The organism is Nonomuraea rosea, assembly GCF_039539705.1.
In the GTDB taxonomy this organism is placed as follows: Bacteria; Actinomycetota; Actinomycetes; order Streptosporangiales; family Streptosporangiaceae; genus Nonomuraea; species Nonomuraea rosea.
The window spans coordinates 56,410-162,948 of sequence record NZ_BAABDQ010000030.1 but is presented as its reverse complement, the minus strand read 5'-3'; the positions used below and the strand labels follow the sequence as shown (position 1 = coordinate 162,948).

The 106,539-nt window shown below is 71.6% G+C and carries 82 protein-coding genes and 1 pseudogene (1 of these 83 only partly in view); 41 read left to right on the top strand and 42 right to left on the bottom strand.

The features are described 5' to 3' along the window. Positions 1-292: 292 nt before the first annotated feature. The 6 genes from ABEA43_RS46675 to ABEA43_RS46650 are packed head-to-tail and all read right to left on the bottom strand — an operon-like array spanning position 293 to position 4,100. Entirely contained in the window at positions 293-544 is a 252-nt protein-coding gene (locus ABEA43_RS46675) for a helix-turn-helix domain-containing protein (protein WP_345572527.1), read from the bottom strand. 51 nt (positions 545-595) lie between these two features. Further along, complete coding sequence (locus tag ABEA43_RS46670) at positions 596-1,624, bottom strand: aromatic/alkene monooxygenase hydroxylase subunit beta (protein ID WP_345572526.1); 1,029 nt, start codon at positions 1,622-1,624, stop codon at positions 596-598. Positions 1,625-1,626: 2 nt separating this feature from the next. After that, positions 1,627-1,932, bottom strand: a complete 306-nt coding sequence (locus ABEA43_RS46665) for an MmoB/DmpM family protein (RefSeq protein WP_345572525.1) — start codon at positions 1,930-1,932, stop codon at positions 1,627-1,629. An 11-nt stretch (positions 1,933-1,943) separates the two neighbouring features. Beyond that, positions 1,944-2,321, bottom strand: a complete 378-nt coding sequence (locus tag ABEA43_RS46660; protein WP_345572524.1) for a Rieske 2Fe-2S domain-containing protein — start codon at positions 2,319-2,321, stop codon at positions 1,944-1,946. Further along, complete coding sequence (locus ABEA43_RS46655; RefSeq protein ID WP_345572523.1) at positions 2,311-2,562, bottom strand: toluene-4-monooxygenase system B family protein; 252 nt, start codon at positions 2,560-2,562, stop codon at positions 2,311-2,313. Before ABEA43_RS46655 ends, ABEA43_RS46660 begins: the two co-directional genes overlap by 11 nt. A gap of 14 nt (positions 2,563-2,576) precedes the next feature. Continuing rightward, positions 2,577-4,100 carry a YHS domain-containing protein gene (locus tag ABEA43_RS46650; protein ID WP_345572522.1) on the bottom strand — a complete coding sequence of 508 codons (1,524 nt, stop codon included), beginning with the start codon at positions 4,098-4,100 and terminating at the stop codon, positions 2,577-2,579. Positions 4,101-4,513: 413 nt separating this feature from the next. Between ABEA43_RS46650 and ABEA43_RS46645 the strand changes: the two genes are divergently transcribed. Beyond that, on the top strand, positions 4,514-5,416 hold the full coding sequence (locus ABEA43_RS46645; protein WP_345572521.1) for a metalloregulator ArsR/SmtB family transcription factor: 903 nt from the start codon (positions 4,514-4,516) through the stop codon (positions 5,414-5,416). Next, on the top strand, positions 5,413-6,012 hold the full coding sequence (locus ABEA43_RS46640; RefSeq protein ID WP_345572520.1) for a dihydrofolate reductase family protein: 600 nt from the start codon (positions 5,413-5,415) through the stop codon (positions 6,010-6,012). Before ABEA43_RS46645 ends, ABEA43_RS46640 begins: the two co-directional genes overlap by 4 nt. A gap of 220 nt (positions 6,013-6,232) precedes the next feature. On the opposite strand, the gene ABEA43_RS46635 is transcribed toward ABEA43_RS46640, so the two are convergent. Further along, positions 6,233-7,495, bottom strand: a complete 1,263-nt coding sequence (locus tag ABEA43_RS46635; protein ID WP_345572519.1) for an MFS transporter — start codon at positions 7,493-7,495, stop codon at positions 6,233-6,235. A 159-nt stretch (positions 7,496-7,654) separates the two neighbouring features. Next, positions 7,655-8,440 carry an MBL fold metallo-hydrolase gene (locus tag ABEA43_RS46630; protein WP_345572518.1) on the bottom strand — a complete coding sequence of 262 codons (786 nt, stop codon included), beginning with the start codon at positions 8,438-8,440 and terminating at the stop codon, positions 7,655-7,657. 87 nt (positions 8,441-8,527) lie between these two features. Between ABEA43_RS46630 and ABEA43_RS46625 the strand changes: the two genes are divergently transcribed. The 4 genes from ABEA43_RS46625 to ABEA43_RS46610 all read left to right on the top strand — a co-directional run bounded on the left by ABEA43_RS46625 (position 8,528) and on the right by ABEA43_RS46610 (position 13,992). Then, positions 8,528-9,127 carry an ABATE domain-containing protein gene (locus tag ABEA43_RS46625; protein ID WP_345572517.1) on the top strand — a complete coding sequence of 200 codons (600 nt, stop codon included), beginning with the start codon at positions 8,528-8,530 and terminating at the stop codon, positions 9,125-9,127. A gap of 278 nt (positions 9,128-9,405) precedes the next feature. Next, positions 9,406-10,545 carry an alpha/beta hydrolase gene (locus tag ABEA43_RS46620; protein ID WP_345572516.1) on the top strand — a complete coding sequence of 380 codons (1,140 nt, stop codon included), beginning with the start codon at positions 9,406-9,408 and terminating at the stop codon, positions 10,543-10,545. Between the two features lie 53 nt (positions 10,546-10,598). Next, positions 10,599-11,729, top strand: a complete 1,131-nt coding sequence (locus ABEA43_RS46615) for an acyltransferase family protein (protein ID WP_345572515.1) — start codon at positions 10,599-10,601, stop codon at positions 11,727-11,729. A gap of 10 nt (positions 11,730-11,739) precedes the next feature. After that, complete coding sequence (locus ABEA43_RS46610; protein ID WP_345572514.1) at positions 11,740-13,992, top strand: ATP-binding cassette domain-containing protein; 2,253 nt, start codon at positions 11,740-11,742, stop codon at positions 13,990-13,992. A gap of 750 nt (positions 13,993-14,742) precedes the next feature. Here the strand turns inward: ABEA43_RS46610 and ABEA43_RS46605 are convergent. Then, positions 14,743-15,561: an MBL fold metallo-hydrolase gene (locus ABEA43_RS46605; protein WP_345572513.1), complete on the bottom strand. Its 819-nt coding sequence runs from the start codon at positions 15,559-15,561 to the stop codon at positions 14,743-14,745. A 114-nt stretch (positions 15,562-15,675) separates the two neighbouring features. Here ABEA43_RS46605 and ABEA43_RS46600 point away from each other — a divergent pair, with 114 nt between their 5' ends. The 4 genes from ABEA43_RS46600 to ABEA43_RS46585 all read left to right on the top strand — a co-directional run bounded on the left by ABEA43_RS46600 (position 15,676) and on the right by ABEA43_RS46585 (position 19,278). After that, positions 15,676-16,284, top strand: a complete 609-nt coding sequence (locus ABEA43_RS46600) for a helix-turn-helix domain-containing protein (RefSeq protein WP_345572512.1) — start codon at positions 15,676-15,678, stop codon at positions 16,282-16,284. Between the two features lie 657 nt (positions 16,285-16,941). Then, positions 16,942-17,334, top strand: a complete 393-nt coding sequence (locus ABEA43_RS46595; RefSeq protein ID WP_345572511.1) for a GntR family transcriptional regulator — start codon at positions 16,942-16,944, stop codon at positions 17,332-17,334. Further along, the gene (locus ABEA43_RS46590; RefSeq protein WP_345572510.1) at positions 17,331-18,293 is read left to right on the top strand and encodes an ABC transporter ATP-binding protein; all 963 of its coding nucleotides are present in this window, start codon (positions 17,331-17,333) and stop codon (positions 18,291-18,293) included. The genes ABEA43_RS46595 and ABEA43_RS46590 overlap by 4 nt, the downstream gene beginning before the upstream one ends. A gap of 19 nt (positions 18,294-18,312) precedes the next feature. Further along, entirely contained in the window at positions 18,313-19,278 is a 966-nt protein-coding gene (locus tag ABEA43_RS46585; RefSeq protein ID WP_345572509.1) for an ABC transporter permease, read from the top strand. 81 nt (positions 19,279-19,359) lie between these two features. Here ABEA43_RS46585 and ABEA43_RS46580 read toward each other — a convergent pair whose 3' ends face one another. Continuing rightward, complete coding sequence (locus ABEA43_RS46580; protein ID WP_345572508.1) at positions 19,360-20,223, bottom strand: MerR family transcriptional regulator; 864 nt, start codon at positions 20,221-20,223, stop codon at positions 19,360-19,362. A 78-nt stretch (positions 20,224-20,301) separates the two neighbouring features. Here ABEA43_RS46580 and ABEA43_RS46575 point away from each other — a divergent pair, with 78 nt between their 5' ends. From ABEA43_RS46575 to ABEA43_RS46565, 3 genes are read left to right on the top strand one after another with little or no spacing between them, the layout of a single operon-like run. Beyond that, on the top strand, positions 20,302-21,057 hold the full coding sequence (locus ABEA43_RS46575; RefSeq protein ID WP_345572507.1) for a MerR family transcriptional regulator: 756 nt from the start codon (positions 20,302-20,304) through the stop codon (positions 21,055-21,057). A 52-nt stretch (positions 21,058-21,109) separates the two neighbouring features. Beyond that, complete coding sequence (locus ABEA43_RS46570) at positions 21,110-21,418, top strand: ArsR/SmtB family transcription factor (RefSeq protein ID WP_345572506.1); 309 nt, start codon at positions 21,110-21,112, stop codon at positions 21,416-21,418. Then, complete coding sequence (locus ABEA43_RS46565) at positions 21,415-22,224, top strand: SRPBCC family protein (protein WP_345572505.1); 810 nt, start codon at positions 21,415-21,417, stop codon at positions 22,222-22,224. Before ABEA43_RS46570 ends, ABEA43_RS46565 begins: the two co-directional genes overlap by 4 nt. Before the next feature lie 58 nt (positions 22,225-22,282). Here ABEA43_RS46565 and ABEA43_RS46560 read toward each other — a convergent pair whose 3' ends face one another. The 3 genes from ABEA43_RS46560 to purB all read right to left on the bottom strand — a co-directional run bounded on the left by ABEA43_RS46560 (position 22,283) and on the right by purB (position 25,619). Then, positions 22,283-23,296: a DUF4037 domain-containing protein gene (locus ABEA43_RS46560; RefSeq protein WP_345572504.1), complete on the bottom strand. Its 1,014-nt coding sequence runs from the start codon at positions 23,294-23,296 to the stop codon at positions 22,283-22,285. Between the two features lie 149 nt (positions 23,297-23,445). After that, complete coding sequence (locus tag ABEA43_RS46555; RefSeq protein WP_345572503.1) at positions 23,446-24,192, bottom strand: GNAT family N-acetyltransferase; 747 nt, start codon at positions 24,190-24,192, stop codon at positions 23,446-23,448. Further along, positions 24,189-25,619, bottom strand: coding sequence for an adenylosuccinate lyase (gene purB, locus ABEA43_RS46550; protein WP_345572502.1), 1,431 nt, complete (start codon positions 25,617-25,619; stop codon positions 24,189-24,191). Before purB ends, ABEA43_RS46555 begins: the two co-directional genes overlap by 4 nt. Before the next feature lie 141 nt (positions 25,620-25,760). Between purB and ABEA43_RS46545 the strand changes: the two genes are divergently transcribed. Further along, positions 25,761-25,955 (top strand): CsbD family protein, encoded by a 195-nt coding sequence (locus ABEA43_RS46545; RefSeq protein ID WP_345572501.1) that lies wholly within the window; start codon positions 25,761-25,763, stop codon positions 25,953-25,955. A gap of 552 nt (positions 25,956-26,507) precedes the next feature. Here the strand turns inward: ABEA43_RS46545 and ABEA43_RS46540 are convergent. Then, on the bottom strand, positions 26,508-26,651 hold the full coding sequence (locus tag ABEA43_RS46540) for a hypothetical protein (RefSeq protein WP_345572500.1): 144 nt from the start codon (positions 26,649-26,651) through the stop codon (positions 26,508-26,510). A 150-nt stretch (positions 26,652-26,801) separates the two neighbouring features. Between ABEA43_RS46540 and ABEA43_RS46535 the strand changes: the two genes are divergently transcribed. Further along, a complete protein-coding gene (locus ABEA43_RS46535; protein WP_345572499.1) occupies positions 26,802-27,320 on the top strand; it encodes a DUF4760 domain-containing protein in 519 nt (172 codons plus the stop codon). A 56-nt stretch (positions 27,321-27,376) separates the two neighbouring features. Here the strand turns inward: ABEA43_RS46535 and ABEA43_RS46530 are convergent, their stop codons facing one another. Further along, positions 27,377-28,024, bottom strand: a complete 648-nt coding sequence (locus ABEA43_RS46530; protein WP_345572498.1) for a DUF1707 SHOCT-like domain-containing protein — start codon at positions 28,022-28,024, stop codon at positions 27,377-27,379. Between the two features lie 175 nt (positions 28,025-28,199). On the opposite strand from ABEA43_RS46530, the gene ABEA43_RS46525 reads away from it, so the two are divergent. Together ABEA43_RS46525 and ABEA43_RS46520 are read left to right on the top strand one after the other, a co-directional pair. Continuing rightward, entirely contained in the window at positions 28,200-29,354 is a 1,155-nt protein-coding gene (locus ABEA43_RS46525; RefSeq protein ID WP_345572497.1) for an RtcB family protein, read from the top strand. 25 nt (positions 29,355-29,379) lie between these two features. After that, on the top strand, positions 29,380-29,913 hold the full coding sequence (locus ABEA43_RS46520) for a hypothetical protein (RefSeq protein ID WP_345572529.1): 534 nt from the start codon (positions 29,380-29,382) through the stop codon (positions 29,911-29,913). A gap of 103 nt (positions 29,914-30,016) precedes the next feature. Here the strand turns inward: ABEA43_RS46520 and ABEA43_RS46515 are convergent, their stop codons facing one another. Then, positions 30,017-34,015, bottom strand: coding sequence for a S8 family peptidase (locus ABEA43_RS46515; protein ID WP_345572528.1), 3,999 nt, complete (start codon positions 34,013-34,015; stop codon positions 30,017-30,019). Between the two features lie 165 nt (positions 34,016-34,180). Between ABEA43_RS46515 and ABEA43_RS46510 the strand changes: the two genes are divergently transcribed. Further along, entirely contained in the window at positions 34,181-35,176 is a 996-nt protein-coding gene (locus tag ABEA43_RS46510) for a helix-turn-helix domain-containing protein (RefSeq protein ID WP_345572496.1), read from the top strand. A gap of 42 nt (positions 35,177-35,218) precedes the next feature. On the opposite strand, the gene ABEA43_RS46505 is transcribed toward ABEA43_RS46510, so the two are convergent. Continuing rightward, entirely contained in the window at positions 35,219-36,163 is a 945-nt protein-coding gene (locus ABEA43_RS46505; RefSeq protein WP_345572495.1) for a methionyl-tRNA formyltransferase, read from the bottom strand. 126 nt (positions 36,164-36,289) lie between these two features. On the opposite strand from ABEA43_RS46505, the gene ABEA43_RS46500 reads away from it, so the two are divergent. Continuing rightward, on the top strand, positions 36,290-37,600 hold the full coding sequence (locus tag ABEA43_RS46500) for a lysine N(6)-hydroxylase/L-ornithine N(5)-oxygenase family protein (protein WP_345572494.1): 1,311 nt from the start codon (positions 36,290-36,292) through the stop codon (positions 37,598-37,600). Between the two features lie 53 nt (positions 37,601-37,653). On the opposite strand, the gene ABEA43_RS46495 is transcribed toward ABEA43_RS46500, so the two are convergent. Beyond that, the gene (locus tag ABEA43_RS46495) at positions 37,654-38,742 is read right to left on the bottom strand and encodes an alpha/beta hydrolase-fold protein (protein ID WP_345572493.1); all 1,089 of its coding nucleotides are present in this window, start codon (positions 38,740-38,742) and stop codon (positions 37,654-37,656) included. 219 nt (positions 38,743-38,961) lie between these two features. Here ABEA43_RS46495 and ABEA43_RS46490 point away from each other — a divergent pair, with 219 nt between their 5' ends. The 6 genes from ABEA43_RS46490 (at position 38,962) to ABEA43_RS46465 (ending at position 56,619) form a co-directional block, all read left to right on the top strand. Beyond that, the gene (locus ABEA43_RS46490; RefSeq protein ID WP_345572492.1) at positions 38,962-39,948 is read left to right on the top strand and encodes a FecCD family ABC transporter permease; all 987 of its coding nucleotides are present in this window, start codon (positions 38,962-38,964) and stop codon (positions 39,946-39,948) included. After that, a complete protein-coding gene (locus ABEA43_RS46485; protein ID WP_345572491.1) occupies positions 39,945-41,015 on the top strand; it encodes a FecCD family ABC transporter permease in 1,071 nt (356 codons plus the stop codon). Before ABEA43_RS46490 ends, ABEA43_RS46485 begins: the two co-directional genes overlap by 4 nt. 126 nt (positions 41,016-41,141) lie before the next feature. Further along, positions 41,142-42,161, top strand: a complete 1,020-nt coding sequence (locus tag ABEA43_RS46480; RefSeq protein WP_345572490.1) for an iron-siderophore ABC transporter substrate-binding protein — start codon at positions 41,142-41,144, stop codon at positions 42,159-42,161. Positions 42,162-42,207: 46 nt separating this feature from the next. Beyond that, on the top strand, positions 42,208-43,995 hold the full coding sequence (locus tag ABEA43_RS46475) for an ABC transporter ATP-binding protein (protein WP_345572489.1): 1,788 nt from the start codon (positions 42,208-42,210) through the stop codon (positions 43,993-43,995). Positions 43,996-44,051: 56 nt separating this feature from the next. Then, positions 44,052-54,932 (top strand): non-ribosomal peptide synthetase, encoded by a 10,881-nt coding sequence (locus tag ABEA43_RS46470; RefSeq protein WP_345572488.1) that lies wholly within the window; start codon positions 44,052-44,054, stop codon positions 54,930-54,932. Then, positions 54,919-56,619, top strand: coding sequence for an ABC transporter ATP-binding protein (locus tag ABEA43_RS46465; protein ID WP_345572487.1), 1,701 nt, complete (start codon positions 54,919-54,921; stop codon positions 56,617-56,619). Before ABEA43_RS46470 ends, ABEA43_RS46465 begins: the two co-directional genes overlap by 14 nt. Before the next feature lie 444 nt (positions 56,620-57,063). Here the strand turns inward: ABEA43_RS46465 and ABEA43_RS46460 are convergent, their stop codons facing one another. Then, positions 57,064-57,237, bottom strand: coding sequence for a hypothetical protein (locus ABEA43_RS46460; protein ID WP_345572486.1), 174 nt, complete (start codon positions 57,235-57,237; stop codon positions 57,064-57,066). A gap of 150 nt (positions 57,238-57,387) precedes the next feature. Here ABEA43_RS46460 and ABEA43_RS46455 point away from each other — a divergent pair, with 150 nt between their 5' ends. From ABEA43_RS46455 to ABEA43_RS46445, 3 genes are all read left to right on the top strand, one after another. Next, positions 57,388-57,909, top strand: coding sequence for a hypothetical protein (locus ABEA43_RS46455; protein WP_345572485.1), 522 nt, complete (start codon positions 57,388-57,390; stop codon positions 57,907-57,909). Between the two features lie 439 nt (positions 57,910-58,348). Continuing rightward, positions 58,349-58,930: an NUDIX hydrolase gene (locus tag ABEA43_RS46450; RefSeq protein ID WP_345572484.1), complete on the top strand. Its 582-nt coding sequence runs from the start codon at positions 58,349-58,351 to the stop codon at positions 58,928-58,930. Positions 58,931-59,553: 623 nt separating this feature from the next. Next, positions 59,554-59,964 (top strand): hypothetical protein, encoded by a 411-nt coding sequence (locus tag ABEA43_RS46445; RefSeq protein ID WP_345572483.1) that lies wholly within the window; start codon positions 59,554-59,556, stop codon positions 59,962-59,964. A gap of 153 nt (positions 59,965-60,117) precedes the next feature. Here the strand turns inward: ABEA43_RS46445 and ABEA43_RS46440 are convergent, their stop codons facing one another. Beyond that, positions 60,118-60,354, bottom strand: a complete 237-nt coding sequence (locus tag ABEA43_RS46440; protein ID WP_345572482.1) for a hypothetical protein — start codon at positions 60,352-60,354, stop codon at positions 60,118-60,120. Positions 60,355-60,599: 245 nt separating this feature from the next. Here ABEA43_RS46440 and ABEA43_RS46435 point away from each other — a divergent pair, with 245 nt between their 5' ends. Beyond that, on the top strand, positions 60,600-60,884 hold the full coding sequence (locus tag ABEA43_RS46435) for a hypothetical protein (RefSeq protein ID WP_345572481.1): 285 nt from the start codon (positions 60,600-60,602) through the stop codon (positions 60,882-60,884). A 272-nt stretch (positions 60,885-61,156) separates the two neighbouring features. Here the strand turns inward: ABEA43_RS46435 and ABEA43_RS46430 are convergent, their stop codons facing one another. Continuing rightward, the gene (locus tag ABEA43_RS46430; RefSeq protein ID WP_345572480.1) at positions 61,157-61,303 is read right to left on the bottom strand and encodes a hypothetical protein; all 147 of its coding nucleotides are present in this window, start codon (positions 61,301-61,303) and stop codon (positions 61,157-61,159) included. Positions 61,304-61,554: 251 nt separating this feature from the next. Next, entirely contained in the window at positions 61,555-64,788 is a 3,234-nt protein-coding gene (locus ABEA43_RS46425; RefSeq protein ID WP_345572479.1) for an efflux RND transporter permease subunit, read from the bottom strand. Between the two features lie 104 nt (positions 64,789-64,892). On the opposite strand from ABEA43_RS46425, the gene ABEA43_RS46420 reads away from it, so the two are divergent. After that, complete coding sequence (locus ABEA43_RS46420; RefSeq protein WP_345572478.1) at positions 64,893-65,339, top strand: MarR family winged helix-turn-helix transcriptional regulator; 447 nt, start codon at positions 64,893-64,895, stop codon at positions 65,337-65,339. A gap of 42 nt (positions 65,340-65,381) precedes the next feature. Here ABEA43_RS46420 and ABEA43_RS46415 read toward each other — a convergent pair whose 3' ends face one another. From ABEA43_RS46415 to ABEA43_RS46375, 9 genes are all read right to left on the bottom strand, one after another. Then, positions 65,382-67,658, bottom strand: coding sequence for a HelD family protein (locus tag ABEA43_RS46415; protein ID WP_425570503.1), 2,277 nt, complete (start codon positions 67,656-67,658; stop codon positions 65,382-65,384). A 99-nt stretch (positions 67,659-67,757) separates the two neighbouring features. Then, the gene (locus ABEA43_RS46410; protein ID WP_345572476.1) at positions 67,758-68,339 is read right to left on the bottom strand and encodes a non-oxidative hydroxyarylic acid decarboxylases subunit B; all 582 of its coding nucleotides are present in this window, start codon (positions 68,337-68,339) and stop codon (positions 67,758-67,760) included. Next, positions 68,336-68,980 (bottom strand): UbiX family flavin prenyltransferase, encoded by a 645-nt coding sequence (locus tag ABEA43_RS46405; protein ID WP_345572475.1) that lies wholly within the window; start codon positions 68,978-68,980, stop codon positions 68,336-68,338. Before ABEA43_RS46405 ends, ABEA43_RS46410 begins: the two co-directional genes overlap by 4 nt. Positions 68,981-69,009: 29 nt before the next feature. Further along, entirely contained in the window at positions 69,010-70,563 is a 1,554-nt protein-coding gene (locus ABEA43_RS46400; RefSeq protein ID WP_345572474.1) for a UbiD family decarboxylase, read from the bottom strand. 106 nt (positions 70,564-70,669) lie between these two features. Beyond that, a complete protein-coding gene (gene pcaG, locus ABEA43_RS46395) occupies positions 70,670-71,203 on the bottom strand; it encodes a protocatechuate 3,4-dioxygenase subunit alpha (protein WP_345572473.1) in 534 nt (177 codons plus the stop codon). Then, entirely contained in the window at positions 71,200-71,961 is a 762-nt protein-coding gene (pcaH, locus tag ABEA43_RS46390) for a protocatechuate 3,4-dioxygenase subunit beta (protein ID WP_345572472.1), read from the bottom strand. Before pcaH ends, pcaG begins: the two co-directional genes overlap by 4 nt. Positions 71,962-71,966: 5 nt before the next feature. Then, positions 71,967-73,115, bottom strand: coding sequence for a thiolase family protein (locus tag ABEA43_RS46385; protein WP_345572471.1), 1,149 nt, complete (start codon positions 73,113-73,115; stop codon positions 71,967-71,969). Continuing rightward, the gene (locus ABEA43_RS46380) at positions 73,112-73,741 is read right to left on the bottom strand and encodes a CoA transferase subunit B (protein WP_345572470.1); all 630 of its coding nucleotides are present in this window, start codon (positions 73,739-73,741) and stop codon (positions 73,112-73,114) included. Before ABEA43_RS46380 ends, ABEA43_RS46385 begins: the two co-directional genes overlap by 4 nt. Then, on the bottom strand, positions 73,738-74,517 hold the full coding sequence (locus ABEA43_RS46375) for a CoA transferase subunit A (RefSeq protein WP_345572469.1): 780 nt from the start codon (positions 74,515-74,517) through the stop codon (positions 73,738-73,740). The genes ABEA43_RS46380 and ABEA43_RS46375 overlap by 4 nt, the downstream gene beginning before the upstream one ends. A 117-nt stretch (positions 74,518-74,634) precedes the next feature. On the opposite strand from ABEA43_RS46375, the gene ABEA43_RS46370 reads away from it, so the two are divergent. The 3 genes from ABEA43_RS46370 to ABEA43_RS46360 all read left to right on the top strand — a co-directional run bounded on the left by ABEA43_RS46370 (position 74,635) and on the right by ABEA43_RS46360 (position 76,702). Continuing rightward, on the top strand, positions 74,635-76,119 hold the full coding sequence (locus ABEA43_RS46370; protein WP_345572468.1) for an IclR family transcriptional regulator domain-containing protein: 1,485 nt from the start codon (positions 74,635-74,637) through the stop codon (positions 76,117-76,119). A 116-nt stretch (positions 76,120-76,235) separates the two neighbouring features. Continuing rightward, the gene (locus ABEA43_RS46365) at positions 76,236-76,400 is read left to right on the top strand and encodes a response regulator transcription factor (RefSeq protein ID WP_345572467.1); all 165 of its coding nucleotides are present in this window, start codon (positions 76,236-76,238) and stop codon (positions 76,398-76,400) included. Between the two features lie 77 nt (positions 76,401-76,477). Further along, entirely contained in the window at positions 76,478-76,702 is a 225-nt protein-coding gene (locus tag ABEA43_RS46360) for a CobW C-terminal domain-containing protein (RefSeq protein WP_425570506.1), read from the top strand. A 47-nt stretch (positions 76,703-76,749) separates the two neighbouring features. On the opposite strand, the gene ABEA43_RS46355 is transcribed toward ABEA43_RS46360, so the two are convergent. Further along, entirely contained in the window at positions 76,750-78,192 is a 1,443-nt protein-coding gene (locus ABEA43_RS46355; RefSeq protein WP_345572466.1) for an N-acetylmuramoyl-L-alanine amidase, read from the bottom strand. 88 nt (positions 78,193-78,280) lie between these two features. Next, entirely contained in the window at positions 78,281-79,240 is a 960-nt protein-coding gene (locus ABEA43_RS46350) for a M23 family metallopeptidase (RefSeq protein ID WP_345572465.1), read from the bottom strand. Between the two features lie 233 nt (positions 79,241-79,473). On the opposite strand from ABEA43_RS46350, the gene ABEA43_RS46345 reads away from it, so the two are divergent. The 3 genes and pseudogenes from ABEA43_RS46345 to ABEA43_RS46335 form a co-directional block, all read left to right on the top strand. Continuing rightward, entirely contained in the window at positions 79,474-82,326 is a 2,853-nt protein-coding gene (locus tag ABEA43_RS46345; protein ID WP_345572464.1) for an AfsR/SARP family transcriptional regulator, read from the top strand. 16 nt (positions 82,327-82,342) lie between these two features. Beyond that, positions 82,343-83,617 (top strand): alpha-amylase family glycosyl hydrolase, encoded by a 1,275-nt coding sequence (locus ABEA43_RS46340; RefSeq protein ID WP_345572463.1) that lies wholly within the window; start codon positions 82,343-82,345, stop codon positions 83,615-83,617. A gap of 39 nt (positions 83,618-83,656) precedes the next feature. Next, a pseudogene (locus ABEA43_RS46335) lies at positions 83,657-83,998 on the top strand (VOC family protein); the annotation flags it as partial. Positions 83,999-84,129: 131 nt separating this feature from the next. Here the strand turns inward: ABEA43_RS46335 and ABEA43_RS46330 are convergent. Then, on the bottom strand, positions 84,130-87,855 hold the full coding sequence (locus ABEA43_RS46330) for an AfsR/SARP family transcriptional regulator (protein WP_345572461.1): 3,726 nt from the start codon (positions 87,853-87,855) through the stop codon (positions 84,130-84,132). A gap of 134 nt (positions 87,856-87,989) precedes the next feature. Here ABEA43_RS46330 and ABEA43_RS46325 point away from each other — a divergent pair, with 134 nt between their 5' ends. From ABEA43_RS46325 to ABEA43_RS46310, 4 genes are all read left to right on the top strand, one after another. After that, on the top strand, positions 87,990-89,186 hold the full coding sequence (locus ABEA43_RS46325; RefSeq protein WP_345572460.1) for an SGNH/GDSL hydrolase family protein: 1,197 nt from the start codon (positions 87,990-87,992) through the stop codon (positions 89,184-89,186). Positions 89,187-89,584: 398 nt separating this feature from the next. After that, entirely contained in the window at positions 89,585-90,073 is a 489-nt protein-coding gene (locus ABEA43_RS46320; protein WP_345572459.1) for a hypothetical protein, read from the top strand. Further along, positions 90,061-91,071, top strand: coding sequence for a DNA-binding protein (locus ABEA43_RS46315; RefSeq protein WP_345572458.1), 1,011 nt, complete (start codon positions 90,061-90,063; stop codon positions 91,069-91,071). Before ABEA43_RS46320 ends, ABEA43_RS46315 begins: the two co-directional genes overlap by 13 nt. 77 nt (positions 91,072-91,148) lie before the next feature. Then, positions 91,149-92,030 carry an LLM class flavin-dependent oxidoreductase gene (locus ABEA43_RS46310; protein WP_345572457.1) on the top strand — a complete coding sequence of 294 codons (882 nt, stop codon included), beginning with the start codon at positions 91,149-91,151 and terminating at the stop codon, positions 92,028-92,030. Between the two features lie 72 nt (positions 92,031-92,102). Here ABEA43_RS46310 and ABEA43_RS46305 read toward each other — a convergent pair whose 3' ends face one another. Continuing rightward, entirely contained in the window at positions 92,103-94,634 is a 2,532-nt protein-coding gene (locus ABEA43_RS46305) for a DUF7824 domain-containing protein (RefSeq protein WP_345572456.1), read from the bottom strand. Positions 94,635-94,914: 280 nt separating this feature from the next. On the opposite strand from ABEA43_RS46305, the gene ABEA43_RS46300 reads away from it, so the two are divergent. Next, on the top strand, positions 94,915-95,319 hold the full coding sequence (locus ABEA43_RS46300) for a YybH family protein (protein WP_345572455.1): 405 nt from the start codon (positions 94,915-94,917) through the stop codon (positions 95,317-95,319). Between the two features lie 156 nt (positions 95,320-95,475). Here the strand turns inward: ABEA43_RS46300 and ABEA43_RS46295 are convergent, their stop codons facing one another. The 7 genes from ABEA43_RS46295 to rph all read right to left on the bottom strand — a co-directional run. Further along, entirely contained in the window at positions 95,476-96,351 is an 876-nt protein-coding gene (locus ABEA43_RS46295) for an RNA polymerase sigma-70 factor (RefSeq protein WP_345572454.1), read from the bottom strand. 113 nt (positions 96,352-96,464) lie between these two features. Then, positions 96,465-96,887 (bottom strand): cupin domain-containing protein, encoded by a 423-nt coding sequence (locus ABEA43_RS46290; RefSeq protein ID WP_345572453.1) that lies wholly within the window; start codon positions 96,885-96,887, stop codon positions 96,465-96,467. Positions 96,888-96,921: 34 nt separating this feature from the next. After that, entirely contained in the window at positions 96,922-97,671 is a 750-nt protein-coding gene (locus ABEA43_RS46285) for an SDR family oxidoreductase (protein WP_345572452.1), read from the bottom strand. A 394-nt stretch (positions 97,672-98,065) separates the two neighbouring features. Continuing rightward, positions 98,066-98,260, bottom strand: coding sequence for an MbtH family protein (locus ABEA43_RS46280; protein ID WP_345572451.1), 195 nt, complete (start codon positions 98,258-98,260; stop codon positions 98,066-98,068). Then, complete coding sequence (locus ABEA43_RS46275; RefSeq protein WP_345572450.1) at positions 98,257-103,788, bottom strand: amino acid adenylation domain-containing protein; 5,532 nt, start codon at positions 103,786-103,788, stop codon at positions 98,257-98,259. The genes ABEA43_RS46280 and ABEA43_RS46275 overlap by 4 nt, the downstream gene beginning before the upstream one ends. Next, complete coding sequence (locus ABEA43_RS46270; RefSeq protein WP_345572449.1) at positions 103,785-103,949, bottom strand: hypothetical protein; 165 nt, start codon at positions 103,947-103,949, stop codon at positions 103,785-103,787. The genes ABEA43_RS46275 and ABEA43_RS46270 overlap by 4 nt, the downstream gene beginning before the upstream one ends. 176 nt (positions 103,950-104,125) lie before the next feature. After that, positions 104,126-106,539, bottom strand: partial view of a rifamycin-inactivating phosphotransferase gene (gene rph, locus ABEA43_RS46265; RefSeq protein ID WP_345572448.1) — the 3' portion only. Its footprint extends 250 nt past the window's final position; the window shows 2,414 of its 2,664 coding nt (coding positions 251-2,664); its start codon lies off the right edge, out of view; its stop codon occupies positions 104,126-104,128.

The following is a 106,539-nucleotide window of genomic DNA, read 5'->3' as shown; positions in this document are numbered from 1 at the left end:
GGCCACCGCGGTTGCGGCAGATCTACCGCCTACGCCGCACTCGCAGGCCACTGACCAGTGGTTACCTCAGTCCGCGGCCCGTTTCCGCCGTATTCCGGTGGCACCCGAGGTAGACGCCGATCTTCATCTCGTCCGGACGTTGGGTACCCACCACAGGCCTCCCGCGCTCGCCGCCCGGCTCGCGGGCGCGGCGGGCGTTCGTCTCCATGCTGGGTGAGGCGGGGCCGGCGCCGCCATCGCGTGGCGGCCAGGAACCGTCGATCACGGGCCATCACGGCCGTGCCGGGGTCGCTCAGGTGGGGGCGGGGGTGGCGTGGACGGCGAGCAGGTCGAGGGAGATGCCGAGCTCGTCGGCCAGTGCCGCGATGGTGAAGAACGCGGGCGTGGCGATCCGGCCGGTCTCGATCTTGCGCAGGGTCTCGGCGGACATGCCGGCCGCGGCGGCGACCTCGACGATGCTGCGCTCGCCGCGGGCTTGCCGCAGGACCAGGCCGAGTTGTTCGCCGCGGAGCCGCTCTTCGGGGGTCAGCGGAGGTCGCACCATGGCGACACTCTATACCCGGGATACAAATACCGGTATTTCTATCGCCGCGCTCTACGGCCCGGGGGCGGGCGGTGTCGTGCAGGACGAGCGGTAGCGCTCGGCGGCGGCGGTGACGCCGGCCGCCGTCGCGTGCGGGTCGGCGGGCTCCGGGGCGTCGGCGAACACCGCGGCCAGGCCTTCGACGGCGCTCGCCGCCCGGGGCGCCCACAGGTGCTGCCATTCGGTGAGGGGTTTGAGGTTGTCGGGGCGGGCGGTGAGGGCGTAGCGGGTCAGGGCCGAGCTCCAGGCCTGGCTGCGTACGGAGTCGGCGCCGGAGTCCTTCAGCAGCCGCGCGGTCAGGCCGTCGCCGTTGGCCTGGGCCAGGTCGGCGAAGGCCGTCTTGAGCAGGGTGTCGAAGGCGGGCTTGACGACGAGGTTCAGGGCGACGAACGCCTCGCCCCAGTCGTAGGCGAGCAGCAGCGTCTCCAGGGTCTGCCTGGCCGGCTGCCAGGCGGGGTCGTCCTCCCAGATCGCGCGGGCGGTGCGGCTCTCGGCGAGTTCCGTCCCGTGGGTGAGGGACAGCGACTTGGCCCGGTAGGCGATCCATTGCAGGGCGCGTAGTTCGTCGGCGCCCTGGAACAGGGCCGCGTTGGTGACGGCGGCGCTGGGGCCGAGCTGGGCGACGTACATGCTGGTGATCTGCAGGACGTGCAGGGCGAAGCGGGCGGGCAGGTACAGGCGGCCCAGCACCGCGACCCAGGCGGGGTCGAGGCGGGCGTCGTGGTCGTCGGCCTCGAAGCTGTCGACGACGCCTTCGGCGTAGATCTCGCGGTCGTGCTGGAGTGCGACGTAGCGCCGGTAGTTGAGCCGCGCGGGGTCGCGGAAGCCTTCCCAGTCGGCGGCCTGCAGGAGTGAGCCTTCCCGGTGGCGCAGGTACCACTGGTTGATCGCGCTGTCGGGGCTGAGGTCGAAGGGGGCGGGGGTTCTGCCGAAGTGGTAGTGGAAGCCGCGGGTGACGATGTCGTACTCGTCGGGCCTGCGGCGTTCGTCGCCGAACAGGCTCCAGGTACGCCGCCGGCGCGGGTCGCCTGCCGTCGCCATGGTCAGTCCTCCCTGGTCAGGTACCAGATGAGCTCGTCGTCGCCGGCGTAGCGCATCCGGCCGGCGAAGCTGGCCATCGCCGGTTCGAGGCCGGACAGCGGGAAGGGGCGTCCCGCGGCCTCCTCCAGGCTGGCGCGCGTCAGGCGCAGGTGCCGCGGCGCGTGGATGCGCACGTATCCGCCGTGGTCCTCCACCAGGAGTTCCTTGCCGGGGTTGTCGATCTCCAGGGCGGTCAGCAGCGCGTCCACGACGTCGGGGTCGAACCCGCGGACCACGGGTCCCACCATCCGCCTGTGATCGTCGGCCATGAGCGGGCTCCTCACTCGCCCCGCGGCAGGCCGCGGCACCGGTTGTGATGACGGCGGCCGTCGTCGGGGACCGCGACGGCTATGTGCTCGCCCTCCAGCCGTACGGGGAAGGCGTACAGGTGGCAGGTGTCGGGGTTGCGTCCCCGGCCGGTGGTGAGGTCGAACTCCCATCCGTGGGCCGCGCAGGTGAGGACCTCGCCGTCGAGGTCGCCCGACGCCAGGGGGAACTCCGAGTGCGGGCACAGGCCCTGATAGGCGCGCAGCCGGCCGCCCGGCAGGTGGGCCAGCAGCACCCGGTCGCCGCCCACGTCGACCTCGGCGATGTCGCCCTCCCAGAGCTCGTCCAGGGTGGCGGCGCGCAGCCAGCGGCAGGGGGCTTCAGCCTGCATCGTAGAAGGCTTCGACGTGGTCGAGGGGGCCCACTCCCGCCTCGCCGACCGGCTGGCCGGGGGGCAGGATCCGGCCCTGGTGGCGGATTCGGATGGGCCACGGGGCGGCCGCCACCCGGTGGCCGACGACATGGGCGGCGATCTTCTGTCCGACGGTCTCGGCGGTGTCCTGGTCGTCGACGGCGACGAGCAGCACCGCGATGTCGTCCCGGAAGTTCGCGCACAACGGCAGCAGCGCCATGACCTCTCCCCGCCCTATCCCGCGCCGGAGCCTGTGTGTGGGCCGGTGCCGTCCTGGCCGAGCGCCCAGGAGTAGCCGGTGGCGTCGCGTCCCTGCTCGGCTTCGGACAACCCCATGTAGCGCAGCACGCCGCCCAGGTCGGGCGGGGTGATGTCGCCGCTCAGGAGGCGGTCGATGAGCGATTTGTGGCCGGCGAACCGTTCCGGCCGGGACGTGAAGATCCATTTGCATGGTTCGGAGCAGAACAGGTACGTGCGGCCGTTGTGCGTGTGCCGCAGCGGCGCCGGCGAGTCGAGCGCGCCGGCCTTGACGCCGGCGGGGCGGACGATGGGGATCTGGCAGAGGTTGCACATGATCGGCAGCGTCTCGGGGAGGGTCGCCGCGACGTTCCCGGCGCGCAGGTTGTCCTGGATGACGTCCCAGTTCCGGCCGAAGGTGTCGTTCCAGCCGGGGTACTTCTCCTCCAGCCAGTCGCGTTCGGCGGCGGAGGCGCCCGCGTCCGGGTTCCACCACACGGTGGGGCGGTAGGTCCACACGCCCAGGTGTATCGCGTGGTGATACCACGTGAGCTCGCGGATGAACTCCTCCCAATACCAGGGATGGTCCAGGCCGAAATCGTGGAACTGCTCGGCGAACTGCTTGACGACCCAGTCCTCGATGAATTCCTTGAACGACAGCCGCCGGTTCTCCAGCGGCGTGTAGTAGTCCATCGACAGCCCGGTGAGCACCGCGAAAGCCCGCCACGAGCGCCAGAACATGTGGTCGATGAGGAATTGCGCCCACTCTTTGTGCCCGTTGTCGATGAGCACCTTGATCGTCGGCTCGCCCTGTTGCGAATGCCGGGCCTCGTCGGTCTGAATGCTGGAGATCAGCGCGCCGAACTCCAGGTCGCCGGCGTCCATCGCGTCGGCCGCCATGCCGAGGAACTGCAGATTCGTGAAACCCGTTTCGAAGGTGAAGGTGAGCTGCAGCGCCATGGAGACCGCGTCGTTGGCGACGAACATGTCGTCGAACAGGTGCCGGACGGCGAGCACCACCCAGTTGTCGGTGTGGTACGCCTTCAGCGCCCAGTCGGCGCGCGGCTCCTTGTCGAGCAGGCCGTAGGGGAAGAACGCCTGGATCTGCCCGTGCCGCATCTCGTCCAGCGCGCCGAAGGTGGCGGTGTTGCGCCAGGCGGCCGACCGCCCGAAGCGGGCCATGCGGGCCTCTCCGATGGCGGCCAGGAATTCGGGCATGGTGATGGCGCCGTAATGCGCCAGGATCACGGATTTCCAGCCCGGGTCGAGCTGGTCGAACAGCTTCGAACGGCCGACGACGTTCTTCAGCGAGTACGTGGTGGTGTCCTTCGTGACCTGATTGTGCACGTATTCGCGATAGCTGATCTTGTACGGCTCGTCCCAGTGCGTCCACGCCTCGCTGGAGACGCGCTGGGAGCCGGAAAGCGCTTCGGGGAAAACCGCGTCCTCGTCGGCGTAACGGAAAGTCCAATTAGTGTCGCGCGCTAAATCGTACCAATCGCTGCGCGAAAGCCTCGGCATGACCGTCCTCCGTATCCGCCGACGGGCCCGGCCCGATCGTCCCATCTGTTCATAGGTTGATTCCGCGCAAATGTAAACACTCGCGGCGGCGGCGTTCCACGCCGTTTCGTTGTCGCGGCGGTGGAGGAGAACGGGCTGGAACGCCTATGGAGTGAATCCTTCATCGGCGCCGCCGGTGACCGCCGGCCAGGGACGGTCCCTGGCCGGCGGTCACCGGCGCCGCCTCGCCCGGCCACTGGAGGAGGCGCCATCTGGCCCAGCCGTCTTGACCGGGCCTGCGGTCCTTACCGCGACCGCCGGAAAGGTCAGGCCCGGCCGCCGGGCCTCGGCACCGCCGCCCAGGCCTGGAGTCCCCGGCTCCATTCATAGATATTCCTTGACACGAATATTCGCTATGGAGAATAGTTCTCTCCATGGACGCACTCCTCACCGCACTGGCCGACCCGGCCCGCTGGCGGCTCGTGAGCCTGCTGGCCGAGCGGCCCCGGCCGGTCGGCGTCCTCGCCCGGCTGGCCGAGGCACGCCAGCCGCAGACGACCAAGCACCTGCAGGCCCTCGAACGCGCCGGCCTCGTCACCTCCCACCGCTCCGGCCAGCGCCGCATCTACGCGCTGCGGACCGCGCCCCTGCGGGACCTGGCGGCCGCACTCAGCCGGCTGGCCGACACCGCCGATCAGGCGGGTGGCCCGCGCGAGACCTACGACCGCTACGGGCTCGGCCTGAACGCCGAACGGCTCGCCGCGAAGGAGCCGGGGTGGGCCGACGGCCGCTCGTTCCGCTTCTCCCGGTCGCTTGTGGGGAGGCCCGAGCTGGTCTGGCGCCACCTGACCGAGACCTCCCTGCTGGCCCGATGGTGGACGCCCGACGACCTGCGCGTCTCCGAGCTCGTCTTCGAGGCGCGGCCAGGCGGCCGGATCGTCCACGAGTACCGCGACGCCGAGGACGCCGACGGCTCCGACCTGGTCGCCGGGCGCGCGGAGGGGGTCGTCGAGGACGTACAGCCTGGTGAGCGCCTCGCCTACCGGCTCTCCCCCTTGCTCCCCGGCGGCGGCCTCGCCTTCACCGCCCACCTCGACCTCGGCCTCCGGCCCACCAGCACCGGCGCAGGCATGGGCACGGACCTCGACGTCCACTTCCGGATCACCGACAGCACCGTGGAGTCCGCCGACTTCATCGCGGGCATCGAGATCGGCTTCGGCCAGAGCCTCGACAAGCTCGCGGCGACTCTTGCCGCGCACCCGCATGACCCCGACCCCGACCCCAGCACTCGGCACGACACCAGCACCGAGCACACCGATAAAAGGAGCACGACATGACCGACTCGACCGGCCGTAAGGTGACCGCGAACCTGAGCCTCACCCTCGACGGGCGTTACAACGGCCCCGGCGGGCCTGGCGATTTCGGGGCGTTCGCCCCGTACGTGACCACGGAGGTCGCGCGGAACCACATGACGCGCATCTGGGAGAACGCGACCACGGCGGTGCTCGGCCGGCTCAACGCCGAAGGATTCATGGGCTACTGGCCGCCGGTCGCCGACGACGAGAACGCCGATCCGCGTGATCGCGGATACGCCACCTGGCTGGTCGGCACGGAGAAGGTGGTCCTGTCCACCACCTTGACCGAAGCGCCGTGGGAGCGCACCCGCGTGGTCAACTCCCCCGCCGCCGACGTCATAGCCGAGCTCAAGGCCACCGGCACGGGCGACATCCTCCTCAACAGCAGCGCGAGCGTCATCAAGGCGGTGCTCGCGGCGGACCTCCTCGACCGCCTGTATCTCATGATCTTCCCTGAGATCGCCGGAGGCGGGCAGCGGCTGTTCGACGACGGCCTGCCGGCTTCGACGTGGACCCTCACCCACCAGGAGACCGGCGACCTGGGCGAGATCGCCATGGTCTACGACCGGGTCCGCTGAGGCGGCCGGAGTTCGGCCAGGTCACCGTACGGGCAGGGCGTGACCGTCGTCGCGATCACCTCGGCACGGACACCAGCCCCGCCTCGTAGGCGAGGACGACCGGCTGAACCCGGTCACGCGCCGAGCTTGGTCAGTAACCGGCCCGCGTACGCCTTGACGGCGGCGACGCCGATGACCGGCGTCACCTCGACACGGGCAAGGCGAAGGGGAGACCGGGTGCTCATCGGCTGCGCACCGCGGCGACCGCCGGCACGATGGCCAGCGCCAGGATGCCGCCGCCGATGGCCAGAAGGGGGTAGCCGGCTCCGGCGACGACGAGGCCCGAGGCCATGCCTCCGGTGGCGCCGGCGATGGCGACGGAGACGTCGACCAGGCCTTGGGTTGTGGCGCGGGTGGCCAGCGGGACGGCGTCGGTGATGATGGCGGTGCCGGTGACGAGGCCGAGGTTCCAGCCCAGACCCAGCAGCGCGAGGGCCACGGCGAGCGGGGTGACGGAGCCGCCGGGGGCGCTGGCGGCAACGAGTCCGGCGGCCAGCAGGGTCAGCGCGGAGGCGGCGGCGATCGTGAAGCGGCCGTAGCGGTCGACGAGCCAGCCGGTCAGGGGCGAGGGCAGGTACATCGCGCCGATGTGGATGGCGATGACGAGGCCGGAGGCGGCGGTGCCGTGGCCGTGGTCCTGCATGTGGACGGGTGTCATGGTCATGATCGCGACCATGACCAGCTGGGTGAGCACCATGACCAGGGCGCCGACGAACACGCTGAAGCGATGTCTTTCGGCCACCGGTGGGAGCAGGCCGCGGGTGCCGCCCGGCTGCGCGCGGGCCACGGCGGTGCGTTCGGCCTCCAGGGTGCGGGCCAGGAGCAGCGGGTCGGGGCGCAGCCAGATGGCCAGGACCAGGGCGGCCAGCGCGTAGGCGGTGCCGGCGAGAAGGAACGGCCCGGCCAAAGAGGGGATGCCGAAGGTGCGGGCGAGCTCGCCGGTGAGTGTGGTGAGGTTGGGGCCCACCACGCCGCCCGCCGTGGTGGCGACCAGTACCGTCGACACCGCCCGGGCGCGGCGCGCGGGGAGCGCCAGATCGGCCCCGGCATAGCGGGCCTGCAGATTGGTGGACATGCCTGCGCCGTACACGAACAGCGCCAGGAACAGCAGGACGGTATTGCCGGCGACGGCGGCAGCGATGACGCCCGCGCTGCCGACGGCGCCGGCCAGATACCCGGCGGCAAGGCCGGGGCGGCGGCCTCGGGTTTGAGAGATGCGCCCGACGGCGAAGGCCGCCAGCGCCGAGCCGGCGGTGCCCAGGGCGCTGGGCAGACCGGCAAGGCTGGTGGAGGTGAGCATGTCCTGCGCGAGCAGGGCACCGACGGTCACGCCGGCCGCCAGCCCGGCGCCGCTGAGGACCTGAGCGGCGACCAGGACGATCAGAGTACGGCGCTGCGCCTGAAGGCGTGGGAGGTCCTCGATCCGGGCAGGCACGGTAGTCATGACGAGAGAGTCCTCATGCATTCGATAGGTGTGACCCGGCCGGACGGCGCCATCGGCGCGGGTCGGCAAGAGAGGAGGGGTCGCCCGGCGGAGAAACGCCGCGGCCGGCCGGCCCGGCCGAGGCCTCGGCCGGGTGATCAGGGTTGCCTTGGTGCGCGGTCAGCTCCGGTCGCCCAGGTCCAGGCGGTCACCCAGTCCAGCGTCGGTGAAGGCGGCCACCAGTTCGTCGCGGCCCTCGGTGAAGTGGGCCCAGCTGTCGTAGTGGACGGGAACCACCCGGCGGGCGCCGAGGATCCTGGTGGCCTGGGCGGCCTGGGCGCTGTCGAGGACGATCAGCTCGCCGCCGAAGAGGTCGGCGAATCGAGGGGCTCCGGCGAAGAGGATGGCGGTCTCTACCGGGCCGAAGCGTTCGGCGATCTGCTTGACCATGTCGAGTGAGGCGTTGTCGCCGCTGACGTAGACCGTGGGCAGGCTCTCCCCGGTCAGGACGAATCCGACGACCTGGCCGGTGATCGGTTCGACGTCCTCGCGTGCGCCGGGCCCGTGGATGGCGGGCACCCCGGTGACGGTGATCGTGCCGCCGCCGGGGCGGTCCAGTTCGATGGACTCCCAGTCGGCCAGTCCCTTGGCTCCGCTCCCCAGGCGTTGTCCGCCTCCTGGCGTGGTGAGGGTGAGCGGGACGTCGGCGAGCAGGGCCCGGCCGGAGGTGTCGAGGTTGTCGGGGTGTTCGTCGTGGGAGAGCAGGACCACGTCGATCCGGCCGAGGCCGGCCGGTGCGGCGGAGGGCGCCGTCTTGGTCAGCTGGCCTCCCGGCACCTGGTAGGTGCCGGGAGCATCGAAGGTCGGGTCGGTCAGGAAGCGCAGGCCACCGTATTCGAAAAGGGCGGTCGGGCCGCCGAAGACGCGGACGGGGATCTGCTCAGAGGACGTGCTGGTACTGGCCATCGAGAAACCTCACGGTTGAGAAGTGGTCTATCCGTGAAGGACGGTAGCGGTGTATCACGGATGAACGCAAGCCGTACCATGAGAGGCATGAGCGAGCTCCCGACCGCCGAGTCTGTGTTGCCGCCCGCGCCGGGCGCGCAGGCCTACCTCGCCCTCGACTTCGTCAACAGCGCCCTCGCGCTGCCTGGAGGGCAGTACATCGATCTCCTCGGCACCCCTGAGGCGACGAATCTGTGGCTCACCGAACGCGGCCTCGCTCCCGCGGATGCCGGAATCCAGGAGATGTGCACGACGCAGCTGCGCTCGCTGCGCGAACACCTCAGGGCATTGTTCGCCGCCCGTGTCGCCGGGCTGCCCGTCTTGCCCACGGCCCTGTCCGCCGTCAACGACGCGCTGAGCAGGGCTCCCACGGCCGCCCTGCTGTTCTGGGACGAGAAGAACGGCCCCTACCGCGCGGCGCCGTGCCCCACCAACGAGATCCTCGACCGCGCTCTCGCGGCCCTTGCGGCCAACGCGGCCGACCTCCTCACCGGCCCCGACGCCGAGCGCCTCACCCCCTGCGGTTCCACCCCCTGCAACCGCTACCTGCTACGCCACGGCCGCCGCCATTGGTGCTCCATCCGCTGCGGCGACCGCGCCCGCGCCGCCCGCGCCTACGCCCGGCGTACCCAGCCGAAGGCGGACTGAGACCCCCGCATCCCGGGGTGCGGCCTCGTTGCGGGGCAGCAACGTCAGCCCGTGCTTGGCGGGGAGCCTGATCCGGACGAGGAAGGTGGACACCAGGCCCGCCCACCGGGCGAGAGCCGTCCACGCGCCGGACGGTACCCGCTTCGGCAGGGGCAAGGGCGGTGTCACGTGCATGCCCAGGATCGTAACGGCGCCTCCCGGACCTCCGCATCAGACCCTGGGTGTACGACCATGGTCTACCGCGGCCGCCGCGAAACCCGACGACGGTCCGATGTGGCGTGGGCATCGGCTGCGGCACCGTCGATCAGGTGATCCACGTCAACCTGTCCCGGCTGCGCCGGTCCTTGCTCCTCGCGGCCATCGCCGCCGCGGTGGCCGGGCCGGTGACGGGCGCGGCCCGCCCGGAGGCCGTTCCCGCGCCCGTTCCTGCCGCTTTTCCCACCGCTTTTCCAGCCGCCGGTTCTGCCGTTCCCGCCGCTGTGGCCCCGCTGCGGACGGCGACCCCCGCGAGCGCCGCGACCGCCGCGTCTACGGCGGCGCTGGAGGCGCGCTTCGCCGCCGTCCGCGACGACATCCTGGCCGCCGAGCGCACAGCCGCCGGCCACGGCGACCTGCGGCGGGCGGCGATGCTGCGCGCCATGGCCGATCCCGCGCGCCGGTTCCTGTCCTTCGACGGCCGTGACGGCGGCCGGACCGCCGAGGTCTTCGGCGACCTGGCGTCGGCCGGGCGCATCGCCGTGCTGGTCCCCGGCTCCGACACCAGCCTCGACAAGTACGGCCTCCTGCGCGGCGGCTCGCTGCGGCTGCGGCAGGCACTCGGCGACCGGGCCGCCGTCATCGCCTGGCTCGGCTACCGCCCGCCCGCCATGCTGAGCCTGGCAGCGCTCACCACCGGCCGGGCCGACGACGCGGCACCCGCGTTGCGCGCGTTCGTACGGGGACTGACCGCGCTCAAGCCCGCCGCCCGCATCTCCCTGGTGTGCCACTCCTACGGGGGCGTGGCCTGCGGGAAAGCCGCGCAACGCCCAGACACCACAAGCGGCACCACGACCGGCACCACAGGCACTGCCGCAGGCGGCACCACAGGCACCGGCATCGCGGGCGTCAGCGACATCGTCCTGATCGGCAGCCCCGGCAGCACCGCCGCCGACGTCCGCGCGCTGCGCACCCGATCGACCCTCTGGGCCGGCCGCGGCGGCCACGACTGGATCGCCTGCGTTCCGCACGCCCGCCTCCACCTGCCCTTCGTCACCCTCGGCTTCGGCCAAGACCCGGCCGGCCCAGGCTCCGGCGCCCGCCTCTTCGCCACAGGCGACGGCGGCCACAGCGACTACCTCGACACCGGCTCCCTGTCCCTGCGCAACATCGCCCGGATCGTCTCAGGGCAGCACCCCGTCCAGGCGGGCGGCCGTGTATGACCTCATCCAGCGTCTCCTGCTCGGCGGCGCCGCCTGCACCGCCGCGCTCATCCGTGCATGACCTCATCCGGCGTCTCGACGCGGTCACCCCGGCCGGCCGCGACCGCGCCGCCGACGCGCTGCGCGCACTGGCCATCGGCGGCGTGGTCCTCGGCCACTGGCTGGTGACCGCGCTGGTCGCCGACAGCGGCACCGTACGCGTCGAAAGCCCGCTGCGGCACATGCCCTACCTGGCCCCCGCGTCGTGGGTGTTGCAGACGATGGCGCTGTTCTTCCTCGTCGGCGGGCGGATGGCCGCCCGGAGCCTGACCGCGGCCCGCGCCCGCGACACCGGCTACGGGCGGTGGCTGCGCACGCGGATGACCCGCCTGCTCCGCCCGGTCGCCGCCGTCACGGCGCTCTGGACCCTGATAACCGTCTCGATGCTCGCACTCGGAGCCGACGCCGCGACCGCGTACGCGCTGGCCAAGCTGGTGTGGTCGCCGCTGTGGTTCCTGCTGGTCTTCGCCGCCCTGACGGCCCTCACCCCGCTGGCCGCCCGGCTGCACCCGGTGTGGCCGCTGGCCACGGTCGCGCTCGCCGACGTGACCCGCTTCGGGCTCGACGGGCCCGCCGAGATCGGCTGGATCAACGTGGCCGCCGGCTGGCTGGTGCCGTACTGCCTCGGTGCGGCCTGGGCCCGTGACCGCCTGCAGGATCGCGGGACCGGATGGGCGCTGCTGCTCGGCGGCGCCGCCTGCACCGCCGCGCTCATCGCCTGGGCGGGCTACCCCGCCTCCATGGTCGGCGTGCCCGGCGCCGCCATCTCGAACCAGTCCCCGCCCACCCTGGCCGCCGTCACCTTCGGCCTGGCCCAGTGCGGCGCCGCGCTGCTCCTGCTCGGTCCCTTACGGCGGATCCTGCGCCGTCCAGCGGTCTGGGCGGCCGTCGCGCTGGCCAACCTCTCCGCCATGACGATCTTCCTGTGGCACCAGACCGCCATGATCGCGGTGACCGCGCTCGGCCTGCTCACCGGCCGTGCCCTGCCCGGGCTGCACACCGTACCCGACACCCCCGCCTGGCTGCCGGCCCGCCTGGCCTGGCTGCCCGCGTTCGCGCTGGCCCTGCTCGCCTGCCGGGCCGCCTTCCACACCGGCGCACCCCCGACGAGAACCCGCGGCAAAACTGTCGGCCCCCTGCCCTAACGTGGCCCGCATGGACGACGCCATCGTGATCACCGGAGCGCGGGTGAACAACCTGAAAAACCTCTCCCTGCGCATCCCGAAGCACAAACTCGTCGTGTTCACCGGCGTGTCCGGCTCCGGCAAGTCGTCCCTCGTCTTCGACACCGTCGCCGTCGAGTCGCAACGCCAGCTCAACGAGACCTACTCCTGGTTCATCCGCAACCGGCTCCCCAAACACGACAAACCCGAAGCCGACGCGATCGACAACCTCGCCGCCGCCATCGTCGTCGACCAGAAACCCGTCGGCGGCAACACCCGCTCCACCGTCGGCACCATGACCGACATCCTGCCCGTCCTGCGCATCCTGTTCTCCCGCTACGGCTCCCCCAGCGCCGGCTACTCCTTCGCCTACTCCTTCAACGACCCCCAAGGCATGTGCCCCGCCTGCGACGGCCTCGGCCGCGCCGTCCGCCTCGACCTCGACGCCTTCCTCGACCCGGCCAGATCCCTCGACGACGGCGCCATCCGCTTCCCCCTGTTCGGCGTCGGCACCTGGCAGTGGCAGATCTACGCCCGCTCCGGCACCTTCGACCCCGCCAAACCCCTCGCCGACTACACCCCCGCCGAACACCACCTTCTCCTGCACGGCAGCGGCTTCAAAGTCGACGTACGCGGCAAGAACGGCACCCTCAACAAGGTCGACTACGAAGGCGTCGCCGACCGCTTCACCCGCCTCTACCTCAAACGCGACCTGTCGGCCCTGTCGGAGAAGAATCGCCGCGCCGTCCTCGCCTTCGTCACCGAAGGGCGCTGCCCCCAATGCCGGGGCGCCCGCCTCAACCAGGCCGCCCTCGCCACCACCATCGGCCCCCACACCATCGCCGACTACGCCGCCATGGAGATCACCGACCTCATCGCCGTCCTGACCGGCCTGGGCAACCCCGTCGCCGACACCGCCGCACGCGCCCTGTCCCGCGTCGAGCAGATCGGCCTCGGCTACCTCAGCCTCGACCGCGAAACCACCACCGTCTCAGGCGGCGAGGGCCAGCGCCTCAAAACCGTGCGCCACCTCGGCTCCAGCCTCACCGGCATGACCTACATCTTCGACGAGCCCAGCGTCGGCCTGCACCCCAGCGACGTCGGCCGCCTCAACCAGCTCCTGCTCGCCCTGCGCGACAAAGGCAACACCGTCCTGGTCGTCGAACACGACCCCGACGTCATCACCATCGCCGACCACGTCATCGACCTCGGCCCCGGCGCCGGCCGCCACGGCGGCGACATCGTCTTCCAAGGCACCGTCGCCGAGCTCACCACCTCCGGCACCCGCACCGGCCGCCACCTGCGACGCCGCACCCCGCTCAAACCCGCCGTACGCCACCCGGCCGGCTGGCTCACCATCACCGCCGCCACCCTGCACAACCTGCGCGACCTCACCGTCCGCATCCCCACCGGCGTCCTCACCTGCGTCACCGGCGTCGCCGGATCCGGCAAATCCACCCTCATCAGCGACGTCCTGCCCGCCCAGCACCCCGGCACCGTCGTCGTTGACCAGCACGCCGCCGGCACCTCCGCCCGCTCCACCCCCGCCTCCTACCTCGGCGTCCTCGACCCCATCCGCCGCCTGTTCGCCCGCCACTCCGGCGCGGAGCCAGGCCTGTTCAGCGCCAACTCCACCGGCGCCTGCCCCGCCTGCGAAGGCCGCGGCATCATCCATACCGACCTCGCCTTCATGGACCCCGTCACCGCCACCTGCGAGCTGTGCGCCGGCACCCGCTACAACGCCGAAGCCCTCAGCCACCGGCTACGCGACCACACCATCGTCGACGTCCTGGCCCTCACCGCCGAGCAAGCCGCCGCCTTCTTCACCGAACGCGCCATCACCCCCCGCATCCGCACCCTCGTCGACGTCGGCCTCGGCTACCTCACCCTCGGCCAGCCCACCAGCTCCCTGTCCGGCGGCGAACGCCAGCGCATGAAACTGGCCGGCGAGCTCACCAAGACCGGCAGCGTCTACGTCCTGGACGAACCCACCACCGGCCTGCACATGTCCGACGTCGACAGTCTCGTCGACCTGCTCGACCGCATCGTCGACGCCGGCAACACCGTCATCGTCATCGAACACGACCTCGACGTGATCAAACGCGCCGACTGGGTGATCGACCTGGGACCCGGGGGAGGCAAGCACGGGGGGCGGCTGATGTTCGAAGGCACCCCGCGCGACCTTCTCACCGCCCCCGGCTCCCTCACCGCCACCCACCTGGCCACCGCCCTGCCCACCCCCTGACGGCTCCCCGCCCGTACGGCGGGTCCGTCGCCGTACGGGGCCGTGGTCCTACTCCGACGAGACTTCTCGATAAGCGCTGAGCCGCAGGTCAGCGGGGTTCGTCTCGGGTGGTCCAGCCGTGTTCGGTGATGAGCTTGCCAGGGCGTGGCGGAGCGGGTTGACGCAGTCGGCCGCGTCGCGTCCGCGGGCCGCACTCCTGCGGGCAGCCCGGCTTCGAGGGCTTTGCGGATCTTGGCCATGTCGTCGCTGGTCATGGGACGTCGTCCGAGCCAGTCCGGCCAGCCGCCGGGCCGGACAGGCCCGGTGCGGGTGCCGGGGCCGTGAGCTTGCCGATTCTTCTCGGCGGGTTTGGTGTCGTCCGGGTCGGTGGTCATCTCGCCCACGTTGGCCAGCGGTCAACGGTGCGGTGGCGCAGCGCGGCCTGTTTGTCGTCGTCGGTGGGCCGGCTGTAGATGGGCAGCGTGTCGAGAGGCGGAGTGGCCGGCCAGTTCAGCAACGGGGACGAGGTCTTCGCCGCCGCGAATCAGCCGGGTGACGAAGGTGCGGGGTTCCGAGTTCCGACGTGGGCGGTGGCGGGGTCCTCCACACCGGCGGCCTGGGCGATGGCGGCCTGCCCAGGCCGCGCCGCAGGGGGGAAGTCGTCGAGCGGTGGCCGGGGGGTTGCTGACGTAGCGCACCGAGGGTTTGGGGTCGGCCTCGCGTAACAGGTAGCGACGGTAGTCACGCACCGCCCAGAGCCGACAGGCTCGATCAGCCGATCGGGGGTGCGAGGTATTCCAGCGTATAACCGTCGCCGGAGGGGGTTACGCGGGCGACGCCGGGTGAGTCGAGGTGGGCGCCGGCGACGAAATGGTGTGGCTGGGTCAGCTGTTCGAGGAGCGCCGCTCGCGCGGCTCGGGCCTGGGGCTGGTTGCCGTCGAGCTCCCACGACACGTTCGGCTGATCGAATTGGAGCGTGGGAACGTGAACGGTGTCGCCCCAGACGAGAAGGTGGCCGGTGCCGCTCCTGACGTCGTAGACGGTGTGCCCGGGCGTGTGGCCCGGCGTCGGGATCGCGGTGGTCCAGTCGTTGATCGCGACCTTCTCCGACACCGGTACGACCCGGTCGCGGATCGGCCCGAGCCGCCCCGTGAACACCGAGGTGTCGCCCGCGCCGATCCACACGCGCTCGAGTTTGGTGAACGCCTGTGAACCGTCCGGCGCGATCAGGCCGCTCACATGGTCTTCGTGCTTGTGGGTGATGGCCACATCGGTGACCTGCGCGCGGTCGATTCCCGCCTCGTCGAGCGCGTCGTAGATCAAGCCCATGGTGGGGTCGTGCCAGACGTTGGACGCACCGGTGTCGATGAGAACCGACCGTGTGCCGTCGGTGACGAAGAACGCGTTGACCGACAGCCGCAAGTTGTCGCCGGCCAGCGGGACGGCGCCCGGCAGCTCATCGAGCGTGCGCCCATCCTCGTCGCGCAGCCGGGTGGGCGGCATGTCGATGTACCCGTCTCGCAACGAGGTCACCTGCAGATCGCCGAATTCGAACGTGGCATGGTGCCGGCCACTCGAGATCAAACGCATGGAACCTCCGTCGTGCTTGGGCGCACATCGCGCGTCTCCGATAGAAGATCAAATCTTCTTTAGGAGAAACCCTACACTGTGGGCAGCGAAGGTACCCATCGATCGAGGAGCACGGTGGTCGAGCAAGACGCAAACGCGGCCGAACCACAGCACGGCGACGACCTGGCCGGCGCATTCGGCGGTAACGTGCGGCGACGCCGCGAGGAGGCCGGCCTGACGCTGGAGCAGCTGTCCGCACAGTCGTCGGTCAGCCGGGCGATGCTGTCCAAGGTCGAACGCGGTGAGAAGAGCCCGACCATCGGCGTCGCGTCCAGGATCGCCCACGCGCTCGACGCGTCGCTCTCGGACCTGATCGGTGCGCCAGCTGCCGCCGCGTCCGGTGTGGCCATTGTCATGCGCAAGAACGATCGCCCCGTTTTCCGCGACCCGGAAACCGGCTTCGAGCGGCACATGGTGTCAGCGGCCCCGGGCGCGGGAGGAGCCGAGATGATCGTCCACCACCTCCCCGCGCAGGTCTCCACCGGGCTGCTGCCCGCGTATCCGCCGGGTACGGAGAAACAACTCGTGGTCCTCGAAGGCACCCTCACCGTCGCGATCGGCGGGATCAGCGAGACCCTGAACACAGGCGACTCCCTGTTCTTCCAGGCCGACGCGGACCACGGCTTCGCCAACCGAACAAACGCTCCCTGCGAATACATCATGGTCATCTCGCGCAGAACCTGACCGGCCGCAGCTTGCGGGCCTGGCCAAAGCCGGCCAGGGCATCGCCAACCTCACCGCATCCTTCGGGAAACCGACATGCGAGCAGCTCCGCGGCGCGTCGGTCCGATTTCTGCGCCCGGCGGCATAGACCCGCGACGCTGTCGTTCCCCCGTCTGCGTGGCCGAGGCGTCCCGCAACGGTGCGGATGTCCACACAAGTTCCTGTTCCTGGGTGAGGTGGGAACAGCGGCATAGGGGACGCGGATGTCCGCGGGCCGGGGCGTCGGCGGCGGGATGCCTGGCCGCCACAGCCGCCCCGGCCCGCGGCCGATCGGGGTCGGCACCCATAGCAGCTTCGCCAGCCGAGGGACTTTGGTGAACCGTCCGGTGTGGTAGGCGCCGGAGCGTGACCGGCACGGCGAGCCGGTCTGGACCGGGCGGCCCCGGTACAGGGCTGCTCGACCTCATCGCCGTCGGACACGGCGGTGGATTCGTTCCTGCGAAGCGCAGTCCGCCACCGCTGGGACGCAGAGCTGCCTTGCGGCTGGCAGTGCGGGCCGCATCTGGGGCTCTTGGGAAGAGGCGATGACGACCCGCGCGAGAGGCCGGGAGGCCGAGTTGACGAAGATCGCGAACATTAATACCCTTTTACTAATCTAATAGGAAAAGGGTATTAGTGGTGATCAAGCTTCGCCTCGACCCAAGCTCCGGTGTGGCGACCTATCTGCAACTGGTGCATCAGGTCAAACACGCCCTGCGGCTCGGCGCACTCATGCCGGGCGATCGGCTGCCGACGATCAAAGAAGTCGTCAGCGACCTCGCGATCAACCCGAACACAGTGGCCAAGGCCTACCGCGAACTGGAACACGAGGGCCTGGTCGCCGGCCGCCCCGGGCTGGGCACGTTCGTGCAGCGGTCCCTGGGTGGCGGCTCCACGGCCGATCACATCCGGCTCCGCCGCGACCTCGCCCAATGGATGCGCGGCTGCCATGAAGCAGGGCTCGACCAAGGAGACATGCAGGCGCTGTTCACCTCGATGCTCGCCGACTCGTCCTGGGAGGAGACCGCATGACCGCGGGCCGGACGGCAGGAATCTTCGGCGGCGGATCCGGTGAGTACGCCTCCTCCACGCCGAGCCCGGCGGCCCTGGAGGCCGTGCGGCTCGGCAAGCGATATCGGAGCACATGGGCGTTGCGCGACTGCTCCCTGACCGTCCCCGCCGGCCGGGTCGTCGCGTTCGTCGGACCCAACGGCGCAGGCAAATCCACGTTCCTCCACCTGGTCGCCGGGCTGATCGCCCCCACCCGAGGCAGCGTGCGCCTCTTCGGCGAACCCGTCGGGCAGCGAGCGGAGGCCCTCGCGCGGGTGGCGTTCCTGGCCCAGGACAAACCCCTCTACGACGGCTTCACCGTCGCCGACATGCTCCGCTTCGGACATCACCTCAATCCGCGGTGGGACGACAGCTTCGCCCGGCAACGGCTGACAGAGCTGGACATCCCGCTGAACCGCAAGGTCGGCAAGCTCTCCGGAGGCCAGCAGGCGCAAGTCGCGCTGACCATCGCCGTGGCCAAACGGCCGGATCTGCTCGTCATGGACGAACCGCTCGCCAACCTCGACCCCGTGGCCCGGCACGACGTCATGCGCTCCCTGATGGCAGCAGTGGCCGAAACCCAGATGACCGTCGTGCTCTCCTCCCACGTGGTGTCCGACCTGACCAACGCCTGCGACTGGCTGGTGGTGCTCAACCGCGGCCAGGTCCAGATCAGCGGCGAGGTCGACGAACTGCTCGCCACACACCGGCTGCTGTCCGGCCCGGCCGAGCTCGCCGACGGAGTGGCGGCCCGGATGCCGGTGATCAGCGACAGCCGCAGCGAACGGCAGGCCGACCTGCTGGCCCGCACCAGCCCGGGAACGCCATGGCACGACCCGCGATGGACAGCGTCCGGCGTAAGTCTGGAAGAACTGGTGCTGGCCTACCTGCGCCGCCCCGACGCCACCTCCCTGCCTCATCCGACCCTGACCCTTTCCTGATCGCCAAGGAGACAGAGAAGTGTTGTGGCTTACCTGGCGGCAGCACCGCACGCAGGTGCTGCTCACCACGATGCTGCTGGCCGCCCTCGGCGCGGTTCTGCTCATCAGCGGCCTGGGCACGGCCGACTTCGCCGCCCAGACCGCTCCCACGGCCGACTGCGTGACGGACACACCCGCCTGCAACGCCTACCGCATAGAGATGAACGAGCGCATACAGCCGGTGGGCGAACTCCTCGGCTGGCTGCCGCTGCTGGCCCCAGCCATGATCGGCGCCTTCTGGGGCGCTCCGCTCCTGGCCCGGGAGTTCGAGCACGGCACACACCAACTGACCTGGACCCAATCTGTGACACGACGCCGCTGGCTGGCCACCAAAATCGCCGGGCTCGGCGCCGCCGTCACACTCAGCGGGCTGGCGCTGGCCGGCATGGTGACCCCGTGGCTGGCCGCCTTCGACGTCCCCCCATACAACGTCGACCACTTCGACCCGAGATGGTTCCGCCTTGTCGGCATCGTGCCGGCGGCGTGGTGGTTGTTCGCGTTCGTACTCGGCATGGCCACGGGCGCGCTGTTCCGGCGGACCCTGCCCGCGATGGCGGTGACCCTCGCGGTGTGCGCGGCGGCGTTCTTCGGCCTCCTCAAGGCACCGCCCTTCTACGCGACACCGGAACGAGCCGTACAAGCCAAGGTCATGGACGATCCCACACCGAAGGACTCCCTGTACGTGAGCGGCTACTGGATCGACGGAAGCGGCACGAAGTTCACCTTCCAGGACAGAGAACTCGCGCTCGCCGGCCCGTGTGGGACAGACCAGACGACCAAGAAGTACGACAAGTGCTCCTTCAGCCACGGCTATCGGCAGGTCACCGAATTTCACCCCGCGAGCAGATTCTGGCAGTTCCAATGGACCGAAGCGGGAATCCTGCTCATCCCCGCTCTCGCCTTGGGCGGCATCGCCGTCCGGCGCACCCTCCGGCCCCGCATCTGAAGCCCACCATCGCCGACCTGCTCGCCGACGGTCCAAGGAGATCCGCCGCCCAAGGGCCGACCGTGCTCAGGCCAGGTGCCATCATTCCGCCTCCAAAGCGACCATCAGGTGCGTCACCAGCTGATCGGGCGGAGTGACGGCCGGATCCGACACGTACACCTCGCGAATCGGACCACGCACCACGTGACGCCGCTCGGCACACCACGCCAGCACGGCATGAGCCGTCAAAGAAATCTGGTCATAAGGCCCGACATGAGTGGCGCAGGCGAAACTCCCACCCGGCAGCACCCGCACCTCCACACCCCCACCCGCCTGCCAGACCGGCACACCGGAGCTCATATCGCCGTCTGTCTCCCCGGCGTCGAGCACCACGGCGACCGTCACCTCCACGACGTCGCCGACGTCCACCGGGAACAACCCGATGAGCTGCACCGGCTCACACGGCACCAACCCACCGTGAGGGCCGGCGGCGCCGTACACACTCGCCACCACCCGCGCCACACCAGCCGACGTAGCCCGCCCCACATCCTCAGGCCAAGCCGCCCGCTCCCGCACCGCCGCCACCCACCGCGCAGGCTCCCGCACCACCCGCACCTGCGCCGACGGCAACCCCTGCGCCATCACCCGCTCCAGCGAAGCAAGCGCCCGCCGCCGCCGCACCAGCTCAGCCTCCAGCGAATCACGCACCGACTCCAGCGCCCCGCCCACCCCCGACAACACCTGCCCCACCACCGGCAACGGCACATCCAACGACCGCAGCAACCCGATCGACAACGCCTCCCGAGCCTGCGAAGCCCGGTAATAGCGATAACCCGTCTCCGCATCCACATACGCCGGCCGCAACAACCCCAGCTCGTCATAGTGCCGCAACTGCTTGACACTCAACCGCCCCAGCCGCGCGAACTGCCCGATCGGCAACAAATCCTCATCCACACCACCAAGCATGAACTCTCCCCCCACAGCAGAGTCCAGCCAGGCCCCGAACTTGACCCTCACCCAACGTCACCCGGCAAAGTGGAAGACATGAGCTTCTCCGTGGGACAGGTCGCCAGACTGGCCGGCATCACCGTACGCACCCTGCACCACTACGACGAGATCGGCCTGCTCACCCCCGGAGAACGCACCAGCGCCGGCTACCGCCGCTACACCGACGACGACCTCACCCGCCTGCAGCAGATCCTGCTCTACCGCGAGCTCGGCTTCGGCCTCGACGAGATCACCGTCATCCTCGACGAACCCCGCACCGACGAGCTCACCCACCTGCGCCGCCAGCACGAGCTCCTCACCCGCAAAGCCGAACGCATCCACGAAGTCATCGCCGCCGTCGAACGCGCCATGCAGGCCCGCACCCAGAACATCGCCCTGACCCCGCAAGAACGCCTGGAAGTGTTCGGCGGCTTCCAGCCCGAAGACCACGACGCAGAAGCCGAACGCCGCTGGGGCTCCACCGACCAGTACGCCCAAAGCCGCCGCCGCGTCGCCACCTACACCAAAGCCGACTGGCTCCAGCTCCGAGCCGAAGGCGAAAGCATCGCCGCCGACCTCGTCGCCGCCTACAAAGCCGGCCTGCCCGCCGACGGCGAACACGCCATGGACCTCGCCGAACGCCACCGCGGCCACATCACCCGCTGGTTCTACACCTGCACCTACGAGATCCACCGCTGCCTCGGCGACATGTACCCCCAAGACCCCCGCTTCACCGCCACCTACGACGAGCTCGCCCCCGGGCTGGCCGACTACGTACGCCACGCCATCCACGCCAACGCCCGCCGCGCCTGACCTCTCCTACATGCCCTTGCGGGCATATACTCGCCCGGGTATATTCACACCCATGCGCTTCGACGTGCTCGCAGAACCCGCCCGCCGACACATCCTCGACCTCCTCCTCCAACGCCCCCACCTCGTCGGCGAGCTCACCCACCACCTCGGCCTCACCCAGCCCGCCACCTCCAAACACCTGCGCGCCCTCCGCGAGGCCGGCCTCGTCACCGTCCGCAAAGACGCCCAACGACGCTGGTACGAACTCCGCCCCCAACCCCTCGCCGACATCGACGCCTGGCTCACCCCCTACAGAAAACTCTGGACCAACAGCCTCGACCTCCTCGAACACCACCTCGACACCATGGAAGACGAACGATGAACGACAACCTCACCATCCACCCCGACGGCCGCACCACCCTGCGCATGCAACGCCGCCTCCCCCACCCACCGGCCAAAGTCTGGCGCGCCATCACCCAGCCAGAACACCTCGCCCACTGGTTCCCCGCCAACATCACCATCGACGGCGACCGCATCACCTACGGCTTCGGCCCGCAAGGCCACATCACCGAGCTCGACCCACCCCACGTCTTCGCCCACACCTGGGGCGACGACGAACTGCGCTGGGAGCTCCACCCCGACGGCGACGGCAGCATCCTCACCCTCACCCACACCTTCACCGACCTCCACGGCGCAGCCAGCTTCGCCGCCGGCTGGCACACCTGCATCCAAGCCCTGCTCGCCCACCTCGACGAACGCCCCGCCCACCACCCCGCAAGCACCGCCCGCCTGCACGAGGACTACATCGCCATCCTCGGCCTCGACCCAGCCACCACCGCCCACGGCGACACCGATGGCGACACCGATGGCGACACCGTACGCCTCGAACGCCAGCTCACCCGCCACGCCGACCACGTCTGGCGCGTACTCGACGGCCACCACGCCACCCCCGGCCAGACGCCACCCGCACCTTTCACGCCACCCGGCCTCCAGCCCGGCCCCGTCACCCGAGCCGAAAGCGGCAAACTCCTGGAGTACGACATCCCGGGCGGCACCGTCCGCTGGGAGCTCACCGAAGGCACCGGCCACGGCGCCCGCCTCATCATCACCTGCACCGGCGCCGCCCCCACCACCCTCGGCGCCTGGCGCAACCACACAGCGGAGCTGGCCTCGTCCCTCGTTGATTAGGGTGTAAAGGAGTAAGAGGGAAAAACAGCACAGCCCACCACCTTTACAATGTAGATCACTAAGCGCCGAGACCCAGTACCGCCGCCGTCATCACCCGCGCCCGCCCCGGCGCCACCAGCAGCTCCGTCGAATCCGACAGCTGATCCACACACCCCGCCACCGGCAGCCCCCTGATCACCGGATCGGCCACCGACGCCAGCAACGCCTCGGCGAACCGGTCCCCGCCGATCACCTCGAACGGCCGGTCATGAAACCCCCGCACCCGCTCATCCAGCCGTTCGGCCAGCGCCATCCGGTTCTGCAACGCCGCCACCCGCGCGTACGCCGCCGACAGTCCCTCCTGCCGATCCCGCCACGACCGCGCGGCCACCGCCGCACCGAGCGACTCACCCAGCTCCGTCGAGCCCGGCATCCGCGCCAGCGCACTGCCCAGCCATTTCGCGTACGGCGGATAGCGCCGCCGCAGCAGCAGCGCCAGACGCATCACCTCACGCGCCAGCCGCACCCCCACCACCGCCGAGCCCAGCTCGTCACCCACCTCACCGCACCGGGCGGGGAACGGCTCATCCTGCGCGATCCGCCGCCACTGACAGGCCAGCACGTAACGCCACACGTCCTCCGGATACCACCGCAACGCCGCCCGCGCCGCCTCCAGCCCGCCACCGGGCAGCCCGTCGTGGAACACCTCGCCCCGCGTCACCTCGGCCAGCCGCTGCCACGGCGCCGACAACCAGTCCAGCAACGACACCCCGGGCCGCGGATCGAACCCGAGCTGCTCCACCAGCCACGACCCCAAGTCCGCCACCGTCACCCCGGGCCGCGACCGCCCGTGATAGTCGAACACGGTCGGGAAACCCTGAAAACGTTCAGGCAGCGCGGCCGCCACCTTCGCCTCGACCTCGGCCACCGCCTCCGCCGCCACGAACAGCAGCACCCGCGGCCCCCAGTCATGATCGGCCGAACGCGCGGTGTCGAACGCCAGCACCTCGGACCCCGGCCCGATCAACGCGGCGCTGTGGGCCACGCCCGGCACCAGCGGCGCCACCACCTCGCCATAGAAAGCGCGCGACAACTCAATACCAGGTACAAAATTGGACATCACGCCGTCAACTCTGCCCCAGCGCCGCCCGAACCTCACCAGGTTTTCCGCGCCACCCACCCATACCCCCGCCCTGCGCGATCGCCGGCCGGACGGCCACCGCCGCCATGCGCGGGCGAGGGTCAGCCCACCGCGTGGGCGGCCAGCAATCGGCGCCGCCGATACCCGATCCGCTCATAGAGGGCGATGGCCGCCGCGTTGTCGTCGTTCACCATCAACGCCGCCCGCCCATACTGCTGCACCAGCTCACCCGACACCCACCGGCACACCCGCTCGGCCAGCCCGCGCCCGCGAAACCGCGCCCCGGTCGCCACGCCCGCCAGCAGCCCCACCGTCGGCGCCGACCACGCGTCGGCGGCCACCGACGCCAGCCGCCCGCCGACGCGTAACCCCGCCCAGCGCCGCACCCCGGCCACCCCGGGCGCCGCGTAGGAGTCCGGCGCGTCCGCCGCCAGCAACGCCGCGATCTCCGCATCGGCGCCACCATCCAGCCACCCCACCGCACCGGGCACACGGTCCGCACCACCCACCGTGCCGTCCAGGCTCATCCAGGAGAACTCCCCGCTCACCGCCAGCCCGTCCACCGCAGCCGTCACCGCCCGCACCAGCCCCGCCTCCCCGAACGGCCGGAAGGACGGCCCCACCTCCCCCAGCGCATGCCGGACCAGCTCAGCCGCGCACCCGGGACCGCCCCACACCGCCAGCCGATCCCGCCGCGAAATCCGCGGGCAGGCGGCCACCACGGCGTCGCCCGCCGCCCACACCCGGGCGCCGCACGCGTCGGTCATGCCCTGCGCCGCCCACATCACCAGATCGTCGTCACCGCACGCGGCCCGCACCTGATCGGCCAGACGCAGCTCACGGATCACAAGATGGCGCCGGGACGGTACGAGGCCGCCTCCGGATGCGCCGTCACGATCTCGCCCACCTGCTGCGAGACCGCCTCCACCTGATCGGCCGCCGCCCCGGTGAACGACACCCGATCGGCCAGCAGCCCCTGCAGCGCCGCACGGTCCAGCGGGAAACGCTCATCGGCGGCCAGCCGGTCGAGCAGCTCGTTCGCGGCACCGCGCGAGCGCATCGCCAGCGCCGACGCGACCGCGTGCTCCTTGATCAGCTCGTGCGCCTGCTCACGGCCCACACCCGCCCGCACCGCCGCCATCAGCATCTTCGTCGTCGCCAGGAACGGCAGGTAGCGGTCCAGCTCGGCCGAGATCACCGCGGGGAACGCGCCGAACTCCTCCAGCACCGTCAGCATCGTCTCCACCAGCCCGTCGAAGGCGAAGAACGCATCCGGCAGCGCGACCCTGCGCACCACCGAGCACGACACGTCGCCCTCGTTCCACTGGTCACCCGCCAGCTCGCCCACCATGGAGGCGTAACCACGCAGCACCACGGCCAGGCCGTTGACGCGCTCGCAGGAGCGGGTGTTCATCTTGTGCGGCATCGCCGAGGAGCCGACCTGGCCCTCCTTGAAGCCCTCGGTGACCAGCTCGTGCCCGGCCATCAGCCGGATCGTCTTGGCCAGCGACGACGGCGCCGCCGCCAGCTGCACCAGCGCGGTCACCACCTCGAAGTCCAGCGACCGCGGATAGACCTGCCCCACGCTGGTGAACCGGTGCGCGAACCCCAGGTGCGCGGCCACCCGCCCCTCCAGCTCCGCCAGCTTGGCGCGGTCGCCGCCCAAAAGGTCGAGCATGTCCTGCGAGGTGCCCACCGGACCCTTGATCCCGCGCAGCGGATAACGGGCGATCAGCTCCTCCAGCCGCCGATAGGCCACCAGCAGCTCATCGGCCGCCGAGGCGAACCGCTTGCCCAGCGTCGTCGCCTGCGCCGCCACGTTGTGCGACCGGCCCGCGACCACCGTCGCCTCATGCTCCTCGGCCAGCGTCGCCAGGCGGGCCAGCAACGCCACCACCCGGTCGCGTACCAGCAGGAGACTGTCACGCACCTGGAGCTGCTCGACGTTCTCGGTCAGGTCGCGCGAGGTCATGCCCTTGTGCACCTGCTCGTGACCGGCCAGCGCGTTGAACTCCTCGATGCGCGCCTTCACATCGTGCCGGGAGATCCGCTCCCGCGCCGCGATCGACTCCAGATCGACCTGCTCGACCACCTTGTCGTAGTCGTCGATCGCCCCTTCGGGCACCGCGATCCCCAGCTCCGCCTGCGCCCGCACCACCGCCAGCCACAACCGCCGCTCAGCGATGATCTTGTAGTCGGGCGACCACAGACGGGTCAGGTCCGGCGAGGCGTAGCGAGCGGCCAGGACATCAGGGATACGCGGCTTGGAAGTCACGTTGGACAAGTCTATTCACCAGCCTCCCCTCACCCGCCCTGAGGTCCTCACCAGTTCCGGCCCAGGACCGAAACCACGTTTTCGTCCCTGCTGGCCGGAAAGTACAAGGGGTCGCAGGAACACGACACGAAAGGCATGGACATGAGCGCCAACGACAAGATCCGCAACAAGGCCCAGGAGCTCAAGGGACGAGCGAAGGAGAACATCGGCGACGCGACCGACGACCAGGACCTGCGGGCCGAAGGGCGTACCGACCAGGCCAAGGGCGGCCTGAAGCAGGCTGGCGAAAAGGCCAAGGACGCCGGCAAGAAGGTCAAGGACGCCTTCAAGAAGTGACGCCCGCTCCGGCGTCGGAGCACAAGAAGCCGGGCTGAACAGTCCCGCCCTGGCCGGTCCGGCTCCCCCCGGCGCGTCCGGTACGACCTCGACGTGGCGACCAACTAGCACCCACGGACGCATCGAGGCCAACATAGAGCGCGTACGGCTCCACCAACGGGCCGTGCGGGCTGTCCGACGGGCCGGCGACCCCTCGGCCTCGACGTTCAACGAGATGCTCACCCTCATCGGCGCCGGCCACGGCGCCTTCCCCGTCGGCGCCCCAGGCCAGGCGCTACTACGCGCGGCCCGACGTCGCCTACATCCCCATCAGCCACGCCCCGCCACTGCAGTGGGGCCTGCTGTGGCGGGCCGACAGGGCGACGGCCCGGGTCCGCCCGTTCGCCGAGGCTGTCCATGACCTTGTCAGCTCTTCTTGAACGGCGGGGTCGTCGGTTTCAGAGGATCCGTCGCCTTTACAATGTAGATTTCTAAGTGCGCTGTATCGAGGTGACGCATCGTAGCGAGGGTGCGGAATCGCCGGGACGAGCCCCTACTCTGCGTGATGCTCTCTTATGAGGCGCTCTTATTGATCGACGCGATGAGCTCGCCCAAGAGCTCGTTGGTCTTTCTGGCCTGTTCGAGGTTCTCCCGGAGCAGATCGATCATCGCGTCATAGCGCACCATGGTGTCTTCGTACATGTTGGCTCTGGCCATGTTCCCCAGTCCTCTCGAAGCGGACGATAGCGGCCCATGCGGCGATTGTTGCATTGCGCTGGGCGTCGGGACGGCGTTTGCGGACGCGCATTTCGCCTCCCGAAATGATCGCCCCTGGCGCGATGGCGGGACCGCGCGTATTTAGGCAGGGTGGACATTTCCCTCGCTGTGAGCATCGCCAGCGCAGCCGCCGCAGTGGCGGCGGTCGCCATCGCGGTACGGCAGACACGCTCGATGGCCCGCCAAGCGCTCCTGCCGGTGGTGCTGGGCACCTTCCAGGAAGCCCGAAGCCCGGAATGGTTCGAGGCCCGGGACTACATCTTCGAGCGCCTGGCCGAAGACCACTCGCCGGAGCGGGGCGTATCAGGCCTGCCCGATCCCGCCCGCTCCGCGATCCGCAAGATCGGGTTCTTGTTCGACAACGCCGGGCTGCTCATCGCCCACGGAGCGGTGTCCGAAGAGCTCATTCTCGGCTTCTTCGGGGAGAGTATTCCGAAGTTCTGGGAGATTCTGGCGCCCTTTATCCGCAGGGAAGCGGAGATCCGGCATATGGGATACATGGTGTTCTTCGAGCACTTGGTCGTCCGGGCTCAAATGCGCTCGACCGACGATATCCGGCGCGATCTCGGGCTTCGCCAGCTTGGCGACGATCAGCCGCCATCGGCGTAGCCGTACCAGGCGCTCGGGCCGGCGGCCTCGTACAGAGGGAGGGCCGGTGCCGTCGCTCAATGCCCCTGAGCGCGTCGCTGCCCTCGGCGTTCCCAGCTGTTCGAGTGGCGGATGACCACGCCTCCGGCGCCGCCGCTGCCGGTGAGGCGGACCTGCGGCGTTCCTGGGAGACGCTCCGGCGTGGTCTTGTCCCTGAAGCCGCCGAGTCCCGGATTCATCTGCGAGGTCTCCGCCACCCACCCGTCGGGGATGATGATCGTGACACCGCCGGTCTGCCCGTGCACTTCTATCGCGATCTCGGGCAGCCGGCATGAGGTCTGGGTGAAGTCGAGCTTGACGCTGCCCATGCCGCCGTACACGGTGATCTGCGGGGGCACCCGCCACTGCCCGGTCCGGGACGCGCCGTTCATGCCGCCCTTGAGGACGAGCGGCTCCAGAGGAATATCCGGCGGCAGATCGGCGGTGAGGGGCGCCAGGTCGGCGTAGGTCTTGGCGTTCAGCGCCAGATCCAGCCGCACTTCCAGCTCGCTGAAGTCGAGCCGGCCTTCGGCCGCCGCCGTGTTCAGCCGCTCCACCACCGCTTCGCGCTCGTCATGCGAGACACGGATCCCGTCGGGGCGGAAGGGGGTTGGCTGCTGACTCTCGCCCATGGTGTTCGCTTTCGGGTAAGGGGTGACCGCCCGCCGGAAATTTCGGGAAATCATCACCATACCTCCGCAACCACGATCATGCGGGCCCCAAACGATCATGGCTAGGGCGCTCGAAACCGGCCACGTCCTCGGGCCTCGGACCCCGGCTTCTCCCAACAAACCAGTAGCGATCATCACGTTCCAGTCGCGTACGCTGCCACGAGATCATCGAGCAGAAGGGCGGCCCGTCATGCCGCAGCAGGTAGCACCCGGCCTCATCTCCTGGGCGAGCGACATCGAGCCGGGCACCATCGAACAAGCCGCCCGCGCCGCCCGCCTGCCCTTCGTCCCCAGCCACGTCGCGCTGATGCCCGACGCGCACATCGGCATGGGCGCCACCGTCGGCTCCGTCATCCCCACGCAGGGCGCCATCATCCCCTCGGCCGTGGGCGTGGACATCGGCTGCGGCATGGTCGCCACCGAAACCGACCTGACCGCCGCGGACCTGCCCGACACCCTGGCCGCGCTCATGCCGCTCATCGAGCAGCGCATCCCGGCCGGCGTCGGCCAGGGCCATGGTGACCCGCGCACCGACGCCTCGCTCGACGCGGTCGGCACGCCGCACACCTCCTTGACGAGCAAGCAGGAGCGCACGGTCATCTCCCAGTTCGGGACGCTCGGCTCCGGCAACCACTTCGTCGAGGTCTGCCTGGACGAGCGCGATCACGTGTGGACGGTGCTGCACTCCGGCTCGCGCGGCATCGGCAACCAGCTCGCCACCATGCACATCGGCGCGGCCAAGAAGCTGATGGCCCAGTACTTCATCACACTGGAAGACCCGGACCTGGCCTACCTCGTCCAGGGAACCCCGCAGTTCACCGCCTACATCGAGGACATGCTGTGGGCCCAGCGCTACGCCATGGCCTCACGCGCCCGCATGGCCGAAGTGCTGGTCGCCTCCCTGTTCCAGATCGTCGGCCACGGTTCCGCCCTGCGCACGATCAACGCCCACCACAACTTCACCCAGATGGAACGCCACCACGGCCGCGACATGTGGATCACCCGCAAGGGAGCCATCAAGGCCGATGCCGGAGACGAGGGCATCATCCCCGGCTCGATGGGCACCCGCTCCTACATCGTGACCGGGCTGGGCAGCGCCGCCTCGTACCACTCCTGCTCCCACGGCGCAGGGCGGCGCATGTCGCGTACTGAGGCGCGCAAGAAGCTCACCGCCGCGTCGCTCGCCGAGGTCATGGGCACCCGCACCTGGAACGCCGACCGCGCCGGGGCTCTGGTGGACGAGCACCCGGAGGCGTACAAGTCGATCGACCAGGTCATGGAGGATCAGAAGGACCTCGTCACCGTGCAGCACACGCTGCGTCAGGTCTTCAACTACAAGGGCTGATCCCGCGATCAAACCGTTGATCGTGATGCAGAACCTTTACCGGTGCTTCGGAGTCAAAGCAGACATGATGAAGACGATGATCGGGGCCTCCCTCCTTGCCGGCTCGCTGCTGGTCTCCGGCGCCACAGCGGCGGTCGCCCAGGCGAAGCCGACGACGCTCGGTGCCTACGGTTACGGTGCCGTCAAGCTCGGCATGACCGCCAAGCAGGCCACGGCGACGGGGGCTGTGGCCAAGAAGATGCCCGGCGGCGGCGGCTGCTCCGGCTGGGACCTGAAGAAGTTCCCGACTCCGAAGGACTCGGTGGGCATCTACATCTCGCCGCGCGTGGGGCTGGCCGCCATTTTCGCCCAGAAGGGGATGCAGACTCCCGAAGGCATCAAGATCGGCTCCACCGCCAAGCAGTTGAAGGCCGCCTACCCGCACATCAAGCAGGACGTCCACGACTACTACGTGATCAAGGTCCCCGGCAACAAGAAGGCTTACTACAGCTTCGGCGTCACGCGCGGCAAGGTCACCGAGTACGGCATCGCGCTCTACAAGCAAGATTGCTTCAACTAGACGATCTCGGTGCGGGCTTGCGTCTTGGTCACGCGACCAGGACGCAAGCCCGCGCCTTTACAATGTAGATCAGCTTATTCGGTTCATGTGCGGGCCGACGAGATTATCTGACCAGGTAGGCGTCGGCGATCACCTGCTCGACCGAGTTGCCGTCCTTGTCCCTCGCCCCCACCTTGATCGACACGCTGCCCGGCCCCTTGGGGTTGAGCGCGAGCACCTTGCCGCCGGGCAGCACCGTGGCCTTGGCCCAGTGCGCGCCCCGGTCAGCGGAGATCCAGACGTTCCGGACAGACGGCGACCGGCCGCCCTCGGCCTTGACGGTGAAGGTGAACAGGCCGCCCCCCTTCACGGTGTCGTCCGCGGGCAGCTTCAGCTCGTACGTGAGCCTGATCATCGGCACCTGGGCGCACGGCTGCTCGTCGCCCCACAGCACGGTGTCCAGGCAGGGGAACGTCGCGTCGCCGGCGGCCGGCCGCGCCGAGCGGAACGTCCACGTCGACTCGACGCTGGTGCCGCCGTGCTCGCCGGTGAACCCGTCCTTCCACGAGTCCGTCAGCCGGTACGTCCCCGGCCCGGCGGGCACGGTGTAGTAGGGCACGCCCAGGTCGTCGTACTGCGCCGTGACCTCGGTGTCCCCGCTGAACAGGCGCACCTCCTCCGTACCGGGAGCGCCCTGGTAGGTATGGCTGGGATCGGAGGCGTCGGCGTAGTAGCCGAAGCCCACCGGGCTGAGCGCCCGCAGCCGCAGCCGGTCGCCCTGACGGCATCCGTCGCAGTAGACGCCCGGATCGAACTCCCAGCCGGGCAGGTCCGGCCCCGGCGTGAACTGCGTGGGCAGGATGACCTCGTTCCAGTCCTCCCGCTCCTGGCCGGCGCGGGCGAAGCCGCGGTAGGACGCGGCGGCGCGCCCGTCGGCCGAGGCGGGGTCGTAGAAGGAGTAGCCGCGCTCCCACAGCACGTCCCGCCCGGTCACGTTGTAGTACTCGGTCCTGGCCGTCGGCCCGGAGAAGGCGTGCGAGCCCCGGATGCTGAAGCGCTGCTCGTCGGTGTAGGTGTGGTCGACCTCGGTGAAGTCCGAATACGGGCCGAAGGCGCCCTGCTTCGGGGCGAACCGCGCGTGGTACGTGGTGTCGATCTCGACGAGGTCGCGGGCCTTCGGCGCGTAGCTCAGCCGCCCCGCCGTGGCGCCCTTCACGTAGTAGGCCATCTTGTACTCGTACGAGGCCGTCGGCGTGACCCGCAGAGCGGCGTTCAGGTACGGCTTGCGGGCCAGCGCCTGGCCGAGCTGATCGGCCTCGGCGCTGTCGACCCACAGGATCGGCAGCTTGTTGTGCGCCGCGTACACCTCGGAGGACAGCAGCCAGGCGAACCGGTCGCTGGTCACCACCCCCGCCGCCTGCCCCTTGATGGCCAGGTCCAGGTCCGCCAGCAGCAACGGCAGCGAGTCCCTGGCCGGGAGGTGGAGGAGCTTGCCGCGCACGTCCGCGCCGCCGCGCAGGTCCTCGCCGGTGGCCAGGCTCAGCCGCCGGTCCGCCGCGAACTTGGGCACCCGCGCGTCGTGCTCGCTGACGTAGACGGGCCGCAGCTTGACGCCCGGCACGGTCAGCTCGACCTCCGGGGTGCGGTGGATCTGGTCGAACAGCAGCAGGGACGAGCCCACCGTGGGCGCCTTCTTGACCGGCGTGACCCAGAATCTGCCCCTGTTGACCGGCTCGTAGCTGAGCAGCGCCGCGCCCGCGTACAGCTTGCCCGAGGCCGTCGTGCGGGTGGGCATCACGTTGAGGAACACCGGCTCCGACGGGCGCGGCGTGGTGATCTGGATCGGCTCGACGTCGGTCGCGTCCAGGGTCACCGTGGTGTCGGCGTCCAGCTTGACCTCGGGGGCGAGCAGCAGGGCGTACTGGAGGTCGCGGTCCGGCTTGGTGAACCACCAGGGCATGGCGGAGATGGAGTACACGCCGCCGTGGGCCAGCTTGAACGCGGTCTCCACCGTGCCGGGCGTGTCCGTGGCCCGCCAGGCCGGCCCGTACACGGTCATCGGCTCGCCTTCGAGCAGCGGGTCGGTGTCGCTGACCCGCAGGGCGGTGGCGGTGTCCGGGTTCAGCGTCCACTCGGGCCTGCCGACCATCCTGACGCGAACGGTGTTCATCTTGGCCTGCTTGCGGAACGCGATCGGCGCGGTCAGCCTGGCCGTGCCCGCCGTGCCCGCCGTGCCCGCCGTGCCCGCCGTGCCCGCCGTGCCCGCCGTGCCCGCCATGCCCGCGGTGGCCGTCAGGCGGCCCTCGTACCAGCCGGCGTCGCCGAGCGACGGCTCGATGGTCAGGTCCGCGCTCGCGGTGCCACCCGCGGGGACGGTCAGCGACGACGGGGTGAGCGTGGCCATCCCGGCGGGCGGGTCCGCGTCGCCGCGCTTCAGCGCCAGCTTCAGATCCAGCGTGACGGGGTCCTTGCCGGTGTTGCGGAAGGTGACCTTCCTGCTCAGCGTCTGTCCGGTGTACGGGTCGGTGAACCCGGCGTGCACCGTCGCGAGGTCGTCGAACACCTGCTGGGTGACGGCCTGCCCGATGTCGAGCCGGCCGGCGCCCTGCTCGTAGACGGTCGCCGCACCCGGCTCGGCGGTGCCCGTCAGCGCGGTCTTGAGCTGGCCGGCCGTCCAGTCGGGGTGCTGGGCGGCCAGGATGCCCGCCGACGCCGCCACGTGCGGGGTGGCCATCGAGGTGCCGGACGCCGCGGTGTAGTGGTCGTCGATCGGGCCGCCGCCGGGGACGCTGCTGCCCTCGCCCAGCGAGGTGCCCTTCGCGCGGGCCGCGATGATGTTGACGCCGGGCGCGGTGATCTCCGGCTTGATCGCGAAGTCGTCGCCCAGGCGCGGGCCGCGGCTGGAGAACGAGGCGATCTTGTCGGAGGAGTCCACCGCCCCGACGGTCAGCGCCGACGCCGCCGCGCCGGGCGAGGCCACGGTGTAGCGGCCGGGGCCCGAGTTGCCCGCCGCGACCACGAACAGCGTGCCGTATTCGGCGGTCAGGTCGTTGGCCGCCTGGCTCAGCGGGTCGGTGCCGTCGGTCGGGTTGTTGCTGCCCAGGCTCATGTTCACCACCCGGGCGCGGGCGGTGGCCGCCTGCCACTCCATCGCGGCGATGATCTCCGAGTTGTTGCCGCTGCCGGTGTCGTCCAGCGCCTTGGCGATGGTCAGCCGGGCGCCGGGTGCGACGCCCTTGTACTTGCCGTTCGAGGCCGCGCCGCTGCCGGCGATGGTGGAGGCGACGTGAGTGCCGTGGCCCTGCCGGTCGGTGGCGTCGTCCGGGTCGCCGCCGCCCGGCATGCCGGCCGGGACGAAGTTGCGGGCCGCGTCCACGCTGCCCTGGAGGTCGGGGTGCGTGGGGTCGAAGCCGGTGTCGATGACGCCGACCTTGGCGCCGGTGCCGTCGTACCCGGCCGCCCAGGCGGCGGGGGCGCCGACCTGCGGGTTGCTGACGTCGTCGAGCGCCTTCACCTTGCCGTCGAGCCACACCTTGCTCGGGGCGTTCGCCAGCGATCTGGCCTGCCCGAGTGACTGCCAGAACGCGGTGGCCTGCTTCTTGTCCACCTTGATCGCGGCGCCGTCGACGCTCTTCAGGATCAGCGGCTCCGTGCCGCCCTTCAGCGTGCGGGCCTGGGGCGCCAGGTCGCTCGCCTTGGTCTGCGGCCGGTACTGGACGATGAGCGGGAGCTGGGCGGACGTGGCATCGCCATAGCCGTTGGCGGCCAGGTAGTCAACGTTGAACAGCTCCTTGTCCAGCAGGCCGCTGTTGACGTAAGGCCCGGCGTCAGCGGGGATCACGTAGTAGCCGTGATCGTCCTGCTGCGCCTGATACCTCCGCGCCTCGGCCCCCTCGCGGGGGTCCAGGGTGACCGACGCGTGTCCCGCGGCGTCCTTCGCGTAGGTGACGGTGTCCCCGGTGATCAGCGTGATCCTGACCGGCGCCGGTACGGCTGCTTTCGGAGGTGTGACCGCCTTCGCCGGCGGGGTGGCGACGGCCGGTCGGGGGGCGACGACGAGAGGCACGGCGAGGAACGCCGCGAGTAAGGCCCCGAGTCTGCGGCACCGGGGGGTGGACAGCATGCGCACGACAAGCTCCAGACATGAGAAAGACCGGGCATCGAGGCCCGCGCGCGATGGAGATCGTTTCTTCGCTGACCTAATCTGGGAATCTGTCAGGGCACAAGTCCGCCTAACGGGCCAAAACCCGCCAGGTGGCGGCAACCCGCCATTGGGGAGAGGGCGCCAATGCTCGAAGCGATCGGCCTGTCACCGGCCGAGAGCCGCCTGTACGCGGTGCTCGTCGAGAACCCGCGATCCTCCGCCGCCGAGCTCGCCACCCACTGCGGCGTCTCCACCCTCCTGGCCGCCCGCACGCTGGCCGCCTTCGCCCGGCGCGGCCTGGTCAGCAGGCTGCCGGGCCGCCGCGCCCGTTACGTCGCCGTCGCCCCCGACATCGCCATCCGGCCGCTGCTCGCCCGCCAGGAGGACGAGCTCCACCAGGTGCGCACGGCCATCCACGAGCTGACCACGTCCTTCAACCTGGCCTCCCGGTACGCCGCGCACCCGGCCGAGCAGGTCGAGGTCGTCACGGGCACCGACAACATCATCAACCGGGCGTACGCGCTGCAGGACAGCGCCCAGGTCAGGTTCCGCAACATCGACAAGCCCCCGTACGTCATGCGCGGCCACGCCGACAACGTCGAGCGCGAGCGCCGGATGCTCAGGGACGGCATCGACTACCGCAGCGTGTACGACCTGGAGGTGCTGGCGCTCCCCGGCAGGCTGCGGCTCATCCAGGACGCGGCGGCGCACGGCGAGAAGTCGCGCGTGGTGGCCGGGGCGGCGGCCAAGATGTGGATCGCCGACGACGCGCTCGCGCTGATCCCCATCCGCAACGGGGCCTACTCGATCGACGCCGCGTTCATCCTGCACTCCTCCGCGCTGCTCGACGCGCTGATCGCGTTGTTCGAGCACGAATGGCAGCGGGGGTTCCCGTTACGCGCGGCGCGGCCGTCCCCGGCGGGTCCGCCCGGGGAAGAGCCTTCCCCGGGCGGACCCGACGAACTGACCACAGACCTGCTGGCGCTGCTCGCGGGCGGGCTGACGGACGAGGCCATCGCGCGGGCGCTGGGGCTCGGGCTGCGCACGGTGCAGCGCCGCATCCACGCCGTCATGCGGGACCTGAACGCCGTCACCCGCTTCCAGGCGGGGCTGGCGGCCCGGGAACGCGGCTGGATCTGACGGGCCGGATCTGACGGGCCGGATCTGACGGGCCGGAGCCGCTCAGGGGTGGCGGGCCAGGTAGCCGCCCATGGCCTTGAACACCTCATCGGCCGGTAGGTCGGTGCCGTCCTCGGTGCGGACCCGTTCGATCACCAGGCCGTGGCTGCGGCCACGGCGGGCCTCGGCGCCGGCGACGATGACGATGCCGTCGCCTTCGCGGATGAACACCCGGCCGGGCGTGCCACCGTAGATGCCCTGGGAGACCGAGGACTTCAGGACGCGGATGCGCTCGCCCTTGTAGTACGTGAAAGCGTTGGGATAGGGGTCGGACTGGGCCCGCACCAGCCGTTCGATGTCCTCGGCGGGCCAGCTCCAGTCGATGTTGCCGTCCTCGATCGAGCGCTTGTGGAAGAAGCTGGCCCGGGAGCGGTCCTGGGGCGTCCAGTCGGTGCGGCCTGAGGCGATGAGGTCCAGGGCCTCCACGACGATGGGGGCGATGAGGTCGACGGTGCGGTGGAACAGGTCGGTGGTGGTGTCGTCCGGGCCGACCGGGATGGCGCGCTGCGCCACGATGTCCCCCGCGTCCAGTTCGGCGTTCATCATGTGGGCGGTGACGCCGACCTCCTTCTCGCCGTTGATGAGCGCCCAGATGAGCGGGGAGAAGCCGGCGTAGGCCGGAAGCAGCGAGTCGTGCACGTTGAGGATCCCGTGCCGGGGAAGGTTGATGATCTGCGGCGGGATCCAGGTGCGCCAGTTGTTGGCGACGATGAGGTCAGGCTCTACTTCCTTGAGGGTGAGCAGCAGGTCGTCGTCGGGGCGGTTGCGCAGCAGGACCGGGACGTTGTGAGCCTCGGCCAGCTCCGCCACCGAGTCGCTCCAGATCTTCTCGTAGGCGTGGTCGCTCTGGGGGTGGGTGACCGCCAGGACCACGTCGTGCCCGGAGTCCAGCAGGGCTTGAAGGGTGCGATGCCCCCAGGTCTGGTACCCGAACGTCACGACCCGCATCAGCGCTCTCCTTGTGAGGTGAGTGGATAGAGGTTAGGCTCGCTTTAATTAGGTGAGCCTAACCTAAGTCGGACTTTGATTCCACCCATGGACCCGACCCCGGATCGCTCTCTCGAAAGGCCCTCAATGCCCACTGTCGAGCAGCCCGTCCACGACCTCGTCGGCATCGGTTTCGGACCTTCCAACCTCGCCCTGGCCATCGCGCTGCGCGAGCGTCAGGCGCGTACCGGCCAGCCGATCGACGCGGTGTTCCTGGAGAAGCAGCCCTCTTTCGGATGGCACCGCGGCATGCTCCTCGAAGGCACCACGATGCAGGTCTCCTTTCTCAAGGACCTGGTCACCATGCGCGATCCCACCAGCGAATTCAGCTTTCTGTCCTATCTCAAGGCGCGCGACCGGATGCTGGACTTCATCAATCACAAGACGATGTTCCCCTCCCGTGTGGAGTTCCACGATTACCTGGAGTGGGCCGCGGCACCGTTCGCCGACCAGGTCGAGTACGCCTCAGAAGTCGTCGCGGTCACTCCCGTCACCGTCGACGGCGCGGTGGAGTACCTCGACGTGGTCGTCCGTCAGGGTGACGGGGAGCTCAGCACCCGCCGCACCCGCAACCTGATCGTCGCCGTCGGGCTGGTTCCCGCGCTACCTGACGGGATGGCCGGCGACGAACGCATTTGGCACAGTGAGGAATTCCTGGACAGGCTTCCCTCGATCACGGCGCCCCGCCGGTTGGTGGTGGTCGGCGCCGGCCAGAGCGCCGCCGAGGTGACCGACCACCTGCACGGCCACTTCCCCGGCGCCGAGGTGTGCGCGGTGTTCTCCAAATACGGCTACACCCCCGCCGACGACAGCTCCTTCGCCAACCGCATCTTCGACCCCGTCGCGGTCGACCAGTACTTCAACGCGCCCGAGACGGTCAAGGACAGCCTGCGCACCTACCACGCCTCCACCAACTACTCCGTGGTCGACCTCGACCTCATCGACGAGCTGTACCGCAGGCACTACCAGGAGAAGGTCCAGGGCAAGCAGCGGCTGCGCATCCTCAACGCCTCCAGGGTCGTCAAGGTCGCCCGGGACGCCGGGTGCGTGCGCGCCACCGTCGAGTTCCTGCCCACCGGGGAGCGCACCGTCCTGGAGGCCGACGCGCTCGTCTACGCCACCGGCTACCGGCCGGCCGACCCGATGACCCTGCTGGGCGCCGTCGGCGATCACTGCGAGCGGCTGCCCTCGGGCGCCCTGCGCATCGAGCGCGACTACCGGATCGCCACCTCCGCTCGCCTGCGCTGTGGCATCTACGTGCAGGGAGCCACCGAGCACACCCATGGCCTGGCCTCGACGCTGCTGTCCAACACCGCCGTACGGGCCGGCGAGATCGTCGACGCGGTGGCCGGCCGGCTGAGCGACAGCGGCCGCCGCGCGTACGAGTTCTCGCGCTGACCTCCGCCGGGGTGGCCGCCGGATCGGCGGCCACCCCCCGCATGATCGGCCGGCTACGTCTGGGCGAGCACCCAGGCGACGTCTCTGAGCAGGGCGTGGCGCCAGCCGGCTCGATCGTGGCCCGAGGCCGACCGCGAGACGCGCACGGTCGCACCGGCCTGTCCGGCCAGGTCCTCGACCAGCTCGCAGTGCGGGAGCATCCGCGTCTCGTGCTCCCCCACGTCGAACGCGACCCGCAGCCCGGACAGGTCCGTACGCTCCCGCAGGCGCGCGGCGATGGCACCGCCGACCGGGCCGCCCATGGGGTCGGCCGCCTCCATGGCATCGGGTGTCCACCAGAACGACGCCGACTGGCAGGCGACGCCGGAGACCAGATCAGGGAACTCCAGTGCCGCGTACATCGCGCTCAGTCCCCCGAGGCTCTGCCCGGCGACCACCAGCCGCTCCCGATCAGCGGGTAGGCCGCATTCGGCCACCAGTGGCAGCAGCTCCTCCCCGATCGCCTCCCACAGTTCGGGCCTGCACCCGAACTCGGCCTCTCTGGCCTGGGCCGGCAGGAAGACGAGCGTGACAGCGGGCATCTCCCCCTGGGCGACGGCCGCGTCGAACGCGGTCATGGCCGGGTGCAGGTACAGCCAGTCGTCCCCGTCGAGCAGCAGGACCATCGGCCCGCCGCCGCCCGCAGGGTGGACGCGCACGGTGCGCCGTCCGCCGAGCCGGTCGCTGGTCCACCGGATACGGGTGCGTGGCAGAGGCAGGACGTCGTCGGCGCCGACGGCGGGCCAGTGCGGCTGAGCAGGGGCGTCCGGGGTCGCGGCGATGGACCGGTCACCGCCCGCCCCGATCGGGTTGAACGGGTCGGCGTACACCGCGTCGTCCGTGCGGAACTGGTAGGTCACCCGCAGCCGCGCGGGCATGGCCACCTCGGCGTACCAGCAGTCCGTGCTGCGCCATCGGCGCAGGGCGACCGGCTCCGACCAGCTCTCGAAGCCGATGCTCGCCGGGGATCCGCGCCACAGGAACAGGGTCGCCCAGCCGCCGTCGCCGCCGGCGGGCACCGACGCGGGTGTCCCCGCCGCCGCCCAGAATGCGTCGGTGCCGGGTTCGCCGGGCAACCCGTACCGGGCGAAGGTGCTCTCCATCGCAGTCCTGCTCCGTCCCTACCGTCGGCTCACAGGCTAAGGATAGACTTACCTAAGTTTGAAGATCGGAAAGTGGCTCGCCGGGGTGAGGCTCGTGACGGCCCTTCTGACCGCGCGTCCCCGGTGGATCGAAGGAATAACGTACGTCGGATGATGACGACTGTGGGGAAACGTCCCCCGCCCGAGGCCACAGGGGCTCGCCGGCGGCGGGTTGCGAGCTTGGCCACGCTTGTGGTGATTCTCCTGGTCGCGGGGGCGGTGTCGTTAGCGGTCGGTGCGCGCGCGCTGAGTCCCGCGGAGGTGTGGCACGGGTTGTTCACGGCGCCGGGGCCCGACCAGCGCCTCACCGAGATCACGCTCATCGTGGAGACCGTGCGGGTGCCCAGGACCGTGCTCGCGATCGTCGCGGGCATCGCCTTGGGGGTCAGCGGAGCGCTGATCCAGGGGTACACGCGCAATCCGATCGCCGACACGGGATTGCTGGGCGTGAACTCCGGCGCCTCGTTCGCCGTGGTGTCGGTGGTCCTCCTGTTCGGGCTCTCCAATCCGTACCAGTACATCTGGTTCGCCTTCCTGGGGGCGGCGGTCGCCGGCGTCGTCGTGTTCGGGCTGGCGAGCATCGGCCGGGGGGCGGGCAGCCCGTTGACGCTCGCGCTGACCGGGCAAGGCATCGCGGTGTTCCTGGCCGCGATGACCACGGCCGTCGCGCTGTCGGACCAGGCGTCACTGAACGCGCTGAGGTTCTGGAACGCGGGCACGGTGGCCGGCGTCGGATTCGACGTCATCTGGCCGGTGACCGCGTTCATCGTGGCCGGGCTGGTGCTGGCGCTGACCACACTGCCGGCCATCAACCTGCTCAACCTGGGTGACGACGTGGCACGAGGGCTCGGGGTGAACATCAGGCTGAGCCGGACCATCGGCATCGTCGCCATCACCCTGCTGGCGGGCGCGACGACGGCGGCGTGCGGCCCCATCGCCTTCCTCGGGCTCATGGTGGCCCACGTGGCCCGGTATCTCGCCGGGCCGGACTATCGCTGGCTGGTGCCGTGCGCCGGCCTGCTCGGCGCCGTCATCCTGCTGAGCTGCGACATCGTGGGGCGCGTGGTGACACGGCCGGGCGAGTTGCAGGCCGGCGTCGTCGTCGCCCTCGTCGGCGCCCCGTTCTTCGCGGCGCTGGTGTGGCGCGGAAAGTTCAAGACGGTATGAACGAGACGGCGGTGCAGCAGCCGGTGACAGCAGGCATGAGACTCGGCCGCATGTCGTTCGTGTGGCGGCCCTGGATGGTGTTCGTCACGCTGCTGCTGGCGGCGGCGGTCTTTCTCGTGTTCTGCCTGTCCATCGGGGTCGGGGACTTCCCCATCAGCCTGCCCCAGGTGATCGCCACGCTCCTCGGCCAGGGCGAGCGGGTCGACGAGTTCGTGATCATGGATCTGCGGATGCCGCGCGCCCTGGCCGGGCTCGTCGTGGGGGTCGCGCTGGGGATGTCCGGAGCGATCACGCAGTCCATCGCGCGCAACCCGCTGGCCAGCCCGGACATTCTGGGGATCACGGGCGGCGCGAGCGCGGTCGCGGTGTTCCTGGTGACGGTGTCGGGCGGGGCCGCCACGGCGGTCGTCAACTCCGTGGGCCTGTCCGCGGCGGCACTCGCGGGCGGTCTCAGCACCGGTCTGCTGGTGTACTTCCTGGCCTGGCGACGCGGGATCAACGGCCTCCGGCTCATCCTCATCGGCATCTCGGTGAGCGCCGTGATGGAGGCGATCACGGCCTGGCTGCTGGTCACCGCCGACATCCGCGACGTGGCCCGCGCTCAGGCGTGGCTGGTCGGCTCGCTGGACAACCGCTCGTGGAGCGAGGTCTGGGTGGCGCTGTGGTGCACGCTCGCCCTCATGGCCGTCGTGGCATGCGTGGCGTTCCACCTCAGGCCGCTGCACTTCGGCGACGACGTCGCAGCGGGCCTGGGCGTCCGCTACTCGATGGTGCGGGCGGTCCTGCTGTTGTGCGCGGTGCTGCTGGCCGGTGTGGCCGTCAGCGCGGCGGGCCCGGTCCCGTTCGTCGCGCTGGTGGCGCCGCAGGTGGCGATGCGCCTGGCGCGTTACCCGACGCCTCCGATGGTGGCCTCCGGGCTGGTGGGCGCGCTGCTGCTGATCGGTGCGGACCTGGTGGCGCGTACGGCGCTGCCGCTCACCCTCCCGGTCGGCGTGGTCACCGCCGCGATCGGCGGTCCTTTCCTGGTCTATCTGCTGGTGAGAGCCAACCTCAGGCCAGGGAGATAAAAGTGAGGTTAGCCTCACCTAAGTTCTCCGTGTTACGGTTTCCCTGCTCCTCATCAGGGTTGCAGCGAATTGCATAAAGGCAAGGGATTCTCGATGCTTCTCCAACTGACAACGGTTTCGAAAACCTTGCGGCGGTTCGCAGCGGTGCTGTCCGCTGCGGCCCTCGGCGCCGGCCTCGTCGCGGGATGCGGCGCCGAGCCGGCGGACAAGCCGAGCGGCGCTACTGCGGCCACCACCACAGGTGGCGTGTTCCCGGTCACCGTGGAGCACGCGTTCGGGTCCACCCAGATCGCCAAGGCCCCCGAGCGGGTCGTCTCCGTCGGCTACACCGACGACCAGGCCATCCTCGCCTTCGGCATCAAGCCGGTCGGCATGGTCGATCAGTACCCGAACCCGGCGGGCAAGACTCCCGACGTCAACACCCAGTGGCCCTGGGTGAAGGACAAGTGGGGCGACACCCGTCCCGAGGTCATCATGACCAACGGGGACTCCGGCCCGAACTATGAGAAGATCGCCGCGCTGCGGCCCGATCTGATCATCGCGGTCTACTCCGAGATCGACCAGGCCGCCTACGACCGGCTCTCCAAGATCGCCCCGACGGTGGGCCGCACCAAGGGCGAGAAGGAGCCGTTCAGCGCGCCGTGGCAGGACAACGCGGCGCACATCGCCAAGGCGCTCGGCAAGGCGGACGAGGGCGCCAAGCTGGTGCAGGGCATCCAGGACCAGCTCGACACGGCTCGTAAGGAGCACCCGGAGTTCGCGGACCGGACCGCGGTCGCGGTGTCCTGGTACAAGAACTCGGTCGCGCCGTTCACCACCACCGACGTTCGCGGGCGGCTGGTGTCCGGCATCGGCTTCAAGGGCGCGACGGAGATCGACAAGATCGCGGGCGGCAGCTTCTACACCGTGCTGTCCCCCGAGCGCATCGACCTGATCGACGTCGACCGCATCTTCGTCATCGCCGACCAGGCCGACCAGGACGCGCTGAAGAAGTTCGAGTTGTTCGCCAACCTGCCCGCGGTCAAGAACGGCAAGGTGTCCTACCTGCTGGACAGCGAGGGGCCGGCGATCGGCGCGGCCATGTCGCAGGGCACGCTGCTGTCGCTGCCGTACGCGATCGACGAGCTCGTCAAGTCGGCCGGCTAGAGATGTCCTTGAGCGCGTCCTGTCCCCGAGCCGCCACGGTCCGGGCGTGAGCACCACCGGCACGCGCGCCACCTCGGCCATCCTGCGCACGGCGACCGGACGCGAGGCCACCCGATGGGTGGCCGCGCACACCCGCGAGGTGCCCTGGCTGACGAGCGCCGGCGTGCTCACCACGGTGGCGGGGGCGGCGCTCCAGGTGGTGCCGGTCTTCGTGCTCGGCCAGGTGGTCGACGGGGTGGTCGAGGGCGGACCGCGGTCGGTCCTGGTCACCGTCGGGATGCTGATGGTGGCCGCCGCGCTGCTCGGCTCGGCGACCATCGCGGCGTCGACGTACCTGATCGGGCGGCTGGGCGCGGATCTGCTCGCGAAACTGCGGGAGGCCGCCGTCCAGGCGGTGCTGGGCATGCCCAGCGCGCGGATCGAGCAGGTCGGCCGGGGCGACGTGCTGTCCAGGGTGGGTGACGATGTGGCCGTGGTGTCCAAGGGCATCCGGACGGCCGTCCCCACGGTGTTCTCGGCGGGTGTGCTGGTCGTCATCGCCACGATCGGCATGTTCGGGCTGGACTGGCGGCTCGGCCTGGCGGGCGCCGCCGCGCTGCCCGCGTACTGGCTGGCCCTGCGCTGGTATCTCCCCCGATCCGCACCGCTCTACCAGAAGCAGCGCGAAGCCCAGGCCGATCGCGCGCAGGCGCTGATCAGTGGCCTGAACGGGATCGGCACCGTCCGGGCCTACCGCCTGGAGAACGCCTTCCGCGAGCAGGTCACCAGCGAGTCGTGGCGGGTACGCGATCTCGGTGTCGAAGTGTTCCGGTTCTTCGGCCGGTTCGTCGGCAGGGAGAACCGCGCCGAGTTCATCGGGCTGGTCCTCATCATCGTGGTGGGATACCTCCTGCTGGAGGCCGGCGCCGTCACCTTGGGCGAGGCGTCGGTCGCCCCGCTGCTGTTCCACCGGCTGTTCAATCCGCTGGGCGCCATCATGTTCACCTTCGACGAGGCACAGAAGTCGGGCGCGAGCCTGACCCGGCTGGTCGGAGTGCTGGGCGAGGCGGCGGAGGACAGGCTGGTGGGCCACGCGGCCGCCGGGTCCGCGGACGCCGGGCCGTACCGGGTGACGGTGGAAGGACTGACGTTCAGCTACCCCGGCTCCGAGCACCCGGTCCTGCTGGACGTCGACCTGGTGATCCCCGCAGGCGGTTCGCTCGCCCTGGTGGGGGCGACGGGCGCGGGCAAGACGACGCTGGCCGCGCTGATCGCGGGCATCGGGACCCCGCAGGCCGGATCCGTGCGCATCGGATCGACCGACCTCGCCGGCCTCGACGAGGCCGGAGTGCGGGCCCTGGTGAGCATCCTGACGCAGGAGACGCACGTGTTCTCCGGTTCGCTCGCCGACGACCTGCGCCTGGCCGCTCCCGAGGCGACCGACGCCGAGCTGATGGACGCGTTGCGCACAGTCGGCGCCGAGCCGTGGGTCGCGGCGCTGCCCGACGGCCTGACCACCATGGTCGGCGAGGGCGGCGAGCGCCTGGACGGCACCAAGGTGGCCCAGATCGCGCTGGCCCGGCTGGTGCTGGGCCGATCACCGGTGGTGGTGCTGGACGAGTCGACCGCGGAGGCGGGCAGTCAGGGCGCCGCCGAGCTGGAGCGAGCCGTGTCGGCCGCGTGCCTGAACCGCACCACGCTGCTCGTGGCACACCGGCTGACCCAGGCGATGGCGGCCGACCGCATCGCCGTGCTGGACGCGGGACGCGTGGTGGAGCAAGGGACACACGACGAACTGGTCGCTCTGGGCGGCCGATACGCGCAGCTGTGGCGCGCGTGGCAAGACGGCAGTTAGGGCATATCGAATTAGGTTAGGCTAACCTTCATATGAAAGGGACAGCTGAGTCTTCGATGATGGAACCGAGCACTCGTGTCGCACTCCTCTCCCCCGCGCACCTGGACAACGTGCGCCGGCGGATCGGCGACCATCCCGACAGGACCATCGCCGAGGCGTGTGCCATCGGGCTCGCCTACTGGGCGACGGGCCAGAGCCCCGGCAGCCTCGAGCTCACCCCCGGAACTCTGTTCGCCGACGTCGTCGGATGGGCCGGCAACGGCGGGGACGGAGTCGGCGGCTGGACGGCCGGCGCGGACGGCCGGAGCATCACCGTCCCCGAAGGCGTCGTGCTGACCGACGCGCAGCTCGCACTCGACGACCTGACCGACTTCCCGGACCGGCCCATCGGCACCATCGGCCCGTCCAGCGTGCCGGCCCGGCTCGAAGCCCTGGCCCAGTGGAACGACACCAAGGCCGACCGGGTCCGCCCGACCATCGTGGAGATGTTCCGCGAGCAGGTTCGCACCAGGCCGGACGCCATCGCCATCGTCGACGATCATCGGTCGCTGACCTACCGCGCGGCGGCCGAGCTGTCCAACCAGCTGGCCCACCACCTGATCGAACGCGGGCTCACCGCCGAACAGATCGTCGGCATCTCGCTGGGCCGCTCCGCCGAGATGGTGATCGGCCTGCTCGGCGTCCTGCAGGCGGAGTGCGCGTTCGTACCGCTCGATCCGCACTGGCCCGCCGCGCGCCGGGCGGTCGTCATCGACGACGCCCAGGTCGTGCTGCAGCTCAACGACTCCGGCGAGCACGACGCGGGTGAACCGGAGGCCGTGGCCGTCGATCTCGGCGACTGGCGGTTCGGCTCCTATCCCACCGAGGACACCGAGGCCGCCATCCCCGGCCCCGCCCTGGCGTACGTGATCTTCACCTCCGGTTCGACCGGGCGGCCCAAGGGCGCGATGATCCGGCACGAGGCCATCAGCGAGCGCCTGCTGTGGCAGAGCAAGGAGATCCTGGGCTTCACCCACGACGACGCGTCGCTGTTCAAGGCGCCGTTGTCGTTCGACATCTCCATCAACGAGATCTTCCTGCCGCTGGTGCGCGGCGGCAAGCTGGTGGTCCTGCGGCCCGGCGGCGAACGCGATCCGCACCATCTGCTGAGCGTGATCGCCGAGCAGCGCGTCACCTTCACCTACCTGGTGTCGTCCATGCTGGACGTGCTGCTGGAGATCGCGGGCGACTCCGGCCGGCTGGACAGCCTGAGGCATGTCTGGTGCGGCGGCGAGGTGCTGACCCCGGAGCTGTACGAACGGTTCCGCACCAAGCTCGACATCCCCCTCTACCACGGCTACGGCCCGGCCGAGACCACGATCGGCGTCTCGCACGTCATCTACCGGGGCGCGGCCGAGCGCCTGTCGACGTCGATCGGCAAGGCCAACCCCAACACCGAGCTGTACGTGCTGGACGAGGAGCTGCGCCCGGTCCCGGTCGGCGTCGGCGGCGAGCTGTACGCGGGCGGGTTCCTCCTGGGACGCGGCTACGTCAACGCCCCCGGCCTGACGGCCTCCCGGTTCGTGGCGAATCCGTTCGCCGGTGACGGGTCCCGGCTGTACCGGACCGGCGACCTCGCGCGGTTCGCCCCGGACGGGTCGCTGGACTTCCTCGGCCGGGCCGACAACCAGATCAAGATCCGCGGCATGCGGCTGGAGATCGAGGACGTCGAGATCGGTCTCGCGGAGCACCCCCGCGTCCGGCACACCTGCGTCGTCGCGAAGAAGAACGCGGCAGGCGGCACCTACCTGGTGGGGTACGTGATCCCGGTGGCCGGGAGCCAGGACCTGCGTGCGGACGAGGTCAAGGCGTGGGCCGCCGAGCACATGGTCGAGTACATGGTGCCCGCGCACATCGTCGTGATGACGGCGTTCCCGCTCACCCCGAACGGCAAGCTCGACCGCGACGCGCTGCCGGAGCCGGTGATCGGGGACGGCCCGTTCATCGCGCCCGCCACCGAGAACGAGCGCGTGGTGAGCGCGGCGGTGGCGTCGGTCCTGCAGCTGGACGAGGTGGGCGCCGACCAGAACTTCTTCAGGCTCGGCGGGGACAGCATCCTGGCCATCTCGCTGCTCAGCGTGCTGCGCGCCGCGGGCCTGCACGTCACGGCGGCGCAGATCTTCGCCAACAGCACCGTACGGGGGCTGGCGGCGGTGGCGAGCCGTGATGACCTCTCCGCCGTCGATCACGAGGATGTCGCGACCGGCTCCGTCGTCGGGGCGCCCATCGTGCAGTGGCTCGGCGAGAACACCCACGCGATCGACGGCTTCGTGCAGTCGACGGTGCTGAACACCCCGGCGGACCTGACCGCCGACGCCCTCGACGAGATGCTCACCGCCCTGCTGAGGCGGCACGACATGCTGCGCGCCAAGCTGGTGCGCGGCGCCCGCTGGGGCTTCGACATCCCGGAGGCGGACCAGGCCGTCGCGGAGTGGCGGCAGAGCGACCGGCCGCTCGACGAGTGCGTCCAGCTCGCCACCGACGGGCTCGACCCGGACAACGGCGTCATGCTCCGCGCCGTCTGGCGGCGCGAAGCCCGGCAACTCGTCCTGGTCGCCCATCACGTGGTGATCGACGGCGTTTCCTGGCGGGTCCTGATGGACGACCTGGCCACGGCATGGCGGCAGCTCACCTCCGGCACACCGATCGAGCTGCCCGCGGCAGGCACGTCGTTCCGGCGCTGGACACAGTTGCTGGAGCGCGCGACGTTCGGCACGGACCGCGGCTACTTCCAGCGTCCCCTGCCCGGAACGGACGGACCGCTGGGCAGGCGTCCGCTGTCCGAGTCCGACACCGTCGCGCGTGAGAGGGTTCAGGCCGTCTCGGTCAGCCCCGAGGTCACCGCCGCGCTGCTGGGCGAGGTCCCCGCGAGGTTCCACGCGGGCGTCAACGACGTGCTGCTGACCGCGCTCGCCATCGCCCTCGCCCGGTGGCGCCGCGGCCTCGGGCAGGACCAGACGTTCGCGCACATCGAGCTCGAAGGTCACGGCCGCGAAGGACGGTTCGTGGCGGACGCCGCCGGCTTCGAGCCGGACCTGTCGCGGACCGTAGGCTGGTTCACCACGCTGTTCCCGGTGACCGTGGACCCGGGCGCGACGGACGATTTCACCGCCCCCGGCTACCTGACCGCCGCGCTCAAGTCGGTCAAGGAACACCTCGCCCAGGTGCCGGGCAACGGCGTGTCCTACGGCGCCCTGCGCTACCTGACCGGCACCAGGTTCGACGCGCCCGCCCCGCAGGTGCTGTTCAACTACCTGGGCCGCTTCGACGCGGGCGCGTCCGGGGACTGGCAGCTCGCAGGCGCCACCGGGCAGCTGGGCGAGAAGCGCGACCCGCGAATGCGCCTGCCGCGCGCCCTGGAGTTCAACGCCATCGCCGAACCCGGCCCGACCGGCGAGTACGAGCTGGTCACCACCATCTCGTGGCCGGACGGAGTGTTCGCCGACGAGGACATCACGGCGATCGGCGCGTACTTCCGGGCGGCCTTGACCGGGCTGGCCACGCTCGACCAGGGCGGCCACTCCCCCAGCGACTTCGGCGCGGTCCCGCTCACCCAGGCCGATGTCGACGCCCTGGACGGCCCCGCGCTGCGGGACATCCTGCCGCTGACCCCGCTGCAGGAGGGCCTGTACTTCCACTCCGTCTTCGACGACGACTCTCCGGGCAGCTACGTCGAGCAGCAGGTGCTGACGTTGAACGGCGAGGTGAGCGCCGACCGGCTCGCGGCGGCGGCCACCCGGCTGCTCACCCTGTACCCGAACCTGGCCGCGCGGTTCGTGGCCCTCGCCGACGGCCGGGTGGTCTCGGTGCTGGAGAGCGGCGTCGAGGCGCCGTTCACCACGGTGGAGCGCCCCGGCATCACCGGCGAGGAGATCCGCGAGCACGCCGAGCGGGACCGCCGCGCCGGGTTCGACCTGGCCACCGGCCCGCTGATGCGCTTCACCCTCATCCGCGCGGGCGCCGGCCGCAGCGTGCTGGTGCAGACCGTGCACCACATCGTCGCCGACGGCTGGTCGGTGCCCCCGATGCTGCGCGCGCTGCTGGCGGAGTACCACGCGCCGGGGACCGTGTACCCGAAGGGCGACTTCTCCGACTACGTACGCTGGCTCGCCGCCCGCGACGACGACGAGAGCGACTGGGTCTGGCGCGATGAGCTCGCAGAGCTGCCAGGCCCTTCGCTGGTCGCCGAGGGCCACACCCCGTCCGGCCGGTTCGCCGACACCGCTGTGGAGCCGGACGACGACGTCGACGCGGCCGTCCGGTCAGCGGGTGTGCCCCTGAGCGTCGCCGTGCACAGCGCGTGGGCGGTGACGCTGGGCGGCATCCTGCACAGCCAGGACGTGGTGTTCGGCTCCACGGTGTCCGGGCGCGACGCGCAGGTGCCCGGCATCGAGGACATGGTGGGGCTGCTCATCAACACGATCCCCGTACGCGCCCGCTGGGACGGCACCACCACGGCGCGCGACCTGCTCACCTCGGTACGGGACCACCAGAGCGCGGTGCTGCCGCACCAGCATGTCTCCCTGACCAGGATCGGCCGTCAGATCGGCAGCGGCCCGCTGTTCGACACCCTGGTGGTGTTCGACATCGCGGCGGACGTGGACGCTCTGCGCAGGCCCGGCGGCGAATTCGCGATCACCGGGATCGTGAACGAAGGCGCCCCGCACTACCCGTTGACGCTCGTGGTGGAGCGCGCGCTCGACGGTCGCCCGCGATTCAACCTGATCTACGACGGCGACCTGCTGCGGGAGACGCACGCCCAGGCGATCCTGCGCACGTTCACCCAGGCCCTGACCGGCCTGCTCACCCGGCCGGACGACCTGGTGCGGGACGGCGCGACACGACGCACCGCGCCGATCACGCCGCCGATCACGCCGGCGACGCTGGGCGGGCTGTTCGACGCCGCCGCGAACCGCGATCCGGCCGCCGTCGCCGTCACCCAGTGCGCCCTGGACGGCAGCACCCGCTCGCTCACCTATGGCGAGCTGGCGGAGGCGAAGAACGAGCTGGCCGCGGCGCTGCGCGCGGCCGGGGTCGGACCGGGCGAACGGGTCGCCGTCGCCGTCCCGCGCTCCCTTGAGCAGGTCGCCGCCCTGGTCGCGATCGTCACGGCGGGCGGCGCGTACGTGCCGCTGGAGCCGGCCTACCCGGACGAACGCCTGGAGTACATCCTCGCCGACGCCGCCCCGCGGGTCGTTCTCGTGGACCGGGAACACCGCGACCGCTTCACGGAGCTGGCGGCCCGGGCGGGCGTGCCGGCCCGCGTGCTGGTCCAGGGGGATGAGCTGCCGCTGGACACCACCACGCCTGAGGTCGGCCGGCACGACCCGGCGTACGTGATCTACACCTCCGGTTCGACCGGCAGGCCCAAGGGCGTCGTCGTCCCGCACTCCAGCGTGGTGACGCTGCTCGCGAACACCCGGCCCGACATGGACTTCGGACCTCATGACGTGTGGGTCCAGTTCCACTCCTACTCCTTCGACTTCTCCGTGTGGGAGCTGTGGGGCGCGCTGGCGCACGGCGGCGAGCTGCTGGTGCCGGAGTACGGCCTGACCCGCTCCCCGGTCGACTTCCACCGGCTGGTCCGCGAGCGCGGGGTGACCGTGCTCAACCAGACCCCGTCGGCGTTCTACCAGTTCATCGAGGCCGACCGGCACGCCGGCGAGCCGGTCACCTCGCTGCGCCGGATCATCTTCGGCGGCGAGGCACTGGATCTCGGGCGGCTGCGCGGCTGGGTCGAGCGGCACGGCACCGGCTCGCCCCAACTGGTCAACATGTACGGCATCACCGAGACCACCGTCCACGTCACGCACCGGGTGCTGACCGGCGACGACTTCGCCTCCGGCGACGACGCCAGCCCGATCGCCAGCCCGATCGGCCGCCCGATCCCCGGCCTGGTCACCTACCTGCTCGACGACCGGCTCCGGCCGGTGCCGCCGGGCCGGCCGGGCGCCATCTACGTCGCCGGCGACCAGGTGTCGCTCGGCTACCTGGGCAGGCAGGAGCTCACCGCGAGCCGGTTCGTGGCGAACCCGTTCACCGGCGACGGCTCCCGCATGTACCACACGGGGGATCTCGCCCGCCGCACGATCGACGGCGAGCTGGAGTTCACCGGCCGCGCCGACGATCAGGTGCAGCTCAAGGGCTTCCGCATCGAGCTCGGCGAGGTGGAGTCCGCGATCAGGGAGCTCGACGGCGTGGCCGACGTGGCCGTCACCGTGGCGGGCAGCGGCGATCACCTGGTCGCGCACGTCGTGGGCCGGGTGCCCGGCGACTTCGCCGGCCTGCTGTCGGCGAAACTGCCCGCGCACATGGTGCCGGGCCGGATGCTCCAGGTCGGCGCCCTGCCCCTGACGGTCAACGGCAAGCTGGACCGCAAAGCCCTGAGCGAGCGCGCCGACACCCCGGTGGTCACGGGTGAATCCACGCTCGCCGCACTGACCGGCATCTTCGCCGAGGTGCTGCCCGGCTCCGACGCGGACGGCGACACCGACTTCTTCAGGGCCGGAGGCGACAGCATCGTCGCCATCACCGTGGTCAACCGGGCCAGGGCGCTCGGCCTGCCGATCTCCCCACGGGAGGTGTTCCTGCTCAGGACACCACGCGCGCTCGCCGAACACCTCGGTACACACCCCGTACAGGACATGGCGCCCGCCCTCCGTGCGGACGGCCCGCTGACACCGACGCCGATCATCCTGCGCCAGCGAGAGCTGGGCGGCTCCCTCGCCCGGTTCGCCCAGGCCAGGACACTGGTGGCACCCGAGAGTGCCTCCTTCGCCGACGCCGGGCGCGCCGCGAACGCCGTCGTGGCCGCGCACCCGGTCCTCCGGCTGCGGCTGCGCGCCGAGCACGGGGTGTGGGCGCTGCGCACCGACCCCGTCCGCGAGGTCACCGTCGTCAGCACGGACGCGACCGACGCGACGGCCGTGGCGAACGACGACGCCGGCCGGCTCGATCCCGGATCCGGGCAGATGATCGCGTTCTCGTGGCTGGCGGCGAGCCGGACCCTGGTGATCACCGTGCACCACCTCGCCATCGACGCGGTGTCCTGGCTGGTCCTGCTCGACGACCTGGCCACCGCCCTGCGCGGGGCGGCCCCGGCGCCGCCGACGACGTCCTATGCCGAGTACGCCGACGCGCTGACGACCGGCGCCGCCCACGCGACCGACGACCTCGGACACTGGATCACCACGCTCGAAGCGCCCGCGCTGCTGCCCGCGATCGAGGGGCTGCGCGAGATCACGGTGGAGGTCCCACCCGGACTGACCACCCGCGTGACGCGTATCGCCCCCGCCGCGCTCGGCGTCGGTCTCACCGAGCTGCTGTGCGGCGCGCTGCGCACCGCGCTGACCCACGTCCAGCCCTCGCCCGCCGACCTCGCGATCGAGCTGGAGCGGCACGGCCGGGTCCCGATGCGCGAACACCACGACTACACCCGCACGATCGGCTGGTTCACCTCCATCGCACCCGTGCGGCTCACGGCGCACACCGACCCCGTCGCCGCGGCGCGCGAGGTCGCCGAACGCCAGCCGGACGAGCGCGGGCACGTCGCCTACGGCCAGCTCAGGTACCTCAACCCGCAGACGGCACCGCTGCTGAACACCCGCCCGCAGGTGCTGTTCAACTACCTCGGCCGGGCCAGTGAGTCACAAGCGCTGACCATCACCGGCGGCGAGCAGGGCAGCCCGTACGCCGTCGAGGTCAACGCGTGGATCGACGCGGCCACCGGAAACCTGCGCGCGGCCTTCACCCTCGCGGAAGGCATCCCCGACGAACTCACCGAGCACTGGCGGCGCGCGCTGGAGCACATCGCGGACGCCTGCGCGACGGCCGAGCGGACGGCGCCGGTGACCCCGCTGCAGAAGGGGCTGTATTTCCAGGCCCAGCTGGCGGGCTCGGCCGGACCGTACGTCGCCCAGAACTACTTCGCCTTCGACCGGCGTCTGGACACCGGCGCCCTGGCCGAGGCGATGACGTACGTGATCGCGCGGCACCCCGTCGTGGGCGCCGGTTTCACCACCGACGACGCCGGAGATCCCGTCCAGGTCCTGGCCGCGGACCGGCGGATCGAGGTCCGCACGGTCGAACTGGCCACGGACGCGGACGTCGACACTCTGCGCGCCCGGGACCGCGCCACAGGCTTCGACCTGGGTGAGCCACCGCTGATCCGGCTGACCGTGGTGCGCCGGCCCGGCGAGCGCGACGGCCTGCTGCTGAGCTATCACCTGCTGCTGTGGGACGGCTGGTCACGCGAGATCGTGCTGCGGGACCTGTTCGACGCCTACCGGGCCGTCGTCGCGGGAGAGCGGCCGGACCCGGCCCCGGCCACGCCGAGCTTCGAGGACTACGCCCGGGCGCTCGACGCCAAGGACCTCTCCGCGTCCGAACGCTTCTGGGCGGAGCACCTGAGCGGCCTCCCCGGCCCGACGCTGCTCGCCGGACCGGCGCCGTCGCCGTCGGACGACCTGCCGCACGCACTCGTCCGCACCTTGTCCGCAGAACAGTCGGAGCTGCTGCGAGCAGCGGCCAGGACGCACGGTGTCACGCTGAACTCGGTGCTGACCGGCGCGCTCGGCCTGCTGCTGGGCGCCCACACCGGCCGCGGCGACGCCGTGTTCGGCGTGACCGTCTCCGGCCGGGAGGGCGAGGGCCTGTCCGGCATCGTCGGCGTGCTGCTCAACACCGTCCCCACCTGGACGCGCGCACGGCCGGACGACACGGTGCGGGACTACCTGACCGCCGTGCAGACGGCCAGGGTCGCGGCGATGGAGCACGAGCACCTGGGGCTCGGCGAGATCCAGCGGGCCAGCGGGCACGACACCCTGTTCGACAACCTGTTCGTGCTGCAGAACTTCCTGGACATGGACGCGTTCGCCACGATGAACGCCAGGCACGGCATCACCGCGGTGCAGGCCGACGACTCCACGCACTACCCGTTCACCTGGGTCGTCACGCCTGGCGACCGGCTCACGGTCAAGCTGGAGCATCGCGCCGACGACGCGGAGCGCGCCCGCGGCCTCCTGGACGACTACCTGCGGGTGCTCGACGACCTGACCCGCTCGACCGGGCCGGTGGGCGCGCTGCGGGGCCTGGGGCCCGAACCCGAGCCGGCCGGGCGGACGGATGTCGGCACGGACACCGTGGTCGACCGGTTCGACCAGGCGGCGGACCGCGGCCCGCAACGCGTCGCGCTCGTCGCCCACGGCCAGACCATGACGTTCGCCCAGCTCAGGGACCGCAGCCGCGCGGTGGCGGGGGTCCTCGCCGCACGCGGCATCGGCCCCGGGATGACCGTGGGTCTCGCGATCCCGCGTTCCCTCGACTCTATCGTGGCACTGTTCGCCGTCCTGCGCGTCGGCGCCGCGTACGTGCCGCTGGAGCTGGACCACCCGGACGAGCGGATCGCCGCGATCGTCGCGGACGCCCGCCCGGACGTCATCCTCACCGTGAGCGCCGTCTCCCGCCGGCTGACCGGCGACCTGATCGAGCTGGACCGTCCCCTGCCCGAGGCCGAGCCGTTCGTCACCTTCGCACCGGACGACCCGGACCGCCTGCGACACCCCGCGTACACGATCTACACCTCAGGATCGACCGGGAAGCCCAAGGGCGTGGTGACCGAGCACAGCGGGCTCACCAACATGCTGATCAACCATCAGCGCCGCATCTTCGAGCCGGTGCTGGCGGAGCACGCCCACCGGGTCTTCCGCATCGCGCACACCGTGTCGTTCGCGTTCGACATGTCGTGGGAGGAGCTCCTGTGGCTCGCCGACGGCCACGAGGTGCACATCTGCGACGAGGAGCTGCGACGCGACGCGCCCCGTCTGGTCGAATACTGCCTGGAGCACCGGATCGACGTCATCAACGTGACCCCCACCTACGCGCAGCAGCTCGTGGCCGAGGGCCTGCTCGACGACCCCGCGCGGCGGCCCCCGCTGGTGCTGCTGGGCGGCGAGGCCGTCACCCCGACGCTGTGGCACCGGCTCGCCGCGACCGAGGGGACGGCCGGCTACAACCTGTACGGGCCCACCGAGTACACCATCAACACCCTCGGCGTCGGCACCTTCGAGTGCCAGGACCCGGTGGTGGGCGTGGCCATCGACAACACCGACGTGTACGTGCTGGACCCATGGCTGCGGCCCGTGCCCGACGACGTACCCGGCGAACTGTACGTGTCGGGCATCGGCATCGCGCGCGGCTATCTCGGCCAGCCCGCCCAGACCGCGCACCGGTTCGTCGCCTGCCCGTTCGGCGAACCCGGCGAGCGCATGTACCGCACCGGGGACCTCGTGACCCGGCGGCCCGACGGGAACCTGGCGTACCTGGGCCGCACCGACCAGCAGGTCAAGATCCGGGGCCACCGGGTCGAGCTGGGCGAGGTCGAGGCCGCGTTCACCGCACACCCGGCGGTACGGTTCGCCGCCGCGGTCGCCCAGCCCGACCCGCAGGTCGATGGCGCGTACCGGCTGGCCGCCTACCTCGTGCTGGGCGGCTCCGACCTGGCGGCGGTCGCCGCCGAGGTGGGCGCCGGGCTCCCGGACTACCTGCGCCCCACGCACTACGCCCAGGTCGACGCCATCCCCCTGACGGTGAACGGGAAGGCCGACACCAAGGCGCTGCCGGAGGCCAGGCCCTTGGGGGCGCTGACCACGGCGGGCGAGCGCGGCCCGGCGACCGAGACCGAGACCGCGGTGTGCGAGCTCTTCGCCGAGGCGCTGGACCTGGATGACGACGAGGTGAGCGCGGTGGGCGACTTCGTGGCCCTCGGGGGACACTCCATGCTGGCGGTACGGCTGATCGGGCTGCTCCGCCGCGCGTACGGTCCCGTGATCACCATTCGTGACCTGTTCGCCCTGCGGACCCCCGAAGCGATTGCCCGGCACCTCGATGACCGCTCCTGACGACCAGGGCCCCTGCACGGGGTCCGCCATCCTCTGGACCGCGCTGCGGCGCAACGCGGGCCCCATGACCTGGGGCACCGTCCTGATGGGCATGTACCAGGCCGGCGAGACCGCCTTCCCCATCGCACTCGGCCTGATCGTCGAGCACACGTTGCAGAACCGCAGCCTCGGCTCTCTCGGCTGGTCGGTCGCCGCGCTGGCCGTGATCATCACCACGGTGTCGCTGTCGTGGCGGTTCGGGATGCGCGTCCTGCAGAAGGCCAACACGACCGAGGCACACCGCTGGCGCGTACAGGTCGCGGCCGCCGGGCTGCAACCGGTGGCCAGGGACGTCGACCTCAAGTCCGGTGAGGTCCTGACCATCGCCACCGAGGACGCCGACCAGACCGCCGACATCATCGAGGTGGTGCCGCTGCTGATCAGCTCACTGGTCGCGGTGCTGATCACGGCGGTCGCGCTGGGCATCGCCAGCGTCCAGCTCGGCCTGCTGGTGATCGCGGGGACCATCGCGATCCTGTCGATCCTGAGCGTGCTGTCCAGGCGAATCGGCACCGGCACCCGTGAACAGCAGGCCCGGGTGGCGCGGGCGGGCGCGAAGGTCGCCGACCTGATCACCGGCCTGCGCCCGCTGCACGGTTTCGGCGGCAACCACGCGGGGTTCCTGTCCTACCGGAAGGTCAGCACGGAGGCGAAAAGCCAGGCGATCGCCGTCGCCAAGGTGAACGGCGCGTACGCCGGCACCGCGTTGGCACTCAACGCGGTGCTCGCCACCGCTGTGACCCTGACGGCGGGCTGGCTGGCCTTCAACGACCAGATCACCATCGGCCAGCTCGTCATGGCCGTCGGACTGGCGCAGTTCATCATGGAACCGCTCAAGTTGTTCTCGGAGATGCCGAAGTACGTGATGATCGCGCGCGCGTCGGCCGAGCGGATGGCGCTGGTGCTGGCCGCGCCGCCCGTGATGACCCCGGGCACGGGGCGCGTGTCCGCAGGCGGAGACCTCGAGGTCGACAGCGTCCGGTACGGCCTCCTGCGCGAGTTGAAGTTCCACGTGTCCGCCGGCGAGTTCGTGGCGATCACCGCCTACCAGCCGCGCGCGGCGGCCGACCTGGCCGCGATCCTGGCCGCGAACGTCCCGCCCGGCACGTACGAGGGGGTGGTGCGGGTCAGCGGGCAGGAGATCGCGGACCTGTCGATCGAGGCGATCCGCGAGCACATCCTGGTGAACCCGTACGACGGGGAGATCTTCGCCGGCACCCTCCGCACGAACATCGACCCGGCGGGCGCCGGCCGGATGGTCCCCGAGGCCGTCGAGGCGTCCATGCTGACCGACGTCGTCGGCCTCCACCGCGAGGGGCTCGACTACGGCGTCCGCGACCGCGGCGCCAACCTCTCCGGCGGGCAGCGCCAACGGCTGTCCCTGGCCCGCGCCCTCGCTGCCGACGCCGACATCCTGGTCCTGCATGACCCGACGACGGCGGTGGACGCGGTCACCGAACAGCTCATCGCGCGCAACCTCGCGAAACTACGCCGGAACCGCACCACCATCGTGATCGCCAGCAGCCCGGCACTCCTGGATGCCGCCGACCGGGTCCTGGTGCTGGACGGCGGCGTCATCACCGCGGACGACACCCATCGCAACCTCCTGGCCGACGACGAGGACTACCGCCTGGCCGTGGCCCGCTGACCTGGCGCCGAGCCCGGCTTCCCTGCTCGGCTCGGATGATCCTGGCGTGCGGCGCCGCCAGCCCGTGCCTTTACAAAGTAGATCAGATCCAGCGCGGCGGGCGCGCTGCTCGGCCAACAGCGCCGCGCGCTCGGTTGCCCGCGACTGCACCGGCGGCGGGGTCGCATCGTCCGGGGCGAGCACCACGAACGGGCTGCTGAACACGCCCTTGGTACCGTCGTTCGTCAAGATCGCGCCTGGTGTGGCCGCGGTGAACGGCCGCTTCCCGTCCACCATCCCGGCACCCGGATACAGACCAGCTCGCGCAGCTGCCACGACCGGCCCGGCGCGTCGAACGACAACGGCCCCGCCTGATCACTCGCGTCCGAGCCGCGCTTGATCCGCAGGAACCGGCCCCTCTGCGGCTCCGTCCACACGCCGCCCGCCGACCACTCGACCGCGATCTCACACGGCTGCGCGAGCCACAGCGCGCCGGCCGCGTGCGTCGAGGCCCGGCTTGCGCGGGCCGTACCCGTCGACGACCGGCCTGTGCCCGCGTATCCGGCCGAGCAGCATGAGCCGGGGCACGCCGTGGAGCCAGAATCCGCGCGGGAGGTAGTGGATCGAATGCCACCACATGAGGGATCTCCGAGAAGTGATGTCGGAAAGGCCGGAGCCGCAGGTGGGCGGTCCGAGTACGGAGGCGCCTGCCCGCAACCCCGCCAATCCTCCACAAAGATTCCGAACTCTCACTAAGGTGATCAAGTCAAAGATCAAGGAGGAAACACCGTGAAGCAGACGACCGTCTTACGGATCGGCCGTTCAGCGCTGGTGGTGGCACTGGCGGCAGGCGTCATACCGCTCGCCGTCGCGCCCACCGCGCTCGCCGCCCAGAAGGCGACGCTAGGGCCGTACGGGTACGGCAACCTGAAGCTCGGCATGACCGCCACGAAAGCCAAGGCGACCGGAAGGATCATCCACAAACCCGTCGGAGACTCCGCCAGGTGCACGGGCTGGGACCTCAAGGAGAGCCCGTACGGCAACTATCGCGTGGGCATGTACATCTCCAAGAAGCACGGCGTGGCCATGATCGTCGCACCCCCCGGCCTCAAGACGCCCCAGGGCATCAGCCTCGGCTCTACCAGGACGCAACTGAAGGCCGCCTACCCCCAGCTACGGCGCGGTCCGGGTGGATACCCCGCCGCCGACGTGCCGGGCAAGAAGGCGTACTACCTGTTCCACGTGTCGAACAAGAACAAGGTCGCCGGGATGAGCCTGATTCTGGCCAAGCAGGACTGCGTCAGGTACTAGTACCCACACGGCTTCGCCGCGTGACCTGCTCCGGCGCTGCTCGATGGCATGCGCAAGGCCCTCGACCGGGGATATCCAGGGCCTAGTTCGTGATCAAGGAATTGAGACGTGATCGTAGGGAGTACCCCGGGCTCGCGTTCGCGCAGAACAGACGCTCTCAGCGCTGCGGCCGAGCGCTGAGTGGGGGAACCGTGCGTACCGACACAAATCCCAGAGTGATCATGAGGGTGCACACGGTTGTCAAGCCATGGCAAGATCCGCTTGGCGACACTGGAGGCTTCAAGATCGGCTAAGCCTTGGATTACGTGCTGGGCGGACAGCTGGGAGCCATCAGAGCCCTCGCCCGGCGCTGTGTCCGTGTGGCGATTGAGCAGGTGACTTTCCATCGGGGTGTTCGCGCTGGGGGTCGTCGCTCGTGTCGCGTTTCCGGGCAGATCAGGTGACGCAGATCATCAGCTCGGGGTATTTGCCGAGCAGATTGTCGGTGGTGCCTGCGATCGTGTCCTGCATGGGCGAGCTGGTCGAGCGGGTGGACGAACGGGACCGCGTGCTGGGAGTCGTGGACCGGGCAGAGGCGGAGCGCCGGCGATGGATGCATCGGATCGCGACGACGATCTGTCGCGATCCGCTGCGGCGGATCCTCGTGCTGCGCCGGGCGGAGCAGCACACTCGCTTTCCCGGCCATTATGACGTGATGGTCGGCGGTGCCGTGGACGTGGGCGAGTCGTATGAGGACGCGGCAGCCCGCGAGCTGTCCGAGGAGCTGGGCGCCGGCGTCCCGGTGCGTTTCATGTTCACGTTCCTGTGCCGGGATGGGGTCAGCCCTGTCTGGTTCGGGGTGCACGAGGCCGTGATCACTGAGCCTTTGGTTCCAGATCCGTCCGAGATCGCGTGGCATGCCTGGCTCACAGAGCCCGAACTGCGGGAGGTCGTTGATCGATGGCCTTTCGTTCCCGGTGGGCGAGAGGCATTGCGCCGATATCTGGCAATCGGGAACGAGGACCTGCCGTCGGCTGGCTGAACATCATGTCGAGTGGGTGGCTCAGCCGCATGGCCCGATTCCCACAGCCCGGCCTGGCAGCCGACGTACTCGGGTGTCGCGGTCGTGCCGGCGGCCGAGTAGGAGGATCTCTTCGTGTTGGGCAGCGAGGCGCGAGAGCGCTTCGCTACGGAAAACCGTGAGTTCTTCGACTGTCTGACCTTGGTGGACGAGGCGGTCATGGAGCGCGGCGATCTCAGCTTCGAGTCGGTTGATCCGGGCGTCGCGGGGCCGGGGGTGTTTCCGGCTTCGCGAATGACGGCGAGCCGCGTTTCGAATTCTTCGCGCAGGCGGAAGGGTGAGGGCTTGGCGTGTGAGGTTGCGGGCTCGTTCGCGGAGGGTGCGCTTCTTCGCGGGTCGGGGCGGCTGGGAGCGTTCGGGGCAGTGGTCGTGCTGGTGGTAGCGGGCCTTGACGTCGCGGGGCGGGGCCGGCGGCGGAGGTGGTTGGGGCAGCGGCGGGCTTCGTCGGCCCGTCCGCAGGTGGGGTTGGCGCTGCGGAAGCTGCGGATCTCGCGGCCTGGAGAAATGGGATCATGGGCACGGCGAGTCCTCCGCGCGGACGCCTCCGCCACCACTCCCGAGATCTGAAAGTGGTTCCCCCCGCCATGCCCCTGTCTGTAAGGATCGCCCGGAACCTGATCTGGTTCCAGGCGACACTCACTCTGCTCAACATCGTTCTGCTCATTCTGGGGCTGGCCCTCAACCCCAACGACTTCCTGGAGGACCTGCTCTACGCCCCCTTCTACCTCCTGCCGCTCGCCACCGGCTGGTTGGCGAACCAGTGGCGCACCCGTCGCCCTCGGGTCCGTCACGCCACCATCGCCGTCCAGCTCGCCATCCCCTTGCTCGACTTCATCCACTTCCTGATCGAAGACACCCTGATGTGGGTCCTCTCCGCATCCTGGTCCGCCCTCATCGTGACTCTGCTCCTGCTTCCTCCAGCGAGAACCTGGTTCGCCCCCACAGCCCAGATGCCAGGCACCCCGTCGCAGCCAGCACCGCCCGCCGCCACCTGACAGTCCTCGACCGCCATCGGCTTCACCCTCAAGGCGTCGAGGTGGACGCGGAGCTCGCCGAGGCGCTGGTCACTGGGACCCCTTACGGGCCGCCTGGTCACGGGCGGCGCGGCCGGCCGCGATGATCGGGCCGACCCTGCGGAGCGGTGGTTTTCAGCCGTTCGCGTTGAGCCAGTCGGAGATCGCGTCGAGGCTGGCTTCGGGCAGGTACGGCTGGAGGGTGCGGCGAACGGTGGCGCGCATGGTCTTCCAGCCGGCGTCTATGTCGGGGTCGAGGGCCTGTGGGGTGAAATCGTCCACAAAGTGATCTTGTTGCGGCGGGTCCGCTCCTCGCTCTGCGGCAAGCAGCAGATGCTCATGCGCGCACCCGGCGATCAGGTGCACCACCACCTCGCCGCCGCACACCTCTTCATAAGGGCCACCCCTGGCGACGCAGCCAGCCGGTGTCCCGGCCTGACCCGTCGTAGCGTGCGCCGCAGGTCGTGCCGATTCCTCCCCATATCGCCGTGGAGCCAGCCGACTAACCTGCGCGCTCATATATGTCCGCCAGCGGACGGCATAGCGTGGAGAACGTGGAGCGTGATGGACAGCGGTCGTGCGTACCCGCAAAGGCGCGACCCACAACTGAGCAACGCGTGGTGGCCGTGGTGGCCCTGCTCTCCTCAGCAACCCTGACCGTCGTCGGTGTTCTCATCATGGTGGGAGTCATCCACGGCGTCAACGGCGCCGGTGAGGACCTGCCCACGCTGCTCAACGTGGTGTGCGGGATAGCGGGCACCCTCCTGTGGGGGCTCTGTACGGCCAGCCAGGTGGACGACCTTCGGAAGGGCGTGTGGCCGGACCTGTCCCCGTCGAGCAAGGGCCCGGTGACTATCGGCGCCGTCGAATTCGATGCTGACGACGTGGACGACGACTGGTGAACCCAGCCTCGGGCAGGCTCGGCTGGAGTCCCCTTCCATGTCTGCCAGGCGTGTGACAGTCGCTGGCCCCGGCTCCGCATCGTTGACGCCATGATCGCCTCTCCCCCGCATCGTCCACGGAGGCGAAGCCCACCAGCCGACCATGGTGCCCGTCGTACTCGACGTACTCCATCGAGTCGAAGCCGATCCAGAACACGCCAGGCCCGCACCACAGCGTAGCGGGTGCGGCCCTTGTCATCGTGGGAGACGTGGACGCCCAGCACCTTCGTGCCTTAGCCGCCCGGCCGGGGCATGCTGATGACGAACGAGCGGACGCCCTCGACCCGATCACCGTCCCGATACGGGGCATCGTCGAGCCGGCCGAGAACGTCCTCGATGCCGCCGGTGTTCTTGAGCTGCGTGGCCGCCTCGATCAGCACGTCGCCGCGCGAGGAGATGCGCCCGGACTCGGTCTTGGTGGACCGGGCAGGTGCCGGGGCGTTCCTGGCCGGGTTCGGGACGGCACAGGAAGCAGGCTGAGCCCTCCTTCGGGACGGCCTGGGACACGTCGTCGACGGCTGCGCCGACCATCGCCCGTGTCCGGTGGACGGCTATGCGATTACCTTCGACCGGTCACAGCCGGATGCCCGGCGGGACGCGAAGGTCCCGCCGGGCATCCGGTGAGCGTGTGTCACGGCGTCGGCGTCAGCACCTTCGCCTCGTGCTTCGGCTCCGCCCGCTTGCCCCGCGTGCGCTCCTTGACCCGCTCCACCACCGTGTACAACGTCGGTACCAAAACGAGGGTGAGCAGCGTCGAGGAGATCAGGCCGCCGATCACCACGATCGCCAGCGGCTGCGAGATGAACCCGCCGGAGCCGGTCACCCCCAGCGCCATCGGCGTCAGCGCGCAGATCGTGGCCACCGCGGTCATCAGGATCGGCCGCAACCTGCGCCGGCCGCCCTCGATCACCGCCTCCACCACGCCCATGCCCTGATCCCGGTACTGGTTGATCAGGTCGATCAGCACGATCGCGTTCGTCACCACGATGCCGATCAGCATCAGCATGCCGATCAACGCCGGCACGCCCATCGCCGTGTCCGTCGCCACCAGCAGCCCGATCGCGCCCGTCGCCGCGAACGGGATCGACACCAGCAGGATCAGCGGCTGGATGAAGCTGCGGAACGTCGCCACCATGATCAGGAACACGATCGCGATCGCCGCCAGCATCGCCATGCCGAGGTCGGAGAACGCGTCGGCCTGGCTCGCCGAGGCGCCGCCGATCTCGGTCGAAGCGCCCGAGCTCAGCGTCAGCGCGTCCAGCTTCGTCGTCAGCGCCGTCGTCACGCTGCCCAGGTCACTGGCCGTCGCCTTGCCCGACACGGTCGCCGACCGCTCACCGTCGATGCGCGAGACCTGCGTCGGCCCCGCCACCTGCCGCACGTCCGCCACCGTCGACAGCTTCACCAGACCCGCCGCCGTCGGCAGCTTCAGGTCCTCCACCGCCTCGATGTCGTCCGGCGCGTCCGCGCCGCGCAGCACCAGATCGCTCGTACGCCCGTCCAGCGTGATCTGCCCCAGCGGTGCGCCGCGGAACGCCTGCGCCACCGCCTGACCGACCTGCGCCTCCGACAGACCCCGCTCGGCGGCCTCCTCCCGGTCCACCACGACCTCGACCCGCGGCGCGCTGGCCTCCAGGTTCGACGACACGTCGCGCAGCCCCGGCACGTCGTCCATCGCGGCCTTGACCGCGTCGGCCGCCGTGCGCAGCGTCTCGGTGTCCGGCGCACGCACGATCACGTCGATCGAGTCGGAGGAGAACCCGCCCCCGCCCGCGCCGCCGACCTTGACCTCGCCGGCGCCCGACAGGCCCGCGATCTTGTCGCGGAGCTCCTGCTCGACCTTCGCCGTGTCGGCGTCCTCCTTGATCGTCACCGAGTACGACGCCCGGTCCGCGCCGCCGCCGACACCGCCCTGCATGGCGTTGCCGCCACCCACGTTCACCTGGTACGTCTCCACGCCGTCCAGGTCCGACAGCACGCCCTCGACCTGCTTGGCCGCCTTGTCGGTGGTCGCCAGGTCGGTGCCCACCGGCATCCGCTGCGACAGCGAGATCGTGTTCTGCCCGGAGGAGTCCAGGAAGTTCGTCTGCAGCCCGCCCGCCAGGCCCATCGTCCCGACGAACACCGCCACGCCGATCAGCACCGTCACCAGCTTGAACCGGGTGGCGAACCGCAGCACCGGCAGGTACGCCCGCTGCAACGGCGAACGCAGCTCCTTGGCCTCGGCCTCCTCCCGCTGCGCCCGCGCCTGCTCCGGCGTCAGAGAGGGCGCCTTCAGGAACCAGAACGCCAGCACCGGCACCACCGTCAGCGACACCACCAGCGAGGCCAGCAACGCCACCGCGACCGTGACCGCGAACGGGCTGAACAGCTCGCCCACCATGCCGCCCACGACCGCGATCGGCGCGAACACCGCCACCGTCGTCAGCGTCGAGGCCGTCACCGCGCCCGACACCTCACGCACAGCCGTCAAGATCGCCTGCAGCTTCGCCTCGCCATAGGCGAGATGGCGTTTGATGTTCTCCAGGACCACGATGGAGTCGTCCACCACCCGGCCCACCGCGATCGTCAAGGCGCCCAAGGTCAGCATGTTCAGCGAATAGTCGCCCGCCCACAGCACGATCAGCGCGATCACCACCGACAGCGGGATCGACACCGCCGTCACCAGCGTCGAACGCACCGACAGCAGGAACACCAGGATGACCAGCACCGCGAACGCCAGTCCCAGCAGGCCCTCCGTGGTCAGGCTCGCGATCGACTCCTCCACGTAGGGTGCCTGGTCGAACACCACCGACACCGCCGTGTCCGACCCGTCGCCCAGCTCCTTGGTCAGATCGGGCAGCTTCTCCCGGATCTCGTGCGAGATCGTCACCGCGTTGCCGTCGGGCACCATCGTCACCGACACGCCCAGGCTCGACTTGCCCGCCGTACGGGTGATCGTGGTCTGGTCCGCCAGCCCGCGCGTGATCGTCGCGACGTCGCCCAGCTTGACCGGCTTCAACGGCTTCGGCTTCACCTGCTGCTGCTGAAGCAGCGCGCTCTGCCCCGGCTGACCGGCCTGCCCGGTCTGCGGCCGGCCCTGCGCCTGCGCCTGCGCCTGGGACGGCTGCTGCTGGGTGGCCGCCGGCTGCGCCGGCGTCAGGTACAGGGCCTTCAGCTTGGCCACCGAGTCGACCCGCGCGCCCACCTGAACCGTCAGCGACTTGTTGTCCGAGGTCAGCGTGCCCGCCGGGATCGGCGTCCCGTTCGCCTTCAGCACCTCGGGGATCTGCGCGGCCGACACGCCCGCCAGCGCCATCTTCTTGGCGTCCGGCTCGATCGTCACGACCTCGTCACGGGTCCCCGTGATCGCCGCCTCGCGCACACCCTCCACGCCCTGCAACTCCGGCACCACGAGCCGGCGCAGCTTGTCGGCCATCGCCCGCTCGTCACCGCCGTCGCCCACGGCCAGGACCAGCACCGGAATGTCGTCGGTGTTACCGGCCACCACCTGCGGGTCCACGCCGTCCGGGAGCGCCACCCTGGTGATGGCCTGCTGCATCTTGTTCAGCGAGGACTCGACGTCGGTGCCGTACTCGAAGGCCACCTGGATCTGCGCCAGGCCCTCCTTCGAGGTCGAGGTCATCTGCTCCATCCCGGTGAGCCCCTGGAAGGAGTCCTCGATCGGCTTGGTGATCTGATCCTCGACGATCTCCGGCGACGCCCCGGGGTACGGCGCGATCACGAACGCGCCCGGGAACGCCAGAGACGGCAGCAGCTGCTGCTTCAACTGCGGGATCGTGAACGCGCCGAACGCGCTGAGCACGACCGCGATCAAGATCACAAGTGTGCGGTTGACCAGGCTCAACCGGGCGAAAGCGGTCATAGGCTCCCCTCCAAGAGTTCGCCCCAGACTAACACTTCGCCTTATACGAATATTTAGACGGCCCAAGCTTTCCTGATAACCTTCTCAGGAAGCGAGAGGTGAGCGTGAGCGACGAACGCGAAGAACTGATCCGCCGGATCATCGAAACACAGCGTGGCCTCGGGCGGCTGTTCGCCCAGCACCAATCCCCCCTGTTCAGCTCCAATCTCACCATGAGACAGCTCAAGGTGGTCATGCTCCTGTCCATCGGCGGCTCCGCCTCGGGACAGGATCTCGCCCACGCCCTCGGCGTGGGCCTCGGCACCGTCACCGGCATCGTCGACCGCCTGGTCGCCCACGGCCTGGTCAGCCGGCACGAAGACCCGCAAGACCGCCGCGTGCGCCGCGTCGAGCTCACTCCCGAAGGCGCCGCCCTCGTCGAAGAGATCAACAACGCCGGCATGGAGCAGTATCAGCGTCTCATGGACCATCTCGACACCGAGACCCTGCGCGCCCTCGACCACGCCGTCCGCGCCATTCGCGACGTCGCCGCGAAGCTCTCCAACGAATGAGCTCTGCGGTGGGTACGGCGACGATCACCGTACCCACCGCCTTTACGCCAGGCGGGACAGGACCTCAGGCAGCTCGCCCTCGTAGACCACCGTCAGGCGCCGCGTCGCCCGGGTCACCGCCACGTACAGGTCCTGGCCGCCCTGCTCCGACTGCCCCGCGATGCCCGCGGGATCCACCACCACGACCGCGTCGAACTCCAGCCCCTTGGCCTGCCCGACCGTCAGCACCATCACCGGCGCGTCCAGATCCCCCTCCGGGAACAGCCGCGCCACCTCGGGGTGCCGGGCGTCCGGCGTCACCACGCCCACCCGCCCCTCGCCGATCTCCGTCAGCTCCCGCCCGACCAGCTCGGGCAGGCCCGCCACGGCCAGCCGCACCGCCCGGGGCTCCGAGCCGCCCTCGCGCACCGACTCCGGCGGCTCCTGCTCCGGCGCGAACGCCCGCAGCACGTCCGCCGCCACCCGCATGATCTCCACCGGGGTCCGGTAGTTCACCAGCAGCCGCTCCTCGCGCCACCGCCCCTCCAGATAGGGGTCCAGCACCTCGCCCCACGACCGCGCGCCCGCCGCCGACCCCGTCTGCGCCAGATCGCCCACCACCGTCAGCGACCGCGCGGGGACCCGCCGCATGACCATCCGCCACGCCATCGCCGACAGCTCCTGCGCCTCGTCCACGATCACGTGCCCGTACGCCCAGCGCCGGTCGGCCGCCGCCCGGTCCGCCGTGGTCAGCCCCGCCCCGTCGTCGGCGTGCCGCTCGGCCAGCACGTCGGCCCGGTCGAAGACGCCCGCCTCCGCCACGCCCGTGGACTCCAGCACCTCCCGCGCGTACAGCTCCTGCTCCGCCCACTCCTCATCGCGCCGCCTGGCCACCAGCCGCTCGGCCGAGTCGTCCTCGCCCAGCAGCTCGGCCGCCTCGTCCAGCAGCGGCACGTCCCCGACCGTCCACGCGGCCTCCTCCGCGCGCACCACGACCTCCCAGTCCAGCCCCGGCGGCGCCACCGACCACAGCGTCTCCGGCGACGACAGCAGCCACGCGATCAGGTCCTGCGGCGTCAGCTCCGGCCAGAGCCCGTCCACGGCCCGCCGCACCTCCGGCTCGTCCCACAGCCGCGTGGCGGCCAGCGCCAGATCGAGCTCGTCCAGATCCCCCTCCAGATCGAGCGGCTCACCCAGCTCCGGATCGTCCTCGTCGGCCAGCTCCTCGATGTGCAGCGACTCCTCCAGCGCCCGCGCCTCGGCCTTGGCCAGCTCCTTCAGCAGCTCGGTGACGTACAGCTTGCGTGCCATGTTGTGCGGCAGCCGCACCGCCCGCGCCCGGTCGCGCAACCCCAGGCACACCGCGTGCGGGACGCGCAGCCGCAGCCCGTCCAGCTCCACCTCCAGATCCCCGTCCGGGACCCGCTGCCGCGACTCCAGCGCGCCGGCCACCACCTGCGCCATCCGCGCGTCCCCCTTGACCACGGCCGTCCGCGGCGGATCGGCCGCCGCCGCCCGCACGCCGGGGAACAGCTCGCCCACCGTGGACATCACCACCTGCGTCTCCCCCAGCGCGGGCAGCACCTGGCTGATGTAGCGCAGGAACATCGGGTTGGGGCCCACCACCAGCACCCCGCGCCGCTCCAGCGTGGCGCGGTGGGTGTAGAGCAGGTACGCCGCCCGGTGCAGCGCCGCCACCGTCTTGCCGGTGCCAGGACCGCCCTGCACCACCAGCGCCCCCTGCAGCGCGGACCGGATCACCCGGTCCTGCTCGGACTGGATGGTCGCCACCACGTCGCCCATCCGCCCGGTCCTGCCCCGCCGCAGCGCCGCCAGCAGCGCCGCCTCGCCCACCAGCGTGCGCCGGTCTCCGTCGCTCATCCCCTCCAGGTCGAACACCTCGTCGTCGATGCCGACCACCGTGCGGTCCTTCAGATGGAGGTGCCGGCGGCGCACCAGACCGCCCGGATCGGTGGCCGTGGCCACGTAGAACGGCCGCGCCGCCTGCGCCCGCCAATCGATCAGCACCGACTCGTGCCGCTCGTCACGCAGCCCGATCCGGCCGACGTAGGTGCTCTGCCCCGACCCGTCGTCGATGCGGCCGAAGCACAGGCCGCGCTCGACCGCGTTCAGCTGCCCCAGCCTGCGCGCCTGCTCCGAGGCCAGCGCCTCGCGCTCGACCATCGCCTGACGCGTGCCCAGGGCGCCGCCCCTGCCGTACACCTCGCGCAGCGTCTCCTGCGCCCGCTCCCTGGCGACGTCGAGCCTGCCGTACAGCCACGACACAGTACGCTGCTCGGCGTCAAGGGCTTCCACAAGACTATCTTGACGATTAGCCATTCGGTGGTATACTCCTAACGGGAGGGCTGTGAATCACGCTCATTTGTTGCTGAGCATTCGAGCTTAACCTCCCGACATGCCCCTGCGCAACGCGCCAGTTCAGGGCGTCTCCTTCGCCCCGGGCATGCCGGTCCAGCGGCGGGCGTCCGGCACCGCAAGCCCGAGCTGGTCCAGGATCCGGGTCGCAAGATGGTCCACCAGGTCCTGGAGAGAAGCCGGCCGGGTGTAGAAGGCGGGCACGGGCGGCAGGATCGTGGCGCCCATCCGGGTCAAGGCCAGCATGTTGTCCAGATGCACCTCGTTGAGCGGCGTCTCACGGGGCACCAGGACCAGGCGGCGGCGCTCCTTCAGGCAGACGTCGGCCGCGCGGGCGATGAGCCCGTCGGCGTAGCCGGTGCGGATGCCCGCCAGGGTCTTCATGCTGCAGGGCACGACCACCATCCCGTCGGTGCGGAACGAGCCCGAGGAGATCGGCGCCGCCTGGTCCCCCGGCCCGTGCACCACGTCGGCCAGCTTGGCGATCTCGCGCACGTCGTACGGCGTCTCCAGCTCGATCGTGGCCCGCGCCCACCGGCTCAGCACCAGATGGGTGTGCACGTCGTCGTACTCGCGCAGCATCTCCAGCAGGCGCACCCCCAGCGGCGCGCCGCTGGCCCCCGTCATCGCGACGATCAGCCTCATGACCCCGCCCCCGATCGTTCGCGCGAGGCGGCCGTGCCGGCCGCGCCGGTCCACTCGTAGTAGTCGGTCTGGTCCAGGCCGGCGAAGCCGAGCAGGCGCGCCACGAACTCCTCGTCCATCTGCTCGACGCTCTGCGGCACGTTGTAGTACGTCGGGATCATCGGATAGACGACCGCGCCCGCCTCGGTGAGCTGCACCATGTTGCGCAGATGGATCAGGTTCAACGGGGTCTCGCGCAGGCACAGGATCAGCGGGCGGCGCTCCTTCAAGCACACGTCCGCGGCCCGCTCGATCAGCGTGTTGGCCGCCCCCTGAGCGATCCTGGCGGCGGCGCCCAGCGCGCACGGCAGCACGATCATGCCCCAGCAGCGGTAGCTGCCCGACGACGGCGGCCCGGCCACGTCGGACTCCGGATCCCAGAGCATCACCTTCTCCGACGGGCCGCCGAGCATCAGCTCGACCGGGTCGGCGTCCTGCGGGGCCGCGTGCTCGTGCGCGATGAGCTTGCGGCCGTTCGGCGAGATCATCAGGTCCACGTGGCCGACGCGGGCGTCGGCGATCAGGGCCGCCAGCAGCCGGCCGGCCAGGCGGGTGCCGCCGGCGCCGGTCACGGCCAGCAGGACACGTCGTTGTTCTGGCATGGTGTCGCTCCCGATAGGTGATCGCGAAGTCAGTCGTGGTGGCCGGACCCGGCCCGCGCGCCGGGTGCGGCGTCGTTCCCGAACAGCTCGGCTGCGAAGGGCCGCGGGTCCACCTCGCGGAACTGGGCGCGGGTGAACATCTCGGCGCGCAGCTCGTACGGGGCCGTGGCGTCGAAGATGGTCTTGGAGGTGACGCCCTTGGCCGGCAGGCGCGGGTCGTACTCGGGGGTCTGCGACGGATCCAGCACGTGCCCGGCCACCCCCGGGATGGCGATGACGTCCAGATTGCCCTGCATCCGTGTCTGCATCGCCCACAGCACGTCGTTGGTGTCGAAGATGTCGACGTCCTCGTCCACGAGGATGACGTTCTTCAGCTCGGTGTAGGTGCCGAACGCCACCAGCGCGGCCAGCCGGGCGCGCCCGTCGTCGAACGCGCTCTTCTTGCTGCACTTCATGACGGTCAGGAACTTGCCGCCGCCGGAGGAGTGGGCGTAGACCTCGCTGACGAACCCCGGCAGCGCCTTGTCGCAGGCGTTGAAGATGCTCGCCTCGGTGGGCAGCCCGGCCAGGTTCACGTGCTCCTCGCCGGGGCCGACGAGGGTCTGCAGGATCGGGTTGCGGCGGGTGGTGACGGCGGTGACCTTCAGCACCGGCAGCGCCGGGTTCGCCGGGCCGTTGTAGCCGGGGAACTCCGGCATCGCGTGCCCGGTGTGCGTGCTGCGGTCCTCGGCGACGCGTACGCCGGGCAGGATCTCGCCCTCGATGACGACCTCGGCGTTGGCGATGCACCGCTGATCCACGGTCAGGCAGCGGGTCAGCTCGACCGGCTTGCCGCGCAGGCCGCCCGCCACGGCGAGCTCGTCGTAGCCGTACGGCGTCGTCGGCGCCTCGAAGCACGCGGCGATGTGGACGGCGGGGTCGAGCCCCATGTTGACCGACACCGCCAGCGGCTTGCCCTGCGCCTCGGCCTTCTTGCGGAAGGCGTCGATGTGCCGGCCCGGCGCGAAGAAGATGGACAGCTCGTCCTTGCCCTGCACGCACAGCCGGTGGATGGTGACGTCGGTGCCGGCCTGGCCCGTCGGGTCGCTGCTGAGCACCAGGCCCAGGCAGAAGTACGGGCCGGCGTCATCCTCGGTGTTGGTCGGGGCGGGCAGCAGCTTGCGCAGGTCGAAGTCCTGGTCGCCGGCCCGGTGCACGACCTCCTGGCACACCGCGTGGTCCGCGCCGACGTCCACGGGGCTCATCGCGTTCTTGTACGCCCGCGCCATGCGCTGCGTCAGCCGCCGCGCCGGGGCGTCCAGCAGCAGCCCGACCCGCTCGCGGCTGGCCATCAGCCCCACCAGGACGCGCCAGCCGGGGAAGCCCGTCACGTTGCCGAACATCATCGCCGGGCCCGTCCTCGTCGGCCGCACCACGGTCCCGCCCGCGCCGACGAGCTTGTAGACGCCGGCCAGCTCGGCGATCGGATCGACCGGATGACCCGTCTCGATGAGCTGGCTGGGATAGTGGCGCAGCCGCTCCAGCGCCGAGCGCAGATCGTGCACCTCGCCGGTGCCGGCCGCTTCGTTCGTTCTCGCCGTCATGCCGTCCCCCCAGCGGGTTCCTGCCCGTACGGCGGGCCCGCGAAGGGAAGGACGGCGTCAAGACCTGGGCCGCAGTCGGTATGGCGGCCCTTCAGGTACGGGCGGCTCAGCCGAAGTCGAGGAAGACCGTCTCCTTCTCGCCCTGCAGGTGGATGTCGAACCGGTGGACGCCCGCGCGCTCGGTCACGGGCACCAGCGTCTGCCTGCGCTCGGGCGGCAGCGAGTCGAGGAAGCGGTCCGTACCGAGGTAGATGCGGGTGTAGAGGTGGTGCAGCAGGCCGCGGGCGAAGACGCAGACGCTGATGTAGCCGTTGCCCGGCGGCACCGTGCGCAGCGTCCAGTGGCCGTCGGCGTCGGTGCCGACCCGGCCGAAGCCGGTGAAGTCCATGCCGTGCCTGCCGAGCACGGTGCCGTCCACCTGGTCGCGGCGCAGGCTGCCGGGCGCGCCGCGCAGCCGTCCCGACGCGTCGGCCTGCCAGAACTCCAGCAGCGCGTCGGGCACCGGGACGCCCGCGCCGTCGTAGACGCGCCCGTGGACGAGGATGGCGTCCGCGCCGAGCGGGGCGAGGTCGCCGCCGCCGGGGAAGGGCAGGGCGTTGCCGTAGAACGGCCCGACGGTCTGCGAGGGGGTGGGGTTCATCGGCCTTCCTCCATCCAGGTCGCGGCGGGGCCGTCGAGCACGATGTCCCAGCGGTAGCCGAGCGACCATTCGGGCGTGGACAGGTCGTGCTCGTAGGCGGCGATCAGCCGCTGCCTGGCCTGCTCGTCGGTCACCGACTGCAGGATCGGGTCGTAGGGGAACAGCGGGTCTCCCGGGAAGTACATCTGGGTGACCAGGCGCTGGGTGAACGCCGTGCCGAACAGGGAGAAGTGGATGTGCGCGGGCCGCCAGGCGTTGACGTGGTTGCGCCACGGGTAGGGGCCCGGCTTGATCGTGGTGAAGTGGTAGACGCCGTCGCCGTCGGTGAGGCAGCGGCCGACGCCGGTGAAGTTCGGGTCGAGCGGCGCGGGGTGGTCGTCGCGCTGGTGCGGGTAGCGGCCGGAGGCGTTGGCCTGCCAGATCTCCACGAGCTGGCCGCGTATCGGGCGGCCGTCGCGGTCCAGGACGCGGCCGGTCACGGTCATGCGCTCGCCGAGCGGCTCGCTCAGGTGCTGCACGGTCAGGTCGGAGTCGTGCGGCGTCACGTCGGTGATGCCGAAGACCGGGCCGGCCAGCTCGGCCGCCTCGGGGTCCTTCAACGCCACCAGCGGCTGCTTGGGGTGGCGCAGCAGGGTGCTGCGGTAGGGGGCGTAGTCGCGGGAGGGGTGGTCACCGCCGCCGGCCGCCTGGAGCGCGGCGATCTCGACGTCGATGTCCGCCTGGGTGAGGGGGGCGGCCGGGGGGCGGGGTTCGGACATGACGGCTACCTTTCGAGTACGACGGCCAGGCCCTGGCCGACTCCGATGCAGAGACAGGCCAGGCCGGTGCCCGAGCCGGCCGCGGCCAGCCGGTGGGCGACCGTGCCGGTGATGCGGGCCCCGGAGGCGCCGAGCGGATGGCCGAGGGCGATCGCCCCGCCGTCCGGGTTGACGATCGCGGGGTCCAGGCCGGGCAGCTCGGCCAGGCAGCCGAGCACCTGGGCGGCGAAGGCCTCGTTGAGCTCGGCGGTCGCCAGGTCGCCGGCGTCCTTGCCCGCCTTGGCCAGCGCCCTGGCCGCCGCCTCGACCGGGCCGAGCCCGAAGTAGCGCGGCTCCAGCGCGCTGACCGCGCTCGTGACGATCCTGGCCAGCGGCTCACGGCCGCGCAGCCCCGCCTCGTCGGTCAGCAGCAGCGCCGCCGCCCCGTCGTTGAGCGGGGAGGAGTTGCCCGCGGTGACGGTGCCGCCGCTCTTGCGGAAGACGGGCTTGAGCCGAGCCAGCGCCTCCAGCGAGGAGTCGGCGCGGATGCCCTCGTCCCTGCTCACGCCGCCGATCGGGACGATCTCCCGCTCGAACGACGCCTTGGCCGCCTTCTGGTGGCTGGCCAGCGCGTACGCGTCCTGCTCCGCCCGCCCGACGCCGTGCCGGTCGGCGATCAGCTCGGCGCCCTCGCCCAGCGGCACGGTGTGCTCGGCGGGCATCTCCGGGTTGACCAGCCGCCAGCCGAGCGTGGTGGAGACCAGCTCCTGCCCGCCCGCGGGGAACGCCTTGTCCAGTTTGGGCAGCACCCAGGGGGCGCGGGTCATCGACTCCACGCCGCCGGCGATCACGGTGGAGGCGTCGCCGAGCGCGATGGCGCGGTAGGCCTGGATGACGGCCTCCATGCCGGAGCCGCACAGCCGGTTCACGCTCACGCCGGGCGTGGTGACGGGCAGGCCGGCCAGGAGGGCGGCCATCCGGGCGACGTTGCGGTTCTCCTCGCCGGCGCCGTTGGCGTTGCCGAGGACGACCTCGTCGGGGGCCTCGACGTCGTTGCGCTCGGCGATCGCCCTGACGACGTGCGCGGCCAGGTCGTCGGGCCGGATGCCGGACAGCGCGCCGCCGTACCGGCCGAAGGGGGTGCGGACGGCGTCGACGATGTAGACGGCCTTCACGAGAGAACCTCCGCTTCCGTACGGTCGCGCAGCTCGGCCGCGCTCACCCCGGCCGCGGTCTCGACCAGCCTCAGCCCGTCGGCCGTGACGTCGAGGACGCCGAGGTCGGTGATGATCCGGTGCACGCACGCCTGGCCGGTGAGCGGCAGCGAGCACTCCTTGACGATCTTGGGGGTGCCGTCCTTGGCGGTGTGATCGGTGATCACGATGACCTTGCGGGCGCCGTGGATCAGGTCCATCGCCCCGCCCATGCCCTTGACCAGCCGGCCGGGAACCATCCAGTTGGCCAGGTCGCCGCGGGCCGAGACCTGCATCGCGCCGAGCACCGCCACGTCGATGTGCCCGCCGCGGATCATGCCGAACGACATCGCCGAGTCGAAGAACGACGCCCCCGCCAGCACGGTCACCGTCTCCTTGCCCGCGTTGATCAGGTCGGGGTCGAGCGCGCCGGGGTCGGGGTAGGGGCCGACGCCCAGGATGCCGTTCTCCGAGTGCAGGACCACGTCCACGCCCGGCGGCAGGAAGGAGGGGATGCGGGTGGGCAGCCCGATGCCGAGGTTGACATAGTCGCCGTCGCGCAGCTCGGCGGCCGCCCGCGCGACCATCTCGTCACGGGTCCAGCTCATGCCGTGCTCCCCTCGGCCGTGCGCGGCGCGGACGTCGTACGCTTCTCGATGGCCTTGTCGGCGGCCTGCTCGGGGGTGAGCGGCACGACGCGCTGGACGAACACGCCGGGCAGGTGGACCTCGTCGGGGTCGAGCTCGGTCAGCTCCTCCACCTCGGCGATCGTGATCCGCCCGGCCATCGCCGCGAGCGGGTTGAAGTTGCGGGCGGCCTTGTTGAAGACCAGGTTGCCGTACCGGTCGCCCTTGGCCGCCCGCACCAGCGCGAAGTCGGTGGTGATGGCGTGCTCCAGCACGTAGCTCCGGCCGTCGAACTCGCGCACCTCCTTGGGCGGCGACGCCTGCGCGATCGAGCCGTCGGGGTGGTGACGCAGGGGCAGGCCGCCGTCGGCGACGGGGGTGCCGACGCCCGCGGGGGTGTAGAAGGCGGGGATGCCCGCGCCGCCCGCGCGCAGCCGTTCGGCCAGGCTGCCCTGCGGGGTCAGCTCGACCTCCAGCTCGCCCGCCAGGTACTGCCTGGCGAACTCCTTGTTGTCGCCGATGTAGGAGGCGGTCACGCGGGCGATGCGCCCGGCGGACAGCAGGATGCCGAGGCCGCCGCCGTCCACGCCGCAGTTGTTCGACACGACGGCGATGCCCTGCGCGCCGGTGTCGTACAGGGCCTGGATCAGCACGTTGGGGATGCCCCCGAGGCCGAATCCGCCGACCGCGAACGAGGCGCCGTCACGCACGCCGGCCAGCGCCTCCCCGGCCGTGGCGACCAGCTTGTCTTTCCGCACGACGCTCCGTTCACCCGATGTGTTCGCTCAGCGAACTTAAGTTCACTATCGTGTGGTCGAGTATGTGTACCTGAAGGCGCTTCTGTCAAAAGCTCGCCTTCGACTTTGGAGGCACGGATGGAAGCCGCCGGAACGCTGGAGCGCGGGCTGGCCGTCCTGCGCGCCCTGGCCGCCGACCCGGGCCGGGCGGCGCGGGCCACGGATCTCGTACGCGCCACCGGGCTGGCCAGGTCCACCGTCGATCGCGTGCTGGCCACCCTCGTCCATCTCGGTTATGTGCGGGCGGAGGGGCGCGACGTGCTGCCGGCGCCGCGCCTGATGGAGCTGGGCGAGGCGTACCTGGCCTGCGGCGGGCTCCGGGACGTCCTGGGGCCGGCGGCCGAGCGGCTGGCCCGGGAGCTGGAGGAGTCGGTGTCGCTGGCCGTACGGGACGGGGACGCGGTGCGTTTCATCGCCCAGTTCGCGCGGCGGCGCACCATGTCGATCGTCTTCAGGGTCGGGGACCTGCTGCCCGCCGGCCGGTGCGCGGCGGGGCTGGCGCTGCTCGGCCCGGACGCGCCGTGGGCCGAGGACGACCAGCTCGTGGAGCCGGGGCTGATCGCGGTCGCGCTGCCCGTACGGGATCGGGACGGCACGGCGGTCTGCGCGCTGAGCGTGGTCAGCCACACCAGCAGGCACACCATCGCCGGCCTGGCCGCCCACGCGCTGCCGCGGATGCGCGAGACGGTGGCGGCCATGGAATCGGCTCTCGCCAGTGCCTCGGACGGGCCGTCGGGCCCGCGGAGGGCGGGCGTTTCTGACGAGGGGGGCGACGGGCGGCTGCAGTCGCTCGCGAGGGGCCTGGCGGTGCTGGTCGCGCTCGGCTCGGCGCGCGGCGGCGCGACCCTCGCCGACGCCGCCCGGGTGACCGGGCTGCCGCGCGCCACCGTGCGCCGGGCGGTGCAGACCCTGGAGCGCCTCGGGTACGCCGCCGCCCGCGGCAACCGCTTCGTGCTGCTGCCCAAGGTGCTGGAGCTCGGTTACGCCCACCTGTCCGGGCTGACCCTGCGCGAGATCGTCCAGCCGCACCTGGCGGACCTCGTGGCCCGGACCCGCGAGTCGGCCTCGGCGGCGGTGCTGTCCGGCGACGACGTCCTCTACGTGGCCCGCGTGCCCACGGTGAGCATCATGAGCGTCAACATCACGGTCGGCACCCGCTTCCCCGCGTACGCGACCTCCATGGGCCGGGTGCTCCTGGCCGGCCGGCCGGCGGAGCAGCTGGCCGGCATCACGCCGCTGCCGCTGACCCGGCACACGATCACCGCGCCAGGCGACCTCGCCGCCGCTGTCCGCCGGGCCGCCGCGGACGGCTACGCCCTGGTCGACCAGGAGCTGGAGGAGGGGGTGCGGTCGATCGCGGTGCCGGTGCGCGGCGGAGACGGCCGGGTCGTGGCGGCCGTCAACGTGGCCACCCACGCCAGCCGGGCCGCCCCCGCCGATCTGCTGCGCGACATCCTGCCCGCGCTCACCGAGACCGCCGCCCGCATCGAGGCCGACCTGGCCCACGTGCCCGGCGCCGTACCGGACGACAGCGCGCGGGAACGCCTGCCCGCCACGTGGTGACCCGGCCCGCACGGGCCGTCACACCAGGAAGAGCGGCCCGAGGGCGGTCAGGACGTCGAGGACGCCGCACCACTGGGCGCAGGAGCGCGCCACGACCTTGCCGCACCACACTGGAGGTGCTGCGGGCCTCGCGCACCGGCGCGTCCGTCAGGGAGATCGCCGCCCAGGCCCATCTCGCCCCGGGGACGGTGCGCAACTACCTGTCGGCCGCCATGTCCAAGCTCGGCGTCGGCTCCCGCCACGCGGCCGCGCACCGCGCCTGGGAGGAAGGCTGGATCTGACCTGACGCCGGACCGCGCCGTCGGCCGCGCGGTCCGGCGTCAGGTGTGGTGGCTCACCGCAGGGGGATCAGCCCCCTCTGGTAGGCGCGGACGAGCGGACGCGGCACGAGCAGCTCCCGCCCGTCCACGGTGATCGGGACGACGAGCGCGGCGACCGCGTCCAGCACCTGGTCTTCACCGGCCCCGATCTGGACGCCGGCCGCCTGCGCGCCCTGCTCGACTCCTGCCTGCTGGGCGAAGGGGAGGACGCCGGCCGGGAGGACCCGTTCGCCGCGATCCTCGACCACACCGGGATCGCATGACGGTGGGCGGGCCGCCACGGCGACCCGCCCACCCGTTCAACGAGATGTCAGGTGCAGTGCTCGAACCCGCTGTCGTAGACGGACGTGCCGGCCTTGCCGCCCCACTTGACGCACTTGTCGGCCGCGGCGGCCTTCACCGGCCCGGCGTAGTAGGCGAAGTTGCCGGTGTCGGTCACCCGGGTCTTGCCCTGCACCTCCAGGTAGGCGCTGACCGCGCTGGCCGTGCCGACCGAGGTCTTCTTGATCGTGGCCACGCAGTTGTTGCTGGTGGCGGTGTTGTAGAGCAGGTAGACGGTGCCGGCCGTGCCCAGCGCCGCGGAGTCGATCACCTTGAATCCGCTGCCGCAGACCGACTCGGCGGTGTGCGGGTTGGGGGTGCCGCCGCTGCCGCCGGTGACGTAGCCCATGTACTTGGTCCAGTCCCAGAAGCCGCCCGGGTCGGTGTGGTCGGCGCCGGGGACCTGGTTGTGGCCCACGATGTGGGTGCGGTCCTTGGGGATGCCGTACCGGTCGGCGATGTTGCGGGTCAGCGCGGCCGAGGAGCGGTACATCGCGTCGGTGAACCACGAGGCGTTGTTGACGAAGCCCTCGTGCTCGATCCCGACCGAGCGCCTGTTGTAGTCGCCGGCGTGGAAGGCCCGGTCCTTCTCCCTGACCATCTGGGTGACGGCGCCGTCGGAGGAGCGCACCACGTAGTGCGAGGAGGTGGGGTTGGCCCGGGGACCGTTCTGGAACCAGGAGATCGTCCCGGCGTAGGAGCCCTGGGCCACGTGGATGACGATCCGGTCGATCGCGTCGCTGGTCGGGCGGCTGGAGACCGCGTAGTTGCTGCTGTGCGCCGGCACCCACACGGCCGACGGGTAGTCGGTCGAGGCGGCCAGCGTGTTGGGGTTGTCCAGGTCCTTCGCCTTGGCGTAGGCGCCGCGGTCGGGCTGGACGGCGCGCGGCTGCACGGTGACGTTCTCGCCGCCGGGGGTGGTGGCGCGCACGCCCTCGGTCAGCAGGTCGTAGACGGTGTCGGCGTACAGGCGGGCCACGTCCGCGGAGGAGGCGTTGCCGTACTTGGCGACCGCCTCGTACCACTTGCCGGCGTCCTTGCGGGCGGCGGCGCTCAGGCCGAGCTCGTCGGCGTAGGCGCGCAGGACGGCGGCGCCGCCGGCGATGTTGGCGGCGTCGTCGCTCTTCAGCGCCGAGACGGGCTGCTTGGTGACCGTGGCCGCGCGCTCCAGCGTGCGGGAGGTGACCAGGTGCATCACGCCGTAGCCGCCGCTGGCGCTGGGCTTGCCGTCGTGCCCGTCCAGGTGGGTCTCGGCGTAGGCGAGCGAGACCAGCAGGTCGCGCGGCACCTCGTAGGTGGTGGCCGCACGGGCGAACGCCGCGGACATGGGGTCGGCGGCGGACGCGGACGCGGCCGGCTGCCCCACGAGCAGCGTGACGGGGATCAGCGCGCCGGTCAGCAGCACGGCTGAGCGGCGCAGTCGGGCTAGCACAGTTCTCTCCTCAGCGGTCTTCATGACGATGTCCTGGGGGTACGGGAGCGGGCGGCCGCACGGCGGCCGCCCGCACGCTCATGCCGCTCTAGCCGCAGTGCTCGAAGGGGCTGTTGTAGACCGACGTCCCGGCCTTGCCGCCCCACTTGACGCACTTGCCGGACGCGGCGGCGCGGATCGGGCCGGCGTAGTAGGTGAAGCTGCCGCTGTCGGTGGCGCGGGTCTTGCCCTCGACCTCCAGGTAGGCGCTGGCGGCGGTGGCCTTGCCCAGCGAGGTCTTCTTGATCGTGGCCACGCAGTTGTTGCCGCTGGCCGAGTTGAAGAGCAGGTAGGCGGTGCCCGCCGAGCCCAGCGCGGCGGAGTCGATCACCTTGTAGCCGCTGCCGCACACCGACGCGGCCGTGTGCGGGTTGGTGGCGCCGCCGCAGCCGTTCTTCGAGGTCAGGGTCTGGTTCGGGTAGCCGAAGGTGGTGCCGTTGAAGACCGCCTTGCGGACGTTGCCCGGGTAGCCGGTTCCCTCGCGCACCTCGAAGTGCAGGTGCGGGCTGATGTTGTTGCCCGGCTTGCTGGTGTTGCCGACCGTGCCGACCTTCTGGCCCTGGGTGACGCGGGCGCCGGCGGCGACGGAGCGCGCGTTCAGGTGCGCGTAGTACGTCGTCCAGCCGCCCCCGTGGTCGATCTTGACCAGGTTGCCGAAGCCGTTCGTGGAGCCCTGGTGGGCGGAGATCGTGACGGTCCCGGCCGCGGCGGCGGAGACGGTGTCGCCGAGGTCGGCGCTCGCGCTGCTGCCCCGGTTGAAGTCGATCTCGTACGACTTGTGGGCGCTGCTCCCGCTGGAGTTGCCCGTCCAGCTCTGACCGCAGGGGAAGGGGAGCTGGAAGCTCGGCGCGGCCAGGGTCGTCACGGCCGGCGGCTTGACGGTGTCCGCCGGGTCGTTCTGGTCGGGCGCGGACGTCGCCGTGGACGTCGGCGTCGCGCTCGGCGCCGGTGTGGGGGCGGCCGAGGCGGCCTGGCCGGCCACGAGCCCGCACATAAGGACGAACCCCACCGTAAGCACCCTTCTGGGTCTCATACGGATCCTTTCCTAACGGCTCCGGGACGAGATCCGCCCCGCGCCGATCATGGTCTGCTGGATCTCACGACGTGCGCCTGCTGGGGATCAAGATTGCGAGTACCGCGTACAAAGAACATCCAAAATCGGTATAAAGGCACAGCCAGCTCGTACGGGACAACCCGGCACATGGTTGCAATACCTCCAGCTAAGGAGTAGGTGCGGTCATAGTGGTTGATCAGCCCAACTTCGGTGTTCTCGGCCCCTTACAGGTCCGCGCCGGAGACCGGATCCTGCGCATCGCAGGCAACAAACCGCGGCTGCTGCTGACCTCGTTGCTGCTCGACGCGAACCAGATGGTCGGCTCGGACGTGCTCATCGAGGTCCTATGGCCGCGGAACCCGCCCTCGTCCGCCACCGCCAACCTGCGCACGTACGTGAGCTCCTTACGCGGCGTCCTCGGCGCCGCCGGGGCCCGCATCGCCGCCCACCCCTCCGGCTACGCGATCGAGGTCGAGCCGGACCGGCTCGACGTGCTGCTGTTCGAGGACCTGGTGGCCAGGGCGCGGGCCGGAGGGCGTACCGGAGCGGCGGCCGGGCTGCTGCGCCGCGCGCTCGCGCTGTGGCGCGGCGAGCCCGTCGGCGACCTGCCCGCCAGCCCGCTGTGGGACGCGCGCCTGCGCTCGCTCACCCAGGCCAGGCTCACCGCGGCCGAGGAGCTGGTGGCCATCAAACTGGCCACCGGCGAGCACGCCTCCGCGATCGACGACCTGCGCGAGCTGATCGGCGGCGCCCCCTACCGCGAGGACCTGTGGCAGCAGCTCATCCTCGCCCTGCACCGCGGCGGCCGCCGGGCCGAGGCACTGCACGCCTACACCGCCATCAGGCGGCAACTGGTCGACGAGCTCGGCATCGAACCCGGCCAGGACCTGCGCGAGGCGCACGCCCGCGTACTCTCGGAAGAGGAGCCCGCGCCCGCCCCGGCCCTCAGCGTGCCCCCGCCCTTCCAGTTACCGGCCGACATCCCCGACTTCACCGGCAGGACCGAGGCCGTCGCCGCCCTGACCCGCGCGCTGTCGGCCCAGGAGCGGCGGCGCGACGGCCCGCCCTCGATCGCCGTGGTGGTCGGACCTCCGGGAGTGGGCAAATCGGCGCTGGCCGTGCACTGCGCGCACGCCGTGCGGGCCGGCTATCCGGCCGGGCAGCTCCACCTGTGCCTCGGCGGCACCGACGCCGACTCCGCCGACCCCGCCGATCTGCTGGCCGAGGCCCTGCGCGCCCTCGGCATCGGCGACGCCGCCCTGCCGCACACCCTGCACGAACGCGCCGCCCTCTACCGCTCCCTGCTGGCCGAACGCCCCATGCTCGTCTTCCTCGACGACGCGGCCGACGCCGCACAGGTACGCGCCCTGCTGCCCGGCAACGGCTGCGCGGTGCTCGTCACCAGCCGCCGGCGCATCACCGAACTGCCCGGCACCCTGCTGCTCGAACTCGACGTGCTCCCCCCGGCCGAGTCCGAGCAACTCCTCGCCCGCATCGTCGGAGCGCAGCGGCTGGCCAGTGAACGCCCGGCCGCCCTGGCCATCCTGGAGGCCTGCGGCCACCTCCCCCTGGCCATCAGAGTCGCCGGGGCCCGGCTGGCCGGCCGCCCCGGCTGGCCGCTCAGCGTCCTGGAGCAACGCCTGGCCGACGCCACGACCAGACTCGACGAGCTGCGCGCCGGCGACCTGGAGGTACGCGGCTCCTTCGAACGCAGCACCCGCAAGCTGACCGGCGAGGCGGCCACCACCTTCCGCGCGCTCGGCCTGCTCGGCCCCGTCTCCGTGCCGGGCTGGGTCGCCGGCGCCGTGCTCGGCCGCGACCGCGCGGAAGCCGTCGTGGACTCCCTCGTGGACGCCAACCTCCTGCGCCTGGCCGGCACGGACGCCCTCGGCCAGCCCCGCTACCGGCTGCTCGACCTGCTGCGCTGCGAGGCCAGGCAGGGCTCGGGCGGCGAACCGGAACGCCAGGCCCTCGCCCGCGTGCTCGGCGGCTGGACCAGCGCCGCCGAACACGCGACCGCACGGCTGCCGACCTCGCTGTTCAGCCTCACCCCCGAGGGGCCCGCGCCCTGGAGCCTGCCGCGCGAGACGCTCGGCCGGCTGACCGCCGACCCGCTGTCGTGGTTCGACGCCGAACGCGAGTCGCTCGTGGCGGCCGTACGCCTGGCCGCCGACACCGGCCTGGCCGCCTCCGCCTGGGGACTGGCCGCCGCCCTCGTCCCCTACTTCGACCTGCACTGCCGCGTCGAGGAATGGCAGCTCACCCACCGGATCGCCCTCGACAGCGCCCGCGCGGCCGGCGACCGCCGCGGCGAGGCCGCCATGCTCCGCGGCCTCGGCCAGGTATGCCTCTACCAGGACCGCTACGCCGAGGCCGAGGACATGCTGCGCCGCGCCCGCGCCATCTTCCACGAGCTCGGAGACACCCGCGGCGAGGCCATCTCGATCTGCGGGCTCGGCGCGGCCAGCCAGTTCTCCGGCCGCCACCTGCGGGCGCTCGGATTCTTCCGCCACGCCCTGGCCATGTTCCTGGCCGTGAGCGACCGCAGCGGCGAGGCCTACGCCCGGCAGGCCATCGGCCGCGTCTACCTGTCCCTGCAGGACCTGCGCCAGGCCGCGCGCTGGCTGGGCGAAGCGCTGCGGCTGGCCAGGGAGCTCGGTGACGCCCACCGCGAAGGCTGCGTCTCGATGCACCTGGGCCGCCTGCACAACCTGAAGGCCGACACCGAAGAGGCGATCCGCTGCCAGGGCCGGGCCCTGGACATCTTCGAGACGCTCGGCGACCGCCACTGCGGCGCGTACGCCATGCAGAGCCTCGGCGGGCTGCAGGCCGCCAGCGGCGACAAGTCCGACGGCTCCGACCGGCTCCAGGCCTCGCTCGTCATCTTCCAGCAGCTCGGCGACCGCAGCGGGGAGGCGACCACGTTCCAGACGCTCGGCGAGCTCTACCGCTCCGCCGGGCGCACCGCGCTGGCCTCGCACTACCTGCACCGCGCCGTCGAGCTGCGGCGGGAGGTGCGTGAAGGTGCCGGGCAGCGGTGACATACCGTTGAGAGACATGAGCCCGGTGTGGAGTGACGAGGCGATCTGGTGGCAGGTCTACCCGCTCGGCTTCGTGGGCGCGCCGCCCGCCGCCGTCTCCGGGGCCGGCCCTGTGCACCGGCTGCGGCGGCTGGAGCCGTGGCTCGACCACGCCGCCGGCCTCGGCTGCACCGGGCTGCTGCTGGGCCCGATCTTCGCCTCCGAGACGCACGGCTACGACACCGTGGACCACTTCGCCATCGACCCGCGGCTCGGCGACGACGCCGACTTCGACGCGCTGATCGCCCAGGCGCGCGAACGCGACCTGCGCATCGTGCTCGACGGCGTGTTCAACCACGTCGGCCGCTCCTTCACCGGCGACGCCGGCTGGCTCAGGAAGCGGCCAGGCGCGGCGGACTACGACACCTTCGAAGGGCACCACCGCCTGGTCGCACTCGACCACGCCCAGGAGGCGGTCCAGGACTACGTCGTCTCGGTGCTCGGCCACTGGCTCGACCGGGGCGCCGACGGCTGGCGGCTGGACGCCGCCTACGCCGTACCGGCCGAATTCTGGCGGCAGGTGCTGCCCCGTGTGCGCGCCCGCCACCCGCGGGCGTGGTTCGCCGGCGAGGTCATCCACGGCGACTACGCCGGCTACGTCGCCCGGTCCACCCTCGACTCCGTCACCCAGTACGAGCTGTGGAAGGCCACCTGGAGCTCGCTCAACGACCGCAACCTCTACGAGCTCGCGCACGCCCTCGACCGGCAGGACGCCATGCTCGCCACCTTCGCCCCCCTCACCTTCGTCGGCAACCACGACGTCACCAGGATCGCCAGCCAACTGGACGACCCCCGCCACCTCGGCCACGCCCTGGCCGTGCTGTTCACCGTCGGTGGCGTGCCCAGCGTCTACTACGGCGACGAGCTGGGCCTGCGGGGCGTCAAGGAAGAACGCGCAGGCGGCGACGACGCCATCAGGCCCGCCTTCCCGCCTTCCCCCGCCGACCTGCCGGAAGCAGGCCGCGACGTCTACGCGCTGCACCGGCGCCTCATCGGCCTGCGCAGGCGGCACCCCTGGCTGGCCAGGGCCCGCACGAACGTGACGCACCTGACCAATCGCACCGCCGCGCTGCGCACCGGCATCGGCGGCGACCGGGCCCTGCTCACCCTGCTCAACCTGGACGATCAGCCCTGGCGCTGCCCCGTCGACATCACGCACGCCACCCTCGCCGAGGCCGGCGACTCCGGCGAAGGCGACCCGGCCGTGGTCCCGGCGCACGGCTGGCGCATCCTCATCGACAAGCCGGCCTGACCCGCCCGGCGGCTGAGGTTGACGCTGCGACTTGTCCACGTGAACGTCAGGGCCGGGGATGACCCGGCGCTCGGCCGGTTCTGGGCGGAGGCGCTCGGCTGGGGCCTTTCCGGCGAGGGGACGGGTTCGACGCTGGTCTCGCCGGGCTTCGTCTGGCCGGACCCCGCCGCCGTCTGCGTGGACTTCGTCACCGTCCCGGACCCCGAGACGGTGAAGTACCGCGTGCACCTCGACCTCGCCACCACCTCCGCCGCTCATCAGGCGGAGCTGGTCGCGCGCCTGATGGACCTCGGTGCGACGCCCGCCGACGTGGGGCAGGGCGACGTCCCGTGGACGGTGCTGGCCGACCCGGAGGGCAACGTGTTCTGCGTCCTTGTCCCGCTTGACGCGGAACCTCTTCACCTGTGACGTCGGCCCCTGAAGCGCTCGGAGCGCGACGGTGGCCAGGCAGTCTTCCGTACGCGTGCGGGCGCTCCGGGTGATCGAGCGGTGCCGTACATCCCCGAAGCCGGTCACGGCCGCCTTTGGCCGTACATCCCCGAGGCCGGGTCGGCTGCGGTCACGGCCGTCTTCGTGTCCAGCTCCCAGCCCTGCGCGTACGCCGCGGCGAACCCGTCCCCGCCCAGCGCGGCCTGACCGCGGCGGGTGAGCTCGCGGACCTGCGGATCGGTGTGGTCGTGCGTGCCCCGCAGCCGGGCGGCGGCCCCGAGCAGCGCGGCCGACTCGTGCTGCCGCCCGCGCGTCGCGGCGAGCGCGGCCGCGTTCACCGCCACCGGCGACAGGGCCGGCAGCTCCCGGGTCGCCAGCGCGGCCGCGTACGCCGCCCGCAGCGCCCTGTCCGCGCCTGGCAGGTCGCCCAGCGCCAGGCACAGCGCGGCCCGTGCGCTGCCGACCAGCGTCCTGGCATGATCCGCGGGGAACGCGGTGTCGCCGCGCAGACCTCGTTCGGCGGCGTCGAGCAGGCCGGCCGCCCTGTCCAGGTCGCCGAGCCGCACCCGCACGCCGGCCTCCCACGCGTCGACCAGGACCAGCATCTCCGCCGAGGACGCGTGCAGCGCCCGCTCCCGGGCGGAGTCGATCATCGCCATCGCCCGGCCGGTGTCGCCGCGCCGGATGTGCACGTCGATCCAGCGCAGGTCGCTGTAGAGCTGGTCGCCGAGGCTGAGCGAGCCGAACTCGCCCGCCAGCGTCTGTGCCTCGCGCAGGTCGGCCAGCGCGCCGTCGAGGTCGTCGTATCGCCGCAGCCGGGCGCGCATCGGCAGCGTGCCGGCCTGGCCCCAGCGGTCACCGGCCTGACGGAAGCAGGTCAGGGCCGCCTCCACGTGGACACGCATCCGGTCGGGCGTGCCCGCGTTCTCGGCGATCTCGGCCTGGAACATGTGGGCCAGCCCGGCCACCCACACGTCGCCGCCGTCGGCCAGGCGCTGGAAGATCGCGAGCGCGGCCTGCTCCTCCTCCAGGAAGAGCAGGACCGGGCCGAACACGCGGTAGTGGCTCGGCAGCTCCGGATGCGCGAGCAACCGGCCGCCCAGCTCACGCATCTCCGCCCGCTCGTCCGCGGCTTCCCCCGCGGTGACCCCCGACAGGATGTCCACCCGGTTGAGCAGGTACGCGGCTCGGGCGCAGTCGCGCTCGGGCGTCGGCCCGCCGCCGGGCACCGCCAGGGCCTCGCCCAGCCAGTAGGCGGCGTCGGCGTGGCGGCCGAACATCTGCCAATACCAGATCAGGGTCAGGGCGAGGGTGATCGCGCCGGAGGAGTCGCCGGTGGCGCACAGGTGGCGCAGGGCGGCGAGCGTGTTGTCGTACTCGGCGCCGATGACCCCCATGGCCGTCAGCTGGCCGGACCCGCGCAGCTGCGGGTCGTAGCGGGCCATCAGATCCGTGAAGTGGGCGGCGGCCAGGTCGCGGGCCGCTCGGAGGTCGCCGGTGCCGGTCAGGCGGTCGGCGCCGTACTCGCGGATGGTTTCGAGCATGCGGTAGCGGCCGGCGCCGGGCGCGAGCTGCAGCAGTGACCGGTCGACCAGGGCGGCGAGCAGCTCGGGGACCGCGGCGCCGGGCACGGCGGTGCCCGCGCAGACGGCGGTGGCTGAGGCGGGTGTGACGCCGCCGGGCAGGATGGAGATCCGCTCCGCGACGGTGCGCTCGTGCTCGCTCAGCAGCTCCCAGCTCCAGGCGATGACCGCGCGCAGGGTACGGTGCCGGGGCGGTGCGGTACGGCTGCCGGTGGTGAGCAGCCGGAACCGGTCGGAGAGCCCGCCGGCCAGGTCGGGCAGTGACAGCGTCCGCAACCGGGCCGCGGCCAGCTCCAGCGCCAGCGGCATGCCGTCCAGGCCGCGCACCACGCGCACGACGTCCGGCAGCGTGGTCTCGTCGACGTCGAACCCGGGTCGCACGGCGGCGGCCCGCTCGGTGAACAGGCGCACCGAGGCCGCTCCCCGGGCGTGTTCGGCGCTGTCGTCCGGGCCGGGCAGCGCGAGCGGGCCCAACGGCACCAGCGCCTCACCGTCGACCGCGAGGGGTTCGCGGCTGGTGGCGAGCACGCGCAGCCCGGGGCAGCGGGGTAGCAGCGCCGCGACCAGGTGGGCCACGGCGTCGATCAGGTGCTCGCAGTTGTCGACCAGCAGCAGGCTCTCCCGGCCGCCGAACTCGCCGACGAGGACGTCCAGCTCGTCACCCTCGATCCGCTTGCGGGCGTCGAGCATCACGCCGCCCCGCAACCCGATCCCGGCGAGCACCGCCGTGGCGATCTCCGCCGGTTCGGTGACGGACGCGAGGTCGATGAGCCAGGCGCCGTCGCGGTATTCGTGGCGGTGGCGGCGAGCGGCCTCCAGCGCGAGCCGGGTCTTCCCGGCGCCGCCGGGGCCGAGGACGGTGACCAGGCGTCCGGTGGCGAGCAGGCTGCCGATGCGGGTGAGGTCGTCGTCGCGGCCGATGAAACTGGTCAGTGGCGCGGGCAGATTGCCCGGCCGGAGCCGCCCGGGTTCAGTGGCCGCCTGCCACCCGGCGTCCCGCCCGGTTACCGCCGCACTGCCCCCGCCATCGGCGTTCCCGCCCGTCCGGCTTACGCCTGCTGCGCCCGTGTCCGCTGGGCCCGCGTCCGCCGGGCTCGCGCCTGCTGGGCTGATGCGCGCCGCGTCTGCTTCCGCCGGGCTCATGCCTACCGCGTCCGTTGCGCCCGCGTCCGCCGAGCTTGCGCCTGCTGGGCTGATGCGTACCGCGTTCGCGTCCGCCGCGCCCGCGTCCGCCGGGCTCGTGCGTGCCGCGCCCGCGTCCGCCGGGCTCACGTGTGCTCCGCCCGCTTCCGTCGCGTTCGTGGCCCGGGCGGTCGCCGCCGTCATCGGAGCCCTCGAGTTCACCGCGCTCCCAGCTGGGGCACTTGAAGCCGCCGGGCTCCCGGCCGGGGCGCCTCCGGGTGAGCCGTCTGGTGCCAGGGTGGGCCGGTCGGGGCGCAGCAGGCGCAGATGGCGTTCCCGCATGGCGGTGCCCGGGTCGGCGCCGAGGACGTCGGCCAGCGTCTGGCGGACCCGCTCGTAGACGGCCAGCGCCTCGGCCTGACGCCCCTGGGCGGCGAGCGCGTCCATCAGCAGCGCGGCCGCCCGTTCGTGGACGGGGTGCTCGGCGAGCAGCCCGGTCAGCCGGGCGGCGGCCGCCTCGGCCCGGCCCAGCGACAACTCGGCCTCGGCGAGGTCGGCGACCGCCTCGATCGACACGTGTGCCAACCGTGTCGCGACCGTGGGCGCGACCGCGGCGATGACCGCAGGTTCGGCGCCAGGAGGGTCGCCCCACAACGCCAGAGCCTCGGAAAGCACGGCGCCCGCAGCCTCGGGGTCGCCTGCCCGCAGCCTCTCCCGACCGGCAGCGGTGAGCTGCTCGAAGCGCAGCGCGTCCACGTCGGCCGCGTCCACCGCCAGCCGGTAGCCGCCCGCGACCTGCACGGCCACACCACCGGCCACACCACCGGCCACACCACCGGCCACACCACCGGCCACGTCGGCCGGGGCGAGCGCGCGGCGCAGCCGGGAGACGAGGGTCTGCAGGGCGGGGCCGGGACCGGACGGCGGCTCCTCGCCCCAGATCGCGTCGACCAGCACACCCGGCTCGACCGCGCGCCCACCGGCGAGCGCCAGCCGGACGAGCAGCCCCTGCAACCGCGCACCCGGAACACGCAGGACGACGTCGCCGCGAGACGCCTCGAACGCGCCGAGCAGCGTGATGCGAAGCCGTGCACCCCCGTCCATACCCACGATCCTCGCGCGCTCCCCCGCAAGTCCCCAAATCGGGACCGCCGTGTCAGGGCCGTGTTCGCCGTATGTCAGCGCCCCGCCTCAGTCTTCGGATGCCGCACCACCATCACGAACAACGGAGACAACAGATGACCGAAACGAACGACGCCGGCAACTGGGTCCGGACCTGGGGCGCCTCGCCCCAGGCGGCCCACGATGGGATCGGCTCGCTGGACGGCCACCCGCCGCTCGCCGACGTGACCCTGCGCCAGGTGGTGCGCATCAGCGGCGGCGGTCGCCGGGTGCGCATCCGCTTCACCAACGAGTTCGGGACCGCGCCCTTCACCATCGGCGCGGCACAGGTGGGCCTGGCGGCGACCGGCGGCGGGGTGCAGCCGGGCAGCGAACGCGTGCTGACCTTCTCCGGCGCGCCGGCCGTCACCGTCCCGGCGGGCGGCCCGATCCTCAGCGACCCGCTCGACCTGCCCCTGCCCGCCCTCGCCAAGCTGTCCATCAGCCTCTACCTGCCGGGCCGCGTGGAGACCTGCACCTGCCACGACCCCGCCCTGGACGCCGGCTGGACGATCCCGGGCAACGCCGTCACCGCCCCCACCCTGCCGGACAACGCCGAGGTCCTGCCGGTGCGGGCCCTGATCTCCGCCGTCGAGCTGCTCCCCGGCGCCCCGGCCAAGACCATCGTCATGGTGGGCGACTCCCGGACCGACGGCGCCGGCTCGACCCCGGACGCCAACCACAGCTGGCCGGAGCTGCTGGCCGAGCGTCTCGCCGAGCACGGCATGGCCGCCGGCTACGTCTCCAACCAGGGCATCAGCGGCAACCGGCTGCTCAACGACGGCATCGGCGCCGCTGCCCTGGCCCGCTTCGACCGCGACGTGCTGGCGACGCCCGGCCTCGGCTACGTGGTGCTCTCCGTGGGCGGCAACGACATCGGCATCTCCTTCGCCCCACGCGACGACGGTCCCCTCGCCGATTTCCTGAAGATGTTCCCCGGCGCGCCGGTGACGACGGACGACGTCATCGCGGGCTACCGCCAGCTGATCGCCCGCGCGCACGAACGCGGCGTACGGGTCTACGGCACCACGATCGCGCCGTTCGAGGGCGCGGAGATCTGCACACCGGAGGGCGAGAGCGCACGCCAGACGGTCAACGAATGGATCCGCACCGGCGGCGCCTTCGACGCGGTGCTGGACTTCGACGCCGTCTGGCGCGACCCGGACCGCCCCAGCCGGATCAGGGCGGACTTTCACTGCGGCGACCATCTGCACGGCAGCGATGCCGGCTACCAGGCCCTGGCCGACTCCATAGACCTGTCGCTGTTCGGCTGAGCGGGTCAGACGGCCTGCCGCTGAGAGCACGGCGGTTCCACCGGCAACCACGACCTGTAGCCCGGCAGTGTTCTGGCGCGCGCCGGACCAACCTGGCACGCCTCGGAGGGCGGCGGCACCGACGCGTTTCAGGTTGGTCCGGTGTCTCAACCGCGCTGGACTGGGCCGCAGGCGTCGCGGCCGCCGGCGCTCTCAGCGGCAGGCCGCCGCGCGGGCATACGCGGCAAATGCCGAGAGGCAGCCTCGCCGAGGCGGACGCGGCCCGTCCTGGGCGTCTCCACCCAGACCGTGGCCTGCCGCTACCGGCGCGACTGACCGCCGAGGTCGCGCTACGCGTCGTGGGCTGCCCGCGCGTCGTAGGGCTGCCCGACATCCGGCACTCCGGTCAGGCTCAGTGGATGCTGCGCCTGACCGCCGCCCCGGCGCGCCTGGACCGGGTCGCCACCACCCTGGCCGAGCACGCCGAACTCGCCTTCGTCGCCGCCACCACCAACCTGATGGCCAACGCGCTGTGCACCGATCCGGCCGCCGTGCACCGCTACCCGACCCATGGGCTCGACTCGGCCGAACGCATTCACACGATCGAGACCGCTCCCGCGCTCCGAACCGTCAAGGCAACCGGCCCGCTGACCATCGCCGACGGTCACCAGACCTCGTCCACTCCCGCCGGAACGGCGGTCGGCAGGCATCCTGCGGGCAAATCGGCAAGCCGATCCAGATCGCCCCGCCCGGCCTACCTCCCCCGCCGTACCCCGGCCGCGATATACCCCCCGGGGAGTATGCGAGAGTCCCTCCGGCTGGACGACGACACCGCCCGGCACCGGCCGCCATGCTTTCAGGCACCGCATCACACGACTGTCGAAAGGCCTGGTTCATGCCGTCCCTGATCCGTCACATCACCCCCGTCTCCCCCGACCGCGCCAAGGGCGTGGTGGCCGAGGTGTACGCGCAGGTCAACGCCGAGTTCAGCAGCATCGGCCCCGCCGTGATGATGATGTCGCCCGTGCCCGAGCTGATGGCCGCGGGCTGGTCGCTGATGCGCGAGGCCCAGCTGGCCGGCGACGTACCCGTCCTGGACAAGGTCATGGTGGCCCTGGGCGCGGCGCAGGCCAACAGGCTGGACTACGACGTCCAGGCGTTCCTGGCGGTGCTGCGGCTGCTGGGCCGGCCCGAGCTGGCCGACGACATTGAAGGCGGCGGCGCCCCGGCTGACCCGCACCTCGCCGCGCTGCTGCGATGGGCCGCCTCCACCGGCGTCGAAGGCCGCGACCCGGGCCGGCCGCCGTTCTCCGGCCAGGCCGCCGCCGAATACCTCGGCACCGCCCTGTTCACCCACTTCGTCGACCGGGCGGCCGCCGCCCTGCTGCCCGCCGGGCTCACCCCCGGCACCATGGACCCCGACGACGAACCCCCCTTCGACGGCGCCCCCGTCCTTCGCGAACTCGGCCAGGACCTGTCCCCCGGCGCCACCCTGCCCCTGCTGGACGGGCTGCCCTCGGGCCCGCCGCCGGCGTGGGCGGCCGGCTCACCGATCGGCGCCGCCTACGCCGCCCTCGTCGCCACCGCCGCCCAGGGCGGCGGACTGCTCAGCGACGCGGCCGCCGACGTGGCGACCCAGGTGATCGCCGGCCACCGCGGCCGCCGCACGGCCGCCGGCGACTGGCTGGAGGAGCCGCTGGCGGCGCTGCCTGAGCAGGAACGCCTCGGCGCGCGGCTGGCGATCCTGGCCGGCCTCGCGCCGGAGGCCATCACCGACGAGCACGTCGCCGCCTGGCGCGCCACCGACCGCCGGTTCAGCGACCACTGCACCGTCTACCTGCTGGCGTTCGGGGCCATGGCCGCCGTCACCGCGATCGAGGCCGACATCGTCCCGGTGCCCGCCTGACGATTTGCCCTCAACCTTACTTGAGGTCCTAGCGTTGCCGTACGTAACGGCCCGCACGCTGCCTCAAGGAGGATCCCATGCGGATCACCACCACCCTGCCCGCCCGCCCGGACGGCGTGCCGGACATCGCCATGGCCCGCCACCTCGAACAGCTCGGCTACGACGCCGCCGGAACCTCCGACCTGCTGCTCGGCGAGGGCACACCCGGATTCGACGCCCCGCTCGTCCTGGCCGCCGCCGCGAGCGCGACCCAGCGCATCGGCCTGGAGTTCGGCGTCCTCACCCTGCCGCTGCGCCCCACCGCCTGGGTCGCCGCCCAGGTGCAGACGCTGCAGCACCTCTCGGGCGGCCGGGTGATCCTGGGCGTCGGGATCGGCGGCTTCCCCGGCACACCGTTCTGGCGCGCCGTCGGCGCCCCCGAACGCGACCGCGGCCGGTGGACCGACAAGGCCCTCCAGGCCCTGCCCGGCCTCATCCGCGGGGAGCCGACCGAGGTGAGCGGGCAGGTGGTCACGCTCGGCCCGCCCACGACGGTCCCGCCGATCTTCGTGGGCGGTAACTCGGAGGCGGCGATGCGCCGTGCCGTCCGGTACGGCGACGGGTGGGCGCCCTCCCTCATCAGCCCCGGTGAGCTCGCGCGCAAGGCGGCCCGGCTGCGCGAGATCGCCGGGGAGCTCGACCGGCCCGTACCCGCGATCTCCGTGGGCGGGCACGCCATCCTCACCGACGACCCCGCCGCCGTGGACGCGTTCGTCAAAACGCTGGTCGAGGTGCACCGCATGCCGGCGCAGGAGGCGGCACGCATACCGGTCACCGGCAACGCCGCGCAGGCCGCAGAACACCTCGCCGCCTACGCCGAAGCCGGGGCGAACGCGGTCGGCCTGGCCCTGGACGGCGAGGACTGGATGCGGCAGGCCGAAACCCTCGCCGAGGCCAGAACCCTACTCGGGACCCCCTGACCCGGGAGCATGCCCTGATCACGGGGACGTGTGGCGACACGTCCCATCCGAGCGCCTTTACAATGTAGATTTCTAAGGTGCGGTGAGCAGGTGGCGCAGCCGCCGCGCCTCCTGCACCAGCCTGCTCGACCCCTTCCGGGCCGCGACCGCCGCCACCTCCGGCAGGTCCGCCCGCACTCCCGCGATCCGTGCCGCCCTCGCCCCCGCCGCCAGCAGGTCCGCGACCCCCGTGCGGGGGCGTTCGCCGTCCTTGGGCAGCAGGCCCGGCAGGAGGTACGCGATCAGCGCCCACACCGCCTCGTGCGCCCCCGCCTGCGTGGCGTCCTCGAACACCGCGACCACCCGGTTGAGCTTGAGTAAGTCGGACCCCACCAGCTTGATGACCGCCTCGCCCAGCGCCGCCACCGGCACCTCACCGCGCGCCGCCAGCGTCAGCAGCGCATCGACGGCGGCCGCCCGGCCGGCGGCGTTCATGTGCCCCATGCCGCAGGCCAGCGCGTACGCCGTGGCCTGCCCGAGCGGGCCCTCCCCCTGCACCAGGCTCGCCAGCACCTCCACCTGGGGGTCGCGCGACTCCATCGAGGCCGGCAGGTAGCCGGCCAGGTGGGCCGCCACGATCTCCCGGTGCGCGGGCAGGGCGAGGGGCCACCAGGCCGCCGTGTAGGTGTAGCCGGAGCGCAGCTCGAACAGCCGCCGGATCGGCTCGGGCAGGTCCGCGGCCGGAGGCTCGATCGCGATCCGCAGCTCGCACGGTGGCCAGCCGTCGCTCTTGCGCGCTGACACGCTCACCACAGGGTCGGCCAGCCCGCCGCCGCGCATCCAGGCCGCGCAGCTTCGGCCCGCCTCCGACGTCAGCGCCGCGGCCCGCCGGGCGTCCGCGCCGGAGATCTCCCTGGGCAGCCGCAGCAGCGCCTGCGCGAGGTCGGCGGGCAGCGCCGCCACCCCCGCGGCCTCCAGGAGCTCGAGACGATCGAGCAGCACGCCCGGATCGACATGCCCGGTGCCCGTCGTGGGCGTGGCCAGCAGGACCGGGTATCCGCCGCCCTTCTCGAAGCACGGCACGAGCTCCAGGGCACGGCTCAGATAGAGCCGGTCGAGCACGTCGAGTGCGACCCGCCCGCGGCGCTTCGACGCGGCCCGCTTCGACACCGTCGCGCTCTTCTTGGGCGCGGCGAAGGCGAAGAACGCGCGCCGCACCCCATCGGCGACCCCTTCGCGGATTTCGCGACCGTAGTGGCCGAAGGCGTCGGGCGTGAGCTGCTGCCACCACGGGCGCAGTGCCTCGCGGAGCGCGCCGGGCTCCCGGTGCGACCATTCGGCCAGGCCGGCGAGCAGGCGTTCGAAGTCGTAGGGGTCCGGCGGCCAGCCGAGCCCGGCGATCGCCCGCGCCAGCTCGTCCGGCGAGGCGATCGGCGGCGGCAGCCGCGGCACCGGGCCGGCCGTCAGCGGCGACGCGACCGGAGCCTCCTCCTCAGCCAGGCCGCCGCCGTATGCTGCCGAGATCTTCTCGCGCAGCTCGGCGGGCAGCCCCGCCGCGGCCTGCCGCACGGCTTCGCGGCCCGGCTCCCCCGCCTGCGGCGCCACCTTGACCGCCAGGCGCACGGCCCGCTCCTGCAGCGCCAGCGTGTCCTGAACGAAGACCGTCGCCAGCGCCTCCAGCACGACGTCCACCCGCCCCGCGTCACGCAGGACGGCGTCGCCCGCCCACGAGACGGCCGCGCGCAGCAGCTTCTTCTCCGGCCGGAACACCAGCGCCGCCACCGACTCCGTGAACAGCTCCTCCTCCAGCCGTCCGGCCTCCTCCAGCCGCCGGAGCTGGGCCAGCGCCAGGTCGGCCACCGCGGTCGGCCCCGCGGGCAGCAGCCTGGCGTAGTCGCGGGCACGGGCGGCCGCCTCGTCAAGGTCGGGGTCGAGCCGGTCGTGCAGCCCCGCGAGGGGGGTCAGCGCGGCCGGGCCGTCGCGCAGCAGCCGCCGGACGAGGCCGTCGACGACGGCCGCGCGATCCAGGAGCCCGTCGCCGGTCAGCCGCACGACGGACTCGACCACCCGCCAGAGGCCCGCGGCGCCGAGGCCGTCGATCTCGAAGATGCGCGGCCCGTACGCGGCGAACAGCGGATCTCCGGCGGCGGTCGCCGGATCCAGCTCGCGCAGCCACCCGACCATGAACGCGTCCTCGTCCGGCGGCTCGATGCCGGTCTCCCTGACGATGGCCGCGGCCACCGCCCAGTGCGTCAGGTCGGGCAGGCGCAGGCGGGCGGCGATGCGCCTGGCCACGTCGGCCTGCCACTCGGCGGGCCGCTCGCGCAGCAGGCCGAGCACCTGATCGGCCTTGTCAGGATCGCTCATCCAGCGGAACTCACGCCGCAGCAGCCACGCGCTCACCGCCGCCGCGCCGCTCATGCAGGCGACGCCCGCCACCATGAGCGGCGTCCGCTCCCTGGGCCACTCCCACCAGGCGCCGGAGCGGCTGCGCTTGGTGACGTAGCGGGGCAGCTCCGCCGCGATCGCCTTGCGATCGGCCGGGTCCAGCTCGGTGACCAGCCGGACCGCGCCGACGGTGTCGCAGGCGGCGGCGAGCTTGAGCAGGTGTTCCCACGCGTTCACGCGCCCACCTCCTGGACGGCACGGCCGCACCCGGTGGGCGCCGCCGCCTTCACCCCGAAGGCGGCCACATCGGTACGCGCCTTCCCCGCCGGCGCCGGAGGCAGGCCGCCGGGCATCGTGCGGGAAACCGGGAACTCACAACGGCTCGATGCCTGGTCGAGCCCTATCTGTCGGACGTGTACGCACGCCGCCGCGCTAGCCATGGCCGGGACACTAGCGGGCGCCCACGACATTCTTGATCTCGCGAAGAATGTCCACAATGTGATACGATCATTCTGTCATGAACAGTCATGACACTTCCGGACCTCGCAAGGTTCCCGTCGGCGACCCCGACAGCCCGGCCTCCCGCTTCGTAGCGGCCATGAACGCCGGTGACGCCCAAGCTCTCGATCGCCTTTACGAGGACGACGGCGTGCTCGTCCCCGTACCCGGTCATCCGGTCACAGGTCCCGCCCGGCTCGCCGCGAACCAGCACCTGCAGAGCCTGGGGCTGCCGATGCGGGCGCGGCCCAGACACGTGTACGTCTCCGGCGACATCGCGCTGCTCATCGTGGACTGGTCGATCAGCGGCACCGCGCGCGACGGGAGCGCCGTGGACATGAGCGGCACCGCCACCGACGTCGTACGGCGCGGCGCGGACGGCCGGTGGCGCTACGTCATCGACAACCCCCATGGCACCGCCTGACCTGCTGCCCGCACGAACGAACCACCGCACAGACGAGCACCCGCTGCCCGCACGAACGAACCACCGCACAGACGAGCGCTCACTGCCCCCACGAACGAACACCCGCTGCACGCAACGAACGAACGCCGTCACCGCGGCACCCCGCCAGCAGGAGGGTCAGGCCGCGGTGATCTTGGCGGGGTTCATCATCCACAGCACCTGATCGATGCCCTGGTCGGAAGCGTTGACGGTGAGGACGGTGAACACCTCGCCGTCCCGCCGCAGCAGCGCGGCCGCCTGCCCGTTCACGCTGCCCCACTCCACCTCGACCCCTGCCCAGAACCGGTCCGCGAACGCCCTGACGTACCTCGCCACCCGCGACGCGCCCACGACGGGGAACCGCGAGGCGCGCACGGCCCCGCCGCCGTCGGAGTAACTGACCGCGTCCGCCGCGAGAATGCCCTCCAGCGCGGCGAGATCACCGGCGCGGGCGGCGGCGACGAAGGCCGTGAGCAGCCTGCGCTGCTCGGCCGGGGTCACCGGCGCGCGGCGCTCCGAGACGAGGTGCTTGCGGGCCCTGCTGACGAGCTGGCGTACCGCGACCTCGCTCACCTGGATGATGTCGGCGATCTGCCGATAGGGATAGTCGAACGCCTCCCGCAGCACGTAGGCCGCACGTTCGGTCGGCGAGAGCCGTTCCAGCAGGAGCAGGACCGCGAAGCCGAGCGCCTCGCCCCGCTCGGCCCCGAGGTACGGGTCGGCGCCGGTGTCGACGGGCTCGGGAAGCCACGGGCCGATGTAGGTCTCGCGGCGGACCCGTGCGGACTGCAGGGCGTTGATGGCGAGGCGGGTGATCGCCGTCGCGAGGAACGCGGCCGGGTCGGTGACGGTGGCGCGGTCGTAGCTCTGCCAGCGCAGCCACACGTCCTGCACCAGGTCCTCCGCCTCCGCGGCGCTGCCCAGCATCCGGTACGCGATCCCGAACAGCCGCGGTCGCACCCCCGCGAAGACCGCCACGGCCTGGTCGAGATCCTCCGGCCCGGCGTCCCCCATGCTGATCTCCCCTGTTCCGCTGCTCGAAGGATCTGCCGGCCCGCTCCCCAGGACAGCCGGACGAGCCCTCATGATGTCATCCAGCCTGTCTTGTCCTGTCCTGTCCGTCGTCGTCAGGAAGGGCGCGGAGCCCGGCGGTCCCTGCGCTGAGCGAGCTCCGCGTCGTCCACCAGCGTGAGCATCGGCCGGCCCGGCTCGCACAGCATCGTCACGGTGAAGCGGAGCCGGACGTCGTCGCGGTTGTTGCCGTCCTGGTAATGGATGACGTCGCCGCCCGGCTCCCAGAACGCCTCGCCGGCGGGCACGGCCCGCTCAGGCTCGCCTTCGATCTCCAGGCGCATCTCGCCCTCCAGGACGTAGCCGAACGCCGGGCCCGAGTGCCGGTGCGGCGGTGTCCCGGGGTCGCCCGGCGGGTACTCGATGACCACGGTCATCGCGTGCGCTCCCGCCGGGATGAACGGCGGTTCGGCCTCCTGCAGCATGGTGAGCGCCGTCTGCCAGGCGGTCGATCTCGGTGTCGGCTCGGTGCCGGACATGAGCGGTTCCTCCGTAGATCGTGATGCGGCGTGCTCAGCGGCCGGCCCTGCTCAGCCACTCGGCGTACGAGATGTCGCCGAGCACCGCACCGTCGTCCGGCACCAGCGACCGCTCATCCACTTCGGCGCCAAAGTAGTGCGCGTGCGGGTCGGTGACCACTTCGCGCGAGTCGCCCCAGGCGGCCAGGGCGTTGCGGAAGAACTCGTCCATCCGCCCCTGCTCGGGCCCGCCGATCTCGATCCGGCCGTTCAGCGGCGTCCCCACCGCGACCCGGGCGACCGCCCTGGCGACGTCCTCACCGGCGATGGGCTGGAAGAGCACGGGCGCGATCCGGACCGTGCCGCCGTCGGTGGCCTCGTCCGCGATGCCCCGGGCGAACTCGAAGAACTGCGTCGCGTGCACGATCGAGAACGGGATCGACGACTTCTCGATCAGGCTCTCCTGCGCCATCTTCGCCCGGAAGTAGCCGCGCTCGGGGGGCCGCTCGGCGCCCACGACCGACAGCACGACGTGGTGGCCCACGCCGGCCGCCGACTCGGCCGCGAGCAGGTTGCGCGTGGAGGTCTCGAAGAACTCCAGCACCGCGGCGTCCTCGAAGGACGGCGAGTTGGACACGTCGATCACGACGGACGCGCCGGCCAGCACCTCCGCCAGCCCTTCGCCGGTGAGGGTGTTGACGCCGGTGTTCGGCGAGGCCGCCACCGCCTCATGACCCTGCTCGCCGAGCATCGACACGAGTTTCGAGCCGATCATGCCGGTGCCGCCGATAACCACGATCTTCATGGACGAGCCTTCCTGTGCGCCGGGGCGTCGGTTGCCCTCGCGGTCGCCAGCTAAGACCGGGCAGCCCTCCGGCCTGTGACAGATCCGCGGAAAAAGTCTTCGAATGCGCTCATCACCGGTATCGAGGCGTCACAAACAGAAACGCCGAAAGTGGGTCTGACCAGGCAGTCAGCGCCTCCAGGCTGAGGGGCATGGAGCTTGTCCGCCGTAGTCCGCCATGACCTTTTTGGCGGTGGCGATCCCCTGGCCGTTGATGATGCCCGGGGCGAGCACGGCGTCAAGGTCCTCGTGCTTCCGGACTGGGTGCCGTCGCGCCGCCGGCCCGTCGCCGTCGCTCATGACGTGACGAACGACGGCGACCGCCTTTACATTGTAGATCAACATCTCAGTGGGCTCATGCGCGCAGACTGCGTGGGGTCAGGTCGGTCCAGTGCGCGGCGACGTAGGCCAGGCAGGCCGGTCGGCTGTCCGGTCCGAAGCGCACCGCCCAGCCGTCGGGCACGGCGGCGAAGGAGGGCCAGATGGAGTGCTGTTCCTCGTCGTTGGCCAGCACCAGGAATTCGCCGTCAGGGTCATCGAAGGGGTTCACGGGGTCGGCTCCTCGCGGTCGGGTTCGTCGGTCGGTTCACTACGGTCGAGCTCCTGCAGCCGGGCCGCGACGATCGCGCCGATCTCGGCGATCGGTCCCGGCTGGGTCAGGTCCTTGTGGCTGCAGGCCACGTCGTGCTCCTCGATCGCGCCCAGGACGTGCGGCCGCCAGGCGGCGGCGGTCGGCGTGTCGTCGATCGTGTCGGCGGTGGCGCGGAAGAACAGCACGTCGCCGTCGTACGCGCGGGTGTCGAGCGCGCGTACGAGATGATGGGTGTTGAGGGAGAGGTCCTTGAGCTCGGCCAGTGTCGCGCCCGGCAGGCCGCCCAGCGGGCCGGCCTCGCGGCGCAGGATCTCGGCCACGCGCTCCAGCGTCAGCGCGGCGCCGGGCCCGAGGCCGCCCATCGTGAGCAGCGCCGCCAGCGCCTCCGCCTCGCCGGACGGCGGCAGGCCGCGCAGGCTCTCGGCCGGGTACGCGTCCAGGATCGCCAGCAGCGCCACCCGCTGCCCGGCCAGCCGGAGCTGCACCGCCATCTCCTGCGCGATGATGCCGCCGGCCGACCAGCCGAGCAGGTGGTAGGGGCCGTGCGGCTGGACCAGCCTGAGCTGGGCCACGTAGTCGGCGGCCAGTTTGCGCAGCGACGTCGGCAGCCGGTCGCGCCGCGCTTGCAGGCCGTAGATCGGGCGGCCGGGTACGTGCCGGATCAGGCCGGTGTAGCACCAGCTCAGCCCGCCCGCGGGGTGGACACAGAACAGCGGAGCCGCCGACCCCTGCTCGCGCAGCGGGAGGAGCACCTTGAGCGGGTCCACCCGGGCGCCGCCCCCGACCAGCGCGGCCAGGCCGGCGGGGGTGGGGGCCTCGAACAGGGCGCCGATGGTCACCTCCGCGCCCAGCACCTCCTTGATCCGGGCGACGAGCCGTACCGCGAGCAGGGAGTGGCCGCCGAGGTCGAAGAAGCCGTCGTCCACGCCTGCCCTGGGCAGGCCGAGCACTTCGGCGAACAGCGCGCACAGCGTCTCCTCGCGCGGCCCGTCCGGCAGCCGGCCCGCACTCGCGGGCGCGGCGGGCGCCGGGAGCGCGCCGCGGTCGAGCTTGCCGTTGACGGTCAGCGGCAGCCCGGGGACCTCGACGACGGCGGCGGGCACCAGGTAGCCGGGCAGGGAGCTGCTCGCGAACGCCCGCAATTCGCCCACGTCGAGCAGCCCTCCAGGCGCTCCGGCGTCCGGCCCAGAATCCGGCCCAGAATCCGGCGCGGCGTCCGGCCCAGAATCCGGTGCGGCGTGCGGTGCGGCGTCCGGCGCCGGGACGACGTAGGCGGTCAGGCGTTCGTCTCCGGGCCGGTCCTCTCGGACGATCACCGCGGCCTGGGCGACCGACGGGTGGCGCAGCAGCGCCGCCTCGATCTCGCCGGGCTCGATGCGGAACCCGCGCACCCTGACCTGCTGGTCGGCCCGCCCCAGGTAGTCCAGGGTGCCGTCGGGCCGCCATCTGGCCAGGTCGCCTGAGCGGTACATGCGCGTCCCCGGCCGGCCGAAGGGATCGGCGACGAACCGTTCCGCGCTCGGCCCCGGCCGTCCGAGGTAGCCGCGGGCCAGGCCGTCGCCGGCCACGTACAGCTCGCCCGCCACCCCGGCGGGAACCGGCTGCAGCGCGTCGTCCAGCACGTAGACGCGCAGGTCGGGGATGCCGTGCCCGATCGGGCTGCCCTGCTCCGCGCCGTCCCCCAGCACCTGGTGGGTGACGTGCACGGTGGTCTCGGTGATCCCGTACATGTTGACCAGGCTGGGCGTCTCCGGTCTGCGGGCCCGCCAGGCGGCCAGCCGCGCGGGTTCGAGCGCCTCGCCGCCGAAGACGACGTACCGCAGGGCCAGGTGGCGGCCGTCGTCGGCGGCGGCGAGCCGGTGGAAGGCCGACGGCGTCTGGTTGAGCACGGTGACGCCCTCGCGTTCCAGCAGGTCGAGGGTGTCCTGAGGGGATCTGCTCACCTCGTGGGGCACCACGACGAGCCGCCCGCCGTACAGGAGCGCGCCCCACAGCTCCCACACGGAGAAGTCGAACGCGTACGAGTGGAACAGCGTCCACACGTCGTCAGGCCCGAACCCGAACCAGTGGCCGGTCGCCGACAGCAGCCGCACCACGTTGTGCTGCGTGACCAGCACCCCCTTGGGGCGGCCGGTCGATCCCGAGGTGTAGATGACGTACGCCGGGTCGCCCGGCCGCAGCGTCCGCTCGGGATCGTGGTCGAGCCAGGCGCCGAGGTCGTCCAGCCAGCTCTCGTCCACGACGCACACGGGACCGGCGTCGGCGACCATGTGGTCGATCAGGCCGGCCGGGCAGGACGGGTCGAGCGGCAGGTAGGCCGCCCCCGCCTTGAGCACCGCGAGCAGCGCCGTCACCAGGTCCGGCGAGCGGGGCAGCGACAGCGCGACGATGGCGCCCGGGCGGGCGCCGTACGCGATGAGCTTGTGCGCCAGCCGGTTGGCGCGGGCGTTCAGCTCGGCGTAGGTGAGCTCGCCGACGGCGATCGCCTCGGGCGCGCTGCGGACCTGCGCCTCGAACAGGTCCGGCAGGGTCGGGCCCGGCTCGCTGACCAGGTCGCCGTTCCACTCCTCGATGAGGGTACGGCGCTCGCCGGGCTCCAGCAGGGCGAGGCGGGACACGGCCGTGCCCGGGTCGGCGACGGCCTGCTCCAGCAGCAGGATCAGCCGCCTGACCAGCGCGCGGGCCGTCGCCCGGTCGAACAGGTCCCGGCTGTATTCGAGGAAGCCGGTGCCGTCGGGGCCGAGGTTCAGCGTGAGGTCGAACGTGGCGGTCCCCGCGTGCACGACCCGGATCCCGGCGGGGCCGGGGGCGTCCTGGTGGACCAGCATCACCTGGAAGAGCGGGTGCCTGTTGCGCGCCCTGGGCGGGTTCAGCGCCTCGACGAGCCGGTCGAACGGCAGCTCCGCGTGGTCGAACGCGGCCAGGTCGGCCGCCTTGACCCGGTCGAGCAGCTCGGCGAACGACGGGTCGCCCGAGGTGTCGGCCCGCAGCACCAGCGTGTTGACGAAAAGGCCGACGGCGTCGTCCAGCGCGCTGTCGTCCCGTCCCGCGACGGGGGTGCCGATCGGCACGTCGGTGCCCGCGCCGAGCCGGGTGAGCAGCGCCGCGAGCGCCGCGTGCAGCACCATGAACACGCCGGCGCCGGCGCGGCGGGCGAGCGACTCCGCGGCGGCCAGCAGCTCGGGCGGCAGCGCGACGGGCACGGTCCCGCCGTCGCCGCTCGCCACCCTGGGGCGCGGCCGGTCGAACGGCAGCTCAAGCTGGTCCGGCAGGCCCGCGAGCGTCTCACGCCAGTACGCCAGGCCGGTGGCGGGCAGGTCACGCTGCCACAGCGTGTAGTCGGCGTACTGGACGGGCAGCGGCTCGAATACGGGAGCGGTGCCCGCCTTGCGGGATTCGTAGGCGGCCAGCAGGTCGCGTACGAGCGGCCCGGCCGACCCGCCGTCGCCCGCGATGTGGTGCAGGACGAGCATGAGCGTGTGCTCGCGAGGGCCGATCCGCAGCAGGTGGGCGCGGAACGGCGGCTCGGCGGCCAGGTCGAAGCCACGGCGGGCGATCGTCCGCATGGCCTCGTCCGGGGCGTCCGGCTGCCAGACCGGGAGGTCGACGCGTACGTGGTCGAGGATGCGCTGGTGGGGGACGCCGTCGTACTCGGGGAAGACCGTACGCAGGATCTCGTGCCTGGCGACGACGTCGTCGAGCGCGGCCCGCAGGGCGGCGCGGTCGATCGGCCCTGTCAGGCGGATGGACAGGGGGATGTTGCAGGTGGGGTTGGGGCCTTCGATCCGGTACAGGAACCAGAGCCTGGCCTGCGCGGACGACAGCGGCATGGGGACGGGCCTGGCGCGCGGGCGCAGCGGCGGGCGCGGCTCGGCGGTGGCGCCGAGCCTGGTCACCAGATCGGCGGGGGTGGGCGTGTCGAAGATCGCGGTGATGGGCAGGCCCTGGCCGAACGTCTCCCTGACCCTGACCGCCAGCCGCGCCGCCAGCAGGGAGTGGCCGCCGAGGTCGAAGAAGGAGTCCTCGGGGCCGGCCGCCGGGATCGCCAGCACCTCGGCGAACAGGTCGCACATGGCGCTCTCCGCCGCGTTCGCCGGCGCCCGGCCGACAGCGGGGCCGACAGCCGGGCCGACAGCCGGGCCGGCAGCGGGGCCGGCGAGGGGGGCGGGCAGGGACGGCGCGGGTGGGGCGGGGAGGGAGGCGTGGTCGTCGGGGGCCAGGAGGGGCAGGCGGCCGATCGGCGTGTCCGGCGGGACGGTGGCCAGCTCGGCGAGGAGGCGGGCCAGCCGCGCGGCGTGCCGCGCCAGCGTGTCGCCCGGGTAGCGGGCCGCGTTCCCGTCGAGTTCGAGGGTGAGCCGGTCCCCGTCCAGGAGCAGCGTCACCGCCAGATCGTCCACCGGCCCCGCCGCGAGGTCGGTGACCGCGCCGCGCGCGTTCCCGAACTTGACCTCCGACGGGAACGGCTTGATGTCGAGCAGCGGCCCGAACAGCGCCCGCGGCGTCCCCGCCAGCCCCAGGTCACGGCGCAGGTCCTCGATCCGGTAGCGGCCGTGACGGCGGGCCCCCGCGATCGCGCGGGCGGCGTCGCGGACCACGTCCCCGAGTGGGCACGCGGGCCGCACGTCGAGCCGGACCGGCAGCACGTTGAGCGTCAGGCACGGCACCCGCAGGGCGGCGCCCGGCCGGTTCGTCAGTGGCAGGCCGATCAGCACGTCGGTGGCGCCGGTGAGCCGTCCCAGGTAGCAGGCCAGCCCGGCGGCGGCCACGTCGGCCCAGGTCGCGCGGGTTTCGCGGGCGAGCGCGTCCCAGTGCGCGGTGCCGGGGAGTGGTTCGCGCCGCCGTACGACCTCGCCGGCGGACATCACGGCCGTCCCCGCCGGCGCGCCGGCCAGCCGCTCCAGCCAGTACGAACGGTCGCGCCCGTACCGTTCCGAGGCCCGGTACGCCTCCTCCTCGGCCAGCACCGGCTCCATCGAGCCGAACGGCCCCGCGCCCGGCGTCACCCCGTCGGCCAGCGCCGTGTAGATCTCCGCCACCCGCCCGACCAGCATCGACAGGGCGCAGGCGTCGATGAGGATGTGGTGCGCGCGCAGGTACCAGACCACATGGTCGTCGGCCAGCCGCAGCAGCGCGTGACAGGACAGCAGGCCGGTGACCACGTCCACGGGGGTACGCAGGTCGGCCCGCATCCAGGCGCCGGCCGCGGCCCCGGGGTCCTGTTCCGCGCGCAGGTCGAGCACCGTGAGGCAGCCGCGCAGCGAGTCGTACTCGCGCAGGTACTGGGCGGGCTCCTCGGTGAAGCGCAGCCGCAGCGGCTCGGCCTCGGCCAGGCAGCGCTCCAGGGCGCGCTCGAACACGGCCGTGTCCAGGCGGCCGTGGATGTCGATGCGGCCGGCGAGGTTGTAGACGGGGTTGCCGGGATCCAGGCGCTGGGCGAACCAGATCCCGGCCTGGGCCCCGGTCAGCGGCATGGTCTGACGGGTCACGTCGGCCGCTCCATCAGTACGGCCACTCCGGGAGTACGGTCACCACGGGCAGGGGGAGTCACACCGCCCGGCCGGATCGGCGGCGGCCAGGTCCCGGACGCCGCCCCGATGCCCTGGGCCGCGCCGGTCACCAAGGCGGTTCTGCCGTCGATCCCGTCCATGGCGGCAAGTCCTCCCCGAATAGTGCAGTTAGGTAAGCCTTGCCTAATTTGATAGTAAAGTCAGCATCTGTCAAGGGAGTGTCTCCGTGCCGTCCGCGAGCCCTGTCCGGCCGGGGCGAGCGGGCATGCGGAAGCGGGCGGCCCCGGATCACCGGAACCGCCCGCCGCGTACGAGGTCAGGAGTCCTGCAGCAGCTCCACGTAGCCTTCCGTGCCGTTCACCCGGATGCGCCGGCCGTCCGGGATGCGGCGGGTGGCGTCCTGCACGCCGACGACCGACGGCAGGCCGTATTCCCTGGCCACCACGGCGCCGTGCGTCATCACGCCGCCGACCTCCATCACGACGCCCTTCACCGAGACGAACAGCGGCGACCAGCTCGGATCGGTGAAGACGGTGACGAGGATGTCGCCCTCCTCGACGACCGCGTCCTCCATGCTGAGCACGACCCTGGCCCGGCCCTCGACCACGCCCCCCGACACCGCGACACCGGCCAGCGCCCCTTCCGGCAGGGCGCCGGTGTCGTACTCGCCGGAGACGGTCTCGCCCTCGGACGTGATGACCCGCGGCGGGGTCAGCTTCCTGTCCTGCTCGTACGCCTCCCGCCGCGCCGCCACGACGGCCCGGTCGAGCCGCCCGGTGCGGACCGCGTCCCTGAACTCCTCGACCGACAGGAAGTACACGTCCTGCGGATGCTCGATCACTCCGCGCCCGGCCAGCCGGCCGGCCTCGGCGCGCAGCGCCCGCTTGTACAGCTCGTAGCGCTGGAGCAGGGCGTGCTTGGAGTACTCGCGGTAGCCGATGAAGTGGCGGACCAGGCTCATCCGGCGGGCCGCCTTCCTGGCCTTGCGCGCGCCGCCCGGCAGCTCGCGGATCCGGGCCAGCAGGCCGGCGATCGTGCGCTCGGCCTCGGCGCGGCCCCGCTCCACCTTGCGGGCCCGCTCCCCCGGCGCGAAGTTCCTGACGTTCGCGAGCAGGAGCGGGGCGAGCAGCGTGGGATCCTCGCTCCACCGGGTCCTGGTGATGTCGATGTCGCCCGAGCAGTGCATCCCGTAGGCCGCCAGGTAGTCCTCGATCGCGCGCCGGGCCGCCGGGCCGCCCTCCAGCGCGTCGAGCCCCGTCAGGAACGTCTCGCGCCCGGCCCGTTCGAGATGCTCCGCCACGGCCGGGTACGGCCGGATCACGTCGGCGACGTCCAGCAGGTCCAGCCCCATCGAGGCCACCACGTTGTGGTCGGCGGACTGGGCGACGGCGTCCGCCGCGTTCTGGACGCCGAGCCACGCCTTCATGTGCTTGTTGACCCAGTTCACCGCCTGGATGCCGACGAACGCCGCCGCCACGCTGCGCGGGTCGAACGTCAGGCGCGCCAGCACGTCGTGGTCCTCCAGCACGTACGCGAACAGCGCCTCCCCCTCCTTGCCGGCCAGCCCCCGCCGCAGCTCCTCGACCGTCGCCTCGTTCTGCGCGATCAGCTCGGGCACGGCACCGGCGTCGTCGTTCCTGGACATGCGCAGGTACTGGCGGGCCATCGGCAGCAGCCCGCCCTCCCCGAGATCCAGCAGCGCGGTCTTGCCGCGGGCCAGGCCGCGCACGAAGTCCTTCCTGGTCAGCACGGTGCGCAGCGCGGCGGACATCAGGACATCGACCTGGCCGAGACTCTTGAGGGTGACCGCCCGAGCCATCGGGGAGGCGAGCTCATGCGAGACGTCCTTGTAGAACCGGCTCCCGGCCACCGTGCCCGCCGTACGGCCCAGCCGGTCGTGCAGCAGGGCGAAGAACGACAGGCCGAGCGGGGTGAACGCGTCGGTCATCATCTGGCGGTGCCCGTAGGAGATGTAGACGTGGTTCTTGCCGTCGGCCGACTCGGGCACCGGGTAGAGCGTGGTGATCGGGCGGCTCTGCAGCACCTGGAACTCGTCGCCGACCAGGCCCCATTCGATGTCCTGCGGGCGGCCGAAATGGCGCTCGATCCGCCGCCCGAGCCGTTCGAGGCGCAGGATCCGGTCGTCGGCCAGGGTCTGGGCGTGCCGCCGCGCGGGCTCGAGCTCCCGTTCCTCGGTGCCGCCGCCCGGGGCCGGGCGCAGCTCCTTGGTCTGGATGACGACGTTCCTGGCGATGACGCGGCCGTCGCGGACGTGGTAGTTGTCGGCGTTCACCAGCCCGGAGACGAACGCCTCCCCCAGGCCGAACCCGGCGTCGATCGAGACGACCCGGCGGTTGCCCGTGACCGGGTCGGCGGTGAACATGATCCCCGCCGCGTCCGGGAAGACCATCCGCTGCACGACCACGGCCACGCGCACGGACCGGTGGCCGAAGCCGCCGCGGATGCGGTAGGCCACGGCCCGGTCGGTGAACAGCGACGCCCAGCACCGCCGCACGCCGTCCAGCACCGCCTCCGGGCCGCGCACGTTCAGGTAGGTGTCCTGCTGGCCGGCGAAGGAGCTGGAGGGCAGGTCCTCGGCGGTGGCGCTGGAGCGCACCGCGCAGGGCACGTCGCCGAGCTCGCCGAGATGCCGCAGGATCTCCCGCTCGATCGCCTCCGGCACGGGCAGCTTCTCGACGGCCGCCCTGAGGCGGGCGGCCGCCTCGGCGA

Coding starts and splice junctions, on each gene's coding strand:
- ABEA43_RS46675 (WP_345572527.1), bottom strand. CDS start 544: ATGGTGCGACCTCCGCTGACCCCCGAAGAGCGGCTCCGCGGCGAACAA.
- ABEA43_RS46670 (WP_345572526.1), bottom strand. CDS start 1,624: ATGGCGACGGCAGGCGACCCGCGCCGGCGGCGTACCTGGAGCCTGTTC.
- ABEA43_RS46665 (WP_345572525.1), bottom strand. CDS start 1,932: ATGGCCGACGATCACAGGCGGATGGTGGGACCCGTGGTCCGCGGGTTC.
- ABEA43_RS46660 (WP_345572524.1), bottom strand. CDS start 2,321: ATGCAGGCTGAAGCCCCCTGCCGCTGGCTGCGCGCCGCCACCCTGGAC.
- ABEA43_RS46655 (WP_345572523.1), bottom strand. CDS start 2,562: ATGGCGCTGCTGCCGTTGTGCGCGAACTTCCGGGACGACATCGCGGTG.
- ABEA43_RS46650 (WP_345572522.1), bottom strand. CDS start 4,100: ATGCCGAGGCTTTCGCGCAGCGATTGGTACGATTTAGCGCGCGACACT.
- ABEA43_RS46645 (WP_345572521.1), top strand. CDS start 4,514: ATGGACGCACTCCTCACCGCACTGGCCGACCCGGCCCGCTGGCGGCTC.
- ABEA43_RS46640 (WP_345572520.1), top strand. CDS start 5,413: ATGACCGACTCGACCGGCCGTAAGGTGACCGCGAACCTGAGCCTCACC.
- ABEA43_RS46635 (WP_345572519.1), bottom strand. CDS start 7,495: ATGACTACCGTGCCTGCCCGGATCGAGGACCTCCCACGCCTTCAGGCG.
- ABEA43_RS46630 (WP_345572518.1), bottom strand. CDS start 8,440: ATGGCCAGTACCAGCACGTCCTCTGAGCAGATCCCCGTCCGCGTCTTC.
- ABEA43_RS46625 (WP_345572517.1), top strand. CDS start 8,528: ATGAGCGAGCTCCCGACCGCCGAGTCTGTGTTGCCGCCCGCGCCGGGC.
- ABEA43_RS46610 (WP_345572514.1), top strand. CDS start 11,740: ATGGACGACGCCATCGTGATCACCGGAGCGCGGGTGAACAACCTGAAA.
- ABEA43_RS46605 (WP_345572513.1), bottom strand. CDS start 15,561: ATGCGTTTGATCTCGAGTGGCCGGCACCATGCCACGTTCGAATTCGGC.
- ABEA43_RS46590 (WP_345572510.1), top strand. CDS start 17,331: ATGACCGCGGGCCGGACGGCAGGAATCTTCGGCGGCGGATCCGGTGAG.
- ABEA43_RS46580 (WP_345572508.1), bottom strand. CDS start 20,223: ATGCTTGGTGGTGTGGATGAGGATTTGTTGCCGATCGGGCAGTTCGCG.
- ABEA43_RS46575 (WP_345572507.1), top strand. CDS start 20,302: ATGAGCTTCTCCGTGGGACAGGTCGCCAGACTGGCCGGCATCACCGTA.
- ABEA43_RS46570 (WP_345572506.1), top strand. CDS start 21,110: ATGCGCTTCGACGTGCTCGCAGAACCCGCCCGCCGACACATCCTCGAC.
- ABEA43_RS46565 (WP_345572505.1), top strand. CDS start 21,415: ATGAACGACAACCTCACCATCCACCCCGACGGCCGCACCACCCTGCGC.
- ABEA43_RS46545 (WP_345572501.1), top strand. CDS start 25,761: ATGAGCGCCAACGACAAGATCCGCAACAAGGCCCAGGAGCTCAAGGGA.
- ABEA43_RS46540 (WP_345572500.1), bottom strand. CDS start 26,651: ATGGCCAGAGCCAACATGTACGAAGACACCATGGTGCGCTATGACGCG.
- ABEA43_RS46530 (WP_345572498.1), bottom strand. CDS start 28,024: ATGATTTCCCGAAATTTCCGGCGGGCGGTCACCCCTTACCCGAAAGCG.
- ABEA43_RS46525 (WP_345572497.1), top strand. CDS start 28,200: ATGCCGCAGCAGGTAGCACCCGGCCTCATCTCCTGGGCGAGCGACATC.
- ABEA43_RS46520 (WP_345572529.1), top strand. CDS start 29,380: ATGCAGAACCTTTACCGGTGCTTCGGAGTCAAAGCAGACATGATGAAG.
- ABEA43_RS46515 (WP_345572528.1), bottom strand. CDS start 34,015: ATGCTGTCCACCCCCCGGTGCCGCAGACTCGGGGCCTTACTCGCGGCG.
- ABEA43_RS46510 (WP_345572496.1), top strand. CDS start 34,181: ATGCTCGAAGCGATCGGCCTGTCACCGGCCGAGAGCCGCCTGTACGCG.
- ABEA43_RS46505 (WP_345572495.1), bottom strand. CDS start 36,163: ATGCGGGTCGTGACGTTCGGGTACCAGACCTGGGGGCATCGCACCCTT.
- ABEA43_RS46500 (WP_345572494.1), top strand. CDS start 36,290: ATGCCCACTGTCGAGCAGCCCGTCCACGACCTCGTCGGCATCGGTTTC.
- ABEA43_RS46495 (WP_345572493.1), bottom strand. CDS start 38,742: ATGGAGAGCACCTTCGCCCGGTACGGGTTGCCCGGCGAACCCGGCACC.
- ABEA43_RS46485 (WP_345572491.1), top strand. CDS start 39,945: ATGAACGAGACGGCGGTGCAGCAGCCGGTGACAGCAGGCATGAGACTC.
- ABEA43_RS46470 (WP_345572488.1), top strand. CDS start 44,052: ATGATGGAACCGAGCACTCGTGTCGCACTCCTCTCCCCCGCGCACCTG.
- ABEA43_RS46465 (WP_345572487.1), top strand. CDS start 54,919: ATGACCGCTCCTGACGACCAGGGCCCCTGCACGGGGTCCGCCATCCTC.
- ABEA43_RS46460 (WP_345572486.1), bottom strand. CDS start 57,237: ATGTGGTGGCATTCGATCCACTACCTCCCGCGCGGATTCTGGCTCCAC.
- ABEA43_RS46445 (WP_345572483.1), top strand. CDS start 59,554: ATGCCCCTGTCTGTAAGGATCGCCCGGAACCTGATCTGGTTCCAGGCG.
- ABEA43_RS46425 (WP_345572479.1), bottom strand. CDS start 64,788: ATGACCGCTTTCGCCCGGTTGAGCCTGGTCAACCGCACACTTGTGATC.
- ABEA43_RS46415 (WP_425570503.1), bottom strand. CDS start 67,658: ATGGCTAATCGTCAAGATAGTCTTGTGGAAGCCCTTGACGCCGAGCAG.
- ABEA43_RS46410 (WP_345572476.1), bottom strand. CDS start 68,339: ATGAGGCTGATCGTCGCGATGACGGGGGCCAGCGGCGCGCCGCTGGGG.
- ABEA43_RS46405 (WP_345572475.1), bottom strand. CDS start 68,980: ATGCCAGAACAACGACGTGTCCTGCTGGCCGTGACCGGCGCCGGCGGC.
- ABEA43_RS46400 (WP_345572474.1), bottom strand. CDS start 70,563: ATGACGGCGAGAACGAACGAAGCGGCCGGCACCGGCGAGGTGCACGAT.
- pcaG (WP_345572473.1), bottom strand. CDS start 71,203: ATGAACCCCACCCCCTCGCAGACCGTCGGGCCGTTCTACGGCAACGCC.
- pcaH (WP_345572472.1), bottom strand. CDS start 71,961: ATGTCCGAACCCCGCCCCCCGGCCGCCCCCCTCACCCAGGCGGACATC.
- ABEA43_RS46380 (WP_345572470.1), bottom strand. CDS start 73,741: ATGAGCTGGACCCGTGACGAGATGGTCGCGCGGGCGGCCGCCGAGCTG.
- ABEA43_RS46370 (WP_345572468.1), top strand. CDS start 74,635: ATGGAAGCCGCCGGAACGCTGGAGCGCGGGCTGGCCGTCCTGCGCGCC.
- ABEA43_RS46340 (WP_345572463.1), top strand. CDS start 82,343: ATGAGCCCGGTGTGGAGTGACGAGGCGATCTGGTGGCAGGTCTACCCG.
- ABEA43_RS46330 (WP_345572461.1), bottom strand. CDS start 87,855: ATGGACGGGGGTGCACGGCTTCGCATCACGCTGCTCGGCGCGTTCGAG.
- ABEA43_RS46325 (WP_345572460.1), top strand. CDS start 87,990: ATGACCGAAACGAACGACGCCGGCAACTGGGTCCGGACCTGGGGCGCC.
- ABEA43_RS46320 (WP_345572459.1), top strand. CDS start 89,585: ATGCTGCGCCTGACCGCCGCCCCGGCGCGCCTGGACCGGGTCGCCACC.
- ABEA43_RS46315 (WP_345572458.1), top strand. CDS start 90,061: ATGCCGTCCCTGATCCGTCACATCACCCCCGTCTCCCCCGACCGCGCC.
- ABEA43_RS46310 (WP_345572457.1), top strand. CDS start 91,149: ATGCGGATCACCACCACCCTGCCCGCCCGCCCGGACGGCGTGCCGGAC.
- ABEA43_RS46300 (WP_345572455.1), top strand. CDS start 94,915: ATGAACAGTCATGACACTTCCGGACCTCGCAAGGTTCCCGTCGGCGAC.
- ABEA43_RS46295 (WP_345572454.1), bottom strand. CDS start 96,351: ATGGGGGACGCCGGGCCGGAGGATCTCGACCAGGCCGTGGCGGTCTTC.
- ABEA43_RS46290 (WP_345572453.1), bottom strand. CDS start 96,887: ATGTCCGGCACCGAGCCGACACCGAGATCGACCGCCTGGCAGACGGCG.
- ABEA43_RS46285 (WP_345572452.1), bottom strand. CDS start 97,671: ATGAAGATCGTGGTTATCGGCGGCACCGGCATGATCGGCTCGAAACTC.
- ABEA43_RS46270 (WP_345572449.1), bottom strand. CDS start 103,949: ATGGACGGGATCGACGGCAGAACCGCCTTGGTGACCGGCGCGGCCCAG.